Annotated in this window: 98 protein-coding genes, 1 tRNA gene and 3 pseudogenes (2 of these 102 cut by a window edge); 70 read left to right on the top strand and 32 right to left on the bottom strand. The window is 67.9% G+C overall.

Annotated features, from left to right (window positions below; translation table 11 throughout):
• The 5 genes from acnA to FB600_RS02180 form a co-directional block, all read right to left on the bottom strand.
• Positions 1 to 934 carry the 5' end (the start) of an aconitate hydratase AcnA gene (acnA, locus tag FB600_RS02200; RefSeq protein ID WP_047838332.1) on the bottom strand. Its footprint begins 1,784 nt before the window's first position, so only the first 934 of its 2,718 coding nucleotides appear in the window; the start codon lies at positions 932 to 934; its stop codon lies beyond the left edge, outside the window.
• Positions 935 to 989: 55 nt separating this feature from the next.
• Positions 990 to 2,441, bottom strand: coding sequence for a bifunctional 2-methylcitrate dehydratase/aconitate hydratase (locus FB600_RS02195; protein WP_096751356.1), 1,452 nt, complete (start codon positions 2,439 to 2,441; stop codon positions 990 to 992).
• Positions 2,442 to 2,515: 74 nt separating this feature from the next.
• A complete protein-coding gene (locus tag FB600_RS02190; RefSeq protein WP_013690599.1) occupies positions 2,516 to 3,043 on the bottom strand; it encodes a hypothetical protein in 528 nt (175 codons plus the stop codon).
• A 223-nt stretch (positions 3,044 to 3,266) separates the two neighbouring features.
• Positions 3,267 to 4,271, bottom strand: a complete 1,005-nt coding sequence (locus FB600_RS02185; RefSeq protein WP_145756167.1) for an HpcH/HpaI aldolase/citrate lyase family protein — start codon at positions 4,269 to 4,271, stop codon at positions 3,267 to 3,269.
• A 216-nt stretch (positions 4,272 to 4,487) separates the two neighbouring features.
• Positions 4,488 to 5,471, bottom strand: a complete 984-nt coding sequence (locus FB600_RS02180; protein ID WP_145756166.1) for a malate dehydrogenase — start codon at positions 5,469 to 5,471, stop codon at positions 4,488 to 4,490.
• 301 nt (positions 5,472 to 5,772) lie between these two features.
• On the opposite strand from FB600_RS02180, the gene FB600_RS02175 reads away from it, so the two are divergent.
• From FB600_RS02175 to FB600_RS02130, 10 genes are all read left to right on the top strand, one after another.
• Complete coding sequence (locus FB600_RS02175; protein ID WP_025098911.1) at positions 5,773 to 6,576, top strand: GntR family transcriptional regulator; 804 nt, start codon at positions 5,773 to 5,775, stop codon at positions 6,574 to 6,576.
• 191 nt (positions 6,577 to 6,767) lie between these two features.
• A complete protein-coding gene (gene sdhC, locus FB600_RS02170; RefSeq protein WP_013690595.1) occupies positions 6,768 to 7,184 on the top strand; it encodes a succinate dehydrogenase, cytochrome b556 subunit in 417 nt (138 codons plus the stop codon).
• Between the two features lie 4 nt (positions 7,185 to 7,188).
• Positions 7,189 to 7,557, top strand: coding sequence for a succinate dehydrogenase, hydrophobic membrane anchor protein (gene sdhD / locus FB600_RS02165; protein WP_013690594.1), 369 nt, complete (start codon positions 7,189 to 7,191; stop codon positions 7,555 to 7,557).
• Positions 7,558 to 7,561: 4 nt separating this feature from the next.
• On the top strand, positions 7,562 to 9,337 hold the full coding sequence (gene sdhA, locus FB600_RS02160) for a succinate dehydrogenase flavoprotein subunit (protein WP_013690593.1): 1,776 nt from the start codon (positions 7,562 to 7,564) through the stop codon (positions 9,335 to 9,337).
• A 22-nt stretch (positions 9,338 to 9,359) separates the two neighbouring features.
• The gene (locus tag FB600_RS02155) at positions 9,360 to 10,061 is read left to right on the top strand and encodes a succinate dehydrogenase iron-sulfur subunit (RefSeq protein ID WP_013690592.1); all 702 of its coding nucleotides are present in this window, start codon (positions 9,360 to 9,362) and stop codon (positions 10,059 to 10,061) included.
• 11 nt (positions 10,062 to 10,072) lie between these two features.
• Entirely contained in the window at positions 10,073 to 10,345 is a 273-nt protein-coding gene (locus FB600_RS02150) for a succinate dehydrogenase assembly factor 2 (RefSeq protein ID WP_096751354.1), read from the top strand.
• A gap of 53 nt (positions 10,346 to 10,398) precedes the next feature.
• On the top strand, positions 10,399 to 11,703 hold the full coding sequence (gene gltA / locus FB600_RS02145; protein WP_096751353.1) for a citrate synthase: 1,305 nt from the start codon (positions 10,399 to 10,401) through the stop codon (positions 11,701 to 11,703).
• A 173-nt stretch (positions 11,704 to 11,876) separates the two neighbouring features.
• Positions 11,877 to 12,266, top strand: a complete 390-nt coding sequence (locus FB600_RS02140) for a VOC family protein (RefSeq protein ID WP_036037900.1) — start codon at positions 11,877 to 11,879, stop codon at positions 12,264 to 12,266.
• Positions 12,263 to 12,763 (top strand): hypothetical protein, encoded by a 501-nt coding sequence (locus FB600_RS02135; protein ID WP_124076679.1) that lies wholly within the window; start codon positions 12,263 to 12,265, stop codon positions 12,761 to 12,763. The genes FB600_RS02140 and FB600_RS02135 overlap by 4 nt, the downstream gene beginning before the upstream one ends.
• A gap of 143 nt (positions 12,764 to 12,906) precedes the next feature.
• Positions 12,907 to 13,716: an AraC family transcriptional regulator gene (locus FB600_RS02130; protein ID WP_017919652.1), complete on the top strand. Its 810-nt coding sequence runs from the start codon at positions 12,907 to 12,909 to the stop codon at positions 13,714 to 13,716.
• A 61-nt stretch (positions 13,717 to 13,777) separates the two neighbouring features.
• On the opposite strand, the gene FB600_RS02125 is transcribed toward FB600_RS02130, so the two are convergent.
• Positions 13,778 to 14,842, bottom strand: coding sequence for a threonine aldolase family protein (locus FB600_RS02125; RefSeq protein WP_145756165.1), 1,065 nt, complete (start codon positions 14,840 to 14,842; stop codon positions 13,778 to 13,780).
• A gap of 167 nt (positions 14,843 to 15,009) precedes the next feature.
• Between FB600_RS02125 and FB600_RS02120 the strand changes: the two genes are divergently transcribed.
• From FB600_RS02120 to leuB, 5 genes are all read left to right on the top strand, one after another.
• Positions 15,010 to 15,651 (top strand): alanyl-tRNA editing protein, encoded by a 642-nt coding sequence (locus tag FB600_RS02120; protein WP_096751351.1) that lies wholly within the window; start codon positions 15,010 to 15,012, stop codon positions 15,649 to 15,651.
• A gap of 184 nt (positions 15,652 to 15,835) precedes the next feature.
• The gene (gene leuC / locus FB600_RS02115; protein ID WP_047838338.1) at positions 15,836 to 17,245 is read left to right on the top strand and encodes a 3-isopropylmalate dehydratase large subunit; all 1,410 of its coding nucleotides are present in this window, start codon (positions 15,836 to 15,838) and stop codon (positions 17,243 to 17,245) included.
• Positions 17,246 to 17,247: 2 nt separating this feature from the next.
• Positions 17,248 to 17,400: an entericidin A/B family lipoprotein gene (locus FB600_RS02110; protein WP_096751350.1), complete on the top strand. Its 153-nt coding sequence runs from the start codon at positions 17,248 to 17,250 to the stop codon at positions 17,398 to 17,400.
• A 74-nt stretch (positions 17,401 to 17,474) separates the two neighbouring features.
• Entirely contained in the window at positions 17,475 to 18,125 is a 651-nt protein-coding gene (gene leuD / locus FB600_RS02105) for a 3-isopropylmalate dehydratase small subunit (RefSeq protein ID WP_013690584.1), read from the top strand.
• 52 nt (positions 18,126 to 18,177) lie between these two features.
• Positions 18,178 to 19,245, top strand: a complete 1,068-nt coding sequence (gene leuB, locus FB600_RS02100; RefSeq protein WP_013690583.1) for a 3-isopropylmalate dehydrogenase — start codon at positions 18,178 to 18,180, stop codon at positions 19,243 to 19,245.
• Positions 19,246 to 19,489: 244 nt separating this feature from the next.
• Here leuB and FB600_RS38115 read toward each other — a convergent pair.
• Positions 19,490 to 19,648, bottom strand: a pseudogene (locus FB600_RS38115) (3-isopropylmalate dehydrogenase); the annotation flags it as partial.
• On the opposite strand from FB600_RS38115, the gene asd reads away from it, so the two are divergent.
• From asd to FB600_RS02030, 13 genes are all read left to right on the top strand, one after another.
• Complete coding sequence (asd, locus tag FB600_RS02090; RefSeq protein ID WP_047838341.1) at positions 19,647 to 20,768, top strand: aspartate-semialdehyde dehydrogenase; 1,122 nt, start codon at positions 19,647 to 19,649, stop codon at positions 20,766 to 20,768. The pseudogene FB600_RS38115 and the gene asd sit on opposite strands and share 2 nt — an antisense overlap.
• Positions 20,769 to 21,064: 296 nt before the next feature.
• Positions 21,065 to 23,509 carry a FimV/HubP family polar landmark protein gene (locus FB600_RS02085; protein ID WP_145756164.1) on the top strand — a complete coding sequence of 815 codons (2,445 nt, stop codon included), beginning with the start codon at positions 21,065 to 21,067 and terminating at the stop codon, positions 23,507 to 23,509.
• Positions 23,509 to 24,342 carry a tRNA pseudouridine(38-40) synthase TruA gene (truA, locus tag FB600_RS02080; RefSeq protein ID WP_096751349.1) on the top strand — a complete coding sequence of 278 codons (834 nt, stop codon included), beginning with the start codon at positions 23,509 to 23,511 and terminating at the stop codon, positions 24,340 to 24,342. Before FB600_RS02085 ends, truA begins: the two co-directional genes overlap by 1 nt.
• An 85-nt stretch (positions 24,343 to 24,427) precedes the next feature.
• A complete protein-coding gene (locus tag FB600_RS02075; RefSeq protein ID WP_145756163.1) occupies positions 24,428 to 25,126 on the top strand; it encodes a phosphoribosylanthranilate isomerase in 699 nt (232 codons plus the stop codon).
• A gap of 51 nt (positions 25,127 to 25,177) precedes the next feature.
• Positions 25,178 to 26,371, top strand: a complete 1,194-nt coding sequence (gene trpB, locus FB600_RS02070; protein ID WP_013690578.1) for a tryptophan synthase subunit beta — start codon at positions 25,178 to 25,180, stop codon at positions 26,369 to 26,371.
• Between the two features lie 7 nt (positions 26,372 to 26,378).
• On the top strand, positions 26,379 to 27,239 hold the full coding sequence (locus FB600_RS02065; RefSeq protein WP_098152687.1) for a DNA-methyltransferase: 861 nt from the start codon (positions 26,379 to 26,381) through the stop codon (positions 27,237 to 27,239).
• 52 nt (positions 27,240 to 27,291) lie between these two features.
• Positions 27,292 to 28,104 carry a tryptophan synthase subunit alpha gene (trpA, locus tag FB600_RS02060; protein ID WP_105821109.1) on the top strand — a complete coding sequence of 271 codons (813 nt, stop codon included), beginning with the start codon at positions 27,292 to 27,294 and terminating at the stop codon, positions 28,102 to 28,104.
• An 87-nt stretch (positions 28,105 to 28,191) separates the two neighbouring features.
• The gene (gene accD / locus FB600_RS02055; RefSeq protein WP_013690575.1) at positions 28,192 to 29,064 is read left to right on the top strand and encodes an acetyl-CoA carboxylase, carboxyltransferase subunit beta; all 873 of its coding nucleotides are present in this window, start codon (positions 28,192 to 28,194) and stop codon (positions 29,062 to 29,064) included.
• A 100-nt stretch (positions 29,065 to 29,164) separates the two neighbouring features.
• On the top strand, positions 29,165 to 30,475 hold the full coding sequence (folC, locus tag FB600_RS02050; protein ID WP_145756162.1) for a bifunctional tetrahydrofolate synthase/dihydrofolate synthase: 1,311 nt from the start codon (positions 29,165 to 29,167) through the stop codon (positions 30,473 to 30,475).
• Between the two features lie 23 nt (positions 30,476 to 30,498).
• Positions 30,499 to 31,320, top strand: coding sequence for an SPOR domain-containing protein (locus FB600_RS02045; protein ID WP_145756161.1), 822 nt, complete (start codon positions 30,499 to 30,501; stop codon positions 31,318 to 31,320).
• Positions 31,321 to 31,326: 6 nt separating this feature from the next.
• Positions 31,327 to 31,821, top strand: coding sequence for a CvpA family protein (locus FB600_RS02040; RefSeq protein ID WP_013690572.1), 495 nt, complete (start codon positions 31,327 to 31,329; stop codon positions 31,819 to 31,821).
• Positions 31,822 to 31,867: 46 nt separating this feature from the next.
• Positions 31,868 to 33,400 (top strand): amidophosphoribosyltransferase, encoded by a 1,533-nt coding sequence (gene purF, locus FB600_RS02035; protein ID WP_013690571.1) that lies wholly within the window; start codon positions 31,868 to 31,870, stop codon positions 33,398 to 33,400.
• A 247-nt stretch (positions 33,401 to 33,647) separates the two neighbouring features.
• The gene (locus FB600_RS02030; RefSeq protein WP_145756160.1) at positions 33,648 to 34,838 is read left to right on the top strand and encodes an O-succinylhomoserine sulfhydrylase; all 1,191 of its coding nucleotides are present in this window, start codon (positions 33,648 to 33,650) and stop codon (positions 34,836 to 34,838) included.
• Positions 34,839 to 34,917: 79 nt separating this feature from the next.
• On the opposite strand, the gene FB600_RS02025 is transcribed toward FB600_RS02030, so the two are convergent.
• Genes FB600_RS02025 through FB600_RS02015 form a run of 3 tightly spaced genes read right to left on the bottom strand, consistent with a single transcriptional unit; the run spans position 34,918 to position 38,000 of the window.
• A complete protein-coding gene (locus FB600_RS02025; RefSeq protein ID WP_098152680.1) occupies positions 34,918 to 35,877 on the bottom strand; it encodes an NAD-dependent epimerase/dehydratase family protein in 960 nt (319 codons plus the stop codon).
• Positions 35,864 to 36,907: a GDP-mannose 4,6-dehydratase gene (gene gmd, locus FB600_RS02020; RefSeq protein WP_096751341.1), complete on the bottom strand. Its 1,044-nt coding sequence runs from the start codon at positions 36,905 to 36,907 to the stop codon at positions 35,864 to 35,866. The genes FB600_RS02025 and gmd overlap by 14 nt, the downstream gene beginning before the upstream one ends.
• Positions 36,908 to 36,938: 31 nt before the next feature.
• On the bottom strand, positions 36,939 to 38,000 hold the full coding sequence (locus FB600_RS02015; protein WP_145756159.1) for an acyltransferase family protein: 1,062 nt from the start codon (positions 37,998 to 38,000) through the stop codon (positions 36,939 to 36,941).
• A gap of 597 nt (positions 38,001 to 38,597) precedes the next feature.
• Here FB600_RS02015 and FB600_RS02010 point away from each other — a divergent pair.
• From FB600_RS02010 to FB600_RS02000, 3 genes are all read left to right on the top strand, one after another.
• Complete coding sequence (locus tag FB600_RS02010; RefSeq protein ID WP_013690566.1) at positions 38,598 to 40,778, top strand: hypothetical protein; 2,181 nt, start codon at positions 38,598 to 38,600, stop codon at positions 40,776 to 40,778.
• Between the two features lie 72 nt (positions 40,779 to 40,850).
• The gene (locus tag FB600_RS02005; RefSeq protein WP_017920158.1) at positions 40,851 to 42,317 is read left to right on the top strand and encodes an oligosaccharide flippase family protein; all 1,467 of its coding nucleotides are present in this window, start codon (positions 40,851 to 40,853) and stop codon (positions 42,315 to 42,317) included.
• Positions 42,314 to 44,740 (top strand): glycosyltransferase family 4 protein, encoded by a 2,427-nt coding sequence (locus FB600_RS02000; RefSeq protein WP_096751339.1) that lies wholly within the window; start codon positions 42,314 to 42,316, stop codon positions 44,738 to 44,740. The genes FB600_RS02005 and FB600_RS02000 overlap by 4 nt, the downstream gene beginning before the upstream one ends.
• A gap of 65 nt (positions 44,741 to 44,805) precedes the next feature.
• On the opposite strand, the gene FB600_RS01995 is transcribed toward FB600_RS02000, so the two are convergent.
• Positions 44,806 to 45,669: a dienelactone hydrolase family protein gene (locus tag FB600_RS01995; protein ID WP_145756158.1), complete on the bottom strand. Its 864-nt coding sequence runs from the start codon at positions 45,667 to 45,669 to the stop codon at positions 44,806 to 44,808.
• A gap of 253 nt (positions 45,670 to 45,922) precedes the next feature.
• Positions 45,923 to 47,089, bottom strand: a complete 1,167-nt coding sequence (locus FB600_RS01990; RefSeq protein ID WP_096751337.1) for an acyltransferase family protein — start codon at positions 47,087 to 47,089, stop codon at positions 45,923 to 45,925.
• 240 nt (positions 47,090 to 47,329) lie between these two features.
• Here FB600_RS01990 and FB600_RS37050 point away from each other — a divergent pair, with 240 nt between their 5' ends.
• The 4 genes from FB600_RS37050 (at position 47,330) to FB600_RS01975 (ending at position 49,424) form a co-directional block, all read left to right on the top strand.
• A complete protein-coding gene (locus FB600_RS37050) occupies positions 47,330 to 47,473 on the top strand; it encodes a hypothetical protein (protein ID WP_164467649.1) in 144 nt (47 codons plus the stop codon).
• Positions 47,474 to 47,667: 194 nt separating this feature from the next.
• Positions 47,668 to 48,555 carry a UTP--glucose-1-phosphate uridylyltransferase GalU gene (gene galU, locus FB600_RS01985; protein WP_013690560.1) on the top strand — a complete coding sequence of 296 codons (888 nt, stop codon included), beginning with the start codon at positions 47,668 to 47,670 and terminating at the stop codon, positions 48,553 to 48,555.
• Positions 48,556 to 48,660: 105 nt separating this feature from the next.
• Positions 48,661 to 48,915 (top strand): hypothetical protein, encoded by a 255-nt coding sequence (locus FB600_RS37045; RefSeq protein WP_164467650.1) that lies wholly within the window; start codon positions 48,661 to 48,663, stop codon positions 48,913 to 48,915.
• 65 nt (positions 48,916 to 48,980) lie between these two features.
• Complete coding sequence (locus tag FB600_RS01975; RefSeq protein WP_013690559.1) at positions 48,981 to 49,424, top strand: HU family DNA-binding protein; 444 nt, start codon at positions 48,981 to 48,983, stop codon at positions 49,422 to 49,424.
• Between the two features lie 321 nt (positions 49,425 to 49,745).
• Here FB600_RS01975 and FB600_RS01970 read toward each other — a convergent pair whose 3' ends face one another.
• Complete coding sequence (locus tag FB600_RS01970; RefSeq protein WP_096751336.1) at positions 49,746 to 50,897, bottom strand: porin; 1,152 nt, start codon at positions 50,895 to 50,897, stop codon at positions 49,746 to 49,748.
• Between the two features lie 413 nt (positions 50,898 to 51,310).
• A complete protein-coding gene (locus FB600_RS01965) occupies positions 51,311 to 52,201 on the bottom strand; it encodes a YihY/virulence factor BrkB family protein (protein ID WP_013690557.1) in 891 nt (296 codons plus the stop codon).
• Positions 52,202 to 52,561: 360 nt separating this feature from the next.
• Here FB600_RS01965 and FB600_RS01960 point away from each other — a divergent pair, with 360 nt between their 5' ends.
• The 12 genes from FB600_RS01960 to benD all read left to right on the top strand — a co-directional run bounded on the left by FB600_RS01960 (position 52,562) and on the right by benD (position 68,252).
• Positions 52,562 to 53,587, top strand: coding sequence for a succinylglutamate desuccinylase/aspartoacylase family protein (locus FB600_RS01960; protein ID WP_047838358.1), 1,026 nt, complete (start codon positions 52,562 to 52,564; stop codon positions 53,585 to 53,587).
• Between the two features lie 509 nt (positions 53,588 to 54,096).
• The gene (gene fdnG / locus FB600_RS01955; protein ID WP_098152674.1) at positions 54,097 to 57,168 is read left to right on the top strand and encodes a formate dehydrogenase-N subunit alpha; all 3,072 of its coding nucleotides are present in this window, start codon (positions 54,097 to 54,099) and stop codon (positions 57,166 to 57,168) included.
• A 12-nt stretch (positions 57,169 to 57,180) separates the two neighbouring features.
• A complete protein-coding gene (gene fdxH, locus FB600_RS01950; protein WP_013690553.1) occupies positions 57,181 to 58,095 on the top strand; it encodes a formate dehydrogenase subunit beta in 915 nt (304 codons plus the stop codon).
• The gene (locus FB600_RS01945; RefSeq protein ID WP_036055932.1) at positions 58,092 to 58,736 is read left to right on the top strand and encodes a formate dehydrogenase subunit gamma; all 645 of its coding nucleotides are present in this window, start codon (positions 58,092 to 58,094) and stop codon (positions 58,734 to 58,736) included. Before fdxH ends, FB600_RS01945 begins: the two co-directional genes overlap by 4 nt.
• Positions 58,737 to 59,223: 487 nt before the next feature.
• Positions 59,224 to 60,159, top strand: coding sequence for a formate dehydrogenase accessory protein FdhE (gene fdhE / locus FB600_RS01940; protein ID WP_036055933.1), 936 nt, complete (start codon positions 59,224 to 59,226; stop codon positions 60,157 to 60,159).
• A gap of 13 nt (positions 60,160 to 60,172) precedes the next feature.
• Positions 60,173 to 61,618 (top strand): L-seryl-tRNA(Sec) selenium transferase, encoded by a 1,446-nt coding sequence (selA, locus tag FB600_RS01935; RefSeq protein WP_145756157.1) that lies wholly within the window; start codon positions 60,173 to 60,175, stop codon positions 61,616 to 61,618.
• On the top strand, positions 61,615 to 63,531 hold the full coding sequence (gene selB / locus FB600_RS01930) for a selenocysteine-specific translation elongation factor (protein ID WP_105821104.1): 1,917 nt from the start codon (positions 61,615 to 61,617) through the stop codon (positions 63,529 to 63,531). The genes selA and selB overlap by 4 nt, the downstream gene beginning before the upstream one ends.
• Positions 63,532 to 63,554: 23 nt before the next feature.
• Positions 63,555 to 63,650, top strand: a tRNA-Sec gene (locus FB600_RS01925).
• A gap of 922 nt (positions 63,651 to 64,572) precedes the next feature.
• A complete protein-coding gene (locus tag FB600_RS01920; protein ID WP_145756156.1) occupies positions 64,573 to 65,931 on the top strand; it encodes a Rieske 2Fe-2S domain-containing protein in 1,359 nt (452 codons plus the stop codon).
• Positions 65,928 to 66,416 (top strand): benzoate 1,2-dioxygenase small subunit, encoded by a 489-nt coding sequence (benB, locus tag FB600_RS01915; RefSeq protein WP_025099605.1) that lies wholly within the window; start codon positions 65,928 to 65,930, stop codon positions 66,414 to 66,416. Before FB600_RS01920 ends, benB begins: the two co-directional genes overlap by 4 nt.
• A gap of 40 nt (positions 66,417 to 66,456) precedes the next feature.
• Positions 66,457 to 67,479, top strand: a complete 1,023-nt coding sequence (gene benC / locus FB600_RS01910) for a benzoate 1,2-dioxygenase electron transfer component BenC (protein WP_145756155.1) — start codon at positions 66,457 to 66,459, stop codon at positions 67,477 to 67,479.
• Positions 67,476 to 68,252, top strand: a complete 777-nt coding sequence (gene benD / locus FB600_RS01905; RefSeq protein WP_096751328.1) for a benzoate diol dehydrogenase BenD — start codon at positions 67,476 to 67,478, stop codon at positions 68,250 to 68,252. The genes benC and benD overlap by 4 nt, the downstream gene beginning before the upstream one ends.
• A gap of 64 nt (positions 68,253 to 68,316) precedes the next feature.
• Here benD and FB600_RS01900 read toward each other — a convergent pair whose 3' ends face one another.
• Positions 68,317 to 69,255 (bottom strand): LysR family transcriptional regulator, encoded by a 939-nt coding sequence (locus tag FB600_RS01900; RefSeq protein ID WP_145756154.1) that lies wholly within the window; start codon positions 69,253 to 69,255, stop codon positions 68,317 to 68,319.
• A gap of 305 nt (positions 69,256 to 69,560) precedes the next feature.
• Here FB600_RS01900 and FB600_RS37605 point away from each other — a divergent pair.
• A pseudogene (locus FB600_RS37605) lies at positions 69,561 to 69,806 on the top strand (porin); the annotation flags it as partial.
• A 63-nt stretch (positions 69,807 to 69,869) separates the two neighbouring features.
• Positions 69,870 to 70,025, top strand: coding sequence for a tannase/feruloyl esterase family alpha/beta hydrolase (locus FB600_RS37600; protein ID WP_233630416.1), 156 nt, complete (start codon positions 69,870 to 69,872; stop codon positions 70,023 to 70,025).
• A gap of 132 nt (positions 70,026 to 70,157) precedes the next feature.
• Here the strand turns inward: FB600_RS37600 and FB600_RS01885 are convergent, their stop codons facing one another.
• A complete protein-coding gene (locus FB600_RS01885; RefSeq protein WP_244107696.1) occupies positions 70,158 to 71,357 on the bottom strand; it encodes a porin in 1,200 nt (399 codons plus the stop codon).
• A 277-nt stretch (positions 71,358 to 71,634) separates the two neighbouring features.
• Positions 71,635 to 72,333 carry a TetR/AcrR family transcriptional regulator gene (locus FB600_RS01880; protein WP_013690534.1) on the bottom strand — a complete coding sequence of 233 codons (699 nt, stop codon included), beginning with the start codon at positions 72,331 to 72,333 and terminating at the stop codon, positions 71,635 to 71,637.
• 355 nt (positions 72,334 to 72,688) lie between these two features.
• On the opposite strand from FB600_RS01880, the gene FB600_RS01875 reads away from it, so the two are divergent.
• The 11 genes and pseudogenes from FB600_RS01875 (at position 72,689) to FB600_RS01825 (ending at position 85,936) form a co-directional block, all read left to right on the top strand.
• Positions 72,689 to 73,969 (top strand): Zn-dependent hydrolase, encoded by a 1,281-nt coding sequence (locus FB600_RS01875; protein WP_036037834.1) that lies wholly within the window; start codon positions 72,689 to 72,691, stop codon positions 73,967 to 73,969.
• Positions 73,970 to 74,110: 141 nt separating this feature from the next.
• Complete coding sequence (locus FB600_RS01870; RefSeq protein WP_145756153.1) at positions 74,111 to 75,448, top strand: NAD(P)-dependent oxidoreductase; 1,338 nt, start codon at positions 74,111 to 74,113, stop codon at positions 75,446 to 75,448.
• A gap of 59 nt (positions 75,449 to 75,507) precedes the next feature.
• Positions 75,508 to 76,818: an NAD-dependent dihydropyrimidine dehydrogenase subunit PreA gene (gene preA / locus FB600_RS01865; RefSeq protein WP_025099592.1), complete on the top strand. Its 1,311-nt coding sequence runs from the start codon at positions 75,508 to 75,510 to the stop codon at positions 76,816 to 76,818.
• A gap of 109 nt (positions 76,819 to 76,927) precedes the next feature.
• Positions 76,928 to 78,445: an NCS1 family nucleobase:cation symporter-1 gene (locus FB600_RS01860; protein WP_025099591.1), complete on the top strand. Its 1,518-nt coding sequence runs from the start codon at positions 76,928 to 76,930 to the stop codon at positions 78,443 to 78,445.
• 56 nt (positions 78,446 to 78,501) lie between these two features.
• Positions 78,502 to 79,959 (top strand): dihydropyrimidinase, encoded by a 1,458-nt coding sequence (gene hydA / locus FB600_RS01855; RefSeq protein ID WP_145756152.1) that lies wholly within the window; start codon positions 78,502 to 78,504, stop codon positions 79,957 to 79,959.
• Between the two features lie 337 nt (positions 79,960 to 80,296).
• A complete protein-coding gene (locus FB600_RS01850; RefSeq protein ID WP_096751321.1) occupies positions 80,297 to 81,289 on the top strand; it encodes a nucleoside-specific channel-forming protein Tsx in 993 nt (330 codons plus the stop codon).
• A gap of 155 nt (positions 81,290 to 81,444) precedes the next feature.
• On the top strand, positions 81,445 to 82,719 hold the full coding sequence (locus FB600_RS01845; protein ID WP_096751320.1) for a NupC/NupG family nucleoside CNT transporter: 1,275 nt from the start codon (positions 81,445 to 81,447) through the stop codon (positions 82,717 to 82,719).
• Positions 82,720 to 82,733: 14 nt separating this feature from the next.
• Positions 82,734 to 82,848, top strand: a pseudogene (locus tag FB600_RS01840) (deoxyribose-phosphate aldolase); the annotation flags it as partial.
• Positions 82,849 to 82,919: 71 nt separating this feature from the next.
• Positions 82,920 to 84,239, top strand: coding sequence for a thymidine phosphorylase (gene deoA, locus FB600_RS01835; RefSeq protein WP_145756150.1), 1,320 nt, complete (start codon positions 82,920 to 82,922; stop codon positions 84,237 to 84,239).
• Between the two features lie 26 nt (positions 84,240 to 84,265).
• On the top strand, positions 84,266 to 85,516 hold the full coding sequence (locus FB600_RS01830) for a phosphopentomutase (RefSeq protein ID WP_145756149.1): 1,251 nt from the start codon (positions 84,266 to 84,268) through the stop codon (positions 85,514 to 85,516).
• 30 nt (positions 85,517 to 85,546) lie between these two features.
• Positions 85,547 to 85,936, top strand: coding sequence for a cytidine deaminase (locus tag FB600_RS01825; RefSeq protein WP_013690523.1), 390 nt, complete (start codon positions 85,547 to 85,549; stop codon positions 85,934 to 85,936).
• Positions 85,937 to 85,951: 15 nt separating this feature from the next.
• On the opposite strand, the gene FB600_RS01820 is transcribed toward FB600_RS01825, so the two are convergent.
• The 3 genes from FB600_RS01820 to FB600_RS01810 form a co-directional block, all read right to left on the bottom strand.
• Positions 85,952 to 86,407, bottom strand: a complete 456-nt coding sequence (locus tag FB600_RS01820) for a MarR family transcriptional regulator (protein WP_096751316.1) — start codon at positions 86,405 to 86,407, stop codon at positions 85,952 to 85,954.
• Positions 86,408 to 86,434: 27 nt separating this feature from the next.
• Entirely contained in the window at positions 86,435 to 87,058 is a 624-nt protein-coding gene (locus FB600_RS01815) for a TetR family transcriptional regulator (protein ID WP_145756148.1), read from the bottom strand.
• A 201-nt stretch (positions 87,059 to 87,259) separates the two neighbouring features.
• Positions 87,260 to 88,183, bottom strand: coding sequence for a LysR family transcriptional regulator (locus tag FB600_RS01810; RefSeq protein WP_145756147.1), 924 nt, complete (start codon positions 88,181 to 88,183; stop codon positions 87,260 to 87,262).
• A 284-nt stretch (positions 88,184 to 88,467) separates the two neighbouring features.
• Here FB600_RS01810 and FB600_RS01805 point away from each other — a divergent pair, with 284 nt between their 5' ends.
• The 5 genes from FB600_RS01805 (at position 88,468) to FB600_RS01785 (ending at position 97,595) form a co-directional block, all read left to right on the top strand.
• The gene (locus FB600_RS01805) at positions 88,468 to 89,982 is read left to right on the top strand and encodes an efflux transporter outer membrane subunit (RefSeq protein ID WP_098152646.1); all 1,515 of its coding nucleotides are present in this window, start codon (positions 88,468 to 88,470) and stop codon (positions 89,980 to 89,982) included.
• 128 nt (positions 89,983 to 90,110) lie between these two features.
• Positions 90,111 to 91,301, top strand: coding sequence for an efflux RND transporter periplasmic adaptor subunit (locus tag FB600_RS01800; protein WP_145756146.1), 1,191 nt, complete (start codon positions 90,111 to 90,113; stop codon positions 91,299 to 91,301).
• 12 nt (positions 91,302 to 91,313) lie between these two features.
• Complete coding sequence (locus tag FB600_RS01795) at positions 91,314 to 94,580, top strand: efflux RND transporter permease subunit (protein ID WP_098152641.1); 3,267 nt, start codon at positions 91,314 to 91,316, stop codon at positions 94,578 to 94,580.
• Positions 94,581 to 95,076: 496 nt separating this feature from the next.
• Positions 95,077 to 96,369 carry a carbohydrate-binding protein gene (locus FB600_RS01790; RefSeq protein ID WP_223996162.1) on the top strand — a complete coding sequence of 431 codons (1,293 nt, stop codon included), beginning with the start codon at positions 95,077 to 95,079 and terminating at the stop codon, positions 96,367 to 96,369.
• Between the two features lie 137 nt (positions 96,370 to 96,506).
• On the top strand, positions 96,507 to 97,595 hold the full coding sequence (locus tag FB600_RS01785; protein ID WP_145756145.1) for a glycosyl hydrolase family 28-related protein: 1,089 nt from the start codon (positions 96,507 to 96,509) through the stop codon (positions 97,593 to 97,595).
• A gap of 28 nt (positions 97,596 to 97,623) precedes the next feature.
• Here FB600_RS01785 and FB600_RS01780 read toward each other — a convergent pair whose 3' ends face one another.
• The 3 genes from FB600_RS01780 to FB600_RS01770 form a co-directional block, all read right to left on the bottom strand.
• Positions 97,624 to 97,869, bottom strand: a complete 246-nt coding sequence (locus FB600_RS01780) for a hypothetical protein (protein WP_036055958.1) — start codon at positions 97,867 to 97,869, stop codon at positions 97,624 to 97,626.
• A gap of 475 nt (positions 97,870 to 98,344) precedes the next feature.
• Entirely contained in the window at positions 98,345 to 99,712 is a 1,368-nt protein-coding gene (locus tag FB600_RS01775; protein WP_145756144.1) for an autoinducer binding domain-containing protein, read from the bottom strand.
• Between the two features lie 215 nt (positions 99,713 to 99,927).
• Positions 99,928 to 100,281 carry a hypothetical protein gene (locus FB600_RS01770; RefSeq protein ID WP_105859356.1) on the bottom strand — a complete coding sequence of 118 codons (354 nt, stop codon included), beginning with the start codon at positions 100,279 to 100,281 and terminating at the stop codon, positions 99,928 to 99,930.
• A 453-nt stretch (positions 100,282 to 100,734) separates the two neighbouring features.
• On the opposite strand from FB600_RS01770, the gene FB600_RS01765 reads away from it, so the two are divergent.
• Positions 100,735 to 101,127 carry a TerB family tellurite resistance protein gene (locus FB600_RS01765; RefSeq protein WP_013690512.1) on the top strand — a complete coding sequence of 131 codons (393 nt, stop codon included), beginning with the start codon at positions 100,735 to 100,737 and terminating at the stop codon, positions 101,125 to 101,127.
• Positions 101,128 to 101,164: 37 nt separating this feature from the next.
• On the opposite strand, the gene FB600_RS01760 is transcribed toward FB600_RS01765, so the two are convergent.
• The 5 genes from FB600_RS01760 to FB600_RS01740 all read right to left on the bottom strand — a co-directional run bounded on the left by FB600_RS01760 (position 101,165) and on the right by FB600_RS01740 (position 107,490).
• The gene (locus FB600_RS01760; RefSeq protein ID WP_098152632.1) at positions 101,165 to 102,166 is read right to left on the bottom strand and encodes a lysylphosphatidylglycerol synthase domain-containing protein; all 1,002 of its coding nucleotides are present in this window, start codon (positions 102,164 to 102,166) and stop codon (positions 101,165 to 101,167) included.
• A gap of 66 nt (positions 102,167 to 102,232) precedes the next feature.
• Positions 102,233 to 103,417, bottom strand: a complete 1,185-nt coding sequence (hpnI, locus tag FB600_RS01755; protein WP_373421870.1) for a bacteriohopanetetrol glucosamine biosynthesis glycosyltransferase HpnI — start codon at positions 103,415 to 103,417, stop codon at positions 102,233 to 102,235.
• Between the two features lie 99 nt (positions 103,418 to 103,516).
• Positions 103,517 to 104,938, bottom strand: a complete 1,422-nt coding sequence (gene hpnJ / locus FB600_RS01750; protein ID WP_145756235.1) for a hopanoid biosynthesis associated radical SAM protein HpnJ — start codon at positions 104,936 to 104,938, stop codon at positions 103,517 to 103,519.
• Between the two features lie 350 nt (positions 104,939 to 105,288).
• Positions 105,289 to 106,239: an alpha/beta fold hydrolase gene (locus FB600_RS01745; protein ID WP_145756143.1), complete on the bottom strand. Its 951-nt coding sequence runs from the start codon at positions 106,237 to 106,239 to the stop codon at positions 105,289 to 105,291.
• Positions 106,240 to 106,281: 42 nt separating this feature from the next.
• On the bottom strand, positions 106,282 to 107,490 hold the full coding sequence (locus FB600_RS01740) for an MFS transporter (protein WP_145756142.1): 1,209 nt from the start codon (positions 107,488 to 107,490) through the stop codon (positions 106,282 to 106,284).
• Positions 107,491 to 107,701: 211 nt separating this feature from the next.
• Here FB600_RS01740 and FB600_RS01735 point away from each other — a divergent pair, with 211 nt between their 5' ends.
• Together FB600_RS01735 and FB600_RS01730 are read left to right on the top strand one after the other, a co-directional pair.
• On the top strand, positions 107,702 to 108,559 hold the full coding sequence (locus FB600_RS01735) for an NAD(P)-dependent oxidoreductase (RefSeq protein ID WP_145756141.1): 858 nt from the start codon (positions 107,702 to 107,704) through the stop codon (positions 108,557 to 108,559).
• Positions 108,560 to 108,713: 154 nt separating this feature from the next.
• Complete coding sequence (locus FB600_RS01730) at positions 108,714 to 110,036, top strand: TIGR00366 family protein (RefSeq protein ID WP_013690505.1); 1,323 nt, start codon at positions 108,714 to 108,716, stop codon at positions 110,034 to 110,036.
• Positions 110,037 to 110,096: 60 nt separating this feature from the next.
• Here the strand turns inward: FB600_RS01730 and FB600_RS01725 are convergent, their stop codons facing one another.
• Complete coding sequence (locus FB600_RS01725; protein WP_308729504.1) at positions 110,097 to 110,699, bottom strand: TetR/AcrR family transcriptional regulator; 603 nt, start codon at positions 110,697 to 110,699, stop codon at positions 110,097 to 110,099.
• 347 nt (positions 110,700 to 111,046) lie between these two features.
• Between FB600_RS01725 and FB600_RS01720 the strand changes: the two genes are divergently transcribed.
• Positions 111,047 to 112,003: an enoyl-CoA hydratase-related protein gene (locus tag FB600_RS01720; RefSeq protein ID WP_145756140.1), complete on the top strand. Its 957-nt coding sequence runs from the start codon at positions 111,047 to 111,049 to the stop codon at positions 112,001 to 112,003.
• A 15-nt stretch (positions 112,004 to 112,018) separates the two neighbouring features.
• Here the strand turns inward: FB600_RS01720 and FB600_RS01715 are convergent, their stop codons facing one another.
• Complete coding sequence (locus FB600_RS01715; RefSeq protein ID WP_036055974.1) at positions 112,019 to 112,699, bottom strand: TetR/AcrR family transcriptional regulator; 681 nt, start codon at positions 112,697 to 112,699, stop codon at positions 112,019 to 112,021.
• A 161-nt stretch (positions 112,700 to 112,860) separates the two neighbouring features.
• On the opposite strand from FB600_RS01715, the gene FB600_RS01710 reads away from it, so the two are divergent.
• Positions 112,861 to 113,487 carry a permease gene (locus FB600_RS01710; RefSeq protein WP_145756139.1) on the top strand — a complete coding sequence of 209 codons (627 nt, stop codon included), beginning with the start codon at positions 112,861 to 112,863 and terminating at the stop codon, positions 113,485 to 113,487.
• A gap of 25 nt (positions 113,488 to 113,512) precedes the next feature.
• Here FB600_RS01710 and FB600_RS01705 read toward each other — a convergent pair whose 3' ends face one another.
• Together FB600_RS01705 and FB600_RS01700 are read right to left on the bottom strand one after the other, a co-directional pair.
• Positions 113,513 to 114,193 carry a DUF2894 domain-containing protein gene (locus FB600_RS01705; protein WP_145756234.1) on the bottom strand — a complete coding sequence of 227 codons (681 nt, stop codon included), beginning with the start codon at positions 114,191 to 114,193 and terminating at the stop codon, positions 113,513 to 113,515.
• Between the two features lie 10 nt (positions 114,194 to 114,203).
• Positions 114,204 to 114,594: the 3' portion of an OmpA family protein gene (locus FB600_RS01700; RefSeq protein WP_145756138.1), read on the bottom strand. The gene runs 296 nt beyond the window's last position; only the last 391 of its 687 coding nucleotides appear in the window; the start codon falls outside the window, past its right edge — the gene reads right to left on this strand; its stop codon occupies positions 114,204 to 114,206.

Raw genomic sequence — 114,594 nt, 5'->3', positions numbered from 1 at the left:
CGCCGTACTCGGGCGCCATGTTGCCGATCGTGGCGCGATCCGGCAGTGACAGCGAGGCGGTGCCTTCGCCGAAGAACTCGACGAACTTGCCGACCACCTTTTCCTTGCGCAGCATTTCCGTGATGGTCAGCACCAGGTCGGTGGCCGTCACGCCTTCGCGCAGCTTGCCCTTGAGCTCGACGCCGACCACGTCCGGCGTGAGGAAGTACACCGGCTGGCCGAGCATGCCGGCTTCCGCCTCGATGCCGCCCACGCCCCAGCCCACCACGCCGATGCCGTTGATCATGGTGGTGTGGCTGTCGGTGCCGACCAGCGTGTCGGGGTAGTACACCGTGTCGGCGCCGTCGGCCTTCTTGTGCACGCCGCGCGCCAGGTACTCGAGGTTGACCTGGTGGACGATGCCGATGCCCGGGGGCACCACGCCGAAGGTGTCGAAGGCCTGCATGCCCCACTTCATGAACTGGTAGCGCTCGTTGTTGCGCTGGAATTCCAGCTTCATGTTCAGGTCGAGCGCGTTCTTCTGGCGGAAGTAGTCGATCTGCACCGAGTGATCGACCACCAGATCGACCGGGACCAGCGGTTCGATCTTCTTCGGGTCCTGGCCGGCGCGCTGCGCCACACCGCGCATGGCCGCGATGTCGGCGAGCAGCGGCACGCCCGTGAAATCCTGCAGCACCACGCGCGCGACCACGAACGGGATCTCGTCGACGCGCTTGGCATCGGGCTTCCAGTTCGCCAGTTGCTCGATGTGTTCCTCGGTGATCTTCTTGCCGTCGTAGTTGCGCAGCACCGATTCGAGCACCAGACGGATCGACACCGGCAGGCGTTCGATCTTGGTCTTCAGTTCCTTGCCGAGCTGGGGCAGCGAATAGAACTTGCCTTTTCCGGAACCGCTGTCGAATTCCTTGAGGGTTTTGTGGAGATTGTGGGCCATGGTGTTTTCCTGGTTTCCTGGGTTGAGGCGAGGAAAGATGTCCTGTATCTGACGGCTAGATCACATACAAGTCGACGTATTCATTGACCGGCATGGCGGCGAGCCTTGCCGGATCGAGCGACACGTCGAGAATCGCTTGTTGCTGCTTCGTCGGGAAACGCCGCGCCAGGTTGCTGCGGAATTTCTCGACGAGAAGGGGGATGCCCTCGTCACGACGGCGGCGATGCCCGATCGGGTAGTCGACCACCACCTCGTCGAGCACCGTGCCGTCGTCGAATTCGACCGTCAGCGCGTTGGCGATCGCGCGCTTGTCCGGGTCGTGATAGTCCTTCGTGAATTGCGGATCCTCGACGCAGGCGATCTTCGCGCGCAGCGCGTCGATGCGCGGGTCGCGGGCGACGTCGTCCTCGTAGTCGGCGGCCGTCAGCCGTCCGAACAGGAGCGGCACCGCCACCATGTACTGGATGCAGTGGTCGCGGTCGGCCGGATTGGCCAGCGGCCCGCTCTTGTCGATGATGCGGATCGCGGCCTCGTGCGTGCGGATCGTGACGCGCCGGATCGATTCGGCGCCGCGCCCGGCGGCGAGGATCCGGCGATGCAGCGCGAGCGCGGCCTCGGCGGCCGTCTGCGCATGGAATTCGGCGGGGAACGCGATCTTGAACAGCACGTTCTCCATCACGTAGCTGCCGTAGGGACGCTGGAACCGGAACGGCCTGCCCTCGAACAGCACGTCGTAGAAGCCCCAGGTCGGCGCGCTCAGCGCCGAGGGGTAGCCCATCTCGCCGGTGCGCGCGATCAGCGCCAGACGCACCGCGCGCGAGGTGGCGTCGCCGGCCGCCCAGGACTTGCGGGAGCCCGTGTTGGGCGCGTGGCGGTAGGTGCGCAGCGCCTGGCCGTCGACGAAGGCCAGCGACAGCGCGTTGATCAGCTCGTCGCGGGTGAGGCCGAGCAGTTGCCCGACCACGGCGGTGGAGGCGACCTTGACCAGCAGCACGTGGTCGAGGCCGACGCGGTTGAAGGCGTTCTCGAGCGCGAGGCACCCCTGGATCTCGTGCGCCTTGACCATCGCCACCAGCACCGCGCGCATCGTCAGCGGCGGCTTGCCGGCGGCGATCGCGGTGCGCGAGAGCCAGTCGGCGGTGGCCAGGATCCCGCCGAGATTGTCGGACGGGTGGCCCCATTCGGCGGCCAGCCAGGTGTCGTTGAAATCGAGCCAGCGGATCGCCGCGCCGATGTCGAAGGCGGCCTTGACCGGATCGAGCTGGAACGAGGTGCCCGGCACGCGCGCGCCGTTGGGCACCACGGTGCCGGGCACCAGCGGCCCGAGCAGCTTGGTGCAGGCCGGGTAGGACAGGGCCTCGAGCCCGCAACCGAGCGTATCGAGCAGGCAGTGGCGCGCCGTTTCCAGTGCGAGCTCACTGTCGATCTCGAAACCCAGCACGTAGTCGACGATCTCGACCAGTACCGGGTCCGGCGCGGGCCGGAGATTCGTTTGCGGGGCGGACATCAGGATTCCTGTCGTGGCTGGCCTGCTGTTTCGTTGCGGATCGGGTACCGCCGGGTGCTGCTTGCGGGTACGGCTTACTTCTGGACGTTCGGTGCCAGTTCGTTCGACTGGGTCGGCGCCGGCGTGCCGTTGGCGGCCATCTCGGCGGTCACGCATTCGTCGGCCAGGCGCGTGTCTTCCTTGTCGCTGAACAGCATGCCCTTGGTCGGGATCACCACCAGCTTCAGGCCGCTGGCCGGATCGTAGAACACGTCGGCGCCGGTCGTGGTGGCCTGGCGCGGCAGCTTGTAGTTCTTGTTGGCCCAGTGGACCGTGACGATCTGGTCGCGCTTCATGTCGCCGGCCAGCTGGTAGGACAGGCCGTCCTTGCACGACCACTTGACCGCGCCGTCCGGTGCCGGATCGACCTTGGCCGCCGCGGCCGCCTGGGCGCGCTTGCTGCGCGGGATCAGGTGGCGCTTGGGCGCCGGACGCTTGGCCACGGCCTTCTTGGCGGGTGCCTTGGCGGTGGTGCCGGCGGTCTGTGCCGAAGCTTGCGGGGCGACGCTCAGCAGCGTGGCGGACAGGGTGCCGATGGCGGCGGCGATCAACAGTTTGTTCATGTGCTCAAGCCTTTTATGGATATCGGTTGACGAGGGAGGCGGCCGGCGCGCGACACGCGCCCCATGGTGCGCAGCGGCCGCTATTTTCTCCTAATTCGCGCGATGGTTTTAAGGGAATTCGAAGCTTCTGTCGTGATTTCGCGAAACAGTCGGCTCGCCGGCCGCGCGCCAGGGCTATCGAGGGCGCCCGGGCGCGAGCCGGCAAGCGAATCGCGGGCCCGGCTCATGCACGCGCCTCGTCGCGCGGCGGCAGCCAGGGCGCGACCTCGGCGGGCAGCGCGCGGCCGGCGGCGTGGGCGCGGCGCAGCACGCTCCAGTAATAGCGGTAGCTGGCGCGGTCGTGCAGCGTATCGTGGTGGCGCGTCGGGCCCCAGTCGGCGGCCTGCGCGGCCAGCAGGATCTCGGCGGCCAGGGCGATCTCGTCCTCGCGCGGCGCGAAGGCCGCCACGATCACCGGGATCTGGGCCGGGTGGATGCTCCACTGGCGCCTGTAGCCGAACTCGTCGCGGGCGCGCCGGGCATTGCCGGCCACCACGCTCATGTCGCGGATCTCGGTGCTGACGTTGTGGGAGGGCGTCTTGCCGTGGGCGTGGCTTGCGGCGGCGATGTCGAGCTTGGCGCGGCGCACCAGCGGGTGGTCGAACTGGCCGGGCGAGCGCATCGCGCTGTCGGGGATCGCGCCGTGGTGGGCCGAGACGAAGTCCATCAGCCCGAAGCTGAGCGTGGAGACGGCCGGCAGCGCGGCGATCCGGGCCACCTGCTCGAGCGCGCCGTGCGTCTCGATCAGCACGTCGGCCGGGATCGGCCGGTCGATGCCGAGCTCGCGGCGGGTGCCTTCGATGAAGGCGCAGGCCTCGGCGACATCGGCCGCGCTGGTGACTTTCGGAAGCGTAATGTAAGCCGGCGCGCGGGCCGCGCGCAGCACGATGCGCACGTCGTCGCGCCAATGCGGGTGGCTGAAGTCGTGGATGCGCACGCCGGCGCGGCCGAAGCGGTTGGCCGCATCGCCCAGCATGGCGGCCACCAGCTCGGCATGCTCGGCCTCGCGGCCGACCGCGGCGCCGTCCTCGCAGTCGAGCGTGAGGTCGAACACCGGGCCCAGCTCGGCCTGCAGCGCGAGCGACTTGCGCATCAGCTTTTCGCTGCCCGCGTAGTGATCGCAGCAGGGCAGGATCGCGGGCGGCGAGGCGCCGTCGTAGAGGACTTCGGCGGGGGAGAGCGCGGGCATCGTGGTTACGCGTGGGATCGCAAGCATCGAAAAGGCATCGGATTCGAGCGGGCTCTGCGGTGCCTGGAGCGTCGGCCGGGGCCGGCCTGGCGGGCAAAGCGCGCGCGGATCGAATGCGAATCGGCCGGCGCCCGGGGTCGAGCTCGCCTTGAGCTCGGCCGGGCGCCGGCCGGTGCGGGGCGGGCCACGCGCGAGGCGTGCCCGTCCCGGCGGGCATTACTTCAGCAAGTGGGCGACGCCGTCGCGCTCCTCGAGCAGCTCGGCCAGCGTGCCGTCCATCTTCTCGCGCGAGAAGGTGTCGATTTCCAGGCCTTCGACGCGCTTGTACTCGCCGTTCTCGCAGGTCACCGGCACGCCGTAGATGATGTCCTCGGGGATGCCGTAGGAGCCGTCCGACGGGATGCCCATCGTGACCCACTTGCCGTTGGTGCCGAGCACCCAGTCACGCACGTGGTCGATCGCCGCGTTGGCCGCCGAAGCCGCCGACGACAGGCCGCGCGCCTCGATGATGGCCGCGCCGCGCTTGCCGACGGTCGGAATGAAGGTGTCGCGGTTCCAGACGTCGTCGTTGATCAGCTTGAGCAGCGATTCGCCTTCGGCGCTGGCGAAGCGGAAGTCGGGGTACATCGTCGGCGAGTGGTTGCCCCACACGGCCAGCTTCTCGATCGAGGCGACCGGCTTGCCCGCCTTGGCGGCCAGTTGCGACAGCGCGCGGTTGTGGTCCAGGCGCAGCATCGCCGTGAAGTTCTTCTTCGGCAGGTCCGGGGCCGACTTCATGGCGATGTAGGCGTTCGTGTTGGCCGGGTTGCCGACCACCAGCACCTTGACGTCGCGGCTGGCGACTTCGTTGAGCGCGGCGCCCTGCACCGTGAAGATCTCGGCGTTGGCCGACAGCAGGTCCTTGCGCTCCATGCCCTTCGAACGCGGGCGGGCACCGACCAGCAGCGCCACGTCGGCATCCTTGAAGGCGACCTTCGGATCGTCGGTGATCACGACGCCGGCGAGCAGCGGGAACGCGCAGTCGTCGAGCTCCATCACGACGCCCTTGACGGCGGCTTGGGCTTGCGGGAGGTCGAGCAGTTGCAGGATGACCGGCTGATCCTTGCCGAGCAGGTCGCCGTTCGCGATGCGGAACAGCAGCGAGTATGCGATTTGACCTGCGGCGCCGGTAACGGCAACGCGCTTTGCGGGCTTAGCCATGAGAAATCTCCAGGACGATGGGCGTGGGACGCGAGCAAAAGCGCCATTTTATGCGCGTTATGCGTCGCATTGCATTGAAGCGGTGCGCAGGAGGCGCGTCCGGCTCGGGCCGGCGCCGGGCGATCGGCCTGGAAGCCAGGCTGGGCGCGGGTCGAGCGCGTTCCGGGGGCGCTTCCTTGCTCGCCCCGGAGTGTAGGAGCGAGCTATGGCAAAGTCAAACGGTATCTTATGTCTTATATAAGACAGAGTATTGCTGGAAAAATGTGGACGAAAAACTTGGCTTTGTGTTGAAATGCGCGCCATGACATCCAACCAGGCGAACGCGTCGAATCCGAACGCCCCCGGCCAGGCCTCGGCCGGCGGCGAGCCGACGCCTGCGCAGGCCCCGTCGCCGACCTTCAGCCCCTTGTACCAGCAGATCAAGGCATTGATCACCCAGGGGCTGGAATCGGGCGAGTGGAAGCCCGGCGAGATCATACCAAGCGAAGTGGAGCTCGCGGCGCGCTACAAGGTGAGCCAGGGCACGGTACGCAAGGCGATCGACGAGCTGGCGGCCGACAACCTGCTGGTGCGCCGGCAGGGCAAGGGCACCTTCGTGGCGACCCATAGCGAGGAGCGCGCGCAGTTCCGCTTCCTGCGCCTCTTGGCCGAGGACGGCGTCGAGCACCCGCACGTGAGCCGCCTGCTGGAGTGCCGCCGCACCCGGGCGCCGGCTGAGATCGCACGGCAGCTGGACCTGAAGCCGGCCGATCCGGTGGTGCAGGTGCGCCGGCTGCTGGAGTTCGACGGCGTGGCCACCGTGCTCGACGAGATCTGGCTGCCGGGCGCGATGTTCCGCGGCCTGAGCTTCGAGCGCCTGTCCGAGTACAAGGGGCCGCTCTACGCGATGTTCGAGTCGGAGTTCGGCACGCGCATGATCCGCGCCACCGAGAAGGTGCGCGCGGTGGCGGCGGAGCCGGCGGTGGCCGAACTGTTGTCGGTGTCCGAAGGATTTCCTTTGCTGTCGGTCGAACGCGTGTCCTATACCTATGGAGACCGTCCGGTCGAGGTGCGCCGCGGTTGGTATGTCACAACCGGGTATTACTATCAGAACGATCTGAGCTGATCGAATGATGGCGGGCCGTCGAAGAACGGCCGCAAGGCAGTGGGGAACGGGCTCGCGCCCACATGCGAAGCACGTTTTGGGCCGCCTTTTGTTCGCTGCGGTGTAACTGTCCTGAGCAGGTTTTCGCTGCAGCGCGACATAAAAAGGCGCTAAAATCGCGGATTAGTGTGACTACATAGTAGGGGTCTAGCATGACTGAAGCAGTAAGAAAACCGAGGCCGGAGTATCGGAACATCGGCATCGGAGACATAACTCGCCATTACCGCCTGCCGATCGCGGGGCAACTCTCGATCTTCCACCGGATCAGCGGCGCGCTGCTGTTCCTGTCGCTTCCGTTCCTGCTGTTCCTCTTCGACAAGAGCCTGACGTCCGAAATCAGCTTCGACGTCTTCAAGGCCTTCCTCTCCAACATCATCGTCAAGCTGGTCGTCCTCGTGCTGGCCTGGGCGTTCCTCCATCATTTCTGCGCCGGCATCCGCCACCTGCTGATGGACGTCAACCATGACGCCGTCACCAAGGAAAGCGGCAAGCGCACGGCCATCGTCGTGTTCGTCGTGTCGCTGGCGCTGACGCTGGTGTTCGCGCTCAAACTGTTCGGAGCATTCTAAGAAAATGGCAGGCAACAACCGAATCGGCTCGAAGCGCCTCGTGGTCGGCGCTCACTACGGCCTGCGCGACTGGCTCGCGCAACGCATCACCGGCGTCATCATGGCGGTCTACACCGTGATCCTGCTCGCCTGGTTCTTCGCGGCGCGCGATTTCTCCTACGACGGCTGGGCATCGATCTTCGCCACGCAATGGATGAAGCTCGCGACCTTCGTCACGCTGCTGGCGCTGTTCTATCACGCCTGGGTCGGCATTCGCGATATCTGGATGGATTACGTGAAGCCGGTCGGCGTGCGGCTGCTGCTGCAATCGCTGACGATCGTCTGGCTGCTCGCGTGCGCGGGCTACGCCGCGCAGATTCTCTGGAGAGTGTAAAAGAATGGCTGCAATCAATACTTCCCTGCCGCGTCGCAAGTTCGACGTGGTCATCGTCGGCGCGGGCGGCTCGGGGATGCGCGCCTCGCTGCAACTCGCGCGCGCGGGCCTGTCGGTCTGCGTGCTGTCGAAAGTGTTCCCGACGCGTTCGCACACGGTCGCCGCGCAAGGCGGGATCGGTGCCTCGCTGGGCAACATGAGCGAAGACAACTGGCACTACCACTTCTACGACACGATCAAGGGCTCCGACTGGCTCGGCGACCAGGACGCGATCGAGTTCATGTGCCGCGAAGCGCCGAATGCCGTCTACGAGCTCGAGCACTTCGGCATGCCGTTCGACCGTAACGCCGACGGCACGATCTACCAGCGCCCGTTCGGCGGCCACACCGCGAACTACGGCGAGAAGCCGGTGCAGCGCGCCTGCGCGGCCGCCGACCGTACCGGCCATGCGCTGCTGCACACGCTGTACCAGCAGAACGTCGCGGCCAAGACGCAATTCTTCGTCGAATGGATGGCGCTCGACCTGATCCGCGACGCGGACGGCGACGTGCTCGGCGTGACCGCCCTGGAAATGGAAACGGGCGACGTCTACATCCTCGAAGGCAAGACCACGCTGTTCGCCACCGGCGGCGCCGGCCGGATCTTCGCGGCCTCCACCAACGCCTTCATCAACACCGGCGACGGCCTCGGCATGGCGGCCCGTTCGGGCATCGCGCTGCAGGACATGGAGTTCTGGCAGTTCCACCCGACCGGCGTGGCCGGCGCGGGCGTGCTGATCACCGAAGGCGTGCGCGGCGAGGGCGGCATCCTGCGCAACTCGGACGGCGAGCGCTTCATGGAGCGCTACGCACCGACCCTGAAGGACCTGGCGCCGCGCGACTTCGTCTCGCGCTCGATGGACCAGGAAATCAAGGAAGGCCGCGGCGTGGGCCCGAACAAGGACCACGTGCTGCTCGACCTGTCGCACATCGGCGCCGAGACGATCATGAAGCGTCTGCCGTCGATCCGCGAGATCGCGCTGAAGTTCGCGAACGTCGACTGCATCAAGGAACCGATCCCGGTCGTGCCGACCATCCATTACCAGATGGGCGGCATCCCGACCAACATCCACGGCCAGGTGGTCGGTACCTCGAAGGGCCACGAAGACCCGATCAACGGCTTCTACGCCGTCGGCGAGTGCTCCTGCGTGTCGGTGCACGGCGCGAACCGCCTGGGCACCAACTCGCTGCTCGACCTGGTGGTGTTCGGCCGCGCGGCCGGCAACCACATCGTCGAACACGTCAAGAAGCAGCGCGAGCACAAGCCGCTGCCGAAGGACGCGGCCGATTTCGCGCTCTCGCGCCTGGCCAAGCTCGACAGCTCGAGCTCGGGCGAATACGCGCAGAGCGTCGCCAACGAGATCCGCGGCTCGATGCAGAAGCATGCCGGCGTGTTCCGTACCTCGGCGCTGCTGGCCGAAGGCGTGGAAGACATCAAGAAGGTGGCCGAGCGTGCCCAGCACATCCACCTGAAGGACAAGTCGAAGGTGTTCAACACCGCGCGCGTCGAAGCGCTCGAAGTGGCGAACCTGGTCGAAGTGGCGCGTGCCACGATGGTGTCGGCCGAGGCCCGCAAGGAAAGCCGCGGCGCGCATGCGCAGGACGACTTCCCGCATCGCGACGACGAAAACTGGATGCGTCATACGCTGTGGTTCAGCGAAGGCGACCGCCTCGACTACAAGCCGGTGCACATGCAGCCGCTGACGGTCGAATCCGTCCCGCCCAAGGCACGTACGTTCTAAGCCGAATCCGGAGAATCTGACCATGGCAAAACGCATTTTCGAACTCTATCGTTACGATCCGGACAAGGACGCGGCGCCGCGCATGCAGACGTACGAACTCGAGCTCACGCATGAACGCATGCTGCTCGACGCGCTCGTCAAGCTCAAGGAAGTGGACGAAACCCTGTCGTTCCGTCGCTCCTGCCGCGAAGGCGTGTGCGGCTCGGACGCGATGAACATCAACGGCAAGAACGGCCTGGCGTGCCTGACGAACCTGAACGAGCTGCCGCAGAAGATCGTGCTGCGCCCGCTGCCGGGCCTGCCGGTGGTGCGCGACCTGATCGTCGACATGACGCACTTCTTCAACCAGTACCACTCGATCAAGCCGTTCCTGATCAACGACACGCCGCCGCCCGAGAAGGAGCGCCTGCAGTCGCCGGAAGAGCGCGAAGAGCTCGACGGCGTCTACGAGTGCATCCTGTGCGCCAGCTGCTCGACCTCGTGCCCGAGCTTCTGGTGGAACCCGGACAAGTTCGTCGGCCCGGCCGGCCTGCTGCAGGCCTACCGCTTCATCGCCGACAGCCGCGACGAAGCCACCGCCGAACGCCTCGACAACCTTGAGGATCCGTACCGTCTGTTCCGTTGCCATACGATCATGAACTGCGTCGACGTCTGCCCGAAGGGCCTGAACCCGACCAAGGCGATCGGCAAGATCAAGGAATTGATGGTTCGCCGCGCGGTCTGAGCTGATTCGACATGACTGAACAGTCGCACCAGTCCGACCCGCACCGCCGCGCGCGCCTTCGCTGGCGCGCGCGGCGCGGTCTGCTGGAGAACGATCTCATCATCGAGCGTTTCTTCAGCCGATACGAGCATGACCTCACCGATGCCGACGTGGGTGCATTGACCCGCCTGCTCGAACTATCCGACAACGACCTGATGGACTTGCTGCTCGCGCGCAAGGAACCGGAAGGCGACCTTGCCGGCCCGGATGTTTCCCGGCTGCTGGAGATGCTGCGCAGCGTGTGAGAGCGCCGCGCCCGTTATCGAATCCCGTTTCCATTTTCGATTGAGGATGTGCCATGACCCCGTCTGATGTTAAAGCCACGCTATCGTTCAGCGACAATTCGCCGAGCGTCGAAATGCCGATCTACAAGGGCACGATGGGCCCGGACGTGATCGACATCCGCAAGCTGTACGGCCAGACCGGCAAGTTCACCTACGACCCGGGCTTCATGTCCACGGCGTCGTGCAATTCGGCCATCACGTACATTGACGGGGACAAGGGCGAGCTGCTGTACCGCGGTTACCCGATCGACAATCTCGCGCAGAACGCCGACTTCCTCGAGACCTGCTACCTGCTGCTCAAGGGCGAGCTGCCGAACGTCGCGCAGAAGAAGGAATTCGTCGAGACCGTCACGAAGCACACGATGGTCCACGAGCAGATGCACTTCTTCTTCCGCGGCTTCCGTCGCGACGCGCACCCGATGGCGATCCTGGTGGCCGCGGTGGGCGCGCTGTCGGCGTTCTACCACGACTCGCTCGACATCAACGATCCGCGTCACCGCGAAGTCTCGGCGATCCGCATGATCGCCAAGCTGCCGACGCTGGTCGCGATGGCCTACAAGTACAGCATCGGCCAGCCCTTCGTCTATCCGAAGAACGAACTCTCGTACAGCGCGAACTTCATGCACATGATGTTCTCGAACCCGTGCGAGGAGTACAAGGTCAACGACGTGCTGGTTCGCGCGCTCGACCGCATCCTGATCCTGCACGCCGACCACGAGCAGAACGCCTCGACCTCGACGGTCCGCCTGGCGGGTTCCTCGGGCGCCAACCCGTTCGCGTGTATCGCGGCCGGTATCGCCTGTCTGTGGGGCCCGGCGCACGGCGGCGCGAACGAAGCCGCGCTGAACATGCTCGAGCAGATCGGCTCGCCCGACAACATCTCCGAGTTCATCAAGCAGGTGAAGGACAAGAACTCGGGCGTGAAGCTGATGGGCTTCGGCCACCGCGTCTACAAGAACTACGACCCGCGCGCCAAGCTGATGCGCGAGACCTGCTACGAAGTGCTGAACGAACTGGGCCTGCACGACGACCCGCTGTTCAAGCTCGCCATGCAGCTCGAGAAGATCGCGCTGGAAGACGAATACTTCGTGTCGCGCAAGCTGTACCCGAACGTCGACTTCTACTCGGGCATCGTCCAGCGCGCGCTGGGCATCCCGACCTCGATGTTCACCTGCATCTTCGCGATGGCGCGTACCGTCGGCTGGATCGGCCAGTGGAACGAAATGATCGGCGATCCGGAGCAGAAGATCGGCCGTCCGCGTCAGCTCTTCATCGGCTCCACGCCGCGTGAAGCGACCGCGATCGACAAGCGTGCCTGAGCGGCGCCTGTCGGCAGCCTAGCCTGACGACCCGAAACACCCCGGCGGCCTCGGCCCCGGGGTGTTTTGTTTTGGGCGTGCCCTGGGTGCCTCGCATGCCGTGTATCGCCGGCTCGACGCAGGCGGCGGGGCGGCGTGGCATCATCGGAACATTCCGTCGTCGGGAGCCGTCGATGCTGTCTCATGTCTGTATCGGTGTGGAGGATGTCGAGCGCGCCTACGCGTTTTACGCGCCGCTGATGGAGGCGCTGGGCCTGCGGCTGAAATTCCGCAACCCGCCCGAGATGGCGGGGTGGATGCCGGCCGAGGCGGCGCGGCCGCTGTTGCTGGTCTGCCGCCCGTTCGACGGCGGCGCGCCGGCGCCCGGCAACGGCCAGATGCAGGCCCTGCTGGCGCGCGATCGCGCCACCGTCGAGCGTTGCCACGCGCTCGCGCTGGCCGGCGGCGGCAGTTGCGAAGGGCCCCCCGGCTTGCGGCCCCATTACCATCGAGATTATTACGGCGCGTATTTTCGCGATCCCGACGGCAACAAGCTCTGCGTGGTCTGCCACGAGCCGGAATGAATGCCGACGCGGCCTGTCACAAAGCGCGTACAAAACTCGACAGGCGGCGCGGCCGATCCGTCTACACTGCGGGCATTCACCAGAACGATCAAATTCAGGGGGCGCCGGTGCGTATCCAATCCCTATTGGCGAGCCTGCTCGCCGCCGCGACGCTGTCCGGCTCGATCGGCGCGAGCGCGGGCGTCGCCGAACAGAACATCCGCGACGCCGCGAACGGCACGCTGACCAAGTCGGTCCCGCCCGAGCCGACCTGCCGGGCCGATGTCACCCGGCCGCCGCCGTATCCCATGCTGCGCGGCGAGGGCGGCGGCGGGCTGCTGGGTGCCGGCATCGGCCTCGCCTCGCTGGCCGTGCTCGCGGCCAGCGCGTCCATGCTGTCGCCGCCGCGGCACGGCGATATCTTCCGGCCGGCCTGCGAATCGAACCGGATCGCGAAATCGTCCTCGGATACCTATCCGTTCGCGACGCCCTCGTCGGCGCCGATGTCGACCGAATAACCCGCTCATATCGGCCTTGAAGCGATTCCGGCGGGCCGGGGCCGGGCATGCTAAGCTCGAACGCACTCGGGCTTAGCCCGGTCATGCCGTGCCGAAGGGGCGGCAAGGGCCCGTTTCCGCCTTCCCGCATCCAGCCGCTTCCCATGAAAGACCGCGTCGAATACACCCGCAGCCGCGATGTCCCCGGACTCGTGCTCGGCGACGCGCGTTTCAGCGAATTCCGCTTCGATCGCCATTACCACCTCGATTTCCACGTCGGCGTGGTGACCGAGGGCGTCCAGCGCCAGCAGTTCGGCGGCAAGACGGTGTTGCTCGGCCCCGGCAGCGTCTCGCTGATGCCGCCCGGCGAGGTGCATGACGGCACGCGCGTGGGCGACGGCGCCTACACGCTGAAGACCTTTCGCCTGCCGCCCGAGCTGATGGCGGGGCTGGCCGAGGAGTTGTCGGGCAGCACGCGGGAGCCGGCGCTGCAGGGCGCCTCGCTCGAGGATCTGGGGCTGGCGCAGCGGCTCAACGCGATTCACGCTGCGCTGCGCGGCGAATACCGCGATGCCCCGCTGGGGGTGCAGTCGGCCTGGCTGGTCGCGCTCGAGCGCCTGTTCGCGCAATCGCGCGCCTGGGCGCCGCGGCAGGTCGCGGGGGCCTTGTCGGAGCTGCAATGGCAGCGGGTGCGCGACTACTGCGAGGCGCATCTGGCCGACAAGATCACGCTGGACGAACTGGCCGCGCTCTGCGAGCTCGATCGCTTCGTATTCCTCAAGCTGTTCAAGCGCAGCGCCTCGATGACGCCGCATGCCTGGCTGGTGCGGCTGCGCCTGGAGCGCGCCTGCCTGATGCTGCACCGGGGCACGCAGTCGATCGCCGAGGTCGCGCAGGCCGTCGGTTTCTACGACCAGAGCCATTTCAACCGCGCCTTCCGGCGCGCCTTCGGCTGCGCGCCGTCGCGCTACTGAATCTATCCAGGCAAGCGCCAGGAGCCCCGAGCGGGACCGGGGCGCGCGCTCGCGCGCTGTCTCAGTGGTGGGCCGCGATGCGCGCGATGTCCAGCAGGCGGTCGACCTCTGCCTCGGTGGTGGCGAACGAGGTGACGAAGCGCACCACGCCCGGTTCCCAGCGATCGTGATAGAAGCGCACGCCGGCCGCCAGCAGGCCGACGATCACCGGCTGCGGGAGCCGGCAGAACAGGATGTTGGCCTCGGCGGCACCCGTCATCGAGACGCCCGGCACGCCGGCCAGCCCGGCCGCGAGACGCTGCGCCATGGCATTGGCGTGACGCGCGTTGCGCAGCCAGAGATCGTCGGCCAGATAGGCGTCGAGCGGCGCCGACAGGAAGCGCATCTTCGAGGCGAGCTGCCCGGCACGCTTGCGGCGGAAGGCCAGTTCCCCGGCGCGGCGCGGGTCGAACAGCACCACCGCCTCCGAGCCCGGCACGCCGTTCTTGGTCGCGCCGAACGACAGCACGTCGACGCCGGCGCGCCAGGTCATCTGGGCCGGCGAGCAGCCCAGCGATACCAGCGCATTGGCGAAGCGCGCGCCGTCCATGTGCAGTGGCAGATTGGCCTCGCGGCAGATCTCGCCGATCGTGCCGATCTCGTCGAGCGTGTAGACGCTGCCGACTTCGGTGGCCTGCGTGATGCTGACGGCCGAGGGCTGGGTGGTATGGACGTCGCCGAGCTTGGCGCGGGCGGCCGCGCGCAGCCGGGCCGGGTCCAGCTTGGCCGCGGGGCCGTCCACCGTGATCAGCTTGGCGCCGTCGGCGTAGAAGGCCGGCGCGCCGCATTCGTCGTTGTTGATGTGGCTGCCCGGGTGGCACAGCACGCTGCCCCAGGGCGGCGTCAGCGCGGCCAGCGCGAGCGAGTTGGCGGCCGTGCCGGTGGAGACGATGAACACCGCCACCTCGTGCTCGAACAGCTCGGCGAGCCTTTGCTCGACGCGCGCGGTCCAGGGATCGGCGCCATAGGGCGCCGCGTGGCCGGCTGCGCAGGCGACCAGGGCATCGAGCACGGCGGGCGCCGCGCCGGCGGTGTTGTCGCTGCTGAAGTTCAGGGTCGGTTGGTCCGGCGTCGGGGCGTGTTCCATGAGGCGTGATCCTGGCGAGTCGTCTGAGGAAAGGAGTGGTTCAGGCATCAGGCTACGCGCGCGGCGTCGGGCGCGGATTGTAAAAAATTGAATGGCCCGAACCCCTTGAGCGGCGCGGCTGTCGACCGCATAGTCGGAACCTCGATATCCCCGCACGAGGAAACACCATGACGATCCGCCGCTATTTCGACAGCGATGCGCTGACGCTGAGCACCGAGGTGCTCGCCTGCGAGCCCGACGAGGAGGCCGGGCGCTTTCGCGTGACGCTGGCCGAGACGCTGTTCCATCCGCAAGGCGGCGGCCAGCCGTCGGATACGGGCCGGATCGGCGAGGCGCGGGTGCTGCGCGTGGCCGCCGACGGCGAGGCCGTCGTGCACCTGGTCGATCGCGCCGTGGCGCCGGGCGAGGTCGAGATCGAGGTCGACGCCGGGCCGCGCGCGCTGCATGCGCGCCTGCATTCGGCCGGGCACCTGATCGCCTACGTGGGCGCGGCCGTCGGCTGGCGCGCCGTGAAGGGACATCATTGGCCCGGCGAGGCGCGCGTGGTGTTCGAGCGCGACAGCGCCGACGCCGAGCTGGCCGCGATCGAGGCGCAGGCGCTCGCGAACGGCGTCAACGCGATGATCGCGGCCGGCTTGCCGCGCGTGCTGGCCGAGCGGGAAGGGCGGCGCGTGATCGCCTATGGCGAACACGATTTCAGTCCCTGCGGCGGCACGCACGTGGCCGGCACGGGCGAGATCGGCGCGGTGCGGATCACCAAGGTCAAGGAGAAGAAGGGGCAGGTGAGCGTGCAGTACGAGGTGGCCTGATTCGGTGCGGGGTGCCCGTTAGCGCCCCCATTTGCCGGGTAGCACTTATCCAGGTATCGAAACTACCATTCAACCCACTGTTTTTATTGGGTTTTTTCTCATCCTGGTAGTGCCGGGCGGCAATCTTGGTGGCATAATCGACCGAACCCAGAAGGAACCGTCGTCACCACGAACCCCGCATACCATGGCACAGACTCTCTACGACAAATTGTGGAATTCGCACGTCGTCCACACCGAGGAGGACGGCACCGCATTGCTCTACATCGACCGTCACCTGCTGCACGAGGTGACGAGCCCGCAGGCGTTCGAAGGGCTGAAGATGGGCGAGCGTCCGGTCTGGCGCATCAGCGCCAACCTCGCGGTGTCGGACCATAACGTTCCCACCACCGATCGCACCCACGGCATCGCCGATCCGGTCTCGAAGCTGCAGGTCGACACGCTCGACGCGAACTGCGACAGCTTCGGCATCACCCAGTTCAAGATGAACGACGTGCGCCAGGGCATCGTGCACATCGTCGGCCCGGAGCAGGGCGCGACGCTGCCGGGCATGACCATCGTCTGCGGCGATTCGCATACCTCCACGCACGGCGCGTTCGGCGCGCTGGCGCACGGCATCGGCACCTCGGAAGTCGAACACGTGCTGGCCACCCAGACGCTCCTGCAGAAGAAGAGCAAGAACCTGCTGATCAAGGTCGAGGGGCAACTGCCGCGCGGCTGCACCGCCAAGGACATCGTGCTGGCCATCATCGGCAAGATCGGCACGGCCGGCGGCACCGGCTACGCGATGGAATTCGGCGGCTCGATGATCCGCTCGCTGTCGATGGAAGGCCGCATGACGGTCTGCAACATGGCGATCGAGGCAGGCGCGCGCGCCGGCATGGTCGCGGTGGACGATACCACCATCGACTACCTCAAGGGCCGCCCGTTCTCGCCGACCGGCGCCGAGTGGGACCAGGCCGTGCAGTACTGGCGCGGCTTCCGCTCCGACGAGGGCGCGCAGTTCGACCGCGTGGTCGAGCTGAGCGCGGCCGACATCGTCCCGCAGGTGACCTGGGGCACCTCGCCGGAAATGGTCACGGCGGTCGACAGCCGCGTGCCCGATCCCGAGCGCGAGAAGGACCCGGTCAAGCGCGACGCGATGGAGCGCGCGCTGAGCTACATGGCGCTCGAGCCGAACATGCCTATCGAATCGATCAAGGTCGACAAGATCTTCATCGGCTCCTGCACCAATGCGCGCATCGAGGACATCCGCGCGGCCGCCTACGTGGTGAAGAAGCTGAATCGCCGCGTCGCCGCCAACGTGCGCCTGGCGATGGTGGTGCCGGGCTCGGGCCTGGTGAAGGCGCAGGCCGAGCGCGAAGGGCTCGACAAGGTGTTCAAGGATGCCGGCTTCGAATGGCGCGAGCCGGGCTGCTCGATGTGCCTGGCGATGAACGCCGACCGCCTCGAGCCGGGCGAGCGCTGCGCGTCCACCTCGAACCGCAATTTCGAGGGTCGTCAGGGCGCGGGCGGCCGTACCCACCTGGTCAGCCCGGCGATGGCGGCAGCCGCCGCCATCGAGGGCCATTTCGTCGATATTCGCCGGCTGGGATAAGCATGCGCAGCAACCGCAACCTCATCGTCGGCCGCCTGGCGGCGGCGCTCGCCCTGGCGGGCATGGTATTCGGGCTGACCGCCTGCCACACGGTGGCCGGTGTCGGCGAGGACATCAACGCCGCGGGCCGCGCGATCACGCGCGCCGCGAACTGATCGCCGCCTGACGGACCAAGCGAAGGACAGTCGAGCGCCGGCCCCGGGGCCGGCGTCCAATCTGGAAACGGATCATGGAAAAATTCACAGTGCATACCGGCGTCGTGGCGCCGCTCGATCGCGAAAACGTCGACACCGACGCGATCATCCCGAAGCAGTTCCTCAAGTCGATCAAGCGCACCGGCTTCGGCCCGAACGCCTTCGACGAATGGCGCTACCTCGACCGCGGCGAGCCGGGCCAGGACAATGCCAAGCGTCCGCTCAATCCCGACTTCGTGCTGAACCAGCCGCGCTACCAGGGCGCCTCGGTGCTGCTGGCGCGCAAGAACTTCGGCTGCGGCAGCTCGCGCGAGCACGCGCCCTGGGCGCTGCAGCAGTACGGCTTCCGCGCCATCATCGCGCCGAGCTTCGCCGACATCTTCTTCAACAACTGCTACAAGAACGGGCTGCTGCCGATCGTGCTGACCGAGCAGCAGGTCGACCACCTGTTCAACGACACCTACGCGTTCAACGGCTACCAGTTGACCATCGACCTGGAGGCGCAGGTGGTGCGCACCGGCGACGGCCGCGAATATCCGTTCGAGGTGTCGGGCTTCCGCAAGTATTGCCTGCTGAACGGCTTCGACGACATCGGCCTGACCCTGCGCCACGCCGACAAGATCCGCCAGTTCGAGGCCGAGCGCCTGGCCAAGCAGCCCTGGCTGAACAACCGTCTGATCGGCTGAAGGCGCGCGCGGCGCGCGGGTTCCGAACTCACAACTCTTTCAGGAAAATCGCATGAAGATTGCAGTGCTGCCGGGCGACGGCATCGGCCAGGAGATCGTCACCGAAGCGGTGAAGGTGCTGAACGCCCTCGACGAGCAATTCGAACTCGAACAGGCGCCGGTCGGCGGCGCCGGCTACGAGGCCGCCGGCCACCCGCTGCCCGAGGCCACGCTGAAGCTGGCCAAGGAAGCCGACGCGATCCTGTTCGGCGCCGTGGGCGACTGGAAGTACGACTCGCTGGAGCGCGCGCTGCGTCCGGAGCAGGCGATCCTCGGGCTGCGCAAGCATCTCGAGCTGTTCGCCAACTTCCGCCCGGCGATCTGCTACGAGCAACTGGTGGACGCTTCGCCGCTGAAGCCGGCGCTGATCTCGGGCCTCGACATCCTGATCGTGCGCGAGCTGAACGGCGACATCTACTTCGGCCAGCCGCGCGGCACGCGCGAGGCGCCGGACGGCCCGTTCGCCGGCGCGCGCGAGGGTTTCGACACGATGCGCTATTCGGAGCCCGAAGTGCGCCGCATCGCCCACGTCGCGTTCCAGGCCGCGCAGAAGCGCAACCGCAAGCTGCTGTCGGTGGACAAGGCCAACGTGCTCGAGACCTCGCAGTTCTGGCGCGACATCATGATCGACGTGTCGAAGGAATACGCCGAGGTCGAGCTCTCGCACATGTACGTCGACAACGCCGCGATGCAACTGGCCAAGGCGCCCAAGCAGTTCGACGTGATCGTCACCGGCAACATGTTCGGCGACATCCTCTCGGACGAAGCCGCGATGCTGACCGGCTCGATCGGCATGCTGCCCTCGGCCTCGCTCGACAAGAACAACAAGGGCCTGTACGAGCCCTCGCACGGCTCGGCGCCGGACATCGCCGGCAAGGGCGTCGCCAATCCGCTGGCGACCATCCTGTCGGTCGCGATGCTGCTGCGCTACTCGCTGAATCGCGGCGAGCAGGCCGAGCGTATCGAGCGCGCGGTGCAGAAGGTGCTGGAGCAGGGCTACCGGACCGGCGACATCGCCACGCCGGGCTGCAAGCAGGTCGGCACGGTGCAGATGGGCGACGCGGTGGTCGCCGCGCTGTAAGCACGAGAGGGCGGCCCGCCGCGTGAAGCGACGGCGCGGCGGCCGTTCCGGTTCGCGATGCGACGCGCGGCGAACCCTTGTTCCGGTGCGTATTCCCTCGACCTGTCCCGGAAACAGCGTACCCGCGCGACATCGCGCACGATAGCAACGACGGGCCGTTGTACGGCCCACCAGGTTTGTGTAGACTCTTTCGCATGGCGCAAAATCGTTCGATCTCCCCGGTCTCCAAGCTGCACGGCATCACGGCCCGTGCGCTGACGCGCGCCATCGTCTCCACGAAAATCATCACCACGAAAACGATCACGAAAAGCTGATCGTCATCCGTCGTGCCCGCCTGATTTCCCCGCGCGGTTACACGGGGGACGGAAAAGGCGGGGAAGCTCTCAAGCAAAGGGTTAGTCATGAACGTAGGTCTCGTAGGTTGGCGCGGCATGGTCGGCAGCGTCCTGATGCAGCGCATGCAGGAAGAAGGCGATTTCGATCTGATCGAGCCGGTGTTTTTCAGCACCAGCAACGCGGGCGGCAAGGCACCGGCCTTCGCGAAAAACGAGTCCACGCTCAAGGACGCCTCGAGCATCGACGATCTCAAGAAGTGCGACGTGATCATCACCTGCCAGGGCGGCGACTACACCAACGAGGTGTTCCCCAAGCTGCGCTCGGCCGGCTGGAACGGCTACTGGATCGACGCGGCCTCGTCGCTGCGCATGAAGGATGACGCGGTCATCATCCTCGACCCGGTCAACCTCGACGTGATCAAGGACGCGCTGGTCAAGGGCACCCGCAACTTCGTCGGCGGCAACTGCACGGTCAGCCTGATGCTGATGGCGCTGGGCGGCCTGTACCGCGAGAACCTGGTCGACTGGATGACGGCCATGACCTACCAGGCCGCATCGGGCGCCGGCGCGCAGAACATGCGCGAGCTGCTGTCGCAGATGGGCACGCTGCACGGCGCGGTGGCCGAGCAACTGGCCGATCCGGCCTCGGCGATCCTCGACATCGACCGCCGCGTGCTGGCCGCGATGAACGGCGAGGCGATGCCGACCAGCCAGTTCGGCGTGCCGCTGGCCGGCTCCCTGATCCCCTGGATCGACAAGGATCTCGGCAACGGCATGTCGAAGGAAGAGTGGAAGGGCGGCGCCGAGACCAACAAGATCCTCGGCAAGCCTGCCATGGGCGAGCCGGGCTCGATCCCGGTCGACGGCCTGTGCGTGCGGATCGGCGCGATGCGCTGCCATTCGCAGGCGCTCACCATCAAGCTGAAGAAGGACGTGCCGCTCGACGAGGTCAACGCGATCCTCGCCTCGGCCAACGACTGGGTGAAGGTGGTGCCGAACGAGCGCGAGGCCTCGATGCGCGAGTTGTCGCCGGCCGTCGTCACGGGCACCCTGACGGTGCCGGTCGGCCGCCTGCGCAAGCTGGCGATGGGCGGCGAATACCTGTCGGCCTTCACGGTCGGCGACCAGCTGCTGTGGGGCGCGGCCGAGCCGCTGCGCCGCATGCTGCGCATCCTGCTCGACAAGTAAGCCGAAGCGTTCCGCGTCCGGCAAGGACGGCGGCGACGGCGTTCGCGGTGCCCGGTGTTCCGCCGGGGCGGCGGACGCCGTTTCGTTTTTGTGCCCGTCGCGCGGCGGTCGCGTCCGGTCCGGATCCGCGGCCGGCGCCACAAATTCGACGAAATGGCCGGCGGGTAAAGTAAACTACGCGGTTACGACGCAATCGGCGTCGCGCACGCGTGGCACCCTGCGCCCCCGCGACGTCCAGAATCCTGTCCTCCTTCCAACGCGAACCAGGGCCGCGCGCTGCCGCGGCGAATGTGCCGATGACGCTGCGATTTTTCCCCGGTATTTCCCCTCTTGCCCGAGCACGCGCCGCGCTGTCGCCGCGAGCGTTCGCGCTTCGTGCGATCGCGGGCGCGGTGTTCGCGCTGATGTCCGCTTCGGCCGTGCCGCTCGCGCAGGCCGCGCCGTCCGATGCCGCGGCGAATGCACCGCAGTCGATCACGGTCCAGCCGGGTCAATCGCTCAACGATATCGCGGTGGCGGCCACCCAGTCGCGCGATCCGGGCGTGCTGGCGCGAGCCGGCCGCGCGCTGTTCGCCGCGAATCCGCAGGCCTTCATGAAGCACGACCCGAGCCGGCTGAAGGTGGGCGCGACGCTGACGGTGCCGCCGCTCGACGCGAGCGGGTCGGCCGTGGCGTCGCCGGTTGCCACATCGACTGTTTCGGGGGCTTCAGGGGCTTCGGTGCCGGCCGGGGCCGCGCCTGCGCATGCAGGCAGTGCCGCGACGGCCGTTGCCGGCGTAGCGGCGCCGCATGCGGGCAGCTCTGCTGCGCCGGGCGCGTCGTCGGCGGGAAGTGTTTCGGGAGCGCGTCCCAATCCTGCTGCCGCCGCACCGGCTGCCGGTGGTTCGATGCCGCATCCGGCGACGGCGGCAACAGCGGCTACTGGCGCGGCCCCGGTCGCCGGCGCTTCGTCGGCTTCGGGCGCATCGCATGTCGACGCGTCGTTGCCCGCGCATCCGGCCGGCGTCTCGTCGGCGGCGGCAACGGGCGTGTCGGCGGCCGCGTCGGTGGCACCGACTTCGGCGGCGCTCGCCCAGGGCGGCTCCGCGGCGACGGCTGCACCGGCAACACAGCCGGGCGCCGCCCAGCATGTCAATGGCGGCAACCCCGGCGATCCGGCCAGCGCGCATTCCTGGAGCGGTTCGATCCAGACCGCGCCGCCGGTTGGATCGAGCGCCGCGGAGGCCGCGCTGCTGGCCCCCGGCAGCGCGGCCTCCGCGGCGCCCCGCGCGGCCTCGGCACCGCTGGCGAACGCACCGCAGGCGCGTCCGTCCAGCCTGCAGCAATTGCTGGCGCTGAAGAACCGCGTGCTGATGGAATTGCAGTTGCACGGCATCGGCAAACCCGCGCCCGACAGCGCGGCCCCCACGGCGAAGCCGGCGGCGGCGCCGTCGAAGGCGGCGCCAGCAAGCGTGGCATCGGCGGCGAGCGGGGCGGAGCCGGCTTCCAGCGCCTCGGCGTCGTCCGTGCCGGCCTCGGCGCCGCCCGTTGCAGCAGCGCCCGCCAAGCCGGCCGCCGCGCAACCCGGTGCCCCGGCGGCGCCGTTCGACCGGACCGCGGTGATCGCGGTCGGTGTCGCGGCGGCGGCGCTGATCCTCGGTTTCGCATTCCGGCGCCGCAAACGCGCCGAGCCCGATGACGAAGCCGTGCCGGCCGCGGCGAAGTCCGAACCGCCGGCGGGCAAGGTCGCGGACGAGGCGGCCGTCACGCCGCGGCCGTCGGCGCGCGGCGCCGATGCCGACTCCGTGGCAGGAGCGGGCGTGCTTGCCGCCGAGGCGGCGGCGCAACGCACGCCGGCCGAACCGGAAGCCCCGGCCCCGCTCGATCATCGCGATCATAAAATCACGCCGCCGACCATCCCGCCGACGGCGGTTTCCGACGAAACACCGGCCGCCGCGACCGTCCCTGACGAGACGGTCACGCCGGCCGAACCCGCGGCACCCGCGGCCGACCTGGCCGCCCATACCAACACGCCCGACGCGGTCGAGCCGCCGCCGGGCCAGTCCGACCACGGGAACGTGCCGGCGCCGCTCGAGGCAGCGCCGCCGGCCGTTCCCGCCGAACCTTCGAGCTTGACCGAATTGAATGAACTGACTCATCCCGTCTCGTCCGGCGTGCCCGTGCACGAATTCCCGGCCGATGCGGTGTCCGCGCTCGACAGCCTCGACATGCCGCTGCCGCCGCGCAGCGGCCTGCCCGACGCGGACCTCGATTTTGCATCGCATGACGCAACTAACGGTCTACCCGACCCGCGCCTGCCGACTGCGGGCCTCGAGCCGTCCGAATCCACTCATCCACATGAAACCGGCGAGCAGAAGGGGGACCTTCATGGCTCGTCGGCGACACATGCGGGGACGGATCCCGCCGACGACGAATTGCCGCTCGACGACGAAGCCGGCCCATCGATCCCCGAAAACCGTCCCGCCCCGGGCTTCGCGTCTTTCGGCGCCGCGCAGTTCGGCGCGCTGAATCTCGATTTCGACCTCGACCTGCCGGCCGGCCCGGGCGCGCCGCTACCGCCGCCGACCGAGGCCGCGCTGGACCAGATCGCGCGCAACAAGCTGGAACTGGCCGGGGAATATGTCGAGCTCGGCGACCTGCACGGCGCGCGCCTGCTGCTGGGCGAGGTGATCGACGCGAACCGCGCCGACACGCGCGAGGCCGCGCGTGCCATGCTCGCGAAACTGGCCGACGCCTCGTGATGCGCATCGCCCTCGGTATCCAGTACGACGGCGCGGCGTTCTGCGGCTGGCAATCGCAGCCGCACGGCAAGACCGTGCAGGACGAGCTGGAACGCGCGCTCAAGGCGTTCGCGCTGGTGCCCCTGCAGACGGTGGTGGCCGGCCGCACCGACACGGGCGTGCATGGCCTGGGGCAGGTGGTCCATTTCGACACCGACCTCGATCGCAGCGACTTCTCCTGGGTGCGCGGTACCAACGCCTTCCTGCCCTCGACGGTGGCCGTGCAGTGGGCCAAGCCGATGCCGGACAGCTTCCACGCGCGCTTCGCCGCGTTCGAGCGCACCTATTACTACGCGCTCTACGTGCATCCGGTGCGCTCGCCGATGCTCGCCTCGCGCGCCGGCTGGGTCCACACGCCGCTCGATATCGAGGCGATGCGCGAGGCCGCGCGGCACCTGATCGGCGAGCACGACTTCTCCTCGTTCCGCTCCTCGGAATGCCAGTCGAAGACGCCGGTCAAGCACCTGCACCAGATCGATATCCGCGCCTCGGGCAGCTTCATCCACTTCCGGTTCCGCGCCAACGCCTTCCTGCACCACATGGTGCGCAACCTGATGGGCTGCCTGATCGCGGTGGGACGCGGCCGCTATCCGGCCGACTGGATGGCCGAGGTGCTGGCCGCGCGCAACCGCGAGCGCGCCGCGCCGACCTTCGCGCCCGACGGCCTGTACCTGGCGCATGTCGGCTATCCTGAGGAATTCGCGGTGCCGCCCGCGCAACTCGGCAGCGTGCCGTGGAGCACGGTGTGGGCCGACCTCGACGGCCCGGCGCCCGGCGCGAACCCGCAGCCCTGAGCGCCTCGACCGATCCCGAACCCGAGCCGCGCGCTCGCGAGCCGGTCCGGCTTCGCGGCGCGCGCGCCAGCAGGAACGCCTGACGATGACCGATACGACCCTTTCCGCCGGCGGCCCCGCCGCCACGCCGCAAGCCCGCACCCGCATCAAGCTGTGCGGGCTGTCCCGTGCCGACGATGTCGATCATGCCGTGGCGCTTGGCGCCGACGCGGTGGGCTTCGTGTTCTACCCGAAGAGCCCGCGCGCGGTGAGCATCGAGCAGGCCGCCGAACTCGTGCGGCGCGTGCCGCCTTTCGTCTCGGCGGTTGGGCTGTTCGTGAACGCCGCGCTCGAGGACCTGGCACGCGTGCTCGACGCGGTGCCGCTCACCACGCTGCAGTTCCACGGCGACGAGACGCCGGAGCAGTGCCTGGCGCTCGCGCGCGAGGCCCGGCTGCCCTGGATGCGCGCCCTGCGCGTGGGGGCCTCGACGCAGCGCGCCGATTTGGTAGAATCGGCACTTCACTATTCGACAGCCAGCGGCTTGTTGTTCGACACCCATGTGCCGGACTACGGCGGCAGCGGCAAGGTCTTCGATTGGTCACTTATTCCCGCAGAGCTCGTGCATCGGGCCGTTTTGAGTGGTGGCTTGAGCGCTCGAAACGTCGGTGATGCGATACGCCAGATCCGCCCGTACGCGGTCGATGTCTCCAGTGGCATCGAGGTACCGGGCGAGAAGGGCGTGAAGGATCACGCCCGGATGGCGGCGTTCGTGAGCGCGGTGCGCGCGGCGGACGCCCAGTGAGCACAAGGCCGGCGCGGCATGCGCCGGGCCTGCCAGTCGAGAGACACATTCATGTACGACCTTCCTGATGATCGCGGCCACTTCGGCCCGTACGGCGGCGTGTTCGTCGCCGAAACCCTGATCCACGCGCTCGACGAGCTGCGCGAGGCCTACGACCGCTTTCGCGACGATCCCGAGTTCGTCGCCGAGTACAACCGCGAGCTCAAGCACTTCGTCGGCCGTCCCTCGCCGATCTACCACGCGCAGCGCTGGAGCGAACTGCTCGGCGGCGCGCAGTTGTACCTGAAGCGCGAGGACCTGAACCACACCGGCGCGCACAAGATCAACAACGTGATCGGCCAGGCGCTGCTGGCGCGCCGGATGGGCAAGAAGCGCGTGATCGCCGAGACCGGCGCGGGCCAGCACGGCGTGGCCACCGCCACCATCTGCGCGCGCTTCGGCATGGAGTGCATCGTCTACATGGGTTCCGAGGACGTGCGCCGCCAGGCCGCCAACGTCTATCGCATGAAGCTGCTCGGCGCGACCGTGGTGCCGGTCGAATCGGGCTCGCGCACGCTCAAGGACGCGCTCAACGAGGCGATGCGCGACTGGGTCACCAACATCGAGACCACCTTCTACATCATCGGCACGGTGGCTGGCCCGCATCCGTATCCGATGCTGGTGCGCGACTTCCAGCGCGTGATCGGCGACGAGTGCAAGGTGCAGATGCCCGAGATGGCGGGGCGCCAGCCCGACGCGGTGATCGCCTGCGTGGGCGGCGGCTCGAACGCGATGGGGATCTTCTACCCGTACATCGACGATACGAACGTCCAGCTGATCGGCGTCGAGGCGGCCGGCGACGGGCTCGACACGGGCCGCCACGCGGCCTCGCTGACGGGCGGCAGCCCCGGCGTGCTGCACGGCAACCGCACCTACCTGCTGCAGGACGACGACGGGCAGATCATCGAGACGCATTCGGTATCGGCCGGCCTCGACTATCCCGGCGTCGGCCCCGAGCACGCCTGGCTCAAGGACAGCGGCCGCGCGCAATACGTGCCGATCACCGACGAGGAAGCGCTGAAGGCCTTCCACGACTGCTGCCGGATCGAGGGCATCATCCCGGCGCTCGAGTCGAGCCACGCGATCGCCTACGGCGCCAAGCTCGCCGCCACCCTGCCGAAGGACCGCATCCTGCTGGTCAATCTGTCGGGCCGCGGCGACAAGGACATGCATACCGTCGCGGAACGCGGCGGCATCGTGCTCTGACGCCCGGATGCGCGACCTGATCGAGGAGCCGGCCGGCGGCGCGGCGAGCGAGGGCGAGGCGGCCGAGGCCGCCGCCGCATCCGTGCGTCCCGAACCCGCGTTGCCGGGCGGCATCGAGCTGCGTCACCGCGATTTCCTGACCGATGCGGCGAGCCTGCCGGATGCGTCGATCGACCTGATCGTCGCCGATCCGCCCTATGGGCTCGGCAAGGACTACGGCAACGACTCCGACAAGCTGCAGGGCGACGCCCACCTGGCGTGGACCCGGCAGTGGCTCGAGCTGGCGATCCCGAAGTTGAAGCCGAGCGGCTCGCTCTATGTGTTCTGCACCTGGCAGTACGCGCCGGAGATCTTCAGCTTCCTGAAGACGCGCCTGACGATGATCAACGAGATCATCTGGGACCGCCGCGTGCCGAGCATGGGCGGCACCACGCGCCGCTTCACCTCGGTGCACGACAACATCGGTTTTTTCGCGGTATCGAAAGGCTATTACTTCGATCTCGATCCGGTCCGCATCCCCTACGACGCCGAAACGAAGAAGGCGCGTTCGCGCAAGCTGTTCGAAGGCAGCAAGTGGCTCGAGATGGGCTACAACCCGAAGGACGTCTGGTCGGTCTCGCGCCTGCATCGGCAGCACGCGGAGCGAGTCGACCACCCGACCCAGAAACCGCTCGAGCTGATCGAGCGGATGGTGCTGTCGAGCTGCCCGCCGGGCGGCGTGGTGCTGGACCCGTTCATGGGCAGCGGCACCACCGCCGTGGCCAGCGCGCGACACGGACGCCGCTTCATCGGCTACGAGATCAACGAGAGTTATTGCGCGATCGCGCGCGAGCGCGTCACCGCGCTCGCCGCGCCGGCCGATGCCTGAGCCCGAACGGGCCGCTCGCCGTCGATCGCGACCGAATCCAGGAAACGACATCATGTCCCGTATCCAGAACACCTTTGCAGCACTCGCCGCCCAGGGCCGTAAGGGCCTGATTCCCTTCCTCACGGCGGGCGATCCGGACCCGGCGAAAACCGTCGAATTCATGCACGCGCTGGCCGAAGGCGGCGCCGACGTGATCGAGCTCGGCGTGCCGTTCTCCGATCCGATGGCCGACGGCCCGGTGATCCAGCGTTCGTCCGAGCGCGCGCTGGCGCGCGGCGTGACGCTGCGGCACGTGCTGGACGACGTCAAGCGCTTCCGCGAGCGCGACGACCGTACCCCGGTGGTGCTGATGGGTTATGCCAACCCGATCGAGCGCATGGGCGCCGAGGCCTTCGCCGAGGCGGCCGCCGCGGCCGGCGTCGACGGCGTGCTGGTGGTCGACTACCCGCCCGAGGAAGCGGCCGGTTTCGCCGCCACGATGCGCGCCGCCGGCATCGACCCCATTTTCCTGCTGGCGCCCACCTCGACCGAGGAACGGATGGCCGAAGTGGGGCGGATCGCCAGCGGTTATGTCTATTACGTGTCGCTGAAAGGGGTGACGGGCGCCGGAAATCTGGATGTTTCCAGCATTGCGGGTAAAATCCCGGCCATCAAGTCGCGCGTGCCGGTTCCGGTCGGCGTCGGCTTCGGGATCCGCGACGCCGCCACGGCGCGCGCGGTGGCCGAAGTTTCCGACGCGGTCGTGATCGGCAGCCGCCTCGTGCAACTGCTCGAGGAAGCGGCGCCGGAAGCGGCGGTGGGCGTGCTCAAGGCCTTCATCGCCGAGATCCGCGCCGCGCTCGACGGCGAGGCCAAGGCGGCCTGAGCCGCCGCGCGACGTCACGCGACATACCGAGAAACACCGAATGCGGGCCGGAACGATCCGGCCCGCTCTGATGAGGGAAACCATACGATGAGCTGGCTCGACAAGCTGTTGCCGCCGAAGATCAAGCAGACCGACCCGAAGAGCCGCAAGGGCATCCCCGAGGGGCTGTGGGTCAAGTGCCCGTCTTGCGAGGCCGTGCTGTACCGCTCCGACGTCGAGGCGAACCTGCACGTGTGCCCGAAATGCGATCACCACATGCGCATCGGCGCGCGCGAGCGCCTGGACGCGCTGCTCGATCCGGAAGGCCGCTACGAGATCGGCCAGGAAATCGTGCCGGTCGACACGCTGAAGTTCAAGGACAGCCGCAAGTACCCGGATCGCCTCAAGGAAGCGATGGACGAAACCGGCGAAACCGACGCGATGGTGGTGATGGGCGGCGCGATCCGCACGCTGCCGGTGGTGGCGGCCTGCTTCGAGTTCTCGTTCATGGGCGGCTCGATGGGCTCGGTGGTCGGCGAGCGCTTCGCGCGCGGCGCGCAGAACGCGCTCGAGCAGCACGTGCCCTTCATCTGCGTGACGGCCTCGGGCGGCGCGCGGATGCAGGAAAGCCTGCTGTCGCTGATGCAGATGGCCAAGACCACCGCGATGCTGACCAAGCTCGCGGAAGCCAAGCTGCCGTTCATCTCGGTGCTGACCGATCCGACCATGGGCGGCGTGTCGGCCAGCTTCGCCTTCCTCGGCGACGTGGTGATCGCCGAGCCGAAGGCGCTGATCGGCTTCGCCGGCCCGCGCGTGATCGAGCAGACGGTGCGCGAGAAGTTGCCGGAAGGCTTCCAGCGCTCGGAATTCCTGCTGAAGTCGGGCGCGATCGACATGATCGTCGACCGTCGCAAGATGCGCGACGAGATCGCCCAACTGCTCGCGCTGCTGCAGCGCCAGCCGGCCGACGCGCTCGCCTGAAGTCACGCGCGCCGCGCGGCCCATGCCGACGCGTCGTCCGGCCCGGCCGGGCGGCGCGTTTTTCGTTTTTCAGCGTTCCTGCAGATTCGCAGTGGTACAGATGAGCACATTTCCTACTCTCGAGGCCTGGCTCTCGCACCTCGAAACCGCGCATCCGGTCGGTATCGACATGGGCCTGGCCCGCATCACCCAGGTCAAGGAGGCGCTCGGGCTGAGCTTCTCGTGTCCGGTGATCACGGTCGGCGGCACCAACGGCAAGGGCTCGACCTGCGCGTTCCTCGAAACCATCCTGCTGAAGGCCGGTTATCGCGTCGGCTGCCATACCTCGCCGCACCTGATCGCCTTCAACGAGCGCGCGCGCCTGGGCGGCGAGAACGTGGCCGACGAACTGCTGCTGCCGCATTTCGAGGCGGTCGAGGCGGCGCGCCTGAGCCTGGCGCAGCCGGTCACGCTGACCTATTTCGAGTTCACCACGCTGGCGATCCTGCGCCTGTTCGCCGACAGCGGGCTCGACGCGGTGATCCTCGAAGTCGGCCTGGGCGGCCGGCTCGACGCGATGAACATCATCGACGCCGACTGCGCGATCGTCACCAGCATCGACATCGACCACACCGAATACCTGGGCGACACGCGCGAGAAGATCGGCTTCGAGAAGGCCGGCATCTTCCGCCCGGCTATGCCGGCGATCTGCGGCGATCCCTCGCCGCCGCAAACCCTGATCGACCATGCCGAGTCGATCGGCGCCGACCTGTGGCTGGTCGGTCGCGACTTCCGCTACGAGGCGCAGCCGGGCAACGAGCGCCAGCAGTGGAGCTACCTGGGCCGCGACAAGCGCTACCCGGCGCTGGCCTACCCGGCGCTGCGCGGCGCCAACCAGCTGATCAATGCCTCGGCGGCGCTGGCCGCGCTGGAGGCGCTGCGCTCGCGCCTGCCGGTGTCGGCCCAGGACATCCGCCTGGGCCTGGCCAACGTCGAGCTGGCGGGGCGCTTCCAGGTGCTGCCCGGCAAGCCCGCGATCGTCCTCGATGTTGCGCATAATCCGCACGCGGCGGCCGTTCTCGCGCAAAACCTCGGCAACATGGGTTTCTTTCCGTACACTTACGCGGTGTTCGGCGCGATGCGCGACAAGGACATCGCCGGCGTGCTCAAGCAGTTGAAGGGCGAGATCGATCACTGGTGCGTGACCGACCTGCCGCTGCCGCGCGCCGCGTCGGCCGAGACGCTCGAGACGGCGCTGCGCGAGGCAGGCGTCGAGGACGGCCCCGACAGCAGCGTCACGCATCACGCCACACCTGCGGACGCTTTTCGAGATGCCCTGAAACGGGCCTCGGAGAATGATAGAATCGTGGTCTTTGGTAGCTTTTATACGGTGGCCGGCGTGATGGCCTACCGTAAATCGCAGCAACACTGACGGGTAGTTCGGACCAGCCATACATGGGAATCTTCTCGTTCGGCAAGAAGAAAGACGACGCGCCGTCCCGGCGCGGGTCGAAATCCGGCTCCCGGGCCGTACGCAGCGAGCGAGTCGAGCGGCGCACCACGCGCCGCGCCGAGAGGCCCTCGGACGCGATGATGCTCGACCCGACCCTCCCCGAGAAACAACGCGCGCGCCGGCGCCTGGTCGGCGCGATCGCGTTGGTGATCGCCGCGGTGATCGTGCTGCCGATGATCCTCGATTCGCATCCGAAGCCGGTCACCGACGACATCGCGATCGACATCCCGAACAAGCCTGCCCACGCGGTCCCCTCGCGCGACGAGGATCCGGTCGACACGCAGGCCGGCGTCGCGCACGACGAGCCGCCTGCCTCGGGCGCGGCCGACGACACGCAGACGGCGCAATCCGCCACTTCCCCCGATTCCTCCGACAGCAAGGCCGACGTGGCACCGCCCAGGCCGGCTCAGCAACAGGCTGCCCAGCAAGCCTCGCAGCAGGCCGCGGCCAAGCCCGCCGCGCCCGCGCCCAAGCCTGCCGCTGCGGCGGCGCAGCCGCCCGCGCGCGCGGCCGCCGCGAACGGCGCCTCGCCCTCGCAGCCCGCCGGCGCGCGCTTCGCGGTGCAGCTCGGCTCGTTCCCGGACGAGGCCACCGCGCGCGGCTGGGCGGACAAGTTGAAAGCGGCGGGGGTGCCCGCATATGTCGAACATCGCAAGCAGGCCAACGGCAGCGCGACTACACTGCTGCGTGCGGGCCCGTTCGCCGACCGCGCGGCGGCATCGGCCGCGATCGCGAAGGTGCGCGACGCGGGCCTGACCCAGTAAGCGCCGATGCTGACTGCGTTCGACTACGCCGTGCTGGCGGTGATCGGTCTGTCGGCCTTGCGCGGCGCGTGGCGCGGCTTCGTCTCCGAGATCTTCGGGCTGATCGGCTGGCTGGTGGCGTTTTTCGTGGCCTGCCGTTATGTCGGCGTCGTGCTGCCGTATATTCCGTCCACCTGGCCGGGCGGGGCGCTGACCCAGTGGGTGATCGCCTTCGGGGCGATCGTGATCGGCGTGGTGCTGGTCGCCGGCGTGGCCAATGCGCTGCTGTCGCGCCTGGCGCAGGCCACCGGCCTGGGCGGCGTGGACCGCTCGCTGGGGCTGCTGTTCGGGCTGCTGCGCGGCGTGCTGCTGGTCTTGCTGCTGGTGGCCGCGGCCGGGCTGACCGAACTGCCGAAACAGGATTTCTGGCGCAACGGGCTGTTGCGTCCCTTCGCCGAGCAGGGCGTGCGCGATCTGAAGCCGTTCCTGCCCGACGGGCTGGCTGCGTATATCCACATCTGATTGCGCAGCGGCCGAAACCGTTTTTGTATCCTTGAAGGACCATGCCATGTGCGGCATCGTAGGTTTTATCTCTCACTCCCCGGTCAACCAGCTCATCTATGACAGCCTGCTGCTGCTGCAGCATCGCGGCCAGGACGCAGCCGGCATCGTGACCGCGGACGGCAGCAACTTCCACATGTACAAGGCCAACGGCATGGTGCGCGACGTGTTCCGCACCCGCAACATGCGCAGCCTGCCGGGTACCGCGGGCATCGGCCAGGTGCGCTACCCGACGGCCGGTTCGGCCTCGAGCGAGGCCGAGGCGCAGCCGTTCTACGTCAACGCGCCGTTCGGCATCGTGCTCGCGCACAACGGCAACCTGACGAACATGGAACAGCTCAAGGACGAGATGTTCCGGATCGACCGCCGCCACATCAACACCAACTCCGACAGCGAAGTGCTGCTCAACGTGTTCGCGCACGAGCTGCAGCTCGCCACCACCGGCCTCGAGCTCGACCCGTCCGCGGTGTTCAAGGCCGTCTCCGGCGTGCATCGCCGCGCCCAGGGTTCGTACGCGATCGTCTCGCAGATCGCCGGCTACGGCATGGTTGCCTTCCGCGACCCGTTCGGCATCCGCCCGCTGTGCATCGGCAAGCAGGAAACCGAGCAGGGCGTCGAATGGATGCTGGCTTCCGAGTCGGTGGCGGTGGAAGGCATCGGCTTCGAGTTCGTGCGCGACGTGGCGCCGGGCGAGGCGATCTTCATCGGCCAGGACGGCAGCTTCCACAGCCAGCAGTGCGCCGAGAACCCGAGCCTGAACCCCTGCATGTTCGAGTGGGTCTATCTCGCGCGTCCCGATTCCTGCCTCGACGGCGTGCCGGTCTACAACGTGCGCCTGCGCATGGGCGACTACCTCGCCGAGAAGATCAAGCGCGAGCTGAAGGACGTCAAGATCGACGTGGTGATGCCGATTCCCGATTCCTCGCGCCCGGCCGCCATGCAGGTGGCCAACAAGCTCGGCGTGGAGTATCGCGAGGGCTTCTTCAAGAACCGCTACGTCGGCCGCACCTTCATCATGCCGGGCCAGGCGGTGCGCAAGAAGTCGGTGCGCCAGAAGCTCAATGCCATGAGCATCGAGTTCAAGGACAAGAACGTGCTGATCGTCGACGACTCCATCGTGCGCGGCACCACCTCGCACGAGATCGTCCAGATGGCGCGCGATGCCGGCGCGAAGTCGGTGATCTTCGCCTCGGCCGCGCCGCCGGTGAAGTTCCCGAACGTCTACGGGATCGACATGCCGACGCGCAACGAACTGGTCGCGCACGGCCGCTCTGACGAAGAGGTCGCCAAGATCATCGGCGCCGACTACCTGATCTACCAGGACGTTGACGACCTGCGCCGCGCGGTGCGCGACATCAACCCGGAGATCCACAACTTCGAGGCGTCCTGCTTCGACGGCAACTACATCACCGGCAACGTCAGCGCCGAGTACCTCGATTCGCTGGAGCGCGCGCGCCTGGCGCCCGCCTCGCAGCTCGACCGGGACCAGAACGGCGAGTCCTCGCGCTCGCAGATGAACCTGCAGCTGTCGGTCGAATGAGCGCCGCCGCGCATCGTGTCGCGCTCGCGTGTTACGATGCGCCTTGCGTCGATTTGATTCAGCTTGCGGACGCGGGGCAATCGCCCCGAAACAGCTAAAGCGAAGGCCGGCACCGCCGGCTGGAGTCCAGGCTGTGGTACCGCACTGAAGCCCGCTGATGCCGACGCGTCGCGGGCTTTTTCGTTGGCCTTGCGGCCTTCAGTGGCGCGCCCCTGACGCGGCGCGCAGGAACCCGGATAAACCAGACATGGACGACTCTCTCAGCCTCGAAACCCTCGCGGTGCGCGCGGGCACGCTGCGCAGCGAATACAACGAACACTCGGAAGCGCTGTTCCTGACCTCCAGCTTCTGCTTCACGAGCGCCCAGGACGCCGCCACGCGTTTCGCGAACTCCGAGGACAACTACACGTATTCGCGCTTCACCAACCCCACCGTGACGATGTTTCAGGATCGCCTGGCGGCGCTGGAGGGCGGCGAGGCCTGCATCGCGACGGCTTCGGGGATGGCGGCGATCATGTCGGTGGTGATGTCGGCGCTGCAGGCGGGCGACCACCTGGTCAGCTCGCGCAGCCTGTTCGGCTCGACGCTGGGCATGTTCTCGCAGATCTTCAGCAAGTTCGGCATCACGACCACCTTCGTCGATCCGACCGACCTGAATGCCTGGCGCGAGGCGGTGCGCCCCGAGACCAAGATGTTCTTCCTGGAGACGCCCTCGAACCCGCTCACCGAGCTGGCCGATATCGCCGCGATCGCGACCGTCGCCAAGGAGGCGAAGGCGCTGTTCGTGGTCGACAACTGTTTCTGCAGCCCGGCGCTGCAGCAGCCGCTCAAGCTCGGCGCCGACGTGGTGATGCACTCGGCCACCAAGTTCCTCGACGGCCAGGGCCGCGTGCTGGGCGGCGCGCTGGTGGGCTCGAAGGAATTCATCACGGGCAAGGTATTCCCGTTCGTGCGCAGCGCCGGGCCGACCCTGTCGGCCTTCAACGCCTGGGTGCTGCTCAAGGGCATGGAAACGCTGTCGTTGCGCGTCGAGCGGCAATCGGCGAACGCGCTGGAGATCGCGCGCTGGCTGGAGCAGCATCCGGCCGTCAAGCGCGTGCTCTACCCCGGGCTGGCGTCGCATCCGCAGTACGAGATCGCCAAGCGCCAACAGAAGGCGGGCGGGGCGGTGGTCTCGTTCGAGCTCAAGGGGGACACGCCCGAGGCGCAGCGCGCCAATGCCTGGCGCGTGATCGACAATACCCGCGTGGCGTCGATCACGGCCAACCTGGGCGATACGCGCACCACCATCACCCACCCGGCCACCACCACGCACTCGCGCATCACGCCCGAGGCGCGCGCGGCGGCGGGGATTTCCGAAGGCCTGATCCGGCTCGCGGTCGGGCTGGAGAGCGCCGAGGACCTGCGCCGCGACCTGGCGCGCGGGCTGGATAGCTGAACGAACCGGGCGTGATCGAATCGAGCGGGGCCGGTGCGTAAACCCGGCCCCGTTTCTCGTCGCCTCGTCTGGCCGCGGGTCAGGCCGAGGCCGCGCCCTCGGCGGCGCGCGCCGCTTCCATCATCCAGCGCAGCGTCTCCTCCAGCGGCGTGACCGGCAGCTCGCCGATGCGCTCGCGCAGCTTCGCGCGCGAACCCTTCAGGATCTTCACCTCGTTGCCGCGCACGAAGCGCGGATCCACCGTCACGTCGATCACGTAGCCGGCGATGCGCGCCAGCATCGCCAGCACTTCCTTGAGCGAACAGGCGCGTTCCGAGCAGACATTGAAGGTCTCGCCGATCGGCGCGGCCTCGACCAGCCGCACATAGGCGGCGGCCACGTCGCGCACGTCGGAGAAATCGCGGCTGACGTCGAGATTGCCGAGCGAGATACGCGGCGCATGGCTCGCGTAATGGGCCACCAGCTTGGGCAACAGGAAGTTCTCGCGCTGGCCCACGCCGGTGTAGTTGAAGGGCCGCGCGATCACGATCGGCAGGCGTTCCGACCACAGCCGCGCCGCGTACTCCATCGCCAGCTTGCTGACGGCGTAGTCGTTGGCGGGCTCGGGCGGCACGCTCTCGTCGATCGATTCGACGCGCGCGTTGCCGTAGATGTTCGCGCTGCTCGCCAGCAGCACGCAGCGCGGCCTGGCATCGAGCGTATCGAGCGCGGCCAGCAGGTTGCGCGTGCCGACCACGTTGACCAGGTAAAGATCGCTCGGGTCGCTGTCGGCCACGTGCGCCAGCGCGGCGAGATGGATCACAGCGTCGGGCCGCGCCTCGGCCACCGCCTCGCGCAGCGCGGCGGGATCGAGCAGGTCGGCCTGCAGCAGCCTGGCATCCGCCAGCGCGGGATCGGCCGGCGGCGCGGCCGCGGGCGAGACCGTGCCCCAGACCTCGTAGCCGGCCGCCTCCAGCGCCTCGGCCACGTAGCGGCCGGTGAAGCCGGCCAGGCCGGTGACGAGCGCGCGGCGGCGGCCCGGTGAATCAGAAGGTGTCATGGTGTTGGTTACGCGTGATGTCGGCCTCCACCATCATATGGCACAACTGCTCGAGCGTCGTTCGCGGCTGCCAGCCCAGCTTCTCCTGCGCCTTGTCGGCGCAGCCGATCAGCAGGTCCACCTCGGCCGGCCGGTAGAAGCGCGGATTGATCTGCACCAGCACCTTGCCGGTGGCGGCGTCGAGCCCGCGTTCCTGCTCGTCCTTGCCGGTCCATTCGAGCTGGTAGCCGGCCGCGGCGAAGGCCATCCGCACGAAGTCGCGAACCGTCTCGGTGCGATTGGTGGCCAGCACGAAGGTATCGGGCTCGTCGGCCTGCAGCATGCGCCACATGCCTTCCACGTATTCCTGGGCGAAGCCCCAGTCGCGTTTCGCGTCGAGATTGCCGAGTTCGAGACGCGGCGCCTTGCCGAGCTTGATCTTGGCGACCGTGTCGGTGATCTTGCGCGTGACGAACTCCCGGCCGCGCAGCGGCGATTCGTGGTTGAACAGGATGCCGCTGGAGCCGAACAGGCCATAGGACTCTCGGTAGTTGACCGTCATCCAGTGCGCGTAGAGCTTGGCCACGCCATAGGGGCTGCGCGGATAGAAGGGCGTCGACTCGACTTGCGGGATCGCCTGCACCTTGCCGAACATCTCCGAGGTCGAAGCCTGGTAGAAGCGCGTCTTCGGGCTGACGATGCGGATCGCCTCGAGCAGGTTCAGCGCGCCGATGCCGGTGACCTCGGCGGTGGTGATCGGCTGGTCGAAAGATACGCCGACGAAGCTCTGCGCGGCCAGGTTGTACAGCTCGTCCGGACGCGTGCGTTCGAGCAGGCGCAGGGTCGAGCCGAGATCGGTCAGGTCGTGCTCGGCCAGGCTCAGGTTCGGGTGCTGTTCGACCCCGAGTTCGGCGATGCGCCAGAAGTTGGTGGAACTGGTGCGCCGATAGGTGCCGGTCACGCGATAGCCCTTGTCGAGCAGCAGTTTCGTCAGATAGGCGCCGTCCTGGCCGGTGATACCCGTGACGATGGCGGTACGTGCTTGGCTCATGAATGTTTCCGGAATGAACGAGTGAAGGGAGTCAGGCGGTCGGGCGCGGCGTCGCGACGATCACCGGCCGCGTGGGACCGCGCGTGAGCCGCCGTTCGAACGCGAACCAGGTGAAGCTGGCGTAGGCGAGCGTGATCGCGAGCGCGAGCACGGCCGTCAGGTAGCGGTTCAGGTGCCAGGGCCAGAGCGCATAGAGCACGCTGAGGTGGACCAGGTAGACCGTGTAGCTGATGGTGCCCACATAGATCAGCACCGGATGCGTCAGCACGCGCTGCACCAGGCCGCGGCCGCGCAGCGCGATCACCACGATCGAGGTGCAGAGCAGCAGCGAGATGCTGTAGAGGGCGGCATTCGAGAGCGGCGTATTGGCGGCGCGAAAACGCGGGTTGGACAGATGCAGCCAGGCCAGCAGCGCCAGCGCGATGCAGGCGCCGGCCACCGCCAGGCCGGTATAGGGCTCGAGCGCGCGGCGGTCGCGGCGCAGCAGCACGGCCAGCAGCGCGCCGGCCGCCAGCAGGTCCATGCGGAACGGTGTGAGGTAGTAGATCGGCCAGAACGAATCGAACCAGGGCGTGGCGATCGCTCGCAGCAGCGGCGCCGCGACCACCAGGGCGGCGGCCACCCAGGCCAGCGCCCGCTCGGGGCACAGCAGCACCACGAAGGGCCAGAAGATGTAGAACTGCTCCTCCACGGCCAGCGACCACAGCACGTTGAGGCTCTCGTGGCCGATGCTGCCCAGCGACAAGCCGATATTGGTCGAGAAGAACGCGTACCAGGGCCAGTGCGCGAGCCAGCCGGCGCCGAACAACAGGGTGGAGACCACCAGCAGCAGCGCGTAGGGCGGCAGGATGCGGCGCGCGCGGCGCACGTAGAAATGGCGGAACAGGGGCAGCCCGCGCGCCTTGCGGTCGAGCAGGATGCCGGTGATCAGCAGGCCGCTCAGCACGAAGAACAGGTCCACGCCCATCCAGAGCGGTGCCTTGAGCGCATGCTGCAGGAACACGGCCATCACGGCGATGGCGCGCAGGCCGTCGAGCTGGACGATACGGCCGGAATGGGGCGAGGGCGCGGAAGCGGGGGTGTCGATCGTCATCGTGTCCGGAAGGGCGAGCCCGACGGCGCCTGCGCCGGCTCTCCATGTGCCGTGGCCGGAGCGCCGAAACGCGCAAGCTTTTCGTCGGTAAAAGTTTGCGGGTCGATTCGAGCCGAATTCTAGGGAAAAGAAATCGGCAAAAAATCCATCGAGCCATTGCGGATGGCTGAACGATTTTTTTGTGGAATGGATCCCTGCATCATCCGGTACTGCTGAATAAAACAGCGGCGCGCCTTCCGATCCCCGGTACAGCGTGCTGCGTGCCCGGTACATGTTACGACGCGATGCATGAATGCCCGGTCGATCTTGCCGCGCCGCATCGAACTCGACTCGTAAATACCGAATCCCGCCGCGGTCAATGAGAGATTGAAACATTTACGGCGCCGCGGAAATTATTCGGATTTTCTTGTGATTATTTTCGCTTGTAACCTGCGTCGCACCGTACCTGCGGGCAGGCCTGACGCGGTGCCGCATCGAGGTGCATGGCGGTGCTCGGCAGGTGCCGCGCCGGGCATTCACCTGATTCGCGCCACCCCCTCCCCGCGGGCACGGAAGCGCCGTTCATCACGGCCCGCCAGCCCATTCCGGAGAGCCGCATTGCGACGTCCGCTACTGATCGTCCTCGCCGTCCTGATTTCCTTCGTCTGCCTGCCGGGCCGCGCGCCGGCCGAAACCGTGCTCGATGCCACCACCTCGTGGATCGGCAATACCTATGGTTACGGCGACGGCAGCTGGACGCAGATCGATATCCGCGCGATCGCCGTGACGCCGCAAGGCAAGGTCTATACGAACGCGCCCTGGGACGAGAGCGGCGCCGAGGCCAGCGTCTACCAGGACGGCAAGATGCTCGGCTTCGCGGGCGGCACGCACGGCTGGGGCAATGCCGGCGGCAGCGCGATCGCCGTCAACGATCGCTATGCCTATGTCGCGATCGGCGTGGGCAACGAGAAGGGGCGGCTGGTGAGCCCCGGCATCTGGCCGGAGAAGGGACGCCAGTGGTGGGGCATCTCGCGTCGAGCGATCGGCGACATGCGCCAGCCCGCGCCGTTCCGCGCGGCCACCGCGGGCGACTCGCGCGCGAAGATGGCGGCCAGTTTCCTGAAGGTCAACGACGTGCCGACCGGCACGCGCGACGAAGTGGGCGGCCTGGCGGCCTCGATGAAGCGGCTCTACGCCACCGATCCGAATCACGACAGCGTGGATGTCTACGACGCCGAGACGATGGACAAGCTGTCCTCGTTCAGCGCCCCCGAGCCGGGCCGCATCGCGCTGGCCGCCGACGGCACGCTGTGGCTGCTCTCCAAGACGCTGACAGGCCCGGCGAAGCTGCTGCACGTGCGCGCCGACGGCCGCCCGATCGACGACGCACCGGCCCTGCCGGCCGACAGCGAGGCGGTGGACGTGGCCGTCGACGCGAAATCGCGCGTGCTGGTGGCCGACAACGGCCCGCGCCAGCAGATCCTGATCTACGCGAAGCAGGGCGACAAATACGTGCCGGCCACGCCGCTGGGCGAGCGCGGCGGGATCTTCTCCGGCGTGGCGGGCCGTCCCGGCCCGGGCCGCTTCAACGGCCTGACCGGCGTCGGCGCCGATCGCGACGGCAACATCTATGTGTCGATGAACGGCATCGGCCCGAAGCAGGGAACCATCGGCGCCGGGCTCGGCGCCACGCTGGCCAGCTACGACGGCGGCGGCAAGCTGCGCTGGCAGGTTGACGGCCTGCTGTTCGTCGACGGCGCGAGCATCGATCCGGCGCGCCCGAACAGCGTCTATACCGGCAACAAGCGCTTCGAGCTCGATTTCTCGAAGCCGGCCGGGCACGAATGGAAATACGCGGGTTTCCTGTCGAACCGCTTCAAGTATCCCGACGATCCGGTCTTCAACACCGACCAGTGGCCGGGCCTGCCGACCGCGCGACGCCTGGACGGTCACACCTTCCTGTACCTGACCGACATGTACGCCGATCACCTGAAGATCTACCGCTTCGACGCAAAGCGCGACGGCGAGACGGCGATTCCCTCGGGCTTGTTCGCGGGCCGCGCGCGCGGCGTCGACAAGATCCCGAACCGGCCGCCGGGCGGCGACTGGATCTGGCGCGACCTGAACGGCAACGGCCATTTCGAGGACGGCGAATTCACGCTGAACACCAGCGGAAAAGCCAAGCCCGGCGGCTGGGGCTGGTGGGTCGATACCAACGGCGACATCTGGCGCGCCAGCGACAAGCGCGGCATCTTCCGCTTCCGCTACGGCGGCCTCGACAAGGTCGGCAACCCGATCTACTCCTACGACAAGCTCACCGCCTACCCGGTGCCCGAGCCCTTCACCGAGCTGCGCCGCGCGATCTACGACCCGGCCGGCGACACGCTCTACGTGACCGGCTACACCGCCGATGCGCAGCCCAAGCCCGGCATCAACAAGGAGGTGGGGCGCGTGCTGGTGCGCTACGACAAGTGGTCGAGCGGCACGCCCGTCAAGCGCTACCAGGTCGAGCTGCCCTGGGCGCCCGATGCCAAGCCGATCCTGAACCTGATCGGCCTGACCGTGGAAGGCCGCTACCTGTTCGGCGTCGAGCCGGTCGGCATCGTGCACGTCTACGACAAGGACACCGGCCGCGAGCTCGGCGTGATCAAGCCGGGGCCGGAAGTGGGGCGCGCCTCGGGCTGGGTCGACGTGCCGTTCGGGATCAGCGCGCATCGCCGCGACAACGGCGAGTACCTGGTCTTCGTGGAGGAAGACGCGCGCGGCAAGGTGATGATGTATCGGTGGACGCCGCGATGAGGGAGGCACACGAGGCAATGATGGCGATCGAGCAAGTCGAGCGGAACGGGCGGGACCTGCCGGGGCGGCGGCATGGATAAGCGCATGCTGAGGAACGTCGCGGTGAACTTCGTCGGGCTGATCCTGCCGACCTTCGTGTCGCTGGTGACGGTGCCGGCCTACATCCACGCGCTCGGCGTCGATCGCTACGGCGTGGTGAGCCTGGTGTGGACGCTGATCGGCTATTTCGGGATCCTCGACCTGGGCATGAGCATGGCTGCCCAGAACCAGATCTCCAAGGCGCTCGCCAGCGGCGACCCCGAGCAATGCGAGCGCGTGTTCTGGAGCGCCTGCTGGCTCAATCTCGGCACCGGCATCGTGGGCGGCCTGCTGATCTATTTCGGCGCCTTCATCTACACGGCCTACTTCACCAAGGTGTCGCCGGCGCTGCAGCACGAGGTCTACCAGGCGCTGCCGTGGCTGGCCTGCGCGATCCCGATCGCCAACGTGTCCTGGGTGTTCTCGGGCGCGATCAACGGCGCCGAGCGCTTCGGCATCTACAATGCCAACCAGACCTTCGGCACCTTCCTTTTCCAGTTGCTGCCGCTCGGCGCGGCCTGGCTGATCGCGCCGAACCTGCAGTCGGTGCTGGCCGCCGCGGTGCTGGCGCGCCTCGTGGCGGCGCTGCTGCTGGGCCGCGCCAGCCTGCGCGTGCTGAACATCCGGCGCGTGGCGCCGCCGCGCTGGCAGACCGCGAAGGAACTGTTCACCTTCGGCGGCTGGATGCTGATCGCCAGCACCGCCAGCATGGTGGCCGATTCGCTCGACCGGGTGCTGCTCGGCGCCCATCTCGGCGCGCGCTACGTGACCTACTACACGGTGCCGCAGAACCTCGTCACGCGCCTGAACATGCTGCCCAACGCGGTGGTGCGCACGCTGTTCCCGCGCCTGTCGGCAATCGATCGCGACCATGCCGACAAGCTGGTGCGCCAGTCGCTGGAATTCCTCAACGGCGTGTTCACGCCGATCATGATCGTGGCGATCTTCGCGCTGCAGCCCTTCCTCGACCTGTGGGTGGGGCCCGAGCTGGCGCTGCAGTCCGCGCCGGTGGGCCGGGTGCTGGTAATCGGCATCTGGCTGGTCGGCCAGGCCAGCGTGGTGCGGATCCTGATCCAGTCGCAGGTCAATCCGGCGCGCGCCGGGCTGGCCGGCGTGATCCAGCTGCCGTTCTTCGTGGCGGCGCTCTGGTTCGGCGTCGCGCACTTCGGCCTGATCGGCGCGGCGGTGGTGGTGGCCGCGCGCGCGCTGGTCGACTACGGCGTGCTGCTGATGCTGTCCTCGGTGCGGCGCCGCCCGATCCTGCTCGACATGGCGGCCCACCTGGCCTTCCTGCTCGCCAGCCTGGCGCTGGCCTGGACCGGCCCGACGCTGCTGGAAGCCATCGCGCTCTGCGCACTCGTGGCCGCGCTGAACATGGCGTGGTCGCTCTTGACGACGCCCGGCCTGCGCGCGCTCGCGCGCGGTGCGATCGGGCGACTGATTCCCGGGAAAAGCGTATGAAAGGCGAACTCGTAGAACGCTCGGCGGCTTCCTTCGCGCGCCAGCTCCAGCCGGCCGCGGCCGCCGCCGGCAGGCAGCTCGGCAAGCCAGCGGGCCGGCCGCTGCGCGTGGCCATCATCCACGACTGGCTGGTCACCTATGCCGGCGCCGAGCGCGTGCTGGAGCAGATCATCGCCTGCTTCCCCGACGCGGACCTGTTCAGCCTGGTCGACTTCCTCGACGACCGCGGCTTCCTGCACGGCCGGCCCGTCACCACCTCCTTCATCCAGAAGCTGCCGTTCGCGCGCACCAAGTACCGCAGCTACCTGCCGCTGATGCCGCTGGCGATCGAGCAGCTCGATGTATCCGCCTACGACCTGGTGATCTCCAGCAGCCACGCGGTGGCCAAGGGCGTGCTGACCGGGCCGGACCAGATCCACGTCAGCTACGTGCATTCGCCGATCCGCTATGCCTGGGACCTGCAGCACCAGTACCTGGAGCAGTCGCAGCTCACGCGCGGCCCGAAGTCGATGATGGCGCGGCTGATCCTGCACTACATCCGCAACTGGGACATCCGCACCTCGAACTCGGTCGACGGCTTCATCGCCAATTCGGCCTTCATCGCGCGGCGCATCCGCAAGGTCTACCAGCGCGACGCGGCGGTGGTGTTCCCGCCGGTCGACGTCGACGGTTTCGCGCTGTCGACCGACAAGGAGGACTTCTACGTGACGGCCTCGCGGATGGTGCCGTACAAGAAGATCGACCTGATCGCCGAGGCCTTCTCGCGCATGCCGGGGCGCCGCCTGGTGGTGATCGGCGACGGCCCCGACATGGCCAAGGTGCGCGCCAAGGCCGGCCCGAACGTCGAGGTGCTGGGCTACCAGCCGTTCCCGGTGCTGCAGGACCACATGCGGCGCGCCAAGGCCTTCGTGTTCGCGGCCGAGGAGGATTTCGGCATCTCGGTGGTCGAGGCGCAGGCCTGCGGCACGCCGGTGATCGCCTATGGCAAGGGCGGCGCGCTCGAGACGGTGCGCGACGGCGCCGTCGATGCGACGCCCACCGGCTTGTTCTTCGAGGAGCAGAGCGTGCCGGCGATCGTGGCCGCGGTGGATGCCTTCGAGGCCGATCCCGCGCGGTTCCGGCCCGAGGTCTGCCGCGCCAATGCCGAACGTTTCGCGACCCAGCATTTCCGGCGCCGTCTGGTCGAGCAGATCGAGAGCCTGCTGCCCGATGCCCAGGCCCGCGCGCGGGCCGGTGCCCGCGAGGCGGGCACCGCGGCGGCCAGCCAGGTGCGCGCGCTGGTGCTGGACCAGAGCGGCGTGCTCGGCGGCGCCGAGCTGTCCCTGCTCGAATTCGTCACGCACTGGCGCGGCAGCGCCAGCGTGCTGCTGTTCGACGACGGCCCGTTCCAGGCCGCGCTGGCCGAGGCCGGCGTCGAGGTCGAGGTGCTGAAGTCGCGCGGGCTCGACGGCGTGCGCAAGCAGGGCGGCGCCTCGCTGCGCGCGGTGGGCGGCCTGCTCTCGCTGGTGCGCGAGGTGGTGCGCCGCGCGCGCGAGGTCGACGTGATCTATGCCAATACGCAGCGCGCCATGGTGGTCGGCGCGCTGGCCGGGCGCATCGCGCGCAAGCCGGTGGTCTGGCACCTGCGCGACATCGTCAGCCGCGAGCATTTCGGCGCCAAGCAGTTGTTCGCGATCCGCCGCTGCGCGCGCCTCGGGCTCACGCGCGTGATCGCCAATTCGAATGCGTCCGCGCAGGCCTACCTGGCCCTCACGGGCGGCGAGCAGGAATCGGTCGACGTGGTGTTCAACGGCATCGACGCGGCGCCCTTCGTGGCGCTCGACGCGCTGCCGCAGGCGGTCCTGCGCGCGCGGCTCGGCTTGCCGGAACGGGCCTGGATCGTCGGCTCGTTCAGCCGCCTGGCGCGCTGGAAGGGGCAGCACCTGCTGCTCGACGCGGCGATGCGCGATCCCGACCTGCACGTGGTGCTGGTCGGCGCGCCGTTGTTCGGCGAGGACGACTACGCGGCCGAACTGCAGGACCTGGTGGCGCAGCGCGGGCTGGGCGAGCGCGTCACCTTCGCCGGCTTCCAGCGCGATATCGCCAGCTGGATGAAGGCGGTCGACGTGGTCGCGCATACCTCGATCACGCCCGAGCCGTTCGGGCGCGTGATCGTCGAGGGGATGCTGGCGCGGCGCCCGGTGGTGGCCGCGCGGGCCGGCGGCGTGATCGAGATCATCGACGACGGTGTCAACGGCCTGCTTTGCGAGCCCGGCGATGCGCCGTCGTTGTCCGCGGCGCTCGGCTCGCTGCGCCACGATCGCGCGCGGCGCGAGGCGCTGGTGGCCAATGGCTTCGAGACGGCGGTGCGCCGTTTCGGTACCGCGGGCTATGTGGAGGCGGTGGAGCGGATCCTGGTCGAGGTCGCGCGCAAGAAGCGCTGAGCCCAGCGCGCGAGCCTGACGCCGGCGTGCCCGCCTGCCCGGCGCCGGCCGCCGGGTTCAGGGCTTCAGGGTGCCAGCAGGCGCGCCGTCAGGAAGGCCATCACGCGCTGCTGCGCGTCGGCGCGCGCTTCCGGGTCGGTGCCCTCGATCGGCACCACGCCGTCGCGGGTGCGGAAGGCCGGCACCTCGTGCACCGGCATGTCCGGCCAATCGAAGTCGTGATAGGCGTTCGGGTAGGCTTGCAGGCTGACCTCGGTGCCCTCGGCGAGCGAATTCATCAGCGCCTGGCAGGGCGCCAGCGGGGTCCACACGTCCCGCGCGCCGATCAGCGCCAGCAGCGGCACCGGGCTGGCCCAGCTGCCGCCTTGCCGCTTCGTGTTGCAACTGGCCGGATAGAAGGCCACGGCCGCGCGGAAATCGCCGTCGGGCAGGCTCGCGGGCCGCGCCGGGCTGGTGGCGCGGATCGTGTTGAGCAGGGTGCCGCCGCCTTGCGACCAGCCCATCACGCCGACCCGGTCGGCGCGCACCTCGGGCAGCGCCTGCAGGTAGCGCAGCGCCGCGTAGGCGTCATAGGCTCGCGCGCGGTAGATCGCGGCCACGAAATGCGCTGGCGCGCACATCTCGCCGTGATCGCGTGACCCCAGGCTGTCCACCATCAGTACCGTGATGCCGGCGTCGTTCAGGCGCCGCGCCCATTCGCGCTCGCGCGATTCGATCCGCCCCGCGTGGTTGTAGAGGCCCCCGCAGCCGTGCAGGAACACCATGGCCGGGTGGCGGCCCTCGCCGGGCGCGGGAAACAGGTAGGCGCTCAGCGAGGTCGCCGGCGGACCGTCCAGCGACGGGAAGTGCACGGTCGGTGGTTGGGCCTGGGCGGCCGTGGCCGCGCAACAGAGCAGCCAGGCCAGGCAGCGCGCCATGGGCAATCGCATCGGGTGTCTCCTCGCTGGATCGGGATCCTTCCAGGGGACAACGCCGGGCAGGTGCGGGCGGTTGACTCGCGCCGGCGCGTGCCGGACGGATCGCGGCTGGCGACGGGCCGCCCGCGATGCGCGCCGAGCCGGGGCGTGCCTTGCCGTGCCGAGCGCGCATCGCCGCGCGGCCGCGCCCGGCAGGGGCGCGGGGCCTGGGCAGGCCGGCGTGGGATGTCGTGGGGCCGGCGCATCGTCGAGTCCGGCCGTCGGCTCAGGCCGCGGCCGCCGGCGCCGTGGCGGGCGCCGTCTTCGGCGCGGGCTTGAGGCTGGCCGACCAGCGCATCGCGGGCCGCTCGACGGCGCGGTAGAACAGCCAGGCCAGCGGGATCGCCGCGGCGAGGAACAGGAACGACGGCCAGATCGCGGTCTGCAGTTGCGAGCGGTACAGCAGCGAGCCGAGGCAGACGAACAGCGGCAGATGGATCAGGTAGAGCGAGTAGCTGAATTCGCCGAACCAGGCGAACCCGCGCACCAGCGCGTTCGCCGGCGCCGGCCGGGCGATCGCGGCATACAGGTAGCAGGCGAAGCCGAGCGACCAGAGCTGGAACGCGCCGTACTGGCCGAAGTGGAAGGCCGCGCAGCCGAGCGCGATGCCGGCCGCGCCCGCCAGGTACCAGCCGCGCGAGGGCAGGCGGTTCGCGCCGCGGCCCGCGCGCAGCTCGGCGATCAGCGCGCCGAGCGTCCAGGACAGCCAGTAGGAGGTGAACACCTGGATGTCGTGGCGCTCGAACAGCCAGGCCGACGCCAGGTTGACGATGGCGACCGCGGCCACCAGCGGCATGATGCCGATCCGCTTGCGCAGCGCGAACCAGAGCGGGTAGACGGCATAGAACTGCACCTCGAGCGAGAGCGTCCAGAGCGCGCCGTTCGAGCCGTAGGTCTGCCCGGCGATGCCCTGCAGCGACAGCAGGTTGACCAGGAAGGCCTGCCAGCCGATCTCGCGGATCTTGTGGCTGACCGGCGTGAACTGCAGGCTCACCAGGTCCAGCGCGAGCGTGAGCAGCAGCGCGGCGAGCAGCACCGGGTAGATGCGCGCGAAGCGGCGCGCCCAGAAGTTGGCGACGTCGAGCCGGGTGCCCGGCGCGGCCGCCAGCTTCAGCGCGATATTGCGGTGGATGCAGTAGCCGCTGATCACGAAGAAGATCGGCACGCCGGCCGAGCCCCAGGCGAACGGAAAGGTCAGGTAGGCGGCCAGCGCGTTCGGATCGAGCGCGTGGCCGTGGGCGCGATGGAAGGCCTGCATGCCGATCCAGACGATCTGCCGGCAATGGAAATAGGCCACCAGCAGCGCAGCGAAACCGCGCAGGGCGTCGATCAACGCGTCCTTGTTGTCGGGAGCGGCGGGCCGCGCGAGCGTCGGCGCGCTGGGAGCATTCATGCGTCGGTTTCCTTGGCCTGAAATAGCGAACGATGCGCGGCGGGCGAACGGCCGTTCGCCCTTTGGCGCACCCTGATCCTAAGGCGTGAGAAATCGAACGATGAACGAAAAAAAACCGCATGAAATTGCAACAAGACGTTTCGCTGCCCGCGCCGTTCCAGGTGGCGAAATCCGCCCAATTATTTGCCGATTTTTTTCTGATAGTTTGGGTTCGGGTCGAAACAGATGAGGGATTTCAAGATGGATATCAACTGGATCGCAAGCGGCGCGGTACTGCTGGTCATGGTCGTGTTGTCGGCCTATCGCGACGCCTTGAAGAACGAACCGATCAGCCGTTTCGGATTCGAGCGTGGCGACGCGGTAATGACGGAGGAGTTCGAATGACCGGCCGCGCGCGCGGCGCCTCGCTCGCGGCCGGCCTGGTCCGGCCCCGCGCGGCCCGCTCCTAGCGCCGCGCAAGCGGGGCGGCGCGCTGCATCGCGCCGCCGGCCGCTCCGGCACGCCCAGGCGTGACCGGCCATGCCGTTTCATCGGGCCGCGCGTTGCGCGGCCGTCACTTTCTCCGGGATTTCATCACCATGCTCAAAGTCAAGAAGGCCGTGTTCCCCGTCGCCGGGCTCGGCACGCGGTTCCTGCCGGCCACCAAGGCCAGCCCGAAGGAGATGCTGCCTGTCGTCGACAAGCCGCTGATCCAGTACGCGGTCGAGGAGGCCATCAAGGCCGGCATCACCGAGATGATCTTCGTGACGGGGCGCAGCAAGCGCGCCATCGAGGATCACTTCGACAAGTCCTACGAGATCGAGGCCGAGCTCGAGGCACGCGGCAAGGACAAGCTGCTCGAACTGGTGCGCGGCATCAAGCCTTCCAACGTCGACTGCTACTACGTGCGCCAGCCCGAGGCGCTGGGCCTGGGCCACGCGGTGCTGTGCGCCGAGAAGCTGGTGCACGGCGAGCCGTTCGCGGTGATCCTCGCCGACGATCTGCTGCACGGCGAGCAGCCGGTGCTGCGCCAGCTGGTGGATGTGTTCAACCACTATCACAGCTCGGTGATCGGCGTCGAAACCATCGCGCGCGAGGACAGCCGCTCCTATGGCGTGGTCGAGGGCCGCGAATGGGAGGAGGACGTGATCAAGCTGTCGGGCATCGTCGAGAAGCCGGCGCCCGAGAGCGCGCCGTCCAATCTCGGCGTGGTGGGCCGCTACGTGTTCATGCCGAGCATCTTCGATCACCTGCGCCGCATCAAGCCGGGCGCCGGCGGCGAACTGCAGCTGACCGACGCGGTGCAGTCGCTGCTGACCGAGGAGCAGGTGCTGGCCTATCGCTACTTCGGCACCCGCTTCGATTGCGGCAGCAAGATCGGCTACCTGAAGGCCACCGTCGAGCTCGCGCTCGAGCATCCCGAGGTGCGCCGCGAATTCGAGGCCTATCTGCGCTCCTGCCTGCCGGTGCTCCAGCAGGTGGCCTGAGCGAGGGCCGCTTCACCGATCGTCCATGTGGTGGTTGTTCCGTTCGCCCCGGCATCGCGCCGGGGCTTTTTTGTTGGCACGGGCCGTTGTCCAGTTGGCGCGTCGATGGTTGCGTTGCCGCTCGAATGGCGTTTGCCGCCGGTAAACAAGGGGTTTTCGACGCGTCGTGCGGCGATGTTTCGCATCGCCGAAGGTCCGGCGCGGCGCAGCGCGTCGCACATAATTCGAGCCGCGCCGCTCCGGTTTCGCGAGCCGATCGGGCCGTCATCGGGCTCGCGAGTCAGCGGCGAGCAACAAAACCTGCCGAAAACCCGCGGATTCCGCATAAAAGTGCTGCACGAAGCGTCGCGCCGCTTGTAGAATCCGGCCTTGAAGCATGCACGTCGTGTGCTTCGAATCCAACGACCACACCTGGTAGGAGAAACATGGCGACTTCCGCAAAAAAGGTGGCCAAGAAGGCTGCCGCACCGGCCAAGAAAGTGGCTGCCAAACCTGCAGCGCCCGCGAAGAAAGTAGTGGCCAAGAAGGCTGCCGCGAAGGTGCCGGCCGCTCCGACGCCGATCAAGGACAGCTTCACCAAGGCATCGCTGGCGACGCACATCGCCGAGCGCGCTGAAGTCGAGCTGAAGACGGTCAAGGCCGTGCTCGCGACGCTGGAAAACGTGATCCTCGGTTCGATCCACAAGAAGGGTGCGGGCGAGTTCACGCTGCCGGGTCTGCTGAAGATCTCGGCGCAAGCCGTGGCAGCGAAGAAGAAGCGCTTCGGCAAGGATCCGTTCACGGGCGAAGAGCGCTGGTTCCCGGCCAAGCCGGCGAGCGTGCGCGTCAAGGCACGTGCACTGAAGAAGCTGAAGGACGCAGCAGCATAAGGGAATTGCAGGACGCCCGGGTCGTTCCGGAACGTCGAGGCAGCCCAAAAAGATCCCCGCGTGCGAAGAGCGCGCGGGGATTTTTTTATCCGCGCGCGGCGTGGAGGTCGCGGGAAAAGTGGCTCGGGCCGCGCGAAGCGTGCCGGTGGCGATCGATCAGACGGGGCGCCCGGCGCTCGCCGCCGCCAGGGCAGACAGCCCCGTGCCGGAACGGCGGGACAAAAAAAAACCAGCCGTCGGCGCGAAGCCTCGGGCTGGTTCGATCGCTCGGCATCGAGCGGCGCCCGCAGGCACCGTCGATCGCCGTGGCGACAGCTTCGCTTAGAACTTGTGGCGCAGACCCAGCGCGACCAGTTCCTGCGAGCTCGTGCCGGCGATGCCGTACGAACCGATCGAAGCCTGGGCGGCTTGCGTCGAGCCGTCGGCGAGGCGTTGCGTGCCGCTCGCGTGCTGGTACGCGCCGACCAGGTAGACGTCGGTACGCTTGGACAGCGAGTAGTCCGCGCCCAGCGAAGCCTGGTGGTACTTGGCGTCCGTGTCGCCGCTCGCCTTGGTGTACGAGTAGCCGAGGCCGAGCAGCAGGGCCGGGGTAGCCTGGTACGTGGCGAAGGCACGACCGGTGTTGAACTTCTCGGTCTGGCCGAACGACGAGAACGCGTCACGCTTGTATTGCGCGTTGCTGTAGCCCAGGCCGGCCGTGAACGGGCCGAACGTGTACTGGCCGGCAACCTGGCCGATGCCGATCGACTTCGCGTTGGTGTAGCCGCTGTTGATCGGGCCGTCGAAGATCGCGTCCGAGGTGCCGCCCCAGTTCGTGCCGCGCGCGGCGCCGTACAGGTTCGAGGCGTAGAAGTAGCCGCCTGCAATGCCGATCGGGCCGTTGTTGTAGGCCAGTGCGGCCGACCAGGTCTGGCCCGAGCCGTTCGAGCCGGCAACGCCGCCCAGTGCGTAGAAGCCTTCGAACTGCAGGCCCGCGAACACCGGCGAGGTGTACTTGATGGCGTTGTTGACGCGCAGGCTGTTGTCGTTGTTGTCGACGTCGCCCGGCGTGGCGAACACGCTGCCGAAGTAGTTGTCGGCCGTGACGGCCTGGACCATGTCGACCAGCGGGTCGTATTGGCGGCCCAGCGTCAGCGTGCCGTACTTGTCGCTTTGCAGGCCGACGTAGGCCTGGCGACCGAACATGCGGCCACCTTGGCCCAGCGTGCCGTTATTCGAGTTGAAGCCGTTTTCCAATTGGAAGATCGCCTTCAGGCCACCGCCCAGATCTTCCGCGCCCTTCAGGCCCCAACGGCTGCCTTGCAGGTTGCCGCTGTTCATCTGCCAGGCGTTGTTACCCGTGCCGTTGTTGCCGTGCACGTAGGTGATCGCCGTGTCGATCACGCCGTACAGCGTGACGCTCGATTGAGCGTGCGCTGCGCCTGCGGCACCGAGGAGAGCCAGCGAGAGGGTAGACAGAGCGAGTTTTTTCATAGGTAGTGTTCTCCACGCAAAGTGATTCGTTATTTGTTGCGGATTGGAGAATAGCGCAGTGCGTATCTTGCAAGAAACCCAAAAAAATAAAGTGTCTCCAAAACGTCACAACGACAAAAATTCCTTTTGGATCAATGGCCTATGAAATTATTTCCAGGGCGGAAATAAATTTTGAGTGCTCTGTCTTGATTGTTGTGGGAAATGAGGGCCACGCTGGGTCCTGCCAGGAATACAGGGGTTTCGATGCAGGAATCGAGGTGGTTGAACGTTTGCGCGTGCGTCTTTTCATCTGTCCGATTGGCCAGGCTGGCGGGAATGTCAGCGGCGCGCCAGTCTTGGGCGGGAATTGGAATCGATTACGCGGCGGGAGCGGGCCGCGTGGCGACACGGCCCGGGAGACTTAGGGATTCTGCCTATTCGTGCGCGGCGTCCGTGCGTGCGCGTCGCGCGTCGCCGCGCGCGGCGGCGAATTCCGCGCCGAGCAGCAGCACGGCCGCCGAGAAGTACAACCACATCAGCAGCACCGCCAGCGAGCCGGCCGCGCCGAATGCACTGGCGGTGCCCGCGTGCGCGAGGTACAGCGCGAACAGCTTCTTGCCGGCCGAGAACAGCACGGCCGAGACGATGCCGCCGGTCAGCGCGTCGCGGCGCGTGACGTGCGCATCGGGCAGGAACTTCAGCAGGGCCGCGAAGGCGCAGGCGAGGATCGCGATGCCGGCGGTGAATTGCAGCAGGTTGCCGACCAGCACGAAGGGCGTGGCGCCCCACAGCCAGCGGCCGATGAAGGTGATCGCGGTGTCGAGCAGCAGGGACACGATCAGCAGGAAGGCCACGCCGAGCACCAGCCCGAACGAGATCAGCCGTACCCGCACCAGGCCGAACACCGAGGACCAGCGCTTTTCCTGGCTCGGCCAGACCATGCCGAGCGCGGTGTTCAGCGAGGAGAAGGTGGCCGAGGCGCCGATCGCCAGCATCACGAAGGAAATCGCTGCCGCGGCGCCGCCGTTGCTGTCGCGGCGGTGCGCGTTCTCGACGATGGTCTGCACGCCGGCCGCGGCGTCGTTGCCGATCAGGCTGTGGACCTGGTTGAACACCTCGCCGCGCGCGGCATCGGCGCCGAAGAACCAGCCGGCCACGGCGATCACCATCACCAGCATCGGCGCGAGCGAGAAGGCCGAGTAGAAGGCGATGCTGGCCGCCATGGTGGTGCAGTGGTCGGCGGAGAAGCGCCGGAACGCGTCGAGCGCCCAGTTGACATTGGTCTTGACGAGCTTTTCGGGTGGTTGCGAGAGCAAGGGCTTCATGGTGTCGAGCGCGGGCGCGGCGAGCGCGCATTCTGTTGATGGTTTGGCGGTCGGACGCATTCTGTCCCGAAAAGTTTAGTCGATCGTCCGGGCGAGGGGGCGACGGCGGCAGCGTCGGGCGACGTTGCCGGCCTGGGCGGGCGGGCGCGAGTCCGGCGCGAGCCGGGCACCACGCGAGGCCGATCCCGCCATCGATTCGCAAGGCGGGCGCGAGGCCGGCTGCAAGCTTGCCCGGGCCGCCGCAAGCGCCGTGCCCGCGCCGGCGGCCTCGCACGGTCCCGAGCGGGGGCGGCTCGCACCCCGGAGCGGCGCGAATGCCGGTAAGCTGCGACTATCGTTTCCGAGCTTCTCCACCCGATCATGACCGACGTATCCCCCCGACGACCGAACCCGATCCAGTGTGAAATCGACCTCGACGCCGAAGGCAAGCATGCGGGCTACCTGCGCCTGCCGCATTCGGTGCACCGCTCCGCCTATGGCTGGCTGCCGGTGCCGATCGCCTCGATCCGCAACGGCGAGGGGCCGGTGGTGCTGGTGATGTCGGGCAATCACGGCGACGAATACGAAGGCCAGGTGCTCAGTTCGCGCTTGATCCGCGAACTGCCGGCCGAGCAGGTGCGCGGGCAGGTGATCGTGCTGCCGATGGCGAATTTCCCGGCGGCGGAGGCGGGGCTGCGCACCTCGCCGCTCGACGACGGCAACCTCAACCGCAGCTTCCCCGGCGACCCGGCCGGTACGCCCACCCAGATCATCGCCGACTACATCGAGCACGCCTTGCTGGCGCGCGCCGATTACCTGGTCGACCTGCATTCGGGCGGCAGTTCGCTGATCTATCACGGCGGCAACCTGATCGCGCTGGAGCCGCGCGACGCCGAGGAGGAGCGGCACGTGAAGGCCCTGCTGAGCGCCTTCGGCCTGCCGCGCGCCTACCTCAACGCGCCGAATCCCAGCTATGCCTCGTCGGCGGCGCGGCGCCAGGGCGCGATCTCGATCCTGACCGAGCTGGGCGGTGCCGGCATGACCGACGCGGCGCTGCTGCGCCAGGGCTGGCAGGGCCTCTTGAACTTCCTCGGCTTCCTCGGCGTGCTGCGCGGGCCGCTGGTGCCGGACGGCCCGCCGGCGGTGACGCGCTTCATGCGCACCAGCGGGCCCCGGCACTTCGTCTATGCCTACGAGCACGGCGTGTTCGAGCCGCTGGTCGAGCTGGGCGATGTCGTGCGCGAGGGCCAGCCGGCCGCGCGCATCCACTTCCCCGACACGCCGCTGCGCGAGCCGGTGGTCCATTGCTTCGAGGCCGCCGGCGAGGTGGTCTGCCGCCGCGTGCCCGCGCAGGTGCGCCGCGGCGACTGCCTGTTCCAGCTCGCCGAACCGCGCGACGCGAGCTGAGCGGCTTTTCTTCCTGATTTCTCCCCTCGGCGGGCGCACGGTTGGACGTGCGCCCGCCGCTCTTGCTTGCTCGCGTTCCAATCGATTTACGGAATCGCCCGGCGCGAATCGATATGTTTATTTGGATATAGCGAGAGCTCGATTCTTTATGCGAACAATTCGCATTCCGATGATTTTCTTGCCCGGAGATTTCGAATCGACCCGAGCGGCGCGATCGAAGGATCGGATATCGAATCGCTGTATATTTAAAAATACAACGAGATTTTGCGAGAGCGATGAAATCCCTTGCCGGCTGAGGGTTCTCATCGCGCAGTTCCGCGCCGGAAGTCCCCCCGCGACGTGAAAATCCGGACCCGCCCCACTATCCATCGGCAATTTCATTTCCTATAAACAAAATGCGCAACGTTGATTTGTCCGATATCCGGGGGCGGATTAATCAGCGTAAAATCGTCGCGCGACAATGTCGTCACAAAAAAGATCGTTCCCCGTACATCACAGCCGAGACCATCATGCTCCACATGTCCCGGCGCCAGTTCATGAAGGTGACGGCCTCCACGCTCGCCGGATCGAGTCTCGCCCTGTTGGGATTCTCGCCCGCCGAAGCGCTTGCGGAGGTCCGCCAATACAAGCTGGCGCGTACTGTCGAAACCCGCAACACCTGCCCGTATTGCTCGGTGGGCTGCGGGATCCTCATGTATTCCCTCGGTGACGGCGCGAAAAACGCCAAGTCGAGCATCATCCACATCGAAGGCGACCCCGACCACCCGGTCAATCGCGGCACGCTGTGCCCGAAGGGCGCGAGCCTGATCGACTTCATCCACAGCCCGAGCCGGCTCACGCAGCCCGAATACCGCGCGCCCGGCTCCGACAAGTGGGAGCCGATCTCCTGGGAAGCGGCGCTCGACCGCATCGCGAAGCTGATGAAGGAAGACCGCGACGCGAACTTCGTCGAGACCACGCCGGACGGCCAGAAGGTCAACCGCTGGCTGACCACCGGCATGCTGGCCGCCTCGGCCGGCAGCAACGAGGTGGGTTACCTGACCCACAAGACGATTCGCAGTCTGGGGATGCTCGCGTTCGACAACCAGGCACGTGTCTGACACGGCCCGACGGTGGCAGGTCTTGCCCCGACGTTTGGCCGCGGCGCGATGACGAACCATTGGGTCGACATCAAGAACGCAGACGTCATCCTGGTGATGGGTGGCAATGCCGCAGAGGCACATCCCTGCGGATTCAAGTGGGTCACGGAAGCCAAGGCGCACCGCAAGGCGCGACTGGTGGTGGTGGACCCGCGCTTCACACGCACGGCATCGGTGGCGGATTATTACGCGCCGATTCGTACCGGCACGGACATCGCCTTCCTCGGCGGGGTGATCAACTACCTGCTGACGAACGACAAGATCCAGCACGAGTACGTCAAGAACTACACGGATTTCCCCTTCATCGTCCGTGAGGATTACGCCTTCAACGACGGCATCTTCTCGGGCTACAACCCCGACAAGCACGCCTATCCGGACAAGTCGACCTGGGACTACGAACGCGGCGACGACGGCTTCGTGAAGGTCGACGCGACGCTCGCGCATCCGCGCTGCGTCTACCAGCTGATGAAGCAGCACTACTCGCGCTACACGCCCGAGATGGTGGAGCGCATCTGCGGCACGCCCAAGGACAAGTTCCTCAAGGTGTGCGAGATGCTCGCCACCACGGCGGTGCCCGGGCGCGCCGGCACGATCCTCTACGCGCTGGGCTGGACGCACCACTCGGTGGGCGCGCAGATGATCCGCACCGGCGCGATGGTGCAGCTGCTGCTCGGCAACATCGGCATCGCCGGCGGCGGCATGAACGCGCTGCGCGGCCACTCGAACATCCAGGGGCTGACCGACCTGGGCCTGATGTCGAACCTGCTGCCGGGCTACATGACGCTGCCGTCGCAGGCCGAGCAGGACTACGAGGGCTACATCAAGAAGCGCGCCAGCCAGCCGCTGCGGCCGAACCAGCTCAGCTACTGGAAGAACTACCGCGCCTTCTTCGTCAGCTTCATGAAGTCCTGGTGGGGCGATTCGGCCACCGCCGAGAACAACTTCGGCTACGACTACCTGCCCAAGCTCGACAAGCCCTACGACCTGCTGCAGACCATCGAGCTGATGGCCCAGGGCAAGATGAACGGCTATATCTGCCAGGGCTTCAACCCGCTGGCGGCGGCGCCGTCCAAGGCCAAGACCGCGGCCGCGCTGGCCAAGCTGAAGTGGCTGGTGGTCATGGATCCGCTGGCCACCGAGACCTCCGAGTTCTGGAAGCCGCACGACGACTACAACGTGGTCGACCCCGCGGCCGTCAAGACCGAGGTGTTCCGCCTGCCGACCACCTGCTTCGCCGAGGAACGCGGCTCGCTGGTGAATTCCGGGCGCGTGCTGCAGTGGCACTGGAAGGGCGCGGACGCGCCGGGCGAGGCGCGCAGCGACCTGGAGATCATGTCGGGGCTGTTCCTGCGCATGCGCGAGGCCTACAAGAAGGACGGCGGCAAGTATCCCGATCCGATCGTCAACCTGACCTGGCCGTACGCGAACCCGGAAAGCCCGACGCCCGAGGAACTCGCGATGGAGTTCAACGGACGCGCGCTGGCCGACCTGACCGACCCGAAGGATCCGACCAAGGTGCTGGTCAAGCGCGGCGAGCAACTGGCCGGCTTCGCGCAGTTGAAGGACGACGGCTCGACCTCGAGCGGCTGCTGGATCTTCTGCGGCGCCTGGACGGCGGCCGGCAATCAGATGGCGCGGCGCGACAATGCCGACCCGACCGGCATCGGCCAGACGCTCGGCTGGGCCTGGGCCTGGCCCGCCAACCGGCGGATCCTCTACAACCGCGCTTCCTGCGACACGGCGGGCAAGCCCTTCGACCCGACCCGCAAGCTGATCGGCTGGAACGGCCGTGCCTGGGCCGGTTACGACGTGCCCGACTACAAGGTCGACGAACCGCCCGAGAACGGCATGGGGCCCTTCATCATGAATCCCGAGGGCGTGGCGCGTTTCTTCGCCCGCGACGGCATGAACGAAGGCCCGTTCCCCGAGCACTACGAGCCGTTCGAGACGCCGCTGGCCGCGAACCCGTTCCACCCCGGCAACCCGCGCGCGCTGAACAACCCGGCCGCGCGCGTGTTCCCGGACGACCGGGCCGCGTTCGGCACGCCGGACAAGTTCCCGCACACGGCCACCACCTATCGCCTGACCGAGCATTTCCACTACTGGACCAAGCACGCGCGACTGAACTCGATCGTGCAGCCGCAGCAGTTCGTGGAGATCAGCGAGGACCTGGCCAAGGAAGTGGGCGTGGTGCACGGCGACATGGTCAAGGTCTCGTCGAACCGCGGCTACATCGTGGCGGTGGCGCTCGTGACCAAGCGGATCAAGCCGCTCACGGTGGACGGCCGCAAGGTGCAGACGGTCGGCATTCCGCTGCACTGGGGTTTCAAGGGGCTCACCAAGCCCGGTTATCTCGCCAATACCCTGACTCCGTCCGTGGGCGACGGCAACTCGCAGACACCGGAATTCAAGTCGTTCCTGGTGAAAGTGGAAAAGGCATAAGGGGAACCCGAGATGGCATTGCAATCGCTGGACATCAAACGGGTGTCCGCCACCACCACGCCGCCGCCGACCGCGCGCGACCCGGTCACCGGAACCGTCGCCAAGCTGATCGACGTGTCCAAGTGCATCGGCTGCAAGGCGTGCCAGACGGCGTGCATGGAGTGGAACGACCTGCGCGACGAAATCGGCACCAACGTCGGCGTCTACGACAATCCGGCCGACCTCACCGAGCATTCCTGGACGGTGATGCGGTTCACCGAATACGAGAACCCGGCCGGCGACCTCGAGTGGCTGATCCGCAAGGACGGCTGCATGCACTGCGAGGATCCGGGCTGCCTGAAGGCCTGTCCCTCGCCGGGCGCGATCGTGCAGTACAACAACGGCATCGTCGATTTCCACGAGGAGAACTGCATCGGTTGCGGCTATTGCGTGACCGGCTGCCCGTTCAACATCCCGCGGATCTCGAAGACCGACCATCGCGCCTACAAGTGCACGCTCTGCTCGGACCGCGTCGCGGTCGGGCAGGAGCCGGCCTGCGTGAAGACCTGCCCGACCGGCGCGATCATGTTCGGCACCAAGGAGGACATGAAGCAGCAGGCCGCCGATCGCGTGGTCGACCTCAAGGAGCGCGGGTTCGCCAATGCGGGGCTGTACGATCCGCAGGGCGTGGGCGGCACCCACGTGATGTACGTGCTGCATCACGCCGACAAGCCCTCGCTCTACCACGGCCTGCCCGACAACCCGTCGATCAGCCCGTTCGTGAAGCTGTGGAAGGGCATCGCCAAACCGCTGGCGGTGGCCGGCCTCGCGCTGACCGCGCTGGCCGGGTTCTTCCACTACACGCGCATCGGTCCGAACGAGGTGACGGAGGAGGACGAAACCGCCGCCCGCGAGGAAGCACGCCGGATCAAGGAGGACGTGAAATGAGCCATGAAGATCCGAACCTGATCGTGCGCTACTCGGCGAACGAGCGCTCGAATCACTGGATCACCGCGATCTCGTTCGTGCTGCTCGCGCTGTCGGGGCTCGCGCTGTTCCACCCGTCGATGTTCTGGCTCACCGCGCTGTTCGGCGGCGGGCAGTGGACGCGGATCCTGCATCCCTTCGTCGGCGTGGTGATGTTCGTGTCCTTCGCGATCATGGTGCTGCGCTACTGGCACCACAACCTGATCGACGCGGACGATCGCCAGTGGCTGCGGCAGATGGACGACGTGCTGAACAACCGCGAGGAGAACCTGCCGCCGGTCGGCCGCTACAACGCCGGCCAGAAGCTGCTGTTCTTCACGCTGGTGGCCTGCCTGCTGGTGCTGCTGCTCTCGGGCATCGTGATCTGGCGGCGGTATTTCTCGCTGTACTTCCCGATCGAGGTGATCCGCCTCGCGGCGGTGGCGCATGCGGTGGCCGCCTTCGTGCTGATCGCCAGCATCATCGTCCACATCTACGCGGCGCTGTGGGTGAAGGGCTCGATCGGCGCGATGGTGCGCGGCACCGTCACGCTCGGCTGGGCGCGCAAGCATCATCCGAAGTGGTTCCGGCAGGCGGTGAAGGAGTCGGGACGGCCGCATTGAGGCAAGGGCACACCGGGGTCGATGCCTGGCCCCGGAAGCAGGCGCGAAGGCGATTCGGCGACCGGATCGCCTTCGTCGTTTCGGCCCCGGCGCGGCGCGCGCAGCGGCCGGAACGGGCGTGGGCGGCGGGCGAGGGCATCGCGCGATCCTGCCCGCGTTTCGCCGCGCATCCGCCGTCCACGACCCGGCGCGCCGGCCGATTTCGATTTCCACCCGGCTCGGCTCGAATCCGTTTCGATTGCGCGGCGCAAGCCCGCTAATCGAATTCGATTCGCGCGCGGGCGTTGGCGAAGCGTCCCCGGAAGCTGCTATTCTTCACGGCGGTGCTTCGCCTGCCGCCTGCCGACACGACCGGCGCCCGAGCCGGCAACCCCACCCGATCGGCATGAGAATCCGCGGCGGCTGCCGCGTCCCGCGAAAGGCCGATCGCGGCGAAACATCCGGCGCCCGTATCGCGGCGCCGGCCAGACAGTATTAGGTGACCCACGTGACACAACGCATCCTCGACCCGAACGACATCGCGGCCCTCGATCATTCGGCGATTCCCCGCTTCCGGCTTCCCGAACGCGCCAGCGTGTTCGCCGAGCGCGCCGCGCGGCTGCGCAAGCTGGCCGACCTCAATCCGATTTCCGGCTACCTGCGCCTGATGGCGACGCTGGCCGACGCCCAGCATGCCGTGCTCGGCACGCTCGAGGCCACCCCGCCCACGCCCGAGGCCGTGCGCCACGCGCAGATGCATTCGATGCCGATCGTGCCGGCCATGTCGGGTCCGCGCGATCCGCTGTGGCAGGACGTGCTGCAGCGCCTGCTCGACAGCATCGAGCATGCCGGGCTGGTCACGCCGCCGCTGGCCAAGCTGATCGACCAGCTTCGCCTGAAGACGCCCGCCCAACTCGACGCCCAGGCCGACGCGATCGTCGCGCTGCGGGTGGAGGAGGTCGAGCCCGCCTCGGCGCCGTTCATCGCGGCCGCGCTGCAGGTGGTGTGGACCGATCTCGCCTCGCGCGTGCAGCCCGCCGAGGTGCCCTACCTGGACCAGCCGGGCCTGTGCCCGGTGTGCGGCTCGCATCCGGTGGCCAGCGTGATCCGCGTCGGCGCGCAGCAGGGTTATCGCTTCCTGCAGTGCTCGCTGTGCAGCAGCGAATGGCACATGGTCCGCACCAAGTGCTCGAACTGCGATTCGACCAAGGGCATCGCCTATCACGGCATCGAGGGCGGCAGCGAGGCGATCAAGGCCGAGTCCTGCGACGAATGCCATACCTACCGGAAGATCGGCTACCAGGAGAAGGATTACGCCTTCGAGCCGCTCGCCGACGACCTGGCCAGCCTCACGCTCGACCTGCTGATGAACGAGGCCGGCTACCGGCGCAGCTCGCCGAACCCCTTGCTGTGGCCCGAGCTGCCTTCCTCCGACGCATCGTGAACGGAGCCCGTCCTTGAGCGATACCGGCCTCAATGAACTGAACGCCCTGCTGGCGCGCGTGCCCTCGGTCGAGCGGCTGGTCTCGTCCGCGCCGCTGCGATCGCTGGTCGATTCGCATGGCCGCACGCGCGTGCTGGCGGCCGTGCGCGCCGCGCTCGACGCCTGGCGCGAGGCGGCGCGGCGCGATCCGGCGGGCGCCGTGACGCCGGACGAGGCAGGCGTGGCCGCCGAGGTGGCCGCGCGGCTCGCCGCGGCCGACGCCGGCGAGATGAAGGCGGTGTTCAACCTGACCGGCACGGTGCTGCACACCAACCTCGGCCGCGCGTTGCTGCCCGACGAGGCGGTGCAGGCCGTGACGGCCGCATTGACGCGGCCGATGAACCTCGAATTCGACCTGGAAACCGGCCGGCGCGGCGATCGCGACGACCTGATCGACGGGCTGATCTGCGAGCTGACCGGCGCCGAGGCGGCCACCGTGGTCAACAACAACGCGGCCGCCGTGCTGCTGAGCCTGTCGGCGCTGGCCGCGCGCAAGGAGGTGGTGGTCTCGCGCGGCGAGCTGGTCGAGATCGGCGGTGCGTTCCGGATTCCCGACATCATGAGCCGCGCCGGCGCGCGCCTGCGCGAGGTCGGCACCACCAATCGCACGCATGCGCGCGACTACGCCGAGGCGATCGGCGCGCGCACCGCGCTGCTGATGAAGGTGCATTGCAGCAATTACGCGATCAGCGGCTTCACCAAGGAAGTCGCGATCGAGGAACTCGCGCCGCTCGGCCGCGAGCGCGGCGTGCCGGTGGCCGTCGATCTCGGCAGCGGCACTCTGGTCGATCTCGCGCAATGGGGCCTGCCGCGCGAGCCGACCGTGCGCGAGACCATCGCCGCCGGCGCCGACCTGGTCACCTTCAGCGGCGACAAGCTGCTCGGCGGCCCGCAGGCGGGCCTGATCGTCGGCTCGCGCGAGCTGGTGGCGAAGATCAAGAAGCATCCGCTCAAGCGCGCGCTGCGCGTGGGCAAGCTCACGCTCGCGGCGCTGGAGCCGGTGCTGCGTCTCTATCGCTCGCCCGAGTTCCTGCGCGAGCGGCTGACCACGTTGCGGCTGCTCACGCGCGCGCACGCCGAGATCGCGGCGGCCGCCGAGCGCGTATTGCCGGCCTTCCAACGCGCGATCGGCGAGGCCTACACGGTCAGCGCCGAGCCGATGTTCAGCCAGATCGGCAGCGGCGCGCTGCCGGTGGACGTGCTGCCCAGCCACGGGCTGGTAGTGCGGGTGGCTTCCGGCAAGCGCGGCGGTCGTGCGCTGGGCCAGCTCGAGACGCGCCTGCGCGGCTGGGCGCGCCCGGTGGTGGGTCGCATCGCCGACGATGCGCTGCGGCTCGACCTGCGCTGCCTGGAAGCCGCCGACGAGGCCGAGCTGCTCGCGCTCTGCGAGGCGGCCGCGACGCGGGGCGCGCGCTCGTGATCGTCGGTACCGCCGGCCATATCGATCATGGCAAGACCACCCTGGTGCGCGCGCTCACGGGCGTCGATACCGATCGCCTGAAGGAGGAGAAGGCGCGCGGCATCTCGATCGAGCTCGGTTATGCCTACACGCCGCTCGACAATGGCGAGGTGCTCGGCATGATCGACGTGCCCGGCCACGAGCGGCTGGTGCACACCATGGCGGCCGGCGCCTGCGGGATCGACGTGGCGCTGCTGGTGATCGCCGCCGACGACGGCGTGATGCCGCAAACCCGCGAACACCTCGCGATCCTCGAACTGCTCGGCGTCAGGCACGGCATCGTCGCGCTGACCAAGTGCGATCGCGTCGACGCGGCGCGCATCGCCGAGGTGTCCGCCGAGATCCGCGCCTGGCTGGGCGCCACCGCGTTGGCCGGCGCACCGATCTTCGAGACGCGCGCCACGCTGGCCGACGACCCCGGCGTGGCCGCGCTCGGCGCCGCGCTGCGCGAGCTGGCCGCGCAATGGCGGGCGCGACGCGACGATGGCCTGTTCCGGCTCGCCGTCGATCGCGTGTTTACGCTGGCCGGGCAGGGCACGGTGGTGACCGGCACGGCCTTCGCGGGCCGCGTGCAGGCGGGCGACAGCCTGCGCGTGGCGCGCGGCGGCGAAACCGTGCGCGTGCGCGGCCTGCATGCGCAGAACCGGCCCGCCGAGACCGGCCATGCCGGCGAGCGCTGCGCGCTCAACCTGGCCGGCATCGACAAGGCAGCGCTCTCGCGGGGCGATGCGATCGTCGACGCGCGGCTGGCCAGCACCTCGCCGCGCATCGACGTCGAGCTGCGCCTGCTGCCCGATGCCGACCTCACGCTCGCGCACTGGGCGCCGCTGCACGTGCATCTCGGCACCCAGCACCAGGTGGCGCATGTGGTGCCGATCGACGGCGAGACGATCGCCGCCGGCCAATCGGCACGCGCGCAACTGGTGTTCGACGAGCCGGTGTTCGCGATGCCGGGCGATCGCTTCATCGTGCGTAACGCGCAGGCGACGCGTACCGTCGGCGGCGGCCGCGTGCTCGATCCGTTCGGCCCGGCGCACAAGCGTCGTTCGGCGGCGCGGCGTGCCTGGCTCGACGCGATCGCCGCATGGCTCGACCAGGGCCGGCTCGATGCCTTGCTCGACGAGGCGCCGCTCGGCGTGCCGCTGGCTACCTTGATGCATCTGACCGGGCTGCCGGCCGAAGCGCTGCCGCTGCCGCCGGGCGCGGCGGTGGTGCCGGGCGGCGCGGGTCCGCGCGCGATCGCGCCGCGCCATCGCGAAGCGTTGCGCGCGCGTGTGCTGGAAGCATTGGCGCAGTTCCACCAGCGTTCGCCGGACGAGCCGGGCCCGGAGCTGGGCCGCCTGCGGCGCATCGCCTTGCCGCTGGCCGACGAGGCCCTGTGGCGCGCGCTGATCGACGAGATGGCGAACCAGGGCAGCGTGGTGCGCGACGGCCAGTGGGTACGCCTGCCCGCGCACACGGCGAACCTCGATCCGGCCGACGAGGCGCAGGCTCGACGGCTGCTGCCGCTGATCGCGGCGGGGCGCTACGATCCGCCCTGGGTGCGCGACCTGGCGACGGCCACCGGCAGCCAGGAGGAGGCGGTGCGCACGCTGCTGCGCAAGCTCGCGCGACGCGGCGAGCTGCACCAGGTGGTGCGTGATCTTTTCTATCACCGCGAGGTGGTGGCCGAGCTGGCGCGGCTGATCGCCGAGGTGGCGGCCCGCCATGGCGGCTCGCTCGACGCGGCGACGTTTCGCGACGCGAGCGGGCTGGGCCGCAAGCGTGCGATCCAGATCCTCGAATTCTTCGACCGCGTTGGGTATACTCGCTTCCATCGCGACCGCCATCTGTTGCGCATCGACGGCCCCGGGCAGGATCTTCACCAGGGCTAGGCGCGGCGGCGTTTCTTCATCGCGGAAGGCATTCGCATCCGGTGGTGCGGCCAGGCTTCAAACCTGGTTGGGGACGTCAATCGTTCCCGGGTCGGTTCGACTCCGGCTGCCTTCCGCCATCTAGCAAGGCCCATTCATCGTCAAACGCTCGGCCATCGTCGGAGTCGCCGATAGGCTGCTTTGTCGGTGAAGTCTCACTCCGCCGAAGGTGTGGGCGGATTCAATCCAGTCGCTTTTTCTCAGTCCTCGACGCTGGTGTAATTGTGATGGGGGGCGGCCCGCCCCGGCTGGCTGCCAGCCTACGGCGCGTCGCCTTGGTCGAAAGCCGTCGTCGTGCACAACGCGGACTTCGATGCGTCGCATCCCGCCAACAGCAAGGCGCCGCGCATGCGAGCGCGAACCGCGGAATCACGGTTCGGATCCTGATGTATTCCCTTGCATTCATATCGGGCCTCGCTTCCTGTTGAACATGCGGGCGCCGAGTCCGTCCATCATGCGTTCACAATGGCAGGTGCTTTTCGCTTTGTACTCCGTATCAGTGCCACGCCAAGAAAGCTTTTAATCGATATGGGGCGAGTCGGACAATCGGCCCTGTCCGAATTTCTCGTTTGCCGATCGGGAAACCGGCGCGGCGCGGGCGGCTGCCGAGCCATGCACGGCGCGATCGAGTGATCGGCCTGTCCGAAGCATCGGGGAAAACCCTCCAAGCCGCTGCCGGGCAGCCGTTTTTTTCGCTCGTCGCGAGCTTGACAACGGCCTTTCCCAACACGCGCCCGTCCCAGGCACCGGCCTTCGCCGGTGCCTTCCAGCAAGGCTTTCGTGGGCGATGAGTGATTATGAAAGGTATGGAGGAAGGCGAATTTTCACGAAAATCGATCGTGTCTCATACCTGAAAGGTATAAAAACGGGCGCTCAAAAGTATTGGACGCTGGCTTGCGCCGAGCGCTATAAATCCGCTCCATGACGGATTGACGAAGCACCTCCGACCGCCCGCTTCAGGCATCGAGGCCGTCATTCCCCAATACACGTGGAGACACCCCCATGACCGTCAAGACATTCGACACCAGCGAGCTGGAACAGCTGCTGTCCACCGCGGTGCAGGACGACCGCCAGGCCGGCGTGTTCCGCTGCCGCCGCGATATCTTCACCAACCCGGCCCTGTTCGAACTGGAGATGAAGCACATCTTCGAGGGCAACTGGGTGTACCTGGCGCACGAAAGCCAGGTGCCGGAGAACAACGACTACTACACCACCTGGATCGGCCGCCAGCCGATCGTGATCACGCGCGACAAGAGCGGCGAGCTGCATGCCGTGATCAATGCCTGCGCGCACAAGGGCGCGATGCTGTGCCGGCGCAAGCACGGCAACAAGGGCAGCTTCACCTGCCCGTTCCACGGCTGGACCTTCTCGAACACCGGCAAGCTGCTGAAGGTGAAGGACGAGAAGACCACCGAGTACCCCGTGCAGTTCAACACCCAGGGCTCGCACGACCTGAAGCGCGTCGCGCGTTTCCAGAACTACCGCGGTTTCCTGTTCGGTAGCCTCGCTGCCGATGTCGCGCCGCTGGAGGACTACCTCGGCGAGGCGCGCGTGATCATCAACCAGATCATCGACCAGGCGCCGAACGGCCTGGAGGTGCTGCGCGGCAATTCCTCCTACATCTACGAAGGCAACTGGAAGATGCAGATGGAGAACGGCTGCGACGGCTACCACGTCAGCACCGTGCACTGGAACTACGCCGCGACCATGGGCCGGCGCAAGGAGGACGGCACCAAGGCCGTCGATGCGAACGGCTGGAGCAAGTCGGTGGCCGGCGTGTATGGCTTCGAGCATGGCCACATCCTGCTCTGGACGCAGACCATGAATCCGGAAGTGCGCCCCGTCTACCAGCATCGCGAGGAGATCGAGGCGCGCGTGGGCGAGGCTCGCGCCGACTTCATCGTCAACCAGACGCGCAACCTGTGCGTCTACCCGAACGTGTTCCTGATGGACCAGTTCAGCACGCAGATCCGCGTGGTGCGCCCGCTCGACGTGGACCGCACCGAGGTCAGCATCTTCTGCTTCGCGCCGAAGGGCGAGAGCCAGGCCGATCGCACCACGCGCATCCGCCAGTACGAGGATTTCTTCAACGTCTCGGGCATGGGCACCGCGGACGACCTGGAGGAATTCCGCGCCTGCCAGTCGGGTTATGCCGGCATCACGGCGATGTGGAACGACCTGTCGCGCGGCGCGCCGCTGTGGGTCGACGGCCCCGACGAGAACGCGGCGCGCATGGGCCTGAAGCCGCGCATCTCGGGCGCGCGCAGCGAGGACGAGGGCCTGTTCGTGTGCCAGCACGAGTATTGGGTGGAGGTGATGCGCGAGGCGCTGGAGCAGGAACGCGGCGAGGTGCGGGCATGAGCTTCGACCACCACGCCATCTGCGCCGCGCTGTATCGCGAGGCACGCCTGCTCGACGATCGTCGATGGGACGAATGGCTCGCCTGCTATACCGACGACGTCACCTACTGGATGCCGGCCTGGGACGACGACGATCGGCCCACCGAGGACCCGCTGAGCCAGATCTCGCTGATGTACTACGCCGATCGCGGCGGCCTCGAGGATCGCGTGTTCCGCATCAAGACCGAGCGCAGCGGCGCGTCCACGCCCGAGCCGCGCACCAGCCACAACCTCGCCAATGTCGAGGTGCTGGCCGAGCGCGAGGACGAGGTGGACCTGCGCTGCAACTTCCTGACGCTGAGCCATCGTTACCGCGAGACCGACCAGTTCTTCGGCACGCTGTTCGTCACGCTGCGCCGGGTCGGCGACGCGCTGCTGATCTCGTCGAAGAAGATCGTGCTGAAGAACGACTATATCCGGCAGGTGCTCGATGTCTACCACGTTTGATACGCGTCGCGCCGCCGACGAGGGAAGAGGAGGAGAGGCCATGTCCGACTACCGGATCGCATTGAATTTCGAGGACGGGGTGACCCGCTTCATCGAATGCAAGGCGGGAGAGAAGGTGCTCGACGCCGCTTTCCGCGCCAGGATCAACCTGCCGATGGACTGCTCCGACGGCGTGTGCGGCACCTGCAAGTGCCGCGCGGAAAGCGGCCGCTACGAACTCGGCGACGACTACATCGAGGAGGCGTTGAGCGAGGACGAAAAGGACCAGGGGCTGGTGCTGACCTGCCAGATGGTGCCGCAAAGCGATTGCGTGATCGCGGTGCCGGCCTCGTCGCAAGTGTGCAAGACGGGGCAAAGCGGTTTCGCCGCCACCGTGAGCAAGGTGGAGCCGCACGAGGACGCGGCCATCGTGCTCGAACTCGAGGCCGATGCGTCGGCGCCCGTGTTCCTGCCGGGCCAGTACGTCAACATCGAGGTGCCCGGCAGCGGGCAGCATCGCGCTTATTCGTTCTCCTCGGCGCCCGGCGATACGCGGCTCGCGTTCCTGATCAAGAAGATTCCCGGCGGCGTGATGAGCCGCTGGCTGGAGGCGGCCCGGCCCGGCGACACGCTCCAGATGCACGGGCCGCTCGGCAGCTTCTACCTGCGCGAGTTGCGGCGGCCGCTGCTGTTCCTCGCGGGCGGCACCGGCCTCGCGCCTTTCCTGTCGATGCTGGAGGTGCTGGCGCGCAGCGCGCCGACGCTGCGGGTGCACCTGATCTACGGCGTCACGCGCGATCTCGACCTGGTCCAGGTCGAGGCGATCGAGGCCTACGCGGCACGGCTGCCGAACTTCAGCTTCGCCACCGTAGTGGCCGATGCGGCTTCGACGCATCCGCGCAAGGGTTGGGTGACGCAGCATATCCCCGCCGATGCGCTGAACGACGGCGAGGTCGACGTCTATCTGTGCGGGCCGCCGCCGATGGTCGACGCGGTGCGCCGGTATTTCGACGAGACGGGTGTGAAGCCGCGCAGCTTCCACTACGAGAAATTCACCCCCAATTCCAAGGCGAAGGCGGCATGAGCATGGCACGGTTCTCCGGCAAGGTGATCGTCGTCACCGGGGCGGCGCAGGGGATCGGGCGAGGCGTGGCCTTGCGCGCGGCGGCCGAGGGCGCAAAGGTGCTGCTGGTCGATCGCGCCGAATTCGTGGCCGAGGTGGCCGCGCAGGCGCCGCGCGATCAGGCGACCGGCTTCGTCGCGGACCTGGAAACCCATGAAGGTGCCCACGCGGCGATGGCCTTCGCCGTGCAAACCTTCGGCGGCATCGACATCCTGATCAACGGGGTGGGCGGCGCGATCCGCATGCGGCCGTTCGCCGAGTTCGAGCCGGCGCAGATCGACGCCGAGATCCGCCGCTCGCTGATGCCGACGCTGTATGCCTGTCACGCGGTGCTGCCGCATCTGCTCGCGCGCGGCGGCGGCACCATCGTCAATCTCTCGTCGAACGCCACGCGCGGCATTCGACGCGTGCCCTATTCGGCCGCCAAGGGCGGTGTCAACGCGCTGACCCAGTCGCTGGCGATGGAGTATGCCGAACACGGGATCCGCGTGGTCGCCACCGCGCCGGGCGGCACCGACGCGCCGCCGAGACGGGTGCCTCGCAATGCCGCTGGCGACACCGAGCAGGAGCGGGCCTGGATGGGCGAGGCGGTCCGGCAGGTGACCGATTCCACCTTCTTCAAACGCTACGGCAGCCTCGACGAGCAGATCGCGCCGATCCTGTTCCTCGCCTCCGACGAGGCCAGCTACATCACCGGCACGGTGCTGCCGGTGGCGGGCGGCGATACGGGTTGAACGCCCGGGTCTGAGCGGCACGGCGCGCGGCGTCGAAAGACCGCCGCGCATTCGTCGTTGCCGTTCAGCCTCGCGAGCCTGGTTCGCCGCGTTCCGTCGGCGGCAGGTAATCCATGCCTTTCTCGTCGTACAACTCGTAGATCAGGCGCAGCATGCGCTCGAGATCCTCGGATTCCTCCAGCATGCGCATGCTCATGATGATCGGCGATACCAGCTTCACATCGTCCAGGTCCTTGTATTCGACGTCGTCGCGCTTCAGGCCATAGACGCTGCGCGGTACGATCGACACGCCTTCGCCGGCCGCCACCAGGCCGAGCGCGACCTGCAGCTCGCGCGTCTCCAGCACGCGGGTGGGCTTGAGCGCGCGATCGTGGAAGGCGGTCAGCACCTGGTCCGCGTAACTCGGGCGCGGCGCCTTCGGGAAGATGATCAGGGTTTCGTTGAGCAGGTCGTGCAGCGACAGCAGCGGCTTCGCCTCGCACAGCCGATGGCCCACCGGCAGCGCCGCGATCATGCGCTCCTCGCGCAACACCACGCGGCGGATGCTCGGGTCGTTGAGGCGGATACGGCCGAAGCCGACATCGATCGCACCTTCCTTCAGCGCCTTGACCTGGTCCATCGTCGACATCTCGTGCAGGCTCAGCTCGACCTCCGCATAACGCTGGCGATAGCGGCGTATCACCTTCGGCAGCATGCCGTAGAGCGTCGAGCCGACGAAGCCGACCGACAGGCTTCGTTCGATCTTGCCGACGCGGCGCGTCATCGATTCGAGCTCGACCGTCTGCGCGAGAAGCTGCACCGCGTGCTGATAGAAGAAGCCGCCCGTTTCCGTGAGTTTGAGCGGGCGCGAATTGCGCTCGAACAACTGCACGCCGAGGATCTGTTCCAGTTGCTGGATCTGCCGGCTCAGCGGCGGCTGCGCGATATGCAGGCGTTGCGCCGCGCGCGTGAAGCTCCGTTCCTCGGCGACCGCAATGAAATAGCGGAGATGGCGTAGCTCCATGTTTCCTTGCCGTCGAAGAGTGAGTTGGGCGAAACCTGGGCCGCTTGCCTTGCCTGGCGGCAGGCGAGCCGATGTGGGGTGATCCGCATTCTACTGTAGCCGTGGCTTGCAGGCGGTGCTTTTCTGGCGGCATGGCGTTTCATGCGCCCCGAGAGGGCCTATATACCCGAGAGATATCAACCGATACCCAATCGGTGTTGGACCCATCGGAAATGGCCTCGCTAGTATCGACGCCATCCGATTGAGAGCGATTCCTTAGTCATACCAAGAAAATCGGAACATCCCTATAAAAGTTTGGAGACAGTATGAGATTTCGGTATCTCGTGGGCGGCGCCTTGCTCGGCTTCGCGACCAGCGGTTTCGCGCAGGGCAGCGTGACCTTGTACGGCATCCTCGATACGGGCGTCGAATATGTATCGCATGCCAATTCGGCCGGCAAGGGCGTGGTCCGAATGCCGGCGATCACCGGCGAGCTGCCCTCGCGCTGGGGACTGCGAGGCTCGGAGGATCTCGGCGGCGGCTACAAGGCGGCGTTCCCGTCACGGCGGGGCCGGTGCAATCGGCCGGCACGGTGCCGCTGCCGGCGGCGGCACCGTCAGGATCTCTACGCGAACCTGGTCGACTGGGTCGAGAACGGCAAGGCGCCGACCAGCATTCAGCTGAGCTCGGCGGACGGCAGCGCCAGCCAACCCATCTGCATGTATCCGAACGAGGCCACCTACAAGGGCACGGGGTCGATCCGGGATGCGACGAATGACAGTTGCCAGTGAGTGACGGCGGCCGGACCTGCGCCTGGACAGACCGGTTTCGATTCGGGCGAAAAAAAACCGGTCTCGCGAGAGACCGGCCGAAAAGGCGTCCGGGGCGGATCGACCCCGGAGACGCTCGGATTGTCGTGATGCTCAGAACTTGTGCGTCATGCCGACGATGGCGGCCACCGCGTGCGGCGTCGCCGAGACCGTCGAGCCGCTGAAGTTCGCGACCGCCTTGGCACCCGTCGAGTCCGTGCCGGATGCGGCTTCGTAGAAGCCGATCGCGTACAGCGAGGTGCGCTTGGACAGCGAGTAGATGGTGCCGAGGTTGAACTGGTTGTAATGCGCGCTGCCCACGCCGTCCGCGCCGCTGTTGTGCGTGTAGATGTAGGCGCCCGCCAGCGTCAGCGCCGGCGTCAGCAGGTACTTCAGGTTCACTTCGCCGGAGTTGAAGGTGGCCGTGCCGCCGTTGTACTTGGTGCCGAAGCTGCCGACCGCGTTGACCGTGCCGAGGTTCTGGAACTGCGTGTTCGAGTACAGTACCGCGACGGTGGCCGGGCCGAAGGCATACGAGCCGCCGGCCGTGATGATCTGCTGCGAGCCGGCCGAGGCGTAGCCGCCGAAGATGCGGCTCGGCATGTTGTTGTTCGCGCCGGTCGCCGACGAGGACGGCGAGGACGAGTTGCCCTGGTCGCCGAAGGTCGCGTAGTACGGGTCCTTCGTGTACATGTAGCTCGCGCCGAGCTTGACCGGGTCGTTCGAGTAGGCGACGCCGGCGTCGAGCACCTCGTTCTGCGTGGCGTGGCCGGCCTGGCCGCCCAGGCTGTACAGCAGGCCCACCGTGATGCCCTGGATGCTGGGGCTGGTGTACTTGATCGCGTTCTGCACACGGTTCGAGGTATCGACGTTGTCGACGTCGGCCGCGCGCGTGCCGAAGCCCAGACCCGATGCCGCCCAGTCCGCGCCCGATGCGAAGTTCGCGGTGGCGTCGTTGCTGGCCGAGTACTGGCGGCCGAGCGTGAGCGTGCCCCAGTGGCTGCTGGCCAGGCCGACGAAGGCCTTGCGGCCGAACTCGAGGCCGCCCTGGCTCAGCGTGCCGGTACCGATCGTGTAGCCGTTTTCGAGATCGAAGATGGCCCGCACGCCGCCGCCCAGGTCCTCGGAGCCGAGCAGCCCCCAGCGCGACGAGGTGGCGCTCGACAGTGCGTACTGCTTGGCACCCTTCACGTTGTTGTTGTACAGGAAGCCGGCGTCGGCGATGCCGTACAGCGTGACGCTGCTCTGTGCGTGTGCAACCCCTGCGAACGCGCCCATCGCCATGAGGGCGGCCGTGATCTTGTGAACTTTCATCCTTTTTCTTTCAATTCTTGGAGGTGAAAAACAAGCCTCATTGAGCGCGCCGGAAAATCTGGATCTTCCCGTCGATCCCGCTGCCTCGTGTGTAGCGATGTGTGATGGGGAGACGATGAATGTCCTTCGGTATTATTTTTTTTCCATTCGTTTTGCTTTCCGGTCGGCGTCCGATCATGAGTCGGCTCGGGATCGCATGGCCGCAGCCGGCGTTTGCGCACGCGCATCGTCGAGGCGGCCTTCGATGCCGTCTCGACGATAGGTGATACAGGAATCCTTACTTCCGCCCGGCGCGTTCCGGCGATACCGCGCCGCAGGCGCGCAGCACCAGTTGCACGACCTGCTCGGTCTTGGTCTCGAAGGCTTTTTTCGTGAGCGCGCGCTTGCCGCTGAGCGCCTGGATCTGCGCGTCGAAATCGGCGTAGTGCTGGGTGGTCGCCCAGATCAGGTAGAGCAGGGCATGCGCATCGACCGGCGCCAGCAGCCCGCGCGCGATCCAGTCGTCGATCGCCTTGGCGCGCGTATCGAACCAGGGCTTCACGCGTTGCGCGAGGATGTCCTGCATGTGCTCCGCGCCGCGGATGATCTCGTTGGCCCAGACCTTCGAGCCGAGCGGGCGCCGCCGCGACAGTTCCATCTTGGCGCGCACGTAGCCGCCGATCGCCTCCACCGGATCGTCGCCGCCCTCGAAGGCGCCGGCCGCCTGGTGCCAGTCGTCGAACAGGTCCTCGAGCACGCGGCGGTACAGCGCCAGCTTGGTCGGGAAGTAGTAATGCAGGTTGGCCTTCGGCACCCCGGCGCGTTCGGCGATCAGCGCGGTGCTGGCGCCGTCGAGCCCGCGTTCCGCGAACACCGCCTCCGCGCAGGCCAGCAATTGCGCTTCGTTCGACTCGCGAATGTGTGCCTTGCGCCGCCGCAAAGGGGCGGCCGTCTCCTCGTCTGCCGGCACGCCGGCTACTGCTTCGTCATGTTTCATCCAGGGCCTCGCGCGGCGCGGATGCCGCGTTGCGCGTCATTCTAGCTGCTCGGCTGGCGCCTGGCACGCCTGGCTCGCGGCGGCCTCGCGCCCGCTGCTGCAATGCAGTGGCACGCTTCTCGCTCTGTATCCGTCGAAAAGAAAGTAGTTGATTTGCCAATATTTTCGACTTAAAACCTGTCCGATCGGACAAGATTAGACAAGCGGCGAAAGCGATGTCCTCCCGCGTCGATCGCGATCCGAGCCATGACGAGAACATGCACCGTGCGCGTGCGGCGATGCCCCTTGATAGACCGGGCATGCACCGGCGGCGACCGAAGCAGGCAGCGTGACAGATCCCCTGGGAGAGATACGAGTGAACGCAATATCGGAAGCAGTGAAGCGGGCAGGCCACGACCCGATGCTCCAGGTCGACGGCCGGCGCCTGTGGGAGAGCCTGATGACGATGGCGAAGATCGGCGCGACGCCCAAGGGCGGCGTCTGCCGCCTGGCGCTGACCGACCTCGACAAGCAGGGCCGCGACCTGATCGTCGAATGGGCGAGGGCGGCGGGTTGCAGCATCGGCGTCGACCGGATGGGCAACGTGTTCATGCGTCGCGAAGGGCGCCAGCGCGATGCGGCGCCGGTGGTGACCGGCTCGCATGCCGATTCGCAGCCCACCGGCGGGCGCTTCGACGGCATCTACGGCGTGCTGGGCGGCCTGGAGGTGATCCGGTCGCTCAACGACCACGGCATCGAGACCGAGCACCCGATCGAGGTGGTGATCTGGACCAACGAGGAGGGCTCGCGCTTCGCGCCGGCGATGGTTGCCTCGGGCGTGTTTGCCGGGGTGTTCTCGCTCGAATACGGGCTGTCGCGCAAGGACGTGGACGGCCGCACGATCGGCGAGGAACTGGAGCGAATCGGCTACGCGGGCGAGCTGCCTTGCGGCGGCCGGCCCTTGCATGCCGCCTTCGAGCTGCATATCGAGCAGGGGCCGATCCTGGAGGCCGAGCACAAGACCATCGGCATCGTCACCGATGCGCAGGGGCAGCGCTGGTACGAGATCACGCTGACCGGCCAGGAGGCGCATGCGGGGCCCACGCCGATGCCGCGCCGGCGCGACGCGCTGCTGGGCGCGGCGCGCGTGGTGGACCTGGTGAACCGGATCGGGCTCGATCACGCGCCCTTCGGCTGCGCCACGGTCGGCATGATGCAGGTGTACCCCAACTCGCGCAACGTGATTCCCGGCCGCGTGTTCTTCACCGTCGACTTCCGGCATCCCGACGATGCCGTGCTGGCCGAGATGGATGCCGCGCTGCGCGAGGGCGTGGCGCGCATCAGCGCGGGCATCGGGCTCGACACCGCGCTCGAGCAGATCTTCTACTACAAACCGGTCGCCTTCGATGCCGCCTGCGTGCAGGCCGTGCGCGAGGCCGCCGAGCGCTTTGGCTACCCGCATCGCGAGATCGTCTCGGGCGCGGGCCACGACGCCTGCTACCTGGCGCAGGTGGCGCCCACCTCGATGGTGTTCGTGCCCTGCGTCGACGGCATCAGCCACAACGAGATCGAGGACGCGACGCCCGAGTGGATCGAGGCCGGCGCGAACGTGCTGCTGCACGCCATGCTGTCGCGCGCCTGCGAGCCCGTCTCATGAAGCACCCGCCCTAAGTCGGCCGGCGGGCCCGTCATCGCCCGCTCGCCCCAAGCCTGAAACGTTCGAAAAACAACCGCCCCCGACTGCGCCCGCGCAGCCGGCAGGGACGGTGTCGTCCCCAAACCCGTCGAAGGAACGCGTATGAGCACCCAGCCAGCCGGCGATATCGCCGCGCATCGCCTGTCGTCCACGCAACTGTCCTGCGAATTCTCCGATATCGCGCCGCTGCTCGATCCCACCGCCGCGGCCGCCGCCGCGAGCCGCTGCCATTACTGCTATGACGCGCCCTGCGTGCAGGCCTGCCCGACCGGGATCGACATCCCGAGCTTCATCCGCAAGATCGGCCACGGCAACCTGAAAGGCGCGGCCGTCGACATCCTGTCGGCCAACCCGCTCGGCGGGATGTGCGCGCGGGTCTGCCCGACCGAGATCCTCTGCGAAGGCGCTTGCGTGCGCAACTATCAGGACAGCCAGCCGGTCGCGATCGGCGCGCTGCAGCGGCACGCCACCGACTGGGCGATGGAGACCGGCGCGGTGACCTTCCGGCGCGCGCCCGATACGGGCCGCCAGGTGGCCGTGGTCGGGGCCGGGCCGGCCGGGCTGGCCTGCGCGCACCGGCTCGCGCTGGCCGGGCATCGCGTCACGCTGTTCGACGCGCGCGCGAAGGCCGGCGGCCTCAACGAATACGGCATCGCCGCCTACAAGACCGTCGACGATTTCGCCCAGCGCGAAGTCGAGTGGCTGCTGTCGGTGGGCGGCATCACCGTGCGCACGGGCCTGGCGCTCGGCCGCGAGCTGACGCTCGAGGCGCTGCGCGAGCAGCATGACGCGGTGTTCCTCGCGATCGGCCTGGGCGGCGTGCGCGCGCTCGGAATCGAGGGCGAGCCGCTGGCCGGCGTGATGAACGCGGTCGATTTCATCGAGGGGTTGCGGCAGGCCGAGGCGCTGGAGCAGGTGCCGGTGGGCCGGCGCGTGGTGGTGATCGGCGGCGGCAATACCGCCATCGACGCGGCCGTGCAGAGCCGCAAGCTCGGCGCCGAGCGCGTGACGATGGTCTATCGGCGCGGCGTGGAATCGATGAGCGCGACCTGGGCCGAACGCGAGTTCGCGCAGAAGAGCGGTGTGAGCCTGCTCACGCATGCCAGGCCGCTGCGCATCACGGGCGAGGGCGGGCGGGTCAGCGGCGTCGAGTTCGAGACGGCTTCGGGCGAGCGCTGCCTGATCGAGGCGGACATGGTGCTGAAGGCGATCGGCCAGACGCTGCTGCCGGCCGGCGTGGAAGCCGGCTTGCTGACGGCGGACGGCACGCGCATCGCCGTCGACGCCGAGGGACGCACGGCGCTGCCCGATGTGTGGGCCGGCGGCGATTGCGCGGCCACCGAAGGCATCGACCTCACGGTGCAGGCGGTGGAGGACGGCAAGCGCGCGGCCGCCGCGATCGACGCGACGCTCGCGCGGCGCGACGCCAAGGCCGCCTGAACCGCCGGCCACGCCCCAGCCACGCACACGACCAGGACCCCACCTTCACGGAGCCGAACATGGCCGATCTTCGCTGCAGCATTGCCGGCATCACCTCGCCCAATCCCTTCTGGCTCGCCTCCGCGCCGCCCACCGACAAGGCCTACAACGTCAATCGCGCGTTCGAGGCCGGCTGGGGCGGCGTGGTCTGGAAGACGCTCGGGCTGGACCCGCACGTCGTCAACGTCAGCTCGCGCTACGGCGCCGTGCAATGGAACGGCCAGCGCATCGCCGGGCTCAACAACATCGAGCTGATCACCGATCGTCCGCTGGAGGTGAACCTGCGCGAGATCGCCCAGGTCAAGCGCGACTGGCCGGATCGCGCGCTGATCGTCTCGCTGATGGTGCCCTGCAACGAGCAGGACTGGAAATGGATCCTGCCGCGCATCGAGGATACCGGCGCCGACGCGGTCGAGCTGAACTTCGGCTGCCCGCACGGCATGAGCGAGCGCGGCATGGGCGCGGCGGTCGGCCAGGTGCCCGAATACGTCGAGATGGTCACGCGCTGGGTGAAGGAGGGCACCAGGCTGCCCTGCCTGGTGAAGCTCACCCCCAACATCAGCGACATCCGCATGGGCTCGCGCGCGGCCTGGAAGGGCGGCGCCGATGGCGTGTCGCTGATCAACACCATCAACTCGATCGTCGCCGTCGACCTGGACCAGATGGCGCCGATGCCGACCGTCGACGGCAAGGGTACCCACGGCGGCTACTGCGGCCCGGCCGTGAAGCCGATCGCGCTGAACATGGTGGCCGAGATCGCGCGCGATCCGCAAACGCCGAACCTGCCGATCTCGGGCATCGGCGGCATTTCCACCTGGCGCGACGCGGCCGAGTTCATCGTGCTCGGCGCCGGTAGCGTGCAGGTCTGCACGGCGGCGATGCATTACGGATTCCGGATCGTCTCGGACCTGGCCGACGGGCTGTCGAACTGGATGGACGAGAAGGGTTACGCCACGCTCGAGGATGTGCGCGGGCGCGCGGTGCCGAACGTGACCGACTGGAAGTACCTGAACCTCAAGTACGACATCAAGGCGCGCATCGACCAGGACCGCTGCATCCAGTGCGGGCTCTGCCATATCGCCTGCGAGGACACCTCGCACCAGGCGATCACGCGCGAGAAGGACGGGCAGCGCCACTTCGAGGTGATCGACGCCGAGTGCGTCGGGTGCAATTTATGCATGCATGTCTGTCCGGTCGAGCAATGCATCACGATGGAGCGCGTCGACGCCGGCGATTACGCGAACTGGACCACGCACCCGAACAATCCGGCGCGCGTGGATGCCGGCGCGGCGTCCACGGCACCCGCCGAGCCGCACGTGAAGGCAGCCTGACCGGCGTCCGGCACGCGAGGGCAGGCCTCTCGCGCGCCGCCAGCGAACGGTTCACGCCGCGGCCCGGGCCTTGCCGGGACGGCGCGAGCGATTCCGTGGAGTCGATTCGATGAAGCTCACAGCGCAGTCCGCCGGCCTGGCCGGCGAGGCAGGACCGGCCGTGGCCGGCGGCAGTCTCTACAACGAGGACCTGGCGCCGACCACGGCCGCGCAGCGCAGTTGGCGCTGGTATCACTTCGCGGCGCTATGGGTCGGGATGGTGATGAACATCGCCTCCTACATGCTGGCGGCGGGGTTGACCGAGCAGGGCATGTCGCCGTGGCAGGCGGTGCTGACGGTCCTGCTCGGCAACCTGATCGTGCTGGTGCCGATGCTGCTGATCGGCCATGCCGGTGCCAGGCACGGCATCCCCTACGCGGTGCTGGTGCGCAGTTCGTTCGGCACCCAGGGCGCCAAGCTGCCCGCGCTGCTGCGCGCCATCGTCGCCTGCGGCTGGTACGGAATCCAGACCTGGCTTGGCGGCAGCGCGATCTACACGCTGCTCAACATCCTGACCGGCAATGCGCTGCATGGCGCGGCGCTGCCGCTGGTTGACATCTCGGTCGGGCAACTGGCCTGCTTCCTGGCGTTCTGGGCGCTGCAGCTCTATTTCATCCTGCACGGCACCGATTCGATCCGCTGGCTCGAGAGCTGGTCAGCGCCGGTCAAGGTGCTGATGTGCGCGGCCCTGGTCTGGTGGGCGACCTCGAAGGCGGGCGGGGTGGGCTCGATGCTGTCCACGCCTTCGCAGTTCGCGGCCGGCGGCGCCAAGGCCGGGCGCTTCTGGGCCACCTTCTGGCCGGGGCTGACCGCGATGGTCGGCTTCTGGGCTACGCTCGCGCTCAACATTCCCGATTTCACGCGCTTCGCGCGCAGCCAGCGCGACCAGGTGATCGGGCAGTCGATCGGCCTGCCGGTGCCGATGGCGCTGCTGTCGGTGGTCTCGGTGGTGGTGACCTCGGCCACCGTGGTGATCTACGGCAAGACCATCTGGGATCCTATCGATCTGGCGAGCCGCATGACCGGCATCGGCGTGGGCATCGCGCTGGTGATCCTCACGCTCGACACCATGTGCTGCAACCTCGCGGCCAACCTGGTGGGGCCCGCCTACGATTTCTCCAGCCTGTGGCCAAAGGGCATCTCGTATCGCGCGGGCGGCATGATCACCGCCACCATCGCGATCCTGATGATGCCGTGGAAGATCCTCGCCACCACCGACGGCTACATCTTCACCTGGCTGGTCGGTTATTCGGCCCTGCTGGGCCCGGTCGCGGGGATCCTGATGGTCGACTACTTCCTGATCCGCGGCACGCGGCTCGATGCGCGCGCGCTGTTCGACGCGGCGGGGCCGTTCAGCTACGTGCGCGGCTGGAACCCGGCGGCGCTGGTGGCGCTGGCCGCCGGCGTGCTGCCGAACCTGCCCGGTTTCCTGCACGTCGCGTTTCCGGCCGCGTTCCCGAACGTGCCGGCGTTCTTCAACACGCTCTATACCTATGCGTGGTTCGTCGGCCTGGTGCTGGCGTCCCTGGTCTATGGCAGCTGGATGAAGCTCGGCGCGAGCCGGCGCGCACAGGTGGCGAGCGCCTGAGCGCGTCGCCCGATCCAGCTCGTTCCAGTTCATTCAGATAACGAGGAGGCATTGCGATGACAACCCTGATTCGTGGCGGTACCGTGGTCGATGCCGAGCGCAGCTACCGCGCCGACGTGCTGTGCGCCGACCCCCGGGATGGCGGCACGATCCTGCAGATCGCCGAACGGATCGAGGCACCGGCCGGCGCCGAGATCGTCGATGCGCACGGCCAATACGTGATGCCCGGCGGCATCGATCCGCACACGCACATGGAGTTGCCCTTCATGGGCACCACCGCCAGCGACGATTTCTACAGCGGCACCGCGGCGGGTCTGTCGGGCGGCACCACCAGCATCATCGACTTCGTGATCCCGAGCCCGCGCCAGTCGCTGATGGAGGCCTTCCACACCTGGCGTGGCTGGGCGGAAAAGTCCGCCGCCGACTACGGCTTCCACGTGGCCGTGACCTGGTGGGACGAATCCGTGCATCGCGACATGGGCACCCTGGTGCACGAGCACGGCGTGTCCAGCTTCAAGCACTTCATGGCCTACAAGAACGCGATCATGGCCGACGACGAGATCCTGGTGAACAGCTTCGCGCGTTCGCTCGAACTCGGCGCGCTGCCGACCGTGCATGCCGAGAACGGCGAGCTGGTGTTCCAGTTGCAGCGCGCGCTGCTCGCGCGCGGCATCACCGGGCCCGAGGCGCATCCGCTGTCGCGTCCGCCCGAGGTGGAGGGCGAGGCGGCCAATCGCGCGATCCGCATCGCGCAGGTGCTGGGCGTGCCGGTCTACATCGTCCACGTCTCGGCCAAGGACGCCGTCGACGCGATCGCGCGTGCCCGCAACGAGGGCCTGCGCGTGTTCGGCGAAGTGCTGCCCGGCCATCTCGTGATCGACGAGGCGGTGTATCGCGATCCGGACTGGAATCGCGCGGCGGCCCACGTGATGAGCCCGCCGTTCCGTTCCGCCGAGCACCGCGACGCGCTGTGGCGCGCGCTGCAGGCCGGACAACTGCATACCACGGCGACCGATCACTGCGTGTTCTGCGCCTCGCAGAAGGCGATGGGCCGCGAGGACTTCACGCGCATCCCGAACGGTTGCGGCGGCGTGGAGGATCGCATGGCGGTGCTCTGGCATCACGGCGTCAACCAGGGGCGCCTCACGCCGAACGAATTCGTGCGCATCACCTCGACCAATGCCGCGCAGATCTTCAACCTGTATCCGCGCAAGGGTGCCGTGCAGGTGGGCGCCGATGCCGACCTGGTGGTCTGGGACCCGGCCGCGACCAAGACCATCTCGGTGAAGACGCATCACCAGCAGGTCGACTTCAACGTGTTCGAGGGCATGACGGTGCGGGGCCTGGCCACGCATACCTTCACGCGCGGCGCGCTGGCCTGGGCCGACGGCGAACTGCGTGCCGTGCGCGGCGCGGGCCGCTACCTGAAGCGTCCGCCGAATCCGGCCTATTACGAGGCCACGCGAATCGCGAACCGGCTGCGCGAGCCGCAGGCGGTCGAGCGCGAAGGCTGAGCGATCGAGGCTTTCGGCACGAGGTTTCCGGCTCCGCCGCCAGATTCTTGCGCCTTGGCTTACGCGCGGGCCCATTGGTTTATACTGCGCGCCGCCGGTTGGAGACACCGGCGCTCGAGCTGTCCGATCGGTCAACATATGGCACGGATCCTGCATTGGTCTGCCCGCCCGGCAAGACCGGCAGCCGCAAGCCGTCCGGTGGGCGATCTCGAAGCAAGGACGCACCCGAAGCAGGCGGCGCGCGCGAATATAGGGCAGCGCGCCGGCCCGCGACCCGAGCCGACATCGATCGGCCGGGAACCCGATACCAAGAACCTGAGAGAGCGGAGTCACCTGTATGCATGCAGGAATACAGAACAAGAAAAAGAAAACAAAAAAACGGCCGGCGGCAGCCTGGCTGGCCGTGTTGGCGGCAGGCGTGGCGGCGATGGCGGCCCTGGCGTCCACCTCGGCCATGGCCGAGCCGCCGGCTGGCGCGACGATGCTGGCCGAGAGCGAGGTGGTGGCGCCCGCGGCGACGCCTTTGCCCTATGCGCCGCCTTCGCCCTATCTGTCGGACTGGTTCCACCAGAGCATCGGGCTGATCGGTTCGAAGAACATCCGCTTCGGCCCGCACCGGACCAACGACCTCTATCTCGAGTACGAGTATTTCGGCCGCAAGGGGCCGTTCGATCTCTACGGCTACGTGGACGTGCCGCGCGTGCTCGGGGTCGGCAACGGCTACGACGGCGGCTTCACCAACAAGGGCTCGCCGGTGTTCAGCGAGCAGGAGCCGCGCGTCTCGATCGACCACCTGCTCGGCAAGTCGCTCGCCATCGGGCCGTTCAAGGAATGGTACGTGGCCTTCGACTGGATCTACGACCAGGGGCACAACACGCCCGGCCGGCAGAACACGCTGTATGCGGGCATCGGCACCGATATCGACACGCATACGCCGCTGATGCTCTCCGCGAATCTCTACCTGCATCGCCAGTGGGAGAACTACGGCGCCGCGAACCAGAACAGCTGGGACGGTTATCGCGCGCAGATGAAGTACATCCTGCCGCTGGGCACGTTCCATGGCGGCAACCTGCTCTACGTCGGTTTCTTCAACTACGACTTCGGCTCGAAGCTGCGCGAGGAAACCGGCGACAACACGCGTACCGATACCGCCTTCGTGTCGACCAACGTGCTGATCTACTCGTTCAAGCACTGGCGTTTCTGGACCGCGGCCCGCTATTTCCACCATGGCGGCCAGTGGGCCGGCACCGAGCTGAACTTCGGCGACGGCCCGTTCCAGAACCGCTCGAACGGCTGGGGCTATTACGCGAGCGTCGGCTACCAGTTCTGATGACGGCCCGCGTGCCTATCCGCAGGAACCCGCTTGCGCCGCGACGGCAAGGGCGCATACTGCTCGGCGCGAGCCGGGCACGACATGAGCATCGAAACGATATCGAGGCGCCCGGGCAGGGCGCCATGACATGAAGAGACAAGAGGAGAGCGAGGGTGGATATTCTGCGTAGTCTGTTGGGAATGGCTTGCCTGCTGGCGATTGCCTACCTGCTGTCGAACAATCGGCGTGGCGTGAGCCTGCGCACCCTGCTCGCGGCCCTGGCGACCCAGCTCGTGCTCGGCGCCCTGGTGCTGTTCGTGCCGACCGGCCGCGCCGCGCTGGCGATGGCCGCCAACGGCGTGAACCAGGTGCTGGAGATGGGCAATCACGGCATCGCCTTCGTGTTCGGCGGCCTGGTCGGCAACAAGATGTTCGACCTGTTCGGCGACGGCGGTTTCGTGTTCGGGCTGCGCGTGCTGCCGATGATCATCTTCGTCACCTCGCTGATCGCCGTGCTGTACTACATCGGCGTGATGAAGTGGATCGTGCGCATCTTCGGCGCGCTGCTCTCGAAGCTGCTCGGCGTGAGCCGGATCGAGGGTTGCTCGGCGGTGGCCACCATCTTCCTCGGCCAGAGCGAGATGCCGGCCCTGGTCAAGCCCTTCGTGCGGCAGATGACGAGCGCCGAGATCTTCACCGTGATGGCCAGCGGCATGGCCTCGATCGCCGGCTCGGTGCTGGTCGGTTACGCCGGCCTCGGCGTGAAGATGGAATACCTGCTGGCGGCCTCGGTGATGGCGGTGCCCGGCGGCCTGCTGTTCGGCAAGCTGCTGTATCCGACCGACGAGCCCAGCCGGGTGGTGATCGAGGGCCTCGACTTCGACGAGAAGCGCGCCGCCAACGTGATCGAGGCGGCCGCCTCGGGCGCCTCGGTCGGCATGCGCATCGCGATGAACGTCGGCGCGATGCTGATCGCCTTCGTCGGCCTGATCGCGCTGATGAACGCGATCGTGAGCGGTATCGCCACCCTGGTCGGCTTTCCGCACCTGACCCTGCTCGGCATCCTCGGCGTGGTGTTCGCGCCGCTGGCCTGGCTGATCGGCGTGCCCTGGCACGACGCGGCGCTGGCCGGCAACTTCATCGGCGAGAAGCTGATCTTCAACGAGTTCGTCGCCTATGGTGATCTCTCGCCCTACCTGAAGGACAGCACCAAGGTGATGGCCGCCGGGCTGCAGGTGCTCGACCCGAAGACCATCGCGATCGTGTCCTTCGCGTTGTGCGGCTTCGCCAACTTCTCGTCGATCGCGATCCTCGCCGGCGGCTTCAGCGCGGTGGCGCCGGAGCGGCGCTCCGAGGTGGCCCGGCATGGGCTGCGCGCGCTGACCGCCGCCACGCTGTCGAACCTGATGAGCGCGGCGATCGCCGGCCTGTTCTTTTCCCTGCATTGAGGCGCGAGATTCGCATGACGGTTCCCGTAGTCGACCATCGGGCACGCAAGCAATTGGCGCAAGCCGCGTTGAAGGCGCTGCACCTGATCGATCTGACCTCGTTGAACGACGACGACACGGACGATGGAGTCCGGGCGCCGGCCACGCTTGGCCACGGCCCCGGCAGCGCGCCGTCCCTCACTTATTGAAAGGAATCCGATATGTTTCTGCCCCAGGAATTCATCCGCAAGAAGCGCGATCGCCAGCCGCTGAGCCGCGACGAGATCGCGGCCTTCGTCAGCGGCATCACCGACGGCAGCGTGACCGAGGGCCAGGTGGCCGCGTTCGCGATGGCGGTGTTCTTCAACGACCTGGCCGTCGAGGAGCGCGTGGCCCTCACGCTCGCGCAGCGCGATTCCGGCCAGGTGCTCGAATGGCGCTCGCTGGCGCTCGACGGCCCGGTGATCGACAAGCATTCGACCGGCGGCGTGGGCGACGTGGTGTCCCTGATGCTCGGGCCGATGATCGCCGCCTGCGGCGGCTACGTGCCGATGATCTCGGGGCGCGGGCTCGGTCACACCGGCGGCACGCTCGACAAGCTGAGCGCGATCCCCGGCTATGACGTCACGCCCGATCCGGAGCTGCTGCGCCGCACGGTGCGCGAGGTCGGCGTGGCCATCATCGGCCAGACCGCCCAGTTGGCGCCGGCCGACAAGCGCATCTACGCGATCCGCGACGTGACGGCGACGGTGGAATCGGTCGCCATGATCACCGCCTCGATCCTCTCCAAGAAGCTGGCGGCCGGGCTCGAAGGGCTGGTGATGGACGTCAAGGTCGGCTCGGGCGCCTTCATGCCGAGCTTCGAGAAATCGGTCGAGCTGGCGCAGAGCATCGTCGATGTCGGCAACGGCGCCGGCATGAAGACCACCGCCGTGCTGACCGACATGAACCAGTCGCTGGCGCCCTGCGCCGGCAACGCGATCGAGGTGCTCTGCGCGATCGACTACCTGAGCGGCAAGTCGCGTCCGGCGCGGCTGCACGAGGTCACCATGGCGCTCACCGCCGAGATGCTGGTGACGGGCGGCCTGGCCACCGACGAGGCGCAGGCGCGGGCCGCCTTGCAGCGCGCGCTCGATTCCGGCGCGGCGGCCGAGCGTTTCTCGACCATGGTGGCCGCGCTCGGCGGCCCGAAGGACCTGGTCGAGGCGCCGGCGCGATACCTGGCTGCCGCCGCGGTGAAGGTGCCGGTTCCGGCGCCGGCCGGCGGCGTGGTGCAGCGCGTCGACTGCCGCGGGCTCGGCCTGGCGGTGGTGGCGCTCGGCGGTGGCCGCACGCGCGCGGAAGACTCGATCGATTATTCGGTCGGCCTGTCGGATCTCGTCGAACTCGGGCAGCAGGTCGACGCGGGCGATCCGCTCGGCTACGTGCATGCGCGCGACCAAGCGGCCGCCGCGCGCGCGCTGGCCGAGGTGCAGCGCGCCTATACGCTCGGCGCTACCGCCGAGCCGCTGCCGCCCACCATTCACCGGCTGGTTCGTTAAGTGACGCCGGACAAGGAGCGAGCATCATGCGTGCGCTAGTTCTGGTTCTCGATTCGCTCGGCATCGGCGCGGCGCCCGATGCCGAACGCTTCGGCGACCAAGGTTCGAACACCTTCGGGCATATCGCCGAGCATTGCGCGGTCGGCCGCTGCGAGGGCGAGGCCGGCCGTAGCGGACCGCTGCGCGTGCCGCATCTCGAACGGCTCGGCATCGGGCTGGCGAGCGAGCTGGCCGGCGGCGCGCTGCCGGCAGGGATGTCGTCGGCGCCGGCGGTGCTCGGTGCCTACGGCGCCGCGCGCGAGTGCTCCTCGGGCAAGGACACGCCGTCCGGCCACTGGGAGATGGCCGGCGTGCCGGTGCGCTTCGACTGGGGTTATTTCAGCGAGCGCGAGGCCTCGTTCCCGCCGGCGCTGCTCGACGCGATCGTGCGGCGCGCGGGCCTGCCGGGCTACCTCGGCAACTGCCACGCCTCGGGCACCGACATCATCGCCTCGCTCGGTGCCGAGCACATCGCCACCGGCAAGCCGATCCTCTATACCTCGGCCGACTCGGTGTTCCAGATCGCCTGCCACGAAGGCAGCTTCGGCCTCGACCGGCTCTATCGCCTCTGCGAGATCGCCCGCGAGGAGGTGGATGCCTACAACATCTGCCGCGTGATCGCGCGGCCCTTCGTGGGCGACGCGCCGGACAACTTCGCCCGCACCGGCAATCGCCGCGACCTGGCGGTGCCGCCGCCGGCGCCCACCGTGCTCGACAAGCTCGCGCGCGCGGGCGGGCAGGTGATCGCGATCGGCAAGATCTCGGATATCTACGCCGGGATGGGCGTGACGCGGAAGATCAAGGCCAACGGCCTGGACGGCCTGTGGGACGCGACGCTGGCGGCCGCGCGCGAGGCACCGGACTTCAGCCTGGTGATGACGAACTTCGTCGACTTCGACCAGAACTTCGGGCACCGGCGCAAGGTGGCCGGTTACGCGGCGGCGCTCGAGTATTTCGACTCGCGGTTGCCGGATCTGTACCCGCTGCTGCGCGAGGACGACGTGCTGATCCTGTCGGCCGACCACGGCTGCGACCCGACATGGCCCGGCACCGATCATACGCGCGAGCACGTGCCGGTGCTGGTGTATGGAAAGCAGGTGGCGCCCGGCAGCCTCGGCGTGCGCGACAGCTTCGCCGACATCGGCCAGAGTCTCGCGTCGTGGTTCGGGCTGGACGCGTTCGAGGACGGCAAGTCTTTCCTGGCCGCGCCGCGGGCGGCCGGCGCCACGGCGCGATAGGCAGCTTATCGACAACACGAGGATATCGACATGGAACGGGATACATTGGTCGAACAGGCGAAGCTCGCGCGCGAGCGCGCCTATGCGCCGTATTCGAACTTCAAGGTGGGCGCCGCGCTGCAAACGCGCGACGGCAAGGTCTTTCACGGCTGCAATGTCGAGAACGGCTCGTACGGTCTCTGCAATTGCGCGGAACGCACGGCGCTGTTCGCCGCGATCGCGTCTGGCCATCGCCCGGGCGATTTCGTGCGGCTGGCGGTGACGGGCGACACCGACGGGCCGATCGCGCCCTGCGGTGCCTGCCGCCAGGTGATCCACGAGCTGGGCGGGGCGGACCTGGAGGTGGTGCTGAGCAACCTGAAGGGGCAGACGCAAGTGACCACGGCCGATGCCCTGTTGCCCGGAGCCTTCCGGCTCTGACGGCCGAGGCGGGCGCTATCGTTCGAGAATGCGCTGCAGCAGCATGGCCAGGCGCGCCGTGTCCTGCGCCTCGAAGCCCGCGAACAGCCGCTCATGCGCCTCGCGGAACGCCGCCGGCGTGCCGGCGGCCACCGCGTGCCCCCGCGCCGTCAGCACTAGTTCGACGACGCGCCGATCGATCGTACCGCGCCGGCGCTGCAGGAAGCCGTCGCGTACCAGCCGATCGACCATGCGGGTGATGGCCTTGGGATCGACCTCGCATTGACGCGAGATCTCGGCGGCGCGGGTCAACTCGGCCCGCTCGACCAGGTACAGCACGCGAGCCTGCTGCGCCGTCACCTGCAGGGCGTCCTGCGTGCATCGCGTGATGGCTTGATGCAAGGCCAGGTCGGCACGCAGCAGCAGGCGGCCGAAGGCATGGGCCTCGTCGCTGGCGCGCGAGCCGATCGCGGTTCGAGGGGCGCGTGCCATCGCGAGTGCCGTGAACGCGCTCGCGACTCAATCCGCCGCCTCGAACGGGCGCAGCAGCAGGAAGGCGAGATCGACGACATGCTCGGCGCTCTGGTGCGGCGCGACGCTCGCCTGTTCCGCCAGGCTGCGAAGGAAGAAGCCCATCAGGCTGGCGTGCGTGAAGGCCGCCAGTTGCGCGATATCGGCGTTGTCCGCGAGCTGTCCCTGCGCGTGCGCATCGGCCAGCGCATCGACGATGCGCTGTTCGGCGGCCCGGCGCCCCCTATGCACCTTCTCCCAGAACTCCCGGGTCTCCTCCGATACTTCGCAGCGCGAATGGACGATGCTGTAGACGCGCCGCGCGACGCCATTCGACAACACCAGCGCGAGATGGCGGACCAGGGCCGCCCGCAGTTGTTCGAGCGGGTCCGGCTCCGGCGCGTGCCAGGCGATCAGGAAGGGATCGACGGGCAGCCCCGCATGCTCGAGCATGGCCTCGAACAAGGCGGACTTGTTCCTGAAGTGCCCGTAGACGGCGCCGCGCGTGACGCCCGCCACGCCGGCGATATCGGCCAGCGAGGTATGCGACAGGCCTTGCCGCAGGAAGGCCTGGACCGCGGAGTCGAGGATCCTGGCACGCGTGTGCATGGCCTGCTCCTGCGTACGCCTCATCGAAGGCTCCCGGTTGTGCGATGACGAGTTGGGACATCGAGGTTGGGTGCGACGTCCGCGGACCGGACGTGCAGCTCGTTGCCGCTGTCCCGATCCGGCGCTGCCAATCTAGCGAGCTTCGGCGCCTCGGGCTAGTGCCCGAATCCGGGTGACTGACCTCCACGCGGCACAGTAATTTTCCCGACAGCCGCGCTTCAGGTTTCAGACAGTCAGGCGCGACGCCGCCTCGCGCAGCGCGCGGGTACTCCGGATCTTGTCCTGGATGTAGTCGACGAAGAGGGTGGTGACGCGCCGGATATAGCGATGGCTCGGAAACACCGCACAGAACTGGGCGTTCGTCGCGCGATAGTCGTCGAGGACCGGAACCAGGCGTCCCGCATCGATATCCGCCTGCATGCAGACCTCGGGAAGCAGGGCGATGCCGAGCCCCTCGATGGCCGTCTTGCGAATCAGCTCGATCGAACTGCTCAGAAAGCGCCCACTCACCTCCACCCGCGCATTGCCCTGCGGCCCGCTCAGATGCCAGACCTCGAGGCCGGGCGTGCGCGACAGCAACAGGCAGTCGTGCCGCGACAGCTCGTCCGGCGTGCGCGGAATCCCATGAGCGGCGAGATAGGCCGGCGCGGCGACCAAGCGGCGCTGCGCCGAGGAGATGACCCGGCGCACGGTGTTGTCCTCCAGGGCGAAGACGGGGCGGAAAGCCACGTCGACGGCGTGCGTGACCAGATCCGCGCGTGCGTCGTCGGTGAGGAATTCGAGGTTGACTGACGGATAGGCGGACAGGAATTCGGTGATCCAGGCGACAGGAAAAACATGGAAGAAGTCGCCCGGGAGAGCGACGCGCAGGGAACCGCCGGGCGTCGCATGGATATCGCTGACTTCCTGGCTGGCCTGCACGATGTCGGCGACGTTCTGCGCGCATTGATCGTAGAAGGCCTGGCCGATCGCGGTGAGTGTCAGCTTGCGCGTGGTGCGCAGGATCAGCGGGCTTTTCATCTTGCTTTCAAGGGCCTGGATATGCCGGCTGACGGTGTTCGCGGGCATGCCGAGACGGCGCGCGGCTTCGGCGAAGCTGCCGGCTCGTATCACTTCGACGAACAGGTAGATCTCGTTGAGGTCGATCATCGATTCCTCTCAATTTCGGACGACATCAATGCGAATAGCTCGTCTAGTGGGGTCAAAAAAAACGCTCTAAGCTGCGAGCCAGACAAGTTGATTAGACCACTATTCCCGGCTCGCCATCGCCCGATGCGAGGGCTTTTCGCGCGGCGCGGCGAGCTTGCTCATTTCTGGCGATTACGACGCGTGGGCCGGGAAACCAGGACAGGACGAGCCGCATGGCCCCAGCAGATCGACAAGACACGGATTCCGGCAAGCATGCATCGCTTAGCGATCCGAAAGTTTCTGTAATGGAAGCGCGACGCGCGGCGCGCTGGCTGGCGACGGCTGCCGTGGCCGTCGCGCTGAGCGCCTGCGCGGTGGGGCCGGACTACCGGAAGCCGACCATGGACCTGCCGCTCGCCTTCAAGGAAGGGGCCAACTGGCAGCGCGCCGAGGCGAACCCGCAGGCCTCGCTGTCGAGCCGCTGGTGGCTCGATTATCACGACGCCACGCTGACCGACCTGATCGAGCGCTCGCAGCGGGCCAACCAGTCGATCGCGCAGGCCGAGGCAGCCTACCGGCTCGCGCTGGCGACGGTGATGGCCGACCGCGCCAGCCTGTTCCCGACGGTGGGCGCGAACCTGTCCGGCACCCGCTCGGGCAGCGGGGCGAACGCGGCATCGAGCGGCAGTTCGCAGGCGGGCGTGAGCAACCTGGCTTCCACTTCGCTGACGGCGAGCTGGGAGCCTGATCTATGGGGCAGCGTGCGCCGCCAGATCGAGTCGAGCAAGGCCAGCGCGCAGGCCAGCGACGCGCAACTGGCGGGCGAGCGCTTGTCGATCGCGGCCAGCCTGGCCATCGATTATCTGGAGCTGCGCCAGGCCGACATGGATATCGACCTGCTGACCCAGCAGCGCCGCATCGACGAACGGATCCTCGAGATGACGCGCCGCGGTTTCGCGCTCGGCACCTCGTCCAACGACGACGTGCTCAACGCGCAGGATACGCTCGAGCTGGTGATCGCCTCGCTGCAGTCGACGCGGATCACACGCGAACAGGACGAGCACGCGATCGCGGTGCTGGTGGGCGTGGCGCCCGGCGGCTTCTCGATCGAGCCCAGGCCCGACTATGCGTTCGCGCTGCCGGCGGTGCCGCTGGCCCTGCCGTCGCAGCTGCTGGAGAGACGCTACGACGTCGTCAGCGCGGAGCGCACCGCGGCGGCGGCCAACGCCAAGATAGGTGTGGCCGAGGCGGCCTTTTTCCCGACGCTCACGCTCTCGGCCGAGGGCGGCTTCCAGCACAACACGCTGGCCAACCTGTTCACGGTGCCGAGCCGCTTCTGGACCCTGGGCCCCACGCTGGCCGCGACGATCTTCGACGGCGGCGCGCGCACGGCCGCCGTGCGCGAGGCGCGCGCGACCTATGACGAGGATGTCGCCAGCTATCGCCAGACGGTGCTGGGCGCGTTCCAGAACGTCGAGGACAGCCTGTCCTCGCTGAACCACCTGCAGGACCAGGCCCGTTCATATGCGGGCATCTACCGCCGCAACCAGCAGTTGTTCGACAGCGCCAGCGCGCAGCAGCGCATCGGCACGGCCAGCGAGCAGGACCTGCTGACCCAGCAGCTCACGCTGATCCAGGCGCGGCAGAACCTGGAGGACACGCGTGCCTTGCTGTCGCAAGGCAGCGTCAGCCTGATCCGCAACCTCGGCGGCGGCTGGCAATGGGACCACGCGCACGAAACGGACGACGCGCACGGCGCGCAGCTGGGTTCGTCGACGCGCCCCAAGCCGGCGGGTGCCGCCTCGACCGGCCTCGAATGAGCGGCGGCGCGGGTCGCGCAGTCGACCGATCCGCTCGCGAGCCCGACTCCCGCGCTTTCTCCATCCGGCGGCGACGGCTTCACCGCGCCGCGCGGGTTTTCCATTTCACGAATTCGGTGTGGTGTGACATGAATCGATCTTTCCTGGGTGCATCGCTGCTGTCCACGGGTTTGCTGGCGCTGGCCGGATGCGGCAAGAGCGGGCCGCCGCCCGCGCCGCCGCCGGTGGTGGCCACCGTCACGGCGCAGCCGCGGGACGTGCCCTTGACGCGCGACCTGGTGGGCCGCCTGTCGGCCTATTACAGCGCGAACGTGACGGCCCGCGTGTCGGGCGTGCTGCTCAAGCGCAGCTACGCCGAGGGCAGCGAGGTGAAGGCCGGGCAAACGCTGTTCGAGATCGACCCGAGCTACTACAAGACCGTGCTCGACAACAGCCTCGCCACGCTGGCCGAGGACCAGGCAACCTACGTCAACGATCGCATCACGGCCGAGCGCGACCATCAGCTGCTGCCGGTCGGATCGGTGTCGCAACAGACGGTCGACAACGCCGATGCGGCCGAGCGCAGCGCGGCCGCCAAGGTGCAGGCCGACCGGGCCTCGGTGGAAAGCGCCCGCGTGAACCTGGGCTACACCAAGGTCACCTCGCCGATCACCGGCATCGCGGGCGAGCAGCAGGTGACCGCCGGCACCGTGGTGGGCAGCGGCGTGTCCGACGCCGGCGCGAGCGGCACGCTGCTGGCCACCGTACAGCAGATCGATCCGCTCTACGTCAACTTCACCCTCAGCGCGGCCGACCTGGTGACGCTGCGCCAGGCGCAGGGCGCGGGCCATGTCGCGCTCGCGGGGCAGGCCGGCACCGCCGTCAGCGTCACGCTGCCGAACGGCAGCACCTACGGGCAGGCGGGCACGCTCGACTTCTCCGATGCCCAGGTGAACGCGACCACCGGCGCGGTCAACCTGCGCGCGCGCATCCCGAACCCGCAGCACCAGTTGCTGCCCGGCATGTTCGTCACCCTGAAGGCCGACTTCGGCCGGCGCAACGGCGTGTTCCTGATCCCGCAGCAGGCGATCCAGCGCGACGTGGTGGGCGCCTACGCGATGGTGGTGGCCGGCGGCAAGGCGCAGCGCCGCAACGTGGAGGCGAGCGCCAGCTATGGCAACGACTGGATCGTCACCAGCGGGCTGTCCGCCGGCGACGAGGTGATCGTCACCGGGCTGCAGGGCGCGCGCGAGGGCGTGACCGTCAAGGCCGGCCCCTGGCAGCCGCCGGCCGCGGGCCAGGGCGCCGCCTCCGCGTTGCAAGCCGGCCAGGCATCCTGAGGAGAACGATCCATGCCGCGCTTCTTTATCGATCGTCCCGTGTTCGCCTGGGTGATTCCGATCCTGATCTGCCTGATCGGCACCATTTCGCTGCTGAAGATGGGTATCGACTCCTATCCCGACATCGCGCCGCCGCAGGTGACGGTGACCGCCACCTATCCCGGCGCGAACGCCGCCACGCTCGAATCCACCGTCACCCAGGTGATCGAGCAGCAGCTCACCGGCATCGACAACCTGCTGTATTTCAGCTCGGCGTCGAACGGCAACGGCCAGGCCACCATCACGCTGAGCTTCGCCACCGGCACCAATGCCGACATCGCCGAGGTGCAGGTGCAGAACAAGGTCGCGCTCGCCGAGCCGCTGCTGCCCACCGAGGTGACGCAGCAGGGCCTGCAGGTGGCCAAGGCGAGCCCGGACATCCTGATGTTCCTGAGCCTGCAATCGAGCAACCCTGACATCGACGCGGCCCGCCTGAGCGACGTGATCGCCTCGCAGATCCAGCCGGTGATCGCGCGTATCAACGGGGTGGGCAATACCTTCATGCTCGGCGCCGAGTACGCGATGCGCATCTGGCTCGACCCGGACAAGCTGCAGGCCTATGGGCTGTCGACCACCCAGGTGCAGAGCGCGGTCAGCGCGCAGAACGCGCAGTTCGCGACCGGCTCGGTGGGCGCCGACCCGGCCGTCAAGGGGCAGACGTTCACGGCGACGGTATCGGGCGACACGCTGTTCTCCTCGCTGCAGCAGTTCCGCGACATCATCCTGCTGTCGAAGAACGACGGCACGGTGGTGCGCCTGGGCGACGTGGCGCGCATCACCTTCGGCGCGCAGAGCTACGGCACCTCGGCCATCTACCAGGGCAAGCCGGCGGGCGGCCTGGGCATCTACCTGCTGCCCGGCGCCAACGCGCTGGCGGTGGCCAAGGCGGTCAAGGCCGAGATGGCGGTGCTCGCCAAGGACCTGCCCAACGGCGTCACCTGGGACGTGCCCTACGACACCACGCCCTTCATCACGGCCTCGATCCTCGACGTGGTCAAGACCCTGGTGGAAGCGATCGTGCTGGTGTTCTTCGTGATGCTGATCTTCCTGCAGAACATCCGCGCCACCCTCATCCCGACCCTGGTGATCCCGGTGGCGCTGCTGGGCACCTTCATCGGCCTGTCGGCCCTGCATTTCTCGATCAACCAGCTGACCCTGTTCGGCATGGTGCTGGCGATCGGCATCGTGGTGGACGACGCGATCGTGGTGATCGAGAACGTCGAGCGCATCATGCGCGAGGAGGGGCTGGACCCACGCGCGGCCACCCGCAAGGCGATGGGGCAGATCACCGGCGCCATCATCGCGATCACCGTGGTGCTGGCCGCGGTGTTCGTGCCCTCGGCCCTGCAGCCGGGCGCCACCGGCATCATCTACGCGCAGTTCGCGCTGACCATCGCCGTGTCGATGGCCTTCTCGGCCTTTCTCGCGATGTCGTTCACGCCCTCGCTGTGCGCCACCATCCTGAAGCATGACCGGCACGGCGAGCCGAACCTCGTGTTCCGCCGCTTCGAGTCGGGCTTCAACCGGCTCAGCGAGACCTACATCGGCCAGGTGGCGCGCGCGGTGCGCCATGTGCCGCGCTGGATGATGGCCTTCGTCACCGTCTGCGTGCTGGCCGGCTTCCTCTACACGCGGCTGCCGACCTCGTTCGTGCCCGACGAGGACCAGGGTTTCGTGCTCGCGCTGGTCAACCTGCCGCCCGGCTCGACGCTGCAGAGCACCGACCGGGTCATGAAGGAGGTGCGCGAGCGCTTGAAGCACAGTGCGATCGGCAAGGATATCGACGACGTGTTCGGCATCGAGGGCTTCAGCTTCGTCGGCAGCAGCGAGAACGTCGGCATGGCCTTCATCAAGCTCACCGACTGGGGCCAGCGCTCGGAGACGGCCATGCAGCTGATCCCGAAGGCGAACGGGATCCTGCACGGCATCAACGACGCGCAGATCTTCGTGGTGAACCTGCCGACCATCCGCGGCCTGAGCCAGTTCGGCGGCGTCGACATGTACCTGCAGGCGCGCGCCGGACAATCCCGCGCGCAGCTCGGGCAGGCCGAGGGCATGCTGCTCGGCGCGGCCGCGAAGAGCGCGGTGCTGTACGGCATCCGGCCGAACTCGCTGCCCGAGGCGCCGCAGCTCAAGCTCTCGGTGGATCGTGTGCAGGCCGAATCGATGGGACTGTCGCTGTCCGACGTCTACAACACCATCCAGATGGAGCTGGCGCCGTTCTACGTGAACCAGTTCACCTACGCGGGCCGCGTCAAGCGCGTCTACCTGGAGGCGGATGCGCCGTTCCGCATGAGCCTCGATGCGCTGGGCCACTTCTACACGCCGACCAATGCGAGCGCCTCCACCACGAGCGGCGGCACCGCCTCGGCCTCGGCCTCGAGTTCGGGCACGGTCAGCACCTCCACCGCGCCGGTCGATCCGTCCTCCAGCAACGCGGCGATCAGCCCGTACAACATGGTGCCGCTGTCGAGCGTGATCCATTCGGGCTGGAGTGTCGGCCCGCAGGCGCTGCCGCGCTACAACGGCTATTCCGCGGTCGAGATCGTCGGCAACGCCGCGCCGGGATATTCGACCGGCCAGGCCATGCAGGCGCTGCAGCAGATCGTGGACAAATCCCTGCCGCCGGGATTCGCGGCCGACTGGACCGGGCAGTCGTACCAGGAAATCATCGCCGGCGATTCGGCCACGCAGTTGATGCTGCTGTCGGTGGTGGTGGTGTTCCTGTGCCTGGCGGCGCTCTACGAGAGCTGGTCGGTGCCGGTTTCGGTGCTGCTGGTGGTGCCGCTCGGCCTGCTGGGGATGCTCTCGTTCTGCCTGCTGACGAATACGCCGAACGACATCTACTTCAAGATCGGCATGGTCACGGTGATCGGGCTGGCCGCGAAGAACGCGATCCTGATCGTGGAGTTCGCGATCGAGGGGCAGGCCGAGGGCCTGACGCTGTACGACGCGGTGCTGCGCGCGGCGAAACTGCGGCTGCGGCCGATCCTGATGACTTCGATGGCCTTCATCCTCGGCGTGCTGCCGCTGGTGCTGTCCAGCGGGGCGGGCTCGACCTCGCGGCACGAGATCGGTGTCAGCGTGATCGGCGGGATGCTGTTCGCCACGGCGCTGGGCGTCCTGCTGATCCCGGTGTTCTACGTGGCGGTGCGCCGGATGCTGGGCGACAAGCTCGACGAGGTGACCCACAAGCTGCGCCGTCCGGACCCGGCGGATGGGGCCGAGGCTCGTTCCTGAGCGGGCCGAGCGAGGTATCGCCAGGCCTTGCGATGCATTCCGACGTGATTCGTTTCATCGTCGACGGGATGCATCGCATCGACCGGATGTCGAATTGAGGCCACGAAATTGATTCAGTTGATTTAATCATTTTTTGGTGAATGATTTATAAAAATCCAATAAGAATTGGATGATGAATTCGAGCTTTCCGACGTGGCCGCCGTCGATGCGTTGCGGGTCATGTCGGCTGGATCCTGCGCAATGGTGTAACTACTTAACATGCAAATTGCTTGCCGGGCGGTGCGTCTGTAGTTTGTGAAGCAACTACATACAGACGAACCCCGGGCCCGGCGAGAAATCCGGAAAACCTGATATTCCTGCCAGCTTCCTGATTGCGGATAATCTTCAATAATGCAACGCCGCCATCGAAATCGATGGATGAGCGAATAAGAATGCAAGAAGATTCGTGATACCCATCCTCTCCCATTGATCAGGAATACAAGAAATGAATATCAAAATGAAGAGAAAGAGTCTGGCATTCCCGGCCTTGGTGCTGAACGCGGCGGCGGCCCTGCTGCTGGCGACGGCCGCCCCGCACGCGGCGATGGCTGCCGCGGCCTGGGCGCCCGATACCTTCTACGCGGCCGGCACCATCGTCACCTACAACGGCAGCGACTACCAAGCGCTCGTCAACCAGACGGACTACACCGGCACCGGCTGGAACCCGACCGTGGCCTCGCTGTGGACGCCGGTCTCGGGCTCCGGCACCGGCCCGGGCAACGGGGGCGGCACGGATCCCGGCAACGGCGGCGGCAGCGGGCCGGGAACGGGCTCGCCCACCGGCACGGCGGCCGGCTTCATCTATGGCCCGTACAAGGACACCTCGATCTCGCTGAACTGGAACACCAACACCATCTCCACCAACGTGACCGGCTCGCTCAAGCCGATCGCCTCGGCGCTGCCGACGGGCACCCACACGCTCACGCTGGCCTTCGCCAACGGTGAATGCGGCAGCGAGAACTGGGGCGGCGTGGCCGGCAATACGCTGGCTTCCGTCAACGTGCCGCTGCTGTCGGCCGCCAACGTCAACTACATCCTGTCGACCGGCGGCGCGGCGGGCGTCTTCACCTGCGGCACCGATGCGGGCATGACGACGTTCATCAACCGCTACGCGTCCAAGAACCTGGTCGGCATCGATTTCGATATCGAAGGGGGCCAGTCGCAGGCCGTGATCAACAGCCTGGTGCAGCGTGCCGCCAACGCCCAGCAGCAGTTCCCGAACCTGCGCTTCAGCTTCACGCTGCAGACCGTGGCCCCGGCACCGAACGGCGCCACCCAGGCCACGTCCTGGGGCGCCAGCGCGCCGGACAGCTTCAACGTGCTCGGCGACTGGGTGATGCAGGCGATCAAGAGCTCGAACCTGAAGAACTACACCATCGACCTGATGACGATGGATTACGGCTCGGCCCTGCCGGGCAATTGCGTGCTGGTGGGCGGCGCCTGCCAGATGGGGCAGTCGGCCATCCAGGCGGCCATGAACCTGCATGATCACTGGGGCGTGCCGTACAGCCAGATCGAGATCACGCCGATGATCGGCGGCAACGATTCGGCCGGCGAGAGCTTCACGCTCTCCGATGCCGACGCGGTGTCGGCCTTCGTGATCAAGAACGGCCTGGCCGGCCTGCACTTCTGGTCCTTCGACCGCGATGCCGATTGCGCGCCGGGTACCGCCTCGCCGACCTGCAACACCATCGGCGGCGTCGGCACGCTCGGCTACAGCCTGCGCTTCGCCAAGGATCTCGGGCAGTAATGCGGTGATCCCGATGCCGGGGCCGATGGAGGCCCCGGCGTGACGCCGGCGGCCCTCGCATCGCGGGGCCGCCGTTTCCTCATCGTTGAAACGGCATCGCGGCCGGACGCGAGGTGGCCGCGTCATGAGGCGAGATCATGAAAACCAGACTGATTCCCGTCGTCTCGGCCGTGATGGCCTGGGCGGCACTCGGCGCGACCGCGTCGATCGCGGCCACGCCGGGCGATTCGCCCGGCGCGCCGGCCGCCGCGGTGGCGCAGCCCGCGAATTCGCTCAATGTGGCCGATTACGGCGCGATCGGCGACGGCAGGAGCGACTGCACGCAGGCCATGCAGAACGCCTTCAACACGGCGGCCTCGCAGCACCGCACGGCCTATATTCCGGCCGGCACCTACCTGCACAGCGCGGTCCTCACGCTCGGCGGCGTGACGGTGACGGGCGCCGGCGCCCAGACCATCCTGGTGGCGAGCAATCCGGACCAGGAGGCGCTCCGGCTCACCGGCAGCGCGACGCTCTCCAATCTCGTGACTTCCACGCGCGCGCCCAACCGCAGTTCGCAGCCGCTGGCCGCGGCGATCGACGTGACCGGCGCGAACAACCGGGTCGAGCACGTCACCACGCTCGGCGCGGCCTCGAACGGCATCCGCCTGGACGGCGCGAGCGGCGCGCAGATCGTCAGGAACCTGGTGGAAGGCAGCAATGCCGACGGCATCGCGCTGATGAACGGCTCGCTGAACAACACGGTCGACAGCAACGAGGTCTACCAGGCCGGCGACGATTCCTACTCGGACGACTCCTACACCTTCGACAGCCGGCAGGATTCCGGCAATCTGTTCACGCATGACTACGCGCTGGCGAATGCCTATGGGCGGGGTTTCGCGCTGATGGGCGCGACCGGCGACACGATCCGGAACTCGGTGACGGACGGCTCGCAATGGATGGGCATCGTGGCCGGCACCGATTCGAACAGCCGTACCATGAACGGTTCGAACGACACGATCGCCGACAACCTGATCCTCAATGCCAAGGGCGACGCCGTCGCGGTGATGAGTGCCGGCGGCGGGCTGAGCCAGGGCGGCGCCGGAATGCGGATCTCGGGCAACGTCACGAGCGGCTCGGCGGCGTCGGTGCTCGGGTTCACGCCGGCCACCAACCTGGTCGACCGCAGCACGATCAGCAATTACCAGCCCGGCACCGGCGACGGTTCGCACAACGGCGGCGGCTGAGCGCGGCGCGTCGTGCCGTGGCCCGGCTTCAGTCGCCGGTCCGCCGCGGCACCGCGCCGAACACCGTGCCGCGCGAGAGTGCGACGAGGATCTCGCGCGCGTAGTCGACCGAGGGCAGGGCGCGGCCGAAGTAAGCATCGAGCCCATGGGGATTGCGGCACCACAGGCCTTCGTCGCCGATATGGACGAAGGTGTGTGCGCATGCATCGATGCTGCGCCCGGCGGCCAGGATGCGGACGAACTCGTGTGGATCGATGGGCTGGCTGGCGTTCAAGCGTTCGTCCCTTGCGGTTCGCTTCGGCGGATGGCCGGTACCCGCGCGAGGCGCGGCGGGAGTGGAAGAAAAATGTTGCGCGCGTCGCGGTCCTTGCGGGCGTGAATGGGCGCAACGAGACCGCCTGATTCCGAGGATGGAAGCGTCAGAGCACACAGGCGGGACGCGAGCGAGAGGATCTCGCGTCGAAACCGGGGACGGTGGCGTGACAGGTGGCCTTCGCGCCTCGACATGCCGGCCGGGCCGGGGATGGCGCGGGCAGGGAGCGATGAAGACGGTTCGGCCACGGGCGTTTCTCACACGTCGAAAGGGGGCATGCCGGCGCGATCCTGCCGATGCCGACCGGAGCGCGACGCGAAGCGCCGGCGAGGCACCGCCGACCGCATCGCAGTGGCTTGCAAGCGGAGGATTCTAGGCGCCCCGGACGCGGAGGTTCAACCCGCTTGAACCTCCGGCGAGGAAATGCTAGGCGCGATTATTGACGATTCAGGTGCGAGGCATCGAGCGCGCCCCAGGTGCCGGAATCGTCGCTGGGCCCCTCGCTCGACAGGTGCCCGGGCTCCCAGCCCGGCAGGCCCGCCGCCAGGCATTCCTGGCGCGTGGCCACGCTGGCGGTGTGATGCACGTCCACGCGCCGCATCACGTAGGCCGCGGAGCCGCCGCGCGGCTGGAAATAATGGCGGGCCGCCTCGGGATCCTTGAAGATCTGCGCGCGGTCAATGCCCGACGGGTTCAGTTGCGACCAGAATTGCGCGCCGTATTCCTCGCGCAGGAAGATGCCGTAGGTCTCGCTATAGACGATGTAGGCCACCTTGCGCTCGCCGATCGCCATCAGCAGGTTGTGCTTCTCGGCTTCGCGCACGGCCTCGCCGATCCGCGAGACCGAGAATTTCGCGCGGATCGCGGGCAGCAGCCGGTCGCGCAGCACCGTGTTGCCGATCTCGAGCGTGTCGGCGATCAGCTCGAGCGGGAATTGCCGCGACAGGCCGCTGAGCACGCGCAGCTCCTGCGAGCTCAGCCCCAGTTCGATGATCTTGTCCGATCGCGCGCGGCTTTCATACCACTCGAAGATCTCGCGCGAGAGCGTGCGGAACAGGGCGACGTTCCTGCGCAGCGGTGCCTCGCCCTCCTGCGAGGGCAGCGTGTCGTTGGCCACGTAGAGCACGCCGAAGCGTTGCGAGCGCGGCTCGTGGGCCGGCGCGGCCAGCCAGCTCTTCATGCCGTTCTCGCGCGCGAACTCGGCCATTTCGCGCCAACTGCCGCCGAGGTTCTCGATCAGGCCGACATCGGAGGAAAAGCACACGCGCTGGGTTTTGCGCGCGTGGATCAGGAAGGGATCGGTCGAATACCAGCGGCGATGCACGTAGGTCTGCATGGCCTTTCCGAAGGCCGGCGAGAGGATGATGATTCGATACGCGCGGATTTCGCCTTCGTCGTCGGTGTCGACCAGGAAGTAGAACGCGGTGCTTGCCTTCAGCGCCTGGATGATGCGCCAGGCCTGCCTGGCGAGCCGGGCCTCGTCGGGCAGGTAGGCGATCTCGCCGATCGCCGACAGCGCGTCCGGCACGCTCGGGGCGGCTGCCGCGTCGGCCTGCTCCGACATGTCGAGCGCGATGTCGGCGATGCGCGGCCCCACCACGTGCTCGATGGCGGCGGCATGCGGATCGGCGCGCAGGAAGTCGAGCAAGGGCGCACCGCCGGCGCAGATCGCCTGGGTTACGCGGAATTCGCTGCCGCCCGCGCCCGACATCAGCATGTCCCGTTCGACGAGGGTCCCGCCGTCCTGTTCGCGCAAGCGATAGGTAAAGGAATCGGCGCCGATCCTGAACGTGTTTTCAGCCATCTCTGCCTCGGAACCGCTTCATTTCAATTCGTAATCCGCGCGTGATTGCCGGCTTGCCGCGCGGGGCGATGCGCATGGTAACGCGATTGCGGCGCGCGAATCGGCCGGCGATGAAGGGGCTGGCGAGGGAGATGGGTTTCGAACAGGGAAAGGCTCGGGCGGGACGATGCGGCCGGACTGATCCAGGGCGCGCGGCGGCGGGCGCCGCCGGCGAATCAGCGCGCTTCGCCTTCCCGCCCGAGGCTGGTGAAGCTGGTATAGGCGCGCACGATATCCTGCGGCTGCGTATCGTGGTCGGCGCTGAGGAACAGGCCGCGATAACCGCAGTAGATCTGCTTGCGCAGACGGCGCGCCAGTTCGACGATCGCCACCGCCACCTCGTGCAGGCCGACGGAAGCCGCCGCGGTGGTGATCACGTTGCCGTGCCGGTCGTGGGACAGCACCGCGAGGCTCAATTCGGCGGCGACGGGCTCGCCCGAATCATGCCGGCTCCATCCCATCACGGGCGTGCAACCGCCGCCCGGGCGACGAGACGGGAGCGGGGCGAGCTTGCCTGCCTCGGAATGCATGTTCTCCACGTGAGCCGGTCAATTCGTGATGGAAGGGGTGACGATGAAGGCAGATCGTAATGGCTTGCCTGAACGCACGACGCGTCCTTCGACGGGAGCATAGACGCTCGACCCGGTTTCGGGAGCTGTCATTAAATGCAGGGTGGATGCTTATTTTTCGCCGGGCGCGAAACAACTTCGGCTCGTCGTCCATGCCTTCCCGATGCGCTTCGGGCGGGGGCGGGATTCACCCGTGCATCGCATGCCGGCGTCACGCCCGGGAGCCAAAATGATACGCGGCCACGGAGCCGCGCGAGCATGAAAGGTCTTGAAGAATGGTCAAGCCGACCGGCGTGCCTGGCTTCGGTTTTTACGAAGTATTGTGACAATAATCTCTGCTTTTTCCGATATCCGGATTCGCCGACACTGGTGCCTCACTCACGAGGCGGCATCCACCGCAAAGGAATCGGCAGCATGAGAAGCTATCCCCGCAACAGCCCCCAGGCGGCAGCCCGCATCGTGGCGCTGGTGCTGATAGCGGACGGTCATATCGATCGTCGCGAGGAACAGGTGATCGAGACGCTGGGCATTGCCCGCAAGCTCGGGCTCGGCACGGCCGAATTCGAGCGCATCGTGCAGGCCTTGTGCGAGGACCAGGCGCTCGGCCAGGCTTCGTCCGGCACCATCTCGGCCGTTCTCGACCCAGCCTCGCTCAAGCCGCTGCTCGCCGAAATCGACGATCCCAAGCTGCGCAAGCGGACCATCGAGCAGTGCCTGGCCGTGGCCTCGGCCGATCGACACCTGGCGGATGCCGAGATCGTGGTGCTGGCAGCGATCCTCGACGCCTGGACGCCGCGCCCGCATTGAAGCAGACTGGGCCGCGCCCGTCGACGACGCGCCGGGCTCAGGCCGGGCGCGAGGCCTCGGCGACCCGGGCCCGGCGCGCGCGCCATTCCGTGCGCTGCCAGACCGCCAGCCCCGGCAGGTAGAACAGCAGGTCGCGCAGGCGTCGCGCGCCGGCCAGCGCGAGGCACAGGGCGGGATCGAGGCCGAACAGGCCGCCGATCACCACGAAGCCGCCTTCCTGGATGCCGATCCCGGCCGGCACCAGGAAGGCCATGCTGCTGAGGAACTGGATCAGCGCCTCGATCGCCATCGCGTCGACGAAGCCGGCCTGGGCGCCGAGCGCATGCAGGGCGAGCCAGATCTCCAGCGAAAACCCCATGAATTGCAGGGTCTGCCAGATCAGCAGGTAGCGCAGCACCATGCCGGTATTGCGCCACAGCAGCATCACGGCGAGATCGATGCGCGCGGCCGAGGCGCCGATGCGCTCGACGAAGCCGCCGCTGGTGACGCGATTGAGCATGCCCGCCAGGCGCCGGAAGGGCCGCGCGTGCTGCACGGCCGCGAACAGGGCCAGCACCGGCACCGCGAGGGCCAGCCCGGTGAGGATCTGCCGGAACGTGTCGCCGCTGCCCGCGCCGTTGCCGTGCAGCAGCCAGGCGCAGGCGAGCAGGGCGAACACCACCTGGCTGATCAGGGTGAGTTGCATGTCCACCACCAGGCTGGCGATGGCGGCGCTCGGGCCGATCCGCAGCCCGCGCAGCAGCCGGAACGACACCACCTCGCCGCCGATCCGCGCCACCGGCAGCAGCCCGTTGATCGATTCGCGGATCAGCACCAGTTTCAGCATGGTGGCGAGCGGCGGGCGGCGCGTGGGACGCAGCAGCAGGCGCCAGTCGGCGGCGTTGGCGAGCATCGGCAGGCCATGCGCGGCCGCGGCGATCAGCAGGCCGCCGCCGGCCTCGCGCAACAAGGCCAGGATCGCCTCGGGCCGGTCGCGGCAGATCAGCCAGACGGCGATGGCGAGCCCCAGGGCCGCGGCGACGGCGCCGATCGATTTCATCTCAGCTTGGCCTCGCGGCGTCGATCCGAGCCGGCGCGGCGACCTGGCGGCAAGCGCAACGCGCGCTCACTCGTCCAAGCGCGGCGTGAGGCGGCCGCCCGGATCGACGCGAAAGCGCCGGCCGCGCCAGACCACGTCGCTCAGGCCGAAGCTCGCGACGTAGATCAGGAATTGCATCAGGTCGTAGAGCGGCAGGCAGGCCCAGTCGCTGAAGGGCTGGCCGAACACGCGATCGACGCGCCACTTGAGCATCCAGCGCGCGAGCAGGGCCGCGCCGGCCAGCAGCCAGGCGTGCTCGCTGCCGCCCGAGGCGAGCAGGGCGAGCAGCGCGAAGGGCAGTGGATGCATCAGCGCGGCGCCGAGATGACCGAGCGGATCGGCGGCGCGGATGGTGCGGCTCCAGCGCGATTCGTGCCTGAAGTAGATGCGCGAGCTCGCCTCGACGCAGGCGTGGTCGACCAGCAGCGGCGGGATCGCGACCAGTGCGCCGGTGGCGCGCACCGCCTCGCCGATCGCGTGATCCTCGGCGAGATGATGGACGTAGTGGCCGAGGCCGCCGATCCGGTTCAAGGTGGCGCGATCGATCGCGATGGTCTGGCCGAAGCAGGGCCGCGCGAGCCCGGTGGCCAACCCGATCACCACGCCGGGAAAGAAGCCGTAGTTGGTCGAGGCGGCCGAGGCGCGCGGCCAGAAGCCGGGCGCGCTCACGCCGCGATAGGCGCTGGTGACGAGCCCGACGCCGGGCAACTGCAGCGTGCCGACCACGATGCGCAGGTAGTCGCGTCCGACCCGCACGTCGCTGTCGGCGAAGCAGAGCAGGTCGTGGCGAGCCTGCTCCAGCATGTTGACCAGGTTGGAGATCTTGCGGTTGGGGCCGTACAGGCGCGCGTCGACGACGGTGGCGATATCGGCCGACGGATAGCGCGCGCGCAGTTCGGCGATGGCATGCAGCGCCGGATCCTCGGCATCCTGCACGCCGAACACGTATTGGATCGGGCCGGGATAATCCTGTTCGAGGAAGCTGGCGAGATGCTCGACGAGCCGCCATTCGTCGCCGTGCAGCGGCTTCATCAGCGTGACGGGCGGGAAGGCGACCGGAGCCGCGCGCGGCCGTGCCAGGAAGCGGCCGACCAGCGAGGCGGACAGCAGCGTGTAGGCGACGCCGAAGGCGGCGCAGGCCGAGACCAGATCGACCACGATCCGCTGCACCTCGGCGGCCGGCACCCGGTGCCCGGCGATCAAGGCGGTCATCGCGACCAGTGCGATCAGCGTGACCGGCATCGCGTGGGAAATCCGCCGCAGCGCGGCGGCGCGCAGGGTGTTGAGCGATTGGCGCTCCAGCATGGCGGCTCAGGCCTCGTGCGCGCGCAGGAAGCGGAAGAACTCGACGCCTTCGCGCAGGCGCCGCTTCATCATCTCCCAGCTGCTCAGCATCTCGCGCACGATCTCCCAGATCTTCGCGGGCCGGAAGTAGAAGGCCCGATAGAAGTGTTCGAGCTCGTGGTAGATGTCTTCCTTCGACAGGTGCGGATAACCGATCGCGGCGAGCTGCACGCCTGCCTTGCTGACCAGGTTGATGGTCTTGTTCTCCTCCAGCCAGCCGTTCTCGATCGCCTGCTCGTAGAGCCGCGTGCCCGGGTAAGGCGCCGCCAGCGAGACCTGGATCGTGTGCGGATTGATCTCCTTCGCGTATTCGATGGTCTTCCGGATCGTGTCTTTGGTCTCGCCCGGCAGGCCCAGGATGAAGGTGCCGTGGATCTTGATGCCGAGCTTCCTGCAGTCCTCGTTGAAGCGGCGCGCGATGTCGGTGCGCAAGCCCTTCTTGATGTTCAGCAGGATCTGGTCGTCGCCCGATTCGTAGCCCACCAGCAGCAGGCGCAGCCCGTTCTCCTTCATGATCTTCAGCGTCGCGTACGGCACGTTCGCCTTGGCATTGCAGGACCAGGTCACGCCCAGCTTGCCGAGCCCGCGCGCGATCTCCTCGACGCGCGGCTTGAAGTCGGTGAAGGTGTCGTCGTCGAACATGATCTCCTTGACTTCCGGCATGTTGTCGCGAATCCACTTCACCTCGGCCAGCACGTTCTCGACCGAGCGCACGCGGTAGCGATGGCCGCCCACCGTCTGCGGCCACAGGCAGAAGGTGCACTTCGAGCGGCAGCCGCGGCCGGTATAGATCGACACATAGGGGTAGTTCAGATAGCCGATGAAGTAGTTGTCGATCTTCAGGTCGCGCTGATACACCGGCGCCACGAACGGCAGCGCGTCCATGTCCTCGATCATCGGGCGCGCGCCGTTGTGCTCGATCGCACCGTCGGCGGTGCGGTAGCTCAGGCCGAGGATGTCGGCGAAGGGCTTGCGCTCGGCCACGTCGCGGCAGGTGTAGTCGAATTCCTCGCGGCAGACGAAGTCGATCGCGTTGGAGGCCACCAGCGAGTTGTGCGGATCGACGGCTACCTTGGCGCCGACCATGCCGATCAGCACCGAGGGCTTGCGATGCTTGAGGTCTTGCGCGAAGGCCGCGTCGGTCGGGAACGAGGGCGTGCTGGTGTGGATGATCACCAGCTCGTAGTCGGCGGCGATCTCCAGCGTTTGCGCTACCGACAGATCGTCGGCGGGCGCGTCGAGCACGCGGCTGCCGGGCACCAGGGCGGCGGGCTGGGCCAGCCAGGTGGGATACCAGAACGAGCGGATCTCGCGCTTGGCCTGGTAGCGCGAGCCGGCGCCGCCGTCGAAGCCGTCATAGGACGGCGCCTGCAGGAACAACGTCTTCAGGACAGGCACCTCGGTTTGCGCGCCGGATACGGCGAGCGGGGCGTGGCTGGCTACGGTCGGGGCTGGGGACATGGCTGGCGTTCGCTGTCGTGGGTGGCGCGATATCGAAGCATCGCGTGGATACCGCGTTTCGTTCGCGATCCTACGAAGGCGAACCTGAAGACAAGCTTAAGGTCGCTTGATGACAGCTGTTCCAGCCAGAATCCTTGTCGCCGGGTTACGAAGCGCGAGTCGACGTCGGATCGATGTAATGAAATATTCACGCATTCGAAATGCGGATGCGTTTCGGCCGTGCTCGATACCGGATCCGCGAAGGCTGCCCGGCTGGAACGCTCGGGCAGCCGCTCGCGTCAGGGCGCGTCGAGGAAGTCGATCACGGCCTGGTTCAGCGGTGCCGCGCATTCCTCCGGCAGCCAGTGGCCGCAATCGGGCAGCACGCGGCCGCTGACTTGCGTCGCGTAGCGGCGCAACTGATCGGTCTCGAACTGGCCGAGTCCGCCATGGCCGCCGCCGCCGATCGCCAGCATCGGCATCGTCAGCTTGCTGCGCGACAGCTCCGCGTTGTCCCGCACGTCCTGGTTCAGCTCGCGGTAATAGCCGAAGGCGGCGTGCAGGCTGTGCGGCTTGCTGTAGGAGCGCGCGTAGCGGTCTAGCAGGGCCGGCGTGAACACCGCCTGGTTGCTGGCGTGCTTCTTGATGAAATGCTCGAGGAAGAAGCGCTGCTTGCCGGCGATCAGGGTTTCGGCCAGGTCCTCATCGGCGGCGAAGAAGCTGAAATGCCAGACCAGCGATTCCCCTTGCGGCGTGAAGGCCGGGAACGAATAGATCGATTCGTCCGGAATCGGCGCCTCCATGTAGACCGCGCGGCGGATGTCCTCGGGATGCCGGACCAGCATCGGGTAGGTGTTCCAGATGCCGATGTCGTGCGCGACCAGATCGAAGGGGCGCTGGCCGCTGAACCGCAGCGCCAGTTGGTGCAACAGCGGCGCGACCTCGGTGGCGCGATACGAGCCGGGTTCGGCGGATTGCCCCAGCCCCGGCAGGTCGGGAGCGACCACCGTGTGATTGCGGGCGAGTTCCGGCATCAGCTGGTGCCATTCGTACCAGGTCTGGCCGAAGCCATGCACCAGGTAGACGAGCGGGCCGCTGCCGCCCTTCACGTAGTGCAGGCGAACGCCGTCGATGGTCTCGTAGCCGCTGGTGAAGCCGGGCGGCAAGGGGAACTCATCGGCCGCGAACGAGGGGCCGGCGAGTAGCAGTGACAGGGTGAAGCCAATGCCTTGCAACAGGCGTCGAAACATGATGAAGACTCCTTATGAAAAAAGTGAAGTGGATCGAATGACTCAGTGACCTTCGATATGGCGTGGGCCGGGGCGGAAACCATGGGCGCTGCCGCACCAGGCCGTGACGAAACCGATCGCGAGCAGCAGCACCAGCGCGGGCGCGAACGAGGCCGCGCCCCAGGCATCGAGCAGCACGCCGCCGAGCAGGCCGCCGCCGGCGATCGCGCCGTTCCAGGCGACTACGTTCATCGACAGGGCGACATCCGCGCCGTCGCCGGCGGTATCGGCCAGCGCGGTCTGCAGCAAGGTCGCGGCCCCGCCGAAGCTCAGCCCCCAGGCGGCCGCGCCGCCATAGAGGACGGCCGGCAGCGTCGCGAACCCGGCGAACAGCAGCGCGACCAGCGCGAAGCCGGCCAGGCTGGCCAGCACCGCGGCGCGCAGGTGCCGGTCGACCAGCCGGCTGGTGACGGCGATGCCGGCCAGCGCGGCCAGCCCGAACACCAGCAGCACCAGGTCGACATGGCGGGCCTGGCCGGCCAGGGCCGCGAACGGCGCGACATAGGTGTAGAGCAGGTTGTGCGCGAGCATCCAGGCGATCACCACGCCGAGCACGCGGCGCACGCCCGGCGTGACGAGGACCTTGCGCAAGGGCATGCGTTGATGCCCGGCCTGCCCGGGGTAGTCGGGCACCTTGGCGAGCACCCAGGCGATCAGTACCAGGCTCAGCACCGACATGATCGCGAACGCGCTGCGCCAGCCGATCGCGCCGCCCAGCCAGGTGCCGAGCGGCACGCCCAGCGACAGCGCGATCGGCGTGCCGACCATCGCCACGGCCATCGCGCGGCCTTGCTGGCGCACCGGCACCATGCGACGCGCGTAGCCGGCCAGCAGGCTCCAGGCGAGGCCGGCCGAGGCGCCGGCCAGCAGGCGCGCGAGCAGGGTCAGCGCGTAGTTGTCGGACAGCGCGGTGAGCGAGTTGAACACCAGGAAGCCGGCCAGCGTGAGCAGCAGCACCTTGCGGCGGCGCCAGCGCTGCGTGGCGATGGTCAGCGGAATGGCGGCCAGCAGCGAGCCGGCCGCGTAGGCCGTCACCGTCTGCCCGGCCAGCGAGGTGGAAATGTCCAGGCCGGCCGCCATCTGCGGCAGCAGGCCCGCCGGCAAGGTCTCGGTCATGATGCAGACGAAGCCGGTCATCGCCAGCGCCAGCAGGGCGGCCAGCGGCAGGCGAGCGGATCCGGCTTGCGTGGTGGTGGAACTCAGGGTGGTCACGGTCTTGGTTTCCGGTCGTTGATGATAGATACATACCACTCGATACAAAAATGGACGAACGTCGGCCACGACGCATTGGCGGCTGCGCTGATGCAAGTCTTACTTATGTATCGATCGGTAAACTAAAGGGGATGCCTGACCTTGTCAACGATATATGTATCAATTAGTATAAATATCTCGCGAACCACCCACTCATCGATCGGGAGAAGCAATGGAAATCGGCATGCTGGGCCTTGGCGCCATGGGGGGCGCGATGGCGCGCAATCTGGTTGCGGCCGGCCATCACGTGAAGATCTGGAACCGCTCGGGCGGGGCGGTCGACGGGGCGAGCGCGGTGGACGCGCCCGCGCAGGCACTGCAGGCGGACCTGGCCATCACCATGCTGGCCGACGATGCCGCGATTCGCGAGGTGCTGCTCGACCAGGGCGTGCTGTCCACGGCACGCGCCGGTCTGGTGCACGTGGTGGCCTCCACCATCTCGGTGTCGCTGTCGCGCGAACTGGTCGGCCATCACCGCGCGGCGGGCATCGATTACGTGGCCGCGCCGGTGCTGGGGCGGCCCGACGTGGCCGCGGCCGGCGAACTGAATATCCTCGCCGCCGGCGCGCCCGCGGCGCTGGACAAGGCCAGGCCGGCGCTCGAGGTGCTCGGCAAGCGCATCTGGGACATGGGCGAGGCGCCGCCCACCGCCCATGCGGCCAAGATCGCCTGCAACATGATGATCACCATGGCGATCGAGGCGATGGCCGAGGCGGTGGTGCTGACCGAGGGCAACGGCCTGGAGCGCGAACGCTTCTTCGACCTGATTCTGGGCACGCTGTTCGGCAGCCGCTCCTACCAGGTCTATTCGGGCAACATCCTGCGCGAGCAGTACGAGCCCGGATTCAAGGCCCGGCTGGGCCTGAAGGACCTGCGCCTGGCCGGCGCGGCAGCCGAGGCGCTGGACCGGCAGTTGCCGATGCTCGATGCGGTCAGGCAGCAGATGAGCCGGGCCGTGGAGGCCGGCGGCGGCGAGCGCGACTGGTCGATCATGGCCGACTACACGATCCGCGCAAAAGAGCGGGGCTAGCCGTCGGTTCGGGAGGTGTGGACGAGGCACCGGAGGGTGTCGAGGGGCACGGCGAACACGGGCCGACGCGCAGGCGAGAGCGGACGTATGATGTCGCCTTCGTTTGCGCCGTACCCAACAAAGCACCGATATCGAGACCCTCGGAGGAGACCCCGTGATTTCCCGTATTTCCCGCTTTTTCACCCAGATCGTGCACAAGGTCCTGCCGGATCCGCTGATTTTCGCGATCTTCCTCACGGTCGTCACCTTCGTGCTGGCGTTCTCGCTCACGCCGAAGGCGCCGGCCGAACTCGTGCTGCTGTGGGGCAGCGGGTTCTGGAACCTGCTCGCCTTCACCATGCAGATGGCGCTGATCCTGGTGACGGGCCATGCGCTGGCCAGCTCCGGGCCCGTCAAGCGCCTGCTGGTGGCGCTGGCCAGCTCGCCGAAGACACCGGCCGGCGGCGTGATGCTGGTCGCCCTGGTGGCCGGCATCGCCTGCGCGATCAACTGGGGTTTCGGCCTGGTGCTCGGCGCGATGCTGGCGCGCGAGGTCGCGCGGCGCGTGCCCGGCTCCGACTACCGGCTGCTGGTGGCTTCGGCCTACATGGGCTTCCTGACCTGGCACGGTGGTTTGTCCGGCTCGGTGCCGCTGGTGGCGGCCACCAAGGGCAACCCGATGGAGAAGCTGGTCGGCCTGATTCCGGTGTCGCAGACCATCTTCACCGGCTACAACGCCTTCGTCACGATCGGCCTGATCGTGATGCTGCCGATCCTGGCGCGCCTGATGATGCCCAAGCCGCACGAAGTGGTCTCGATCGACCCGAAGCTGCTGGAGGAGGCGCCGAGCTTCGAGCGCGTGCTGGGGCCGAACGCGACCTGGGCCGAGCGCATGGAGGAGAGCCGCCTGCTGTCGCTGCTGGTCGCGCTGCTGTGCGTGGTGTTCCTGGTGATCCGCACTCGCGTCAAGGGCTTCGTGCTCGATATCGACACCGTCAACCTGGTGTTCCTCGCCGCGGGCCTGGTGCTGCATCGAACGCCGATGGCCTATGCACGCGCGATCGGCGCGGCCGCGCGCGGCGCCGGCTCGATCATGATCCAGTTCCCGTTCTATGCCGGCATCCAGGCGCTGATGGATCATTCGGGGCTGGCCGGCGTGATCACCAAGTGGTTCGTCGACGTCGCCAACGTGCACACCTTCCCGCTGCTGGCCTTCCTGAGCTCGGCGCTGATCAATTTCGCGGTGCCCTCGGGCGGTGGCCACTGGGTCGTGCAGGGGCCCTTCGTGATGCCGGCCGCGCAGGCGCTGGGCGCCGATCTCGGCAAGTCGGCGATGGCGATCGCCTACGGCGAGGCCTGGACCAACATGGCCCAGCCGTTCTGGGCACTGCCCGCGCTGGCGATCGCCGGGCTCGGCGTGCGCGACATCATGGGTTACTGCGTGACGGCGCTGTTGTTCTCGGGCGTGGTGTTCGTGGCCGGCATGTATCTGTTCTGATCCCGGCGGGCGGGGCCGGCAGCCACGCTGGCGGCTCGCCGGCTCGCATCCACGTCGCGCTCAAGCCTTGGCGGCGTCCCAGACGGTGAGGACCTGCGTGATCGCGGCCTCCATCGCCGCGTGGCGCACGCCGTCGCGCGCCAGGGTGCTCAGGCCGAGCAGGAAGCTGTCGAACACGGCCGACAGCGCGGCGGCTGGCACCTCGGCGCGCAACTCGCCGCTGTCGATGCCACGCTGCACGCAGGCGACGAAGCCGTTGCGGGTGCGCGTGCGCGACTGCTTCAGCGAGGCGGTCACGCCGGCGTGTTCCTCGGACGGCGCGCTCATCACCCCCAGCGCCACCATGCAGCCCTTCGGATGGCCGCGCTCGCACTGCATCTTCGCCGAGCGGCGCAATGCCGTCTCGATCGCCTCGCGCGGCGGCAACGCGCTATCCCACAGACACTCCGTCACCTGCGCATAGGTGCTCAGGTAGCGCTGCACGCATTCCTGGAACAGCGCTTCCTTCGAGCCGAAGGCCGCGTAGAAGCTCGGCGCGGAAATCCCCGTCGCGATGCCGGCCTTGAGCTGGCTCAGCGAGGTGGATTCGTAGCCGTTTTCCCAGAACAGATGCATTGCGTCCTCGATCGCCTGGTCGCGATCGAAGGTACGGGGACGCCCCATGCTTGCCATGTCGAACTCCGCAAAGACGATTCGATATAGATACTAAACGATATGGAAGTCGCTGGCGATGGCCCGATCGAGGTCGGCGGCCGGGTTGCGCACGCTTTTTGTCGATGTGGTACTGTACGGTACCGTTACTTGCCTCGCGCTGCCGGATGACGGGACGAAGCGCTTTTCAGCCGCGACCGGACAGTCTGTCGGTGTGTTTGAAAGCATATCGAAAGACCTCTTCCTCAGGAGTCCTCTGATCAATGGCGAGGCGAGGGTGATGTCCGATTCTTGTCCCGCGGCGGGCATCGATATGCCGATGTATTTCGACCTTTTTCACCATCGACAGGAGATGGCGCATGACCGATTTGAACGATCGCGCCCGGCGCGGCTTCCTGAAAACCGCCGCGGTGCTGGGCGGCACGTCAGCGCTGGGCGCGCTGTCCGGGCCGGCCGAGGCGCAGGGGGCGGCGCCGGGCATGACGCCAACGCCCGAGGTGGCACCGACCCGGCTCGACGAGGTGCCGCTCGCCTCGGGCGCCAAGCTGAGCGTCGAGCGCCGCGGGCAGGTCGTGCTGCTCGGCATCAACCGCCCGGCGAACCAGAACCGCGTCGATCCGGAAACCTTCGAGCTGCTGGCCCAGGCCTATTACCGCTACAACCACGATCCTTCGTTGCGGGCCGCGGTGCTGTTCGGGCATGGCGAGCAATTCTCGCGCGGCATCGATATCGACGGCTTCCGCGCGCTCGGCAACAAGACGCCGATCGCGCTGAGCGGCACCATCAACCCGCTCGCGACCACGCCCAGCCCGCGCCTGACCAAGCCGCTGGTTGCGGTCGCGCATGGCGATACCTGGGACATGGGCCACGAGCTCTTCCTGGTGGGCGACATCCGCGTCGCGGCGGCCGATACGCGCTTCGGCCAGGACGAGAACACCCACGGCCGCTTCCCCGGCGGCGGCTCGACCGTGCGTTTCGTGCGGGAAGCGGGCTGGGGCAATGCGATGCGCTACATCCTGACCGGCGATCACTGGAGCGCGGAGGAGGCATATCGGATGGGCACGGTGCAGGCGATCGCGCCCGATGCGAAGGCGGCGCTCGAACTGGCGGTGCAGATCGCCGGCCGGATCGCGGCCTGCGGGCCGCTGGGCATCCAGGCCTCGCTCGCCTCGGCGCACCTGGCGATCGACCCGGCCGAGAACGCCGCGCTGTTCAAGCTGACCGAGCAGTATCGCGGGCTGTTCCAGTCGCAGGACTTCGTGGAAGGGCGCCGCGCGGAACTCGAGGGGCGCCAGCCCGTGTTCCAGGGCAAGTGAGCGCCTGAACGACGCTCAGGCGCCGGCGCTGCGGCGCGCGCGCGGCGCCGGCTTGCCATGCAGGCGCATGAAGGCCGCGGCTGCCTGGCGTGCCTGCTCGGCCAGCGCCTCGGCCGAGGGCCGCGGCGCCACGCCGAGCAGCAGGTCGGTGCGCAGGTCGTTCCAGGCGAGCGCGAGGAACTCGGCCGCCAGCGCGGCTGCCTCGCCCTCGCCGAGCAGCGCGTCCTGTTGCGCTTGCGCGAGCCACGTCGTCAACGCCTGCTGCGAGGCCTTGCGGCCGATCCGGTCGAGCGTCCGGGCGATTTCCGGCGCGCGCGCCACCTCGGCGATCGCCAGGCGGTAGATGGTGATGATGATCGGATCGGTGACCTCGACCAGCAGCCGCGAGGCGAAGCTCGCGAGCACCTTTTCGAGCATGGCGGCGGAGGTGGCGCGCGGCAGCGCGGCGCCCAGGTTCATGCGCTGGCCGCGGCCCTCGATGCAGGCCAGCAGCATGTCCTGCTTGTTGCTGAAGTTGGCGTAGATGTCGCGTTTCGAGACCTTGGCCTGGGTGGCGATCGCGAGCGTGCTGGCGCTCTCGTAGCCCTTCTCGGCAAAGATCCGGAAGGCCGCCTCGATGATGCGCTGGCGGGGGGAGCGTTCGCTGCCTGCGTCCTCGGTATCGGGCGCGAGGTTCGCCTCCTGGTCGGCTGTCATGGCGGGTTCGGTGAGGGCGTCGCGATGCGTGTTCGAGGGATGCGGCGCCGGCGGGCCGGCGAGTAGCGCCCATTATAAGAGCGAGTCGGCAAGCGAATGTGCCGGCCGCTCGTCGGTGCAACAGATCCGGCGCGAGGCGCCGGACAACCAGGAGCATGACCATGAATCATCCAACCGGGATCGACCTGCGCCGCGGTACACGCGTGCTGCTCGCCGTCCTTATCTTGTGGGGGCTGGCCGTGGCGGGCGCCGCGCTCACCGGTCTCTACAGCCTGCTGCCGTCGCTGTCGCTGGCGGCGCTGATCGCGCTGGGCATCGTCGTGCCGGTGGCGATCTATGCGATGTCGCGAGGGTTTCGTGCCTATATCGCGGCACTCGGCTTGAGGCCGCTCACCAGCTTCCATATCTGGCGGATCGGTGCCGCGCTGGTGTTCTTCTGGTACGGCGGGCACGACCTGCTGCCGGAAGCCTTCGTCCGCAACGCCGGATGGGGCGATTTCATCGCGGGCGTGCTGGCCTTGCTGGTCACCTTGCTGCCGGCCAGCCGCGGGCGCTACCTGATGTTCCACCTGTTCGGCTTCGCCGATTTCGTGGTGGCGGTGGGCACGGGGCTGACCTTCTTCCTGCTGCACGATCCGCGCATGGCCAATATCCAGACGCTGCCGATGGCGCTGATTCCGCTGTACGGCGTGGGCATTTCGGGGGCGAGCCACCTGATGGCCTTCGATCTGCTCAGGCGCGGCGCGCGGGGCGGGCGCTCTCGCGAGCGCGCCGCCATCGAGGCGTAGCGGCGGCAGCGCCGCGTGGATGGGTTCAGCGTGCGCGCGTGCGCCGGGCCTTCTTCGCCGGCGCGCTGCGCGGCGCTTCCTTCGCCGTCGCCGCGGCCGGATCGGCCTGCATGTCCTCGAGCCAGGACAGCGCGTCGGCATAGGACAGGAACTGCCGCAGATACTCGGGCGAGAGCTCGCGCATCAGCAGCAGCGCGCGATGCACCAGGCTGCTCGAATTGAGCGGGCCGGCGTTCTTCGGCACGATGTCGAGCGATTGCTGGACCTGCTGGTCGGCGCTCAGTCGCGACCAGATTTCGCGGAAGTAGTCGAGCAACTCGGGCGGCGGGCCGCTGCGCGCGGTGCGTGTCCTGTCGAGCGCGAGCGTGGCGAACGGGCTCGGTGCAGCGGTACGCGGGGGCGGTGTCTGCCCGATGGCATCGGCCGCTTCCGGGACATGTGCCTGGCGCGCGTCGAACGCCGCCGCGAAGGCTTCGATCAGCGCATCGAGACGCGCGTCGAGCACGCGCCCGACGGCGCCTCGATGAGCACTCGCGCGCCGCAGCAGCGCCTCGATGCGCGCGAAACCGGCCGGATCGAGGTGCTCGGCGCCTCGTTCGCGCCAATCGTCGAGCCGGGCGCGGGTGGGTGCATGCCGATCCTCGCGGAATGCGGGAACGGCCGGCGCGGCGGCGTCGCCGACCGGCTCGGGCAGCGGCTCGTGCATGGCGCTCATCTCAGTTCGCCGCCTTGGCCGCGGCGCCCGAGGCAGGCGAGGCGCCCGCCGTCGCCGCCGTCGAGCTGGTCGGGCGCGGCACGGCCGCGATCTCCACGCGCCGATTGCGCGCGCGTCCCGCTTCGTCGGCGTTCGAGCTGACCGGCTGCTCCGAGCCGAAGGCCGCCGCGAACACCGAGGCGGCGGGCACGCCCGAATCGATGAAGGCGCGCGTCACGGTCAGCGCGCGTTCGGCGGACAGTTCCCAGTTGTCGGCGAAGCGGCGATTGCCGGCGCGCACCAGTTGGTCGTCGGCGAAGCCGCTGACCATCAGGATCTGGTCTCGATCGTGCAGGTAGGCCGTGAGCGGCCCGGCCAGGCTCCTGAGCAGGTCGCGGCCCTCTGGCTGCAAT

Source organism: Burkholderia sp. SJZ089 (genome assembly GCF_007828315.1).
Taxonomy (GTDB): domain Bacteria; phylum Pseudomonadota; class Gammaproteobacteria; order Burkholderiales; family Burkholderiaceae; genus Burkholderia; species Burkholderia gladioli.
Note: the sequence above shows the minus strand (reverse complement) of the source record. Positions and strands in the feature narration are given on the sequence as shown.

Excerpts from the sequence above, each read along its gene's own strand:
- FB600_RS02195 (WP_096751356.1), bottom strand. The coding sequence starts at position 2,441 with ATGTCCGCCCCGCAAACGAATCTCCGGCCCGCGCCGGACCCGGTACTG.
- FB600_RS02190 (WP_013690599.1), bottom strand. The coding sequence starts at position 3,043 with ATGAACAAACTGTTGATCGCCGCCGCCATCGGCACCCTGTCCGCCACG.
- FB600_RS02185 (WP_145756167.1), bottom strand. The coding sequence starts at position 4,271 with ATGCCCGCGCTCTCCCCCGCCGAAGTCCTCTACGACGGCGCCTCGCCG.
- FB600_RS02180 (WP_145756166.1), bottom strand. The coding sequence starts at position 5,471 with ATGGCTAAGCCCGCAAAGCGCGTTGCCGTTACCGGCGCCGCAGGTCAA.
- FB600_RS02175 (WP_025098911.1), top strand. The coding sequence starts at position 5,773 with ATGACATCCAACCAGGCGAACGCGTCGAATCCGAACGCCCCCGGCCAG.
- sdhC (WP_013690595.1), top strand. The coding sequence starts at position 6,768 with ATGACTGAAGCAGTAAGAAAACCGAGGCCGGAGTATCGGAACATCGGC.
- sdhD (WP_013690594.1), top strand. The coding sequence starts at position 7,189 with ATGGCAGGCAACAACCGAATCGGCTCGAAGCGCCTCGTGGTCGGCGCT.
- sdhA (WP_013690593.1), top strand. The coding sequence starts at position 7,562 with ATGGCTGCAATCAATACTTCCCTGCCGCGTCGCAAGTTCGACGTGGTC.
- FB600_RS02155 (WP_013690592.1), top strand. The coding sequence starts at position 9,360 with ATGGCAAAACGCATTTTCGAACTCTATCGTTACGATCCGGACAAGGAC.
- FB600_RS02150 (WP_096751354.1), top strand. The coding sequence starts at position 10,073 with ATGACTGAACAGTCGCACCAGTCCGACCCGCACCGCCGCGCGCGCCTT.
- gltA (WP_096751353.1), top strand. The coding sequence starts at position 10,399 with ATGACCCCGTCTGATGTTAAAGCCACGCTATCGTTCAGCGACAATTCG.
- FB600_RS02140 (WP_036037900.1), top strand. The coding sequence starts at position 11,877 with ATGCTGTCTCATGTCTGTATCGGTGTGGAGGATGTCGAGCGCGCCTAC.
- FB600_RS02135 (WP_124076679.1), top strand. The coding sequence starts at position 12,263 with ATGAATGCCGACGCGGCCTGTCACAAAGCGCGTACAAAACTCGACAGG.
- FB600_RS02130 (WP_017919652.1), top strand. The coding sequence starts at position 12,907 with ATGAAAGACCGCGTCGAATACACCCGCAGCCGCGATGTCCCCGGACTC.
- FB600_RS02125 (WP_145756165.1), bottom strand. The coding sequence starts at position 14,842 with ATGGAACACGCCCCGACGCCGGACCAACCGACCCTGAACTTCAGCAGC.
- FB600_RS02120 (WP_096751351.1), top strand. The coding sequence starts at position 15,010 with ATGACGATCCGCCGCTATTTCGACAGCGATGCGCTGACGCTGAGCACC.
- leuC (WP_047838338.1), top strand. The coding sequence starts at position 15,836 with ATGGCACAGACTCTCTACGACAAATTGTGGAATTCGCACGTCGTCCAC.
- FB600_RS02110 (WP_096751350.1), top strand. The coding sequence starts at position 17,248 with ATGCGCAGCAACCGCAACCTCATCGTCGGCCGCCTGGCGGCGGCGCTC.
- leuD (WP_013690584.1), top strand. The coding sequence starts at position 17,475 with ATGGAAAAATTCACAGTGCATACCGGCGTCGTGGCGCCGCTCGATCGC.
- leuB (WP_013690583.1), top strand. The coding sequence starts at position 18,178 with ATGAAGATTGCAGTGCTGCCGGGCGACGGCATCGGCCAGGAGATCGTC.
- asd (WP_047838341.1), top strand. The coding sequence starts at position 19,647 with ATGAACGTAGGTCTCGTAGGTTGGCGCGGCATGGTCGGCAGCGTCCTG.
- FB600_RS02085 (WP_145756164.1), top strand. The coding sequence starts at position 21,065 with ATGACGCTGCGATTTTTCCCCGGTATTTCCCCTCTTGCCCGAGCACGC.
- truA (WP_096751349.1), top strand. The coding sequence starts at position 23,509 with ATGCGCATCGCCCTCGGTATCCAGTACGACGGCGCGGCGTTCTGCGGC.
- FB600_RS02075 (WP_145756163.1), top strand. The coding sequence starts at position 24,428 with ATGACCGATACGACCCTTTCCGCCGGCGGCCCCGCCGCCACGCCGCAA.
- trpB (WP_013690578.1), top strand. The coding sequence starts at position 25,178 with ATGTACGACCTTCCTGATGATCGCGGCCACTTCGGCCCGTACGGCGGC.
- FB600_RS02065 (WP_098152687.1), top strand. The coding sequence starts at position 26,379 with ATGCGCGACCTGATCGAGGAGCCGGCCGGCGGCGCGGCGAGCGAGGGC.
- trpA (WP_105821109.1), top strand. The coding sequence starts at position 27,292 with ATGTCCCGTATCCAGAACACCTTTGCAGCACTCGCCGCCCAGGGCCGT.
- accD (WP_013690575.1), top strand. The coding sequence starts at position 28,192 with ATGAGCTGGCTCGACAAGCTGTTGCCGCCGAAGATCAAGCAGACCGAC.
- folC (WP_145756162.1), top strand. The coding sequence starts at position 29,165 with ATGAGCACATTTCCTACTCTCGAGGCCTGGCTCTCGCACCTCGAAACC.
- FB600_RS02045 (WP_145756161.1), top strand. The coding sequence starts at position 30,499 with ATGGGAATCTTCTCGTTCGGCAAGAAGAAAGACGACGCGCCGTCCCGG.
- FB600_RS02040 (WP_013690572.1), top strand. The coding sequence starts at position 31,327 with ATGCTGACTGCGTTCGACTACGCCGTGCTGGCGGTGATCGGTCTGTCG.
- purF (WP_013690571.1), top strand. The coding sequence starts at position 31,868 with ATGTGCGGCATCGTAGGTTTTATCTCTCACTCCCCGGTCAACCAGCTC.
- FB600_RS02030 (WP_145756160.1), top strand. The coding sequence starts at position 33,648 with ATGGACGACTCTCTCAGCCTCGAAACCCTCGCGGTGCGCGCGGGCACG.
- FB600_RS02025 (WP_098152680.1), bottom strand. The coding sequence starts at position 35,877 with ATGACACCTTCTGATTCACCGGGCCGCCGCCGCGCGCTCGTCACCGGC.
- gmd (WP_096751341.1), bottom strand. The coding sequence starts at position 36,907 with ATGAGCCAAGCACGTACCGCCATCGTCACGGGTATCACCGGCCAGGAC.
- FB600_RS02015 (WP_145756159.1), bottom strand. The coding sequence starts at position 38,000 with ATGACGATCGACACCCCCGCTTCCGCGCCCTCGCCCCATTCCGGCCGT.
- FB600_RS02005 (WP_017920158.1), top strand. The coding sequence starts at position 40,851 with ATGGATAAGCGCATGCTGAGGAACGTCGCGGTGAACTTCGTCGGGCTG.
- FB600_RS02000 (WP_096751339.1), top strand. The coding sequence starts at position 42,314 with ATGAAAGGCGAACTCGTAGAACGCTCGGCGGCTTCCTTCGCGCGCCAG.
- FB600_RS01995 (WP_145756158.1), bottom strand. The coding sequence starts at position 45,669 with ATGCGATTGCCCATGGCGCGCTGCCTGGCCTGGCTGCTCTGTTGCGCG.
- FB600_RS01990 (WP_096751337.1), bottom strand. The coding sequence starts at position 47,089 with ATGAATGCTCCCAGCGCGCCGACGCTCGCGCGGCCCGCCGCTCCCGAC.
- FB600_RS37050 (WP_164467649.1), top strand. The coding sequence starts at position 47,330 with ATGGATATCAACTGGATCGCAAGCGGCGCGGTACTGCTGGTCATGGTC.
- galU (WP_013690560.1), top strand. The coding sequence starts at position 47,668 with ATGCTCAAAGTCAAGAAGGCCGTGTTCCCCGTCGCCGGGCTCGGCACG.
- FB600_RS37045 (WP_164467650.1), top strand. The coding sequence starts at position 48,661 with ATGGTTGCGTTGCCGCTCGAATGGCGTTTGCCGCCGGTAAACAAGGGG.
- FB600_RS01975 (WP_013690559.1), top strand. The coding sequence starts at position 48,981 with ATGGCGACTTCCGCAAAAAAGGTGGCCAAGAAGGCTGCCGCACCGGCC.
- FB600_RS01970 (WP_096751336.1), bottom strand. The coding sequence starts at position 50,897 with ATGAAAAAACTCGCTCTGTCTACCCTCTCGCTGGCTCTCCTCGGTGCC.
- FB600_RS01965 (WP_013690557.1), bottom strand. The coding sequence starts at position 52,201 with ATGAAGCCCTTGCTCTCGCAACCACCCGAAAAGCTCGTCAAGACCAAT.
- FB600_RS01960 (WP_047838358.1), top strand. The coding sequence starts at position 52,562 with ATGACCGACGTATCCCCCCGACGACCGAACCCGATCCAGTGTGAAATC.
- fdxH (WP_013690553.1), top strand. The coding sequence starts at position 57,181 with ATGGCATTGCAATCGCTGGACATCAAACGGGTGTCCGCCACCACCACG.
- FB600_RS01945 (WP_036055932.1), top strand. The coding sequence starts at position 58,092 with ATGAGCCATGAAGATCCGAACCTGATCGTGCGCTACTCGGCGAACGAG.
- FB600_RS01920 (WP_145756156.1), top strand. The coding sequence starts at position 64,573 with ATGACCGTCAAGACATTCGACACCAGCGAGCTGGAACAGCTGCTGTCC.
- benB (WP_025099605.1), top strand. The coding sequence starts at position 65,928 with ATGAGCTTCGACCACCACGCCATCTGCGCCGCGCTGTATCGCGAGGCA.
- benC (WP_145756155.1), top strand. The coding sequence starts at position 66,457 with ATGTCCGACTACCGGATCGCATTGAATTTCGAGGACGGGGTGACCCGC.
- benD (WP_096751328.1), top strand. The coding sequence starts at position 67,476 with ATGAGCATGGCACGGTTCTCCGGCAAGGTGATCGTCGTCACCGGGGCG.
- FB600_RS01900 (WP_145756154.1), bottom strand. The coding sequence starts at position 69,255 with ATGGAGCTACGCCATCTCCGCTATTTCATTGCGGTCGCCGAGGAACGG.
- FB600_RS01885 (WP_244107696.1), bottom strand. The coding sequence starts at position 71,357 with ATGAAAGTTCACAAGATCACGGCCGCCCTCATGGCGATGGGCGCGTTC.
- FB600_RS01880 (WP_013690534.1), bottom strand. The coding sequence starts at position 72,333 with ATGAAACATGACGAAGCAGTAGCCGGCGTGCCGGCAGACGAGGAGACG.
- FB600_RS01870 (WP_145756153.1), top strand. The coding sequence starts at position 74,111 with ATGAGCACCCAGCCAGCCGGCGATATCGCCGCGCATCGCCTGTCGTCC.
- preA (WP_025099592.1), top strand. The coding sequence starts at position 75,508 with ATGGCCGATCTTCGCTGCAGCATTGCCGGCATCACCTCGCCCAATCCC.
- FB600_RS01860 (WP_025099591.1), top strand. The coding sequence starts at position 76,928 with ATGAAGCTCACAGCGCAGTCCGCCGGCCTGGCCGGCGAGGCAGGACCG.
- hydA (WP_145756152.1), top strand. The coding sequence starts at position 78,502 with ATGACAACCCTGATTCGTGGCGGTACCGTGGTCGATGCCGAGCGCAGC.
- FB600_RS01850 (WP_096751321.1), top strand. The coding sequence starts at position 80,297 with ATGCATGCAGGAATACAGAACAAGAAAAAGAAAACAAAAAAACGGCCG.
- deoA (WP_145756150.1), top strand. The coding sequence starts at position 82,920 with ATGTTTCTGCCCCAGGAATTCATCCGCAAGAAGCGCGATCGCCAGCCG.
- FB600_RS01830 (WP_145756149.1), top strand. The coding sequence starts at position 84,266 with ATGCGTGCGCTAGTTCTGGTTCTCGATTCGCTCGGCATCGGCGCGGCG.
- FB600_RS01825 (WP_013690523.1), top strand. The coding sequence starts at position 85,547 with ATGGAACGGGATACATTGGTCGAACAGGCGAAGCTCGCGCGCGAGCGC.
- FB600_RS01820 (WP_096751316.1), bottom strand. The coding sequence starts at position 86,407 with ATGGCACGCGCCCCTCGAACCGCGATCGGCTCGCGCGCCAGCGACGAG.
- FB600_RS01815 (WP_145756148.1), bottom strand. The coding sequence starts at position 87,058 with ATGAGGCGTACGCAGGAGCAGGCCATGCACACGCGTGCCAGGATCCTC.
- FB600_RS01810 (WP_145756147.1), bottom strand. The coding sequence starts at position 88,183 with ATGATCGACCTCAACGAGATCTACCTGTTCGTCGAAGTGATACGAGCC.
- FB600_RS01805 (WP_098152646.1), top strand. The coding sequence starts at position 88,468 with ATGGAAGCGCGACGCGCGGCGCGCTGGCTGGCGACGGCTGCCGTGGCC.
- FB600_RS01800 (WP_145756146.1), top strand. The coding sequence starts at position 90,111 with ATGAATCGATCTTTCCTGGGTGCATCGCTGCTGTCCACGGGTTTGCTG.
- FB600_RS01795 (WP_098152641.1), top strand. The coding sequence starts at position 91,314 with ATGCCGCGCTTCTTTATCGATCGTCCCGTGTTCGCCTGGGTGATTCCG.
- FB600_RS01790 (WP_223996162.1), top strand. The coding sequence starts at position 95,077 with ATGAAGAGAAAGAGTCTGGCATTCCCGGCCTTGGTGCTGAACGCGGCG.
- FB600_RS01785 (WP_145756145.1), top strand. The coding sequence starts at position 96,507 with ATGAAAACCAGACTGATTCCCGTCGTCTCGGCCGTGATGGCCTGGGCG.
- FB600_RS01775 (WP_145756144.1), bottom strand. The coding sequence starts at position 99,712 with ATGGCTGAAAACACGTTCAGGATCGGCGCCGATTCCTTTACCTATCGC.
- FB600_RS01770 (WP_105859356.1), bottom strand. The coding sequence starts at position 100,281 with ATGCATTCCGAGGCAGGCAAGCTCGCCCCGCTCCCGTCTCGTCGCCCG.
- FB600_RS01765 (WP_013690512.1), top strand. The coding sequence starts at position 100,735 with ATGAGAAGCTATCCCCGCAACAGCCCCCAGGCGGCAGCCCGCATCGTG.
- FB600_RS01760 (WP_098152632.1), bottom strand. The coding sequence starts at position 102,166 with ATGAAATCGATCGGCGCCGTCGCCGCGGCCCTGGGGCTCGCCATCGCC.
- hpnI (WP_373421870.1), bottom strand. The coding sequence starts at position 103,417 with ATGACCGCCTTGATCGCCGGGCACCGGGTGCCGGCCGCCGAGGTGCAG.
- FB600_RS01745 (WP_145756143.1), bottom strand. The coding sequence starts at position 106,239 with ATGTTTCGACGCCTGTTGCAAGGCATTGGCTTCACCCTGTCACTGCTA.
- FB600_RS01735 (WP_145756141.1), top strand. The coding sequence starts at position 107,702 with ATGGAAATCGGCATGCTGGGCCTTGGCGCCATGGGGGGCGCGATGGCG.
- FB600_RS01725 (WP_308729504.1), bottom strand. The coding sequence starts at position 110,699 with ATGGGGCGTCCCCGTACCTTCGATCGCGACCAGGCGATCGAGGACGCA.
- FB600_RS01720 (WP_145756140.1), top strand. The coding sequence starts at position 111,047 with ATGACCGATTTGAACGATCGCGCCCGGCGCGGCTTCCTGAAAACCGCC.
- FB600_RS01715 (WP_036055974.1), bottom strand. The coding sequence starts at position 112,699 with ATGACAGCCGACCAGGAGGCGAACCTCGCGCCCGATACCGAGGACGCA.
- FB600_RS01710 (WP_145756139.1), top strand. The coding sequence starts at position 112,861 with ATGAATCATCCAACCGGGATCGACCTGCGCCGCGGTACACGCGTGCTG.
- FB600_RS01705 (WP_145756234.1), bottom strand. The coding sequence starts at position 114,193 with ATGCACGAGCCGCTGCCCGAGCCGGTCGGCGACGCCGCCGCGCCGGCC.